Source organism: Pseudomonas sp. WOUb67 (genome assembly GCF_050058005.1).
GTDB lineage: Bacteria > Pseudomonadota > Gammaproteobacteria > Pseudomonadales > Pseudomonadaceae > Aquipseudomonas > Aquipseudomonas putida_R.
Genome location: NZ_CP170112.1, coordinates 4,912,688 through 5,024,518, shown reverse-complemented (window position 1 = coordinate 5,024,518; position 111,831 = coordinate 4,912,688). Strand labels below are relative to the sequence as shown.

General features: G+C 63.4%; 99 protein-coding genes and 2 riboswitches (2 of these 101 only partly in view). Of the genes, 42 read left to right on the top strand and 57 right to left on the bottom strand.

Annotation, left to right across the window (positions count from 1 at the left end; translation table 11 throughout):
* Positions 1-1,083, top strand: partial view of an ATP-binding protein gene (locus tag ABOC32_RS22285; protein WP_426808901.1) — the 3' portion only. Its footprint begins 273 nt before the window's first position; the window shows 1,083 of its 1,356 coding nt (coding positions 274-1,356); its start codon lies beyond the left edge, outside the window; the stop codon is at positions 1,081-1,083.
* On the opposite strand, the gene ABOC32_RS22280 is transcribed toward ABOC32_RS22285, so the two are convergent.
* Positions 1,084-1,548, bottom strand: a complete 465-nt coding sequence (locus ABOC32_RS22280; RefSeq protein ID WP_426808900.1) for a DUF1348 family protein — start codon at positions 1,546-1,548, stop codon at positions 1,084-1,086.
* Positions 1,549-1,698: 150 nt separating this feature from the next.
* The gene (dkgB, locus tag ABOC32_RS22275; protein ID WP_426808899.1) at positions 1,699-2,502 is read right to left on the bottom strand and encodes a 2,5-didehydrogluconate reductase DkgB; all 804 of its coding nucleotides are present in this window, start codon (positions 2,500-2,502) and stop codon (positions 1,699-1,701) included.
* A 204-nt stretch (positions 2,503-2,706) separates the two neighbouring features.
* Here dkgB and ABOC32_RS22270 point away from each other — a divergent pair, with 204 nt between their 5' ends.
* Positions 2,707-6,744: an NEL-type E3 ubiquitin ligase domain-containing protein gene (locus tag ABOC32_RS22270; protein ID WP_426808898.1), complete on the top strand. Its 4,038-nt coding sequence runs from the start codon at positions 2,707-2,709 to the stop codon at positions 6,742-6,744.
* A 48-nt stretch (positions 6,745-6,792) separates the two neighbouring features.
* Here the strand turns inward: ABOC32_RS22270 and ABOC32_RS22265 are convergent, their stop codons facing one another.
* Both ABOC32_RS22265 and ABOC32_RS22260 read right to left on the bottom strand, forming a co-directional pair.
* Positions 6,793-7,287 (bottom strand): DUF934 domain-containing protein, encoded by a 495-nt coding sequence (locus ABOC32_RS22265; protein WP_016485947.1) that lies wholly within the window; start codon positions 7,285-7,287, stop codon positions 6,793-6,795.
* A complete protein-coding gene (locus ABOC32_RS22260) occupies positions 7,271-8,923 on the bottom strand; it encodes a nitrite/sulfite reductase (RefSeq protein ID WP_019471086.1) in 1,653 nt (550 codons plus the stop codon). Before ABOC32_RS22260 ends, ABOC32_RS22265 begins: the two co-directional genes overlap by 17 nt.
* Before the next feature lie 213 nt (positions 8,924-9,136).
* Between ABOC32_RS22260 and ABOC32_RS22255 the strand changes: the two genes are divergently transcribed.
* On the top strand, positions 9,137-10,213 hold the full coding sequence (locus ABOC32_RS22255; RefSeq protein ID WP_426808897.1) for an ABC transporter substrate-binding protein: 1,077 nt from the start codon (positions 9,137-9,139) through the stop codon (positions 10,211-10,213).
* A 378-nt stretch (positions 10,214-10,591) separates the two neighbouring features.
* Here ABOC32_RS22255 and ABOC32_RS22250 read toward each other — a convergent pair whose 3' ends face one another.
* Together ABOC32_RS22250 and metH are read right to left on the bottom strand one after the other, a co-directional pair.
* Positions 10,592-10,807, bottom strand: coding sequence for a DUF2970 domain-containing protein (locus ABOC32_RS22250; RefSeq protein ID WP_016500492.1), 216 nt, complete (start codon positions 10,805-10,807; stop codon positions 10,592-10,594).
* Positions 10,808-10,930: 123 nt separating this feature from the next.
* Complete coding sequence (gene metH / locus ABOC32_RS22245) at positions 10,931-14,638, bottom strand: methionine synthase (protein WP_426808896.1); 3,708 nt, start codon at positions 14,636-14,638, stop codon at positions 10,931-10,933.
* Positions 14,639-14,814: 176 nt separating this feature from the next.
* Here metH and ABOC32_RS22240 point away from each other — a divergent pair, with 176 nt between their 5' ends.
* The 5 genes from ABOC32_RS22240 to ABOC32_RS22220 all read left to right on the top strand — a co-directional run bounded on the left by ABOC32_RS22240 (position 14,815) and on the right by ABOC32_RS22220 (position 20,212).
* Positions 14,815-17,115, top strand: coding sequence for a fatty acid cis/trans isomerase (locus ABOC32_RS22240; RefSeq protein WP_426811644.1), 2,301 nt, complete (start codon positions 14,815-14,817; stop codon positions 17,113-17,115).
* A 108-nt stretch (positions 17,116-17,223) separates the two neighbouring features.
* Entirely contained in the window at positions 17,224-18,258 is a 1,035-nt protein-coding gene (locus tag ABOC32_RS22235) for an acyltransferase family protein (RefSeq protein WP_426808895.1), read from the top strand.
* 58 nt (positions 18,259-18,316) lie between these two features.
* Entirely contained in the window at positions 18,317-18,901 is a 585-nt protein-coding gene (nfuA, locus tag ABOC32_RS22230; protein WP_016500488.1) for a Fe-S biogenesis protein NfuA, read from the top strand.
* A gap of 219 nt (positions 18,902-19,120) precedes the next feature.
* Positions 19,121-19,729: an SCO family protein gene (locus ABOC32_RS22225; RefSeq protein ID WP_016500487.1), complete on the top strand. Its 609-nt coding sequence runs from the start codon at positions 19,121-19,123 to the stop codon at positions 19,727-19,729.
* Complete coding sequence (locus ABOC32_RS22220; protein WP_426808894.1) at positions 19,730-20,212, top strand: copper chaperone PCu(A)C; 483 nt, start codon at positions 19,730-19,732, stop codon at positions 20,210-20,212.
* Between the two features lie 50 nt (positions 20,213-20,262).
* Here the strand turns inward: ABOC32_RS22220 and ABOC32_RS22215 are convergent, their stop codons facing one another.
* The gene (locus ABOC32_RS22215) at positions 20,263-20,490 is read right to left on the bottom strand and encodes a hypothetical protein (RefSeq protein ID WP_016500485.1); all 228 of its coding nucleotides are present in this window, start codon (positions 20,488-20,490) and stop codon (positions 20,263-20,265) included.
* A 401-nt stretch (positions 20,491-20,891) separates the two neighbouring features.
* Between ABOC32_RS22215 and ABOC32_RS22210 the strand changes: the two genes are divergently transcribed.
* Positions 20,892-22,109 carry an MFS transporter gene (locus ABOC32_RS22210; protein ID WP_426808893.1) on the top strand — a complete coding sequence of 406 codons (1,218 nt, stop codon included), beginning with the start codon at positions 20,892-20,894 and terminating at the stop codon, positions 22,107-22,109.
* A gap of 16 nt (positions 22,110-22,125) precedes the next feature.
* Here ABOC32_RS22210 and ABOC32_RS22205 read toward each other — a convergent pair whose 3' ends face one another.
* From ABOC32_RS22205 to ABOC32_RS22175, 7 genes are all read right to left on the bottom strand, one after another.
* On the bottom strand, positions 22,126-22,971 hold the full coding sequence (locus tag ABOC32_RS22205; protein WP_426808892.1) for an AraC family ligand binding domain-containing protein: 846 nt from the start codon (positions 22,969-22,971) through the stop codon (positions 22,126-22,128).
* Complete coding sequence (locus ABOC32_RS22200; RefSeq protein WP_010953340.1) at positions 22,968-23,282, bottom strand: AzlD domain-containing protein; 315 nt, start codon at positions 23,280-23,282, stop codon at positions 22,968-22,970. The genes ABOC32_RS22205 and ABOC32_RS22200 overlap by 4 nt, the downstream gene beginning before the upstream one ends.
* Complete coding sequence (locus ABOC32_RS22195) at positions 23,279-23,971, bottom strand: AzlC family ABC transporter permease (RefSeq protein ID WP_426808891.1); 693 nt, start codon at positions 23,969-23,971, stop codon at positions 23,279-23,281. Before ABOC32_RS22195 ends, ABOC32_RS22200 begins: the two co-directional genes overlap by 4 nt.
* A gap of 253 nt (positions 23,972-24,224) precedes the next feature.
* Positions 24,225-24,920, bottom strand: a complete 696-nt coding sequence (locus ABOC32_RS22190; protein ID WP_426808890.1) for a sel1 repeat family protein — start codon at positions 24,918-24,920, stop codon at positions 24,225-24,227.
* Between the two features lie 138 nt (positions 24,921-25,058).
* Entirely contained in the window at positions 25,059-26,141 is a 1,083-nt protein-coding gene (locus ABOC32_RS22185; protein WP_426808889.1) for a hypothetical protein, read from the bottom strand.
* A gap of 39 nt (positions 26,142-26,180) precedes the next feature.
* The gene (locus ABOC32_RS22180) at positions 26,181-26,807 is read right to left on the bottom strand and encodes a LysE family translocator (protein WP_426808888.1); all 627 of its coding nucleotides are present in this window, start codon (positions 26,805-26,807) and stop codon (positions 26,181-26,183) included.
* 2 nt (positions 26,808-26,809) lie between these two features.
* The gene (locus tag ABOC32_RS22175; RefSeq protein ID WP_426808887.1) at positions 26,810-27,598 is read right to left on the bottom strand and encodes a YqcI/YcgG family protein; all 789 of its coding nucleotides are present in this window, start codon (positions 27,596-27,598) and stop codon (positions 26,810-26,812) included.
* Positions 27,599-27,757: 159 nt separating this feature from the next.
* Between ABOC32_RS22175 and ABOC32_RS22170 the strand changes: the two genes are divergently transcribed.
* Positions 27,758-28,678, top strand: a complete 921-nt coding sequence (locus ABOC32_RS22170; protein WP_426808886.1) for a LysR substrate-binding domain-containing protein — start codon at positions 27,758-27,760, stop codon at positions 28,676-28,678.
* Here the strand turns inward: ABOC32_RS22170 and ABOC32_RS22165 are convergent.
* The gene (locus ABOC32_RS22165; protein WP_426808885.1) at positions 28,659-29,555 is read right to left on the bottom strand and encodes a LysR family transcriptional regulator; all 897 of its coding nucleotides are present in this window, start codon (positions 29,553-29,555) and stop codon (positions 28,659-28,661) included. The genes ABOC32_RS22170 and ABOC32_RS22165 overlap by 20 nt on opposite strands.
* Before the next feature lie 117 nt (positions 29,556-29,672).
* On the opposite strand from ABOC32_RS22165, the gene ABOC32_RS22160 reads away from it, so the two are divergent.
* The 7 genes from ABOC32_RS22160 (at position 29,673) to ABOC32_RS22130 (ending at position 41,028) form a co-directional block, all read left to right on the top strand.
* Complete coding sequence (locus ABOC32_RS22160; RefSeq protein ID WP_426808884.1) at positions 29,673-30,869, top strand: MFS transporter; 1,197 nt, start codon at positions 29,673-29,675, stop codon at positions 30,867-30,869.
* Between the two features lie 316 nt (positions 30,870-31,185).
* Entirely contained in the window at positions 31,186-33,546 is a 2,361-nt protein-coding gene (locus tag ABOC32_RS22155; RefSeq protein ID WP_426808883.1) for a DNA polymerase II, read from the top strand.
* 79 nt (positions 33,547-33,625) lie between these two features.
* Positions 33,626-38,050: an NEL-type E3 ubiquitin ligase domain-containing protein gene (locus tag ABOC32_RS22150; protein WP_426808882.1), complete on the top strand. Its 4,425-nt coding sequence runs from the start codon at positions 33,626-33,628 to the stop codon at positions 38,048-38,050.
* A 201-nt stretch (positions 38,051-38,251) separates the two neighbouring features.
* Positions 38,252-38,812 carry a DUF4174 domain-containing protein gene (locus ABOC32_RS22145; protein WP_426808881.1) on the top strand — a complete coding sequence of 187 codons (561 nt, stop codon included), beginning with the start codon at positions 38,252-38,254 and terminating at the stop codon, positions 38,810-38,812.
* Positions 38,813-38,986: 174 nt separating this feature from the next.
* On the top strand, positions 38,987-39,427 hold the full coding sequence (locus ABOC32_RS22140) for an EF-hand domain-containing protein (RefSeq protein ID WP_426808880.1): 441 nt from the start codon (positions 38,987-38,989) through the stop codon (positions 39,425-39,427).
* 76 nt (positions 39,428-39,503) lie between these two features.
* The gene (locus tag ABOC32_RS22135; protein WP_426808879.1) at positions 39,504-40,337 is read left to right on the top strand and encodes a DUF692 domain-containing protein; all 834 of its coding nucleotides are present in this window, start codon (positions 39,504-39,506) and stop codon (positions 40,335-40,337) included.
* Entirely contained in the window at positions 40,330-41,028 is a 699-nt protein-coding gene (locus tag ABOC32_RS22130; RefSeq protein ID WP_426808878.1) for a DNA-binding domain-containing protein, read from the top strand. Before ABOC32_RS22135 ends, ABOC32_RS22130 begins: the two co-directional genes overlap by 8 nt.
* A gap of 109 nt (positions 41,029-41,137) precedes the next feature.
* Here ABOC32_RS22130 and ABOC32_RS22125 read toward each other — a convergent pair whose 3' ends face one another.
* The 3 genes from ABOC32_RS22125 to ABOC32_RS22115 all read right to left on the bottom strand — a co-directional run bounded on the left by ABOC32_RS22125 (position 41,138) and on the right by ABOC32_RS22115 (position 43,896).
* Positions 41,138-41,626, bottom strand: a complete 489-nt coding sequence (locus ABOC32_RS22125) for a DoxX family protein (protein WP_426808877.1) — start codon at positions 41,624-41,626, stop codon at positions 41,138-41,140.
* Between the two features lie 246 nt (positions 41,627-41,872).
* Positions 41,873-43,159 carry a sensor histidine kinase gene (locus ABOC32_RS22120; RefSeq protein ID WP_426808876.1) on the bottom strand — a complete coding sequence of 429 codons (1,287 nt, stop codon included), beginning with the start codon at positions 43,157-43,159 and terminating at the stop codon, positions 41,873-41,875.
* Entirely contained in the window at positions 43,156-43,896 is a 741-nt protein-coding gene (locus tag ABOC32_RS22115; protein WP_019471113.1) for a response regulator, read from the bottom strand. Before ABOC32_RS22115 ends, ABOC32_RS22120 begins: the two co-directional genes overlap by 4 nt.
* Positions 43,897-44,168: 272 nt before the next feature.
* On the opposite strand from ABOC32_RS22115, the gene ABOC32_RS22110 reads away from it, so the two are divergent.
* The 5 genes from ABOC32_RS22110 to ABOC32_RS22090 all read left to right on the top strand — a co-directional run bounded on the left by ABOC32_RS22110 (position 44,169) and on the right by ABOC32_RS22090 (position 46,378).
* Entirely contained in the window at positions 44,169-44,342 is a 174-nt protein-coding gene (locus tag ABOC32_RS22110) for a hypothetical protein (RefSeq protein ID WP_426808875.1), read from the top strand.
* 69 nt (positions 44,343-44,411) lie between these two features.
* Positions 44,412-44,645 (top strand): hypothetical protein, encoded by a 234-nt coding sequence (locus ABOC32_RS22105; RefSeq protein WP_426808874.1) that lies wholly within the window; start codon positions 44,412-44,414, stop codon positions 44,643-44,645.
* A gap of 460 nt (positions 44,646-45,105) precedes the next feature.
* Positions 45,106-45,279 carry a hypothetical protein gene (locus tag ABOC32_RS22100; RefSeq protein ID WP_426808873.1) on the top strand — a complete coding sequence of 58 codons (174 nt, stop codon included), beginning with the start codon at positions 45,106-45,108 and terminating at the stop codon, positions 45,277-45,279.
* A 297-nt stretch (positions 45,280-45,576) separates the two neighbouring features.
* A complete protein-coding gene (locus ABOC32_RS22095; protein ID WP_234225794.1) occupies positions 45,577-45,852 on the top strand; it encodes a DUF2790 domain-containing protein in 276 nt (91 codons plus the stop codon).
* A gap of 10 nt (positions 45,853-45,862) precedes the next feature.
* A complete protein-coding gene (locus ABOC32_RS22090) occupies positions 45,863-46,378 on the top strand; it encodes a thioredoxin family protein (protein ID WP_426811643.1) in 516 nt (171 codons plus the stop codon).
* A gap of 115 nt (positions 46,379-46,493) precedes the next feature.
* Here ABOC32_RS22090 and ABOC32_RS22085 read toward each other — a convergent pair whose 3' ends face one another.
* Both ABOC32_RS22085 and aroQ read right to left on the bottom strand, forming a co-directional pair.
* Complete coding sequence (locus ABOC32_RS22085) at positions 46,494-47,342, bottom strand: shikimate dehydrogenase (RefSeq protein WP_426808872.1); 849 nt, start codon at positions 47,340-47,342, stop codon at positions 46,494-46,496.
* Positions 47,339-47,788, bottom strand: coding sequence for a type II 3-dehydroquinate dehydratase (aroQ, locus tag ABOC32_RS22080; protein ID WP_426808871.1), 450 nt, complete (start codon positions 47,786-47,788; stop codon positions 47,339-47,341). The genes ABOC32_RS22085 and aroQ overlap by 4 nt, the downstream gene beginning before the upstream one ends.
* A gap of 328 nt (positions 47,789-48,116) precedes the next feature.
* Here aroQ and ABOC32_RS22075 point away from each other — a divergent pair, with 328 nt between their 5' ends.
* Genes ABOC32_RS22075 through ABOC32_RS22065 form a run of 3 tightly spaced genes read left to right on the top strand, consistent with a single transcriptional unit; the run spans position 48,117 to position 53,740 of the window.
* Entirely contained in the window at positions 48,117-49,370 is a 1,254-nt protein-coding gene (locus tag ABOC32_RS22075; RefSeq protein ID WP_426808870.1) for a TolC family protein, read from the top strand.
* A complete protein-coding gene (locus ABOC32_RS22070) occupies positions 49,363-50,577 on the top strand; it encodes an efflux RND transporter periplasmic adaptor subunit (RefSeq protein WP_426808869.1) in 1,215 nt (404 codons plus the stop codon). The genes ABOC32_RS22075 and ABOC32_RS22070 overlap by 8 nt, the downstream gene beginning before the upstream one ends.
* Before the next feature lie 16 nt (positions 50,578-50,593).
* A complete protein-coding gene (locus ABOC32_RS22065) occupies positions 50,594-53,740 on the top strand; it encodes an efflux RND transporter permease subunit (protein ID WP_426808868.1) in 3,147 nt (1,048 codons plus the stop codon).
* Between the two features lie 81 nt (positions 53,741-53,821).
* Here the strand turns inward: ABOC32_RS22065 and ABOC32_RS22060 are convergent, their stop codons facing one another.
* The 8 genes from ABOC32_RS22060 to ABOC32_RS22025 all read right to left on the bottom strand — a co-directional run bounded on the left by ABOC32_RS22060 (position 53,822) and on the right by ABOC32_RS22025 (position 63,721).
* Positions 53,822-55,069 carry an IS256 family transposase gene (locus ABOC32_RS22060; protein ID WP_426808716.1) on the bottom strand — a complete coding sequence of 416 codons (1,248 nt, stop codon included), beginning with the start codon at positions 55,067-55,069 and terminating at the stop codon, positions 53,822-53,824.
* Between the two features lie 172 nt (positions 55,070-55,241).
* The gene (locus tag ABOC32_RS22055) at positions 55,242-56,579 is read right to left on the bottom strand and encodes an MFS transporter (RefSeq protein WP_426808867.1); all 1,338 of its coding nucleotides are present in this window, start codon (positions 56,577-56,579) and stop codon (positions 55,242-55,244) included.
* Positions 56,580-56,730: 151 nt separating this feature from the next.
* A complete protein-coding gene (locus tag ABOC32_RS22050) occupies positions 56,731-57,489 on the bottom strand; it encodes a hypothetical protein (protein ID WP_426808866.1) in 759 nt (252 codons plus the stop codon).
* A 280-nt stretch (positions 57,490-57,769) separates the two neighbouring features.
* Positions 57,770-59,920, bottom strand: a complete 2,151-nt coding sequence (locus ABOC32_RS22045) for a TonB-dependent receptor (protein WP_426808865.1) — start codon at positions 59,918-59,920, stop codon at positions 57,770-57,772.
* Between the two features lie 68 nt (positions 59,921-59,988).
* Complete coding sequence (locus ABOC32_RS22040) at positions 59,989-60,399, bottom strand: DUF2946 family protein (protein WP_426808864.1); 411 nt, start codon at positions 60,397-60,399, stop codon at positions 59,989-59,991.
* Between the two features lie 200 nt (positions 60,400-60,599).
* Positions 60,600-61,376, bottom strand: coding sequence for a ParA family protein (locus ABOC32_RS22035; RefSeq protein WP_043201005.1), 777 nt, complete (start codon positions 61,374-61,376; stop codon positions 60,600-60,602).
* 229 nt (positions 61,377-61,605) lie between these two features.
* The gene (locus ABOC32_RS22030) at positions 61,606-63,177 is read right to left on the bottom strand and encodes a sensor domain-containing diguanylate cyclase (RefSeq protein ID WP_426808863.1); all 1,572 of its coding nucleotides are present in this window, start codon (positions 63,175-63,177) and stop codon (positions 61,606-61,608) included.
* A gap of 64 nt (positions 63,178-63,241) precedes the next feature.
* Positions 63,242-63,721, bottom strand: coding sequence for a hypothetical protein (locus ABOC32_RS22025; protein ID WP_426808862.1), 480 nt, complete (start codon positions 63,719-63,721; stop codon positions 63,242-63,244).
* A gap of 130 nt (positions 63,722-63,851) precedes the next feature.
* Here ABOC32_RS22025 and ABOC32_RS22020 point away from each other — a divergent pair, with 130 nt between their 5' ends.
* Together ABOC32_RS22020 and ABOC32_RS22015 are read left to right on the top strand one after the other, a co-directional pair.
* Complete coding sequence (locus ABOC32_RS22020; protein WP_426808861.1) at positions 63,852-64,349, top strand: GNAT family N-acetyltransferase; 498 nt, start codon at positions 63,852-63,854, stop codon at positions 64,347-64,349.
* Positions 64,350-64,470: 121 nt separating this feature from the next.
* The gene (locus tag ABOC32_RS22015) at positions 64,471-64,794 is read left to right on the top strand and encodes a hypothetical protein (protein ID WP_426808860.1); all 324 of its coding nucleotides are present in this window, start codon (positions 64,471-64,473) and stop codon (positions 64,792-64,794) included.
* A gap of 148 nt (positions 64,795-64,942) precedes the next feature.
* Here the strand turns inward: ABOC32_RS22015 and ABOC32_RS22010 are convergent, their stop codons facing one another.
* From ABOC32_RS22010 to ABOC32_RS21980, 7 genes are all read right to left on the bottom strand, one after another.
* Complete coding sequence (locus tag ABOC32_RS22010; RefSeq protein WP_426808859.1) at positions 64,943-66,280, bottom strand: OprD family porin; 1,338 nt, start codon at positions 66,278-66,280, stop codon at positions 64,943-64,945.
* Positions 66,277-66,711, bottom strand: coding sequence for a pseudoazurin (locus ABOC32_RS22005; protein WP_426808858.1), 435 nt, complete (start codon positions 66,709-66,711; stop codon positions 66,277-66,279). Before ABOC32_RS22005 ends, ABOC32_RS22010 begins: the two co-directional genes overlap by 4 nt.
* A 17-nt stretch (positions 66,712-66,728) precedes the next feature.
* Positions 66,729-67,517: an ABC transporter ATP-binding protein gene (locus ABOC32_RS22000; RefSeq protein WP_426808857.1), complete on the bottom strand. Its 789-nt coding sequence runs from the start codon at positions 67,515-67,517 to the stop codon at positions 66,729-66,731.
* Positions 67,514-68,530, bottom strand: coding sequence for a FecCD family ABC transporter permease (locus ABOC32_RS21995; RefSeq protein WP_426808856.1), 1,017 nt, complete (start codon positions 68,528-68,530; stop codon positions 67,514-67,516). The genes ABOC32_RS22000 and ABOC32_RS21995 overlap by 4 nt, the downstream gene beginning before the upstream one ends.
* Positions 68,530-69,540, bottom strand: coding sequence for an ABC transporter substrate-binding protein (locus ABOC32_RS21990; RefSeq protein WP_426808855.1), 1,011 nt, complete (start codon positions 69,538-69,540; stop codon positions 68,530-68,532). Before ABOC32_RS21990 ends, ABOC32_RS21995 begins: the two co-directional genes overlap by 1 nt.
* Positions 69,541-69,651: 111 nt before the next feature.
* Positions 69,652-69,849, bottom strand: a riboswitch (cobalamin riboswitch).
* Positions 69,850-69,877: 28 nt separating this feature from the next.
* Positions 69,878-71,044, bottom strand: a complete 1,167-nt coding sequence (locus tag ABOC32_RS21985; protein WP_426808854.1) for a DUF1624 domain-containing protein — start codon at positions 71,042-71,044, stop codon at positions 69,878-69,880.
* A gap of 185 nt (positions 71,045-71,229) precedes the next feature.
* Positions 71,230-73,356 carry a TonB-dependent receptor gene (locus tag ABOC32_RS21980; protein ID WP_426808853.1) on the bottom strand — a complete coding sequence of 709 codons (2,127 nt, stop codon included), beginning with the start codon at positions 73,354-73,356 and terminating at the stop codon, positions 71,230-71,232.
* Between the two features lie 110 nt (positions 73,357-73,466).
* A riboswitch (cobalamin riboswitch) is annotated at positions 73,467-73,673 on the bottom strand.
* Positions 73,674-73,833: 160 nt separating this feature from the next.
* Here ABOC32_RS21980 and ABOC32_RS21975 point away from each other — a divergent pair.
* Positions 73,834-74,580, top strand: coding sequence for an outer membrane beta-barrel protein (locus ABOC32_RS21975; RefSeq protein ID WP_426808852.1), 747 nt, complete (start codon positions 73,834-73,836; stop codon positions 74,578-74,580).
* Positions 74,581-74,712: 132 nt separating this feature from the next.
* Here the strand turns inward: ABOC32_RS21975 and ABOC32_RS21970 are convergent, their stop codons facing one another.
* The 3 genes from ABOC32_RS21970 to lpxO form a co-directional block, all read right to left on the bottom strand.
* Complete coding sequence (locus ABOC32_RS21970) at positions 74,713-75,282, bottom strand: N-acetyltransferase family protein (protein WP_426808851.1); 570 nt, start codon at positions 75,280-75,282, stop codon at positions 74,713-74,715.
* 78 nt (positions 75,283-75,360) lie between these two features.
* Positions 75,361-75,705 (bottom strand): carboxymuconolactone decarboxylase family protein, encoded by a 345-nt coding sequence (locus ABOC32_RS21965; RefSeq protein WP_013973174.1) that lies wholly within the window; start codon positions 75,703-75,705, stop codon positions 75,361-75,363.
* Between the two features lie 255 nt (positions 75,706-75,960).
* A complete protein-coding gene (lpxO, locus tag ABOC32_RS21960; protein WP_426808850.1) occupies positions 75,961-76,860 on the bottom strand; it encodes a lipid A hydroxylase LpxO in 900 nt (299 codons plus the stop codon).
* A gap of 154 nt (positions 76,861-77,014) precedes the next feature.
* Here lpxO and thpR point away from each other — a divergent pair, with 154 nt between their 5' ends.
* Positions 77,015-77,560, top strand: a complete 546-nt coding sequence (gene thpR, locus ABOC32_RS21955) for an RNA 2',3'-cyclic phosphodiesterase (protein WP_426808849.1) — start codon at positions 77,015-77,017, stop codon at positions 77,558-77,560.
* 7 nt (positions 77,561-77,567) lie between these two features.
* On the opposite strand, the gene ABOC32_RS21950 is transcribed toward thpR, so the two are convergent.
* The 4 genes from ABOC32_RS21950 to ABOC32_RS21935 form a co-directional block, all read right to left on the bottom strand.
* On the bottom strand, positions 77,568-79,997 hold the full coding sequence (locus ABOC32_RS21950) for a TonB-dependent siderophore receptor (RefSeq protein WP_426808848.1): 2,430 nt from the start codon (positions 79,995-79,997) through the stop codon (positions 77,568-77,570).
* A 90-nt stretch (positions 79,998-80,087) separates the two neighbouring features.
* A complete protein-coding gene (locus ABOC32_RS21945; protein ID WP_426808847.1) occupies positions 80,088-81,065 on the bottom strand; it encodes a FecR family protein in 978 nt (325 codons plus the stop codon).
* Positions 81,062-81,568, bottom strand: coding sequence for a sigma-70 family RNA polymerase sigma factor (locus ABOC32_RS21940; protein WP_086974294.1), 507 nt, complete (start codon positions 81,566-81,568; stop codon positions 81,062-81,064). The genes ABOC32_RS21945 and ABOC32_RS21940 overlap by 4 nt, the downstream gene beginning before the upstream one ends.
* A gap of 124 nt (positions 81,569-81,692) precedes the next feature.
* Complete coding sequence (locus ABOC32_RS21935) at positions 81,693-82,289, bottom strand: NAD(P)H-dependent oxidoreductase (protein WP_426808846.1); 597 nt, start codon at positions 82,287-82,289, stop codon at positions 81,693-81,695.
* A 91-nt stretch (positions 82,290-82,380) separates the two neighbouring features.
* Between ABOC32_RS21935 and ABOC32_RS21930 the strand changes: the two genes are divergently transcribed.
* Entirely contained in the window at positions 82,381-82,980 is a 600-nt protein-coding gene (locus ABOC32_RS21930) for a TetR/AcrR family transcriptional regulator (RefSeq protein WP_426808845.1), read from the top strand.
* A gap of 130 nt (positions 82,981-83,110) precedes the next feature.
* Here ABOC32_RS21930 and ABOC32_RS21925 read toward each other — a convergent pair whose 3' ends face one another.
* Positions 83,111-84,016: an AraC family transcriptional regulator N-terminal domain-containing protein gene (locus ABOC32_RS21925; protein ID WP_426808844.1), complete on the bottom strand. Its 906-nt coding sequence runs from the start codon at positions 84,014-84,016 to the stop codon at positions 83,111-83,113.
* Positions 84,017-84,197: 181 nt separating this feature from the next.
* On the opposite strand from ABOC32_RS21925, the gene calA reads away from it, so the two are divergent.
* Positions 84,198-85,250, top strand: a complete 1,053-nt coding sequence (calA, locus tag ABOC32_RS21920; RefSeq protein WP_426808843.1) for a vanillin reductase — start codon at positions 84,198-84,200, stop codon at positions 85,248-85,250.
* A gap of 153 nt (positions 85,251-85,403) precedes the next feature.
* On the opposite strand, the gene ABOC32_RS21915 is transcribed toward calA, so the two are convergent.
* Positions 85,404-86,720 (bottom strand): hypothetical protein, encoded by a 1,317-nt coding sequence (locus tag ABOC32_RS21915; protein ID WP_426808842.1) that lies wholly within the window; start codon positions 86,718-86,720, stop codon positions 85,404-85,406.
* A gap of 205 nt (positions 86,721-86,925) precedes the next feature.
* Between ABOC32_RS21915 and ABOC32_RS21910 the strand changes: the two genes are divergently transcribed.
* Positions 86,926-88,125: a sugar transporter gene (locus tag ABOC32_RS21910; RefSeq protein ID WP_063427023.1), complete on the top strand. Its 1,200-nt coding sequence runs from the start codon at positions 86,926-86,928 to the stop codon at positions 88,123-88,125.
* 142 nt (positions 88,126-88,267) lie between these two features.
* On the opposite strand, the gene ABOC32_RS21905 is transcribed toward ABOC32_RS21910, so the two are convergent.
* The 3 genes from ABOC32_RS21905 to ABOC32_RS21895 are packed head-to-tail and all read right to left on the bottom strand — an operon-like array spanning position 88,268 to position 90,705.
* The gene (locus ABOC32_RS21905) at positions 88,268-88,852 is read right to left on the bottom strand and encodes a LysE family translocator (protein WP_426808841.1); all 585 of its coding nucleotides are present in this window, start codon (positions 88,850-88,852) and stop codon (positions 88,268-88,270) included.
* Positions 88,853-88,902: 50 nt separating this feature from the next.
* Positions 88,903-89,733 (bottom strand): AraC family ligand binding domain-containing protein, encoded by an 831-nt coding sequence (locus tag ABOC32_RS21900; RefSeq protein WP_426808840.1) that lies wholly within the window; start codon positions 89,731-89,733, stop codon positions 88,903-88,905.
* A 48-nt stretch (positions 89,734-89,781) separates the two neighbouring features.
* On the bottom strand, positions 89,782-90,705 hold the full coding sequence (locus ABOC32_RS21895) for a LysR family transcriptional regulator (protein ID WP_426808839.1): 924 nt from the start codon (positions 90,703-90,705) through the stop codon (positions 89,782-89,784).
* Between the two features lie 104 nt (positions 90,706-90,809).
* Between ABOC32_RS21895 and nfsB the strand changes: the two genes are divergently transcribed.
* A complete protein-coding gene (gene nfsB / locus ABOC32_RS21890; RefSeq protein ID WP_426808838.1) occupies positions 90,810-91,463 on the top strand; it encodes an oxygen-insensitive NAD(P)H nitroreductase in 654 nt (217 codons plus the stop codon).
* Between the two features lie 52 nt (positions 91,464-91,515).
* Here nfsB and ABOC32_RS21885 read toward each other — a convergent pair whose 3' ends face one another.
* The 6 genes from ABOC32_RS21885 to ABOC32_RS21860 form a co-directional block, all read right to left on the bottom strand.
* Positions 91,516-92,451 (bottom strand): cyclase family protein, encoded by a 936-nt coding sequence (locus tag ABOC32_RS21885; protein ID WP_426808837.1) that lies wholly within the window; start codon positions 92,449-92,451, stop codon positions 91,516-91,518.
* Positions 92,452-92,547: 96 nt separating this feature from the next.
* Positions 92,548-93,090 (bottom strand): WYL domain-containing protein, encoded by a 543-nt coding sequence (locus ABOC32_RS21880; RefSeq protein WP_426808836.1) that lies wholly within the window; start codon positions 93,088-93,090, stop codon positions 92,548-92,550.
* Positions 93,091-93,269: 179 nt separating this feature from the next.
* Positions 93,270-93,677 (bottom strand): SRPBCC family protein, encoded by a 408-nt coding sequence (locus ABOC32_RS21875; RefSeq protein ID WP_426808835.1) that lies wholly within the window; start codon positions 93,675-93,677, stop codon positions 93,270-93,272.
* A gap of 21 nt (positions 93,678-93,698) precedes the next feature.
* Positions 93,699-94,496 carry an SDR family NAD(P)-dependent oxidoreductase gene (locus ABOC32_RS21870; protein ID WP_426808834.1) on the bottom strand — a complete coding sequence of 266 codons (798 nt, stop codon included), beginning with the start codon at positions 94,494-94,496 and terminating at the stop codon, positions 93,699-93,701.
* A 116-nt stretch (positions 94,497-94,612) separates the two neighbouring features.
* Positions 94,613-95,527 carry an RHS repeat-associated core domain-containing protein gene (locus ABOC32_RS21865; RefSeq protein ID WP_426808833.1) on the bottom strand — a complete coding sequence of 305 codons (915 nt, stop codon included), beginning with the start codon at positions 95,525-95,527 and terminating at the stop codon, positions 94,613-94,615.
* Positions 95,528-95,596: 69 nt separating this feature from the next.
* Positions 95,597-96,505 (bottom strand): LysR family transcriptional regulator, encoded by a 909-nt coding sequence (locus tag ABOC32_RS21860; RefSeq protein ID WP_043200941.1) that lies wholly within the window; start codon positions 96,503-96,505, stop codon positions 95,597-95,599.
* Between the two features lie 290 nt (positions 96,506-96,795).
* Between ABOC32_RS21860 and ABOC32_RS21855 the strand changes: the two genes are divergently transcribed.
* Both ABOC32_RS21855 and ABOC32_RS21850 read left to right on the top strand, forming a co-directional pair.
* Positions 96,796-98,100 (top strand): MFS transporter, encoded by a 1,305-nt coding sequence (locus tag ABOC32_RS21855; RefSeq protein ID WP_426808832.1) that lies wholly within the window; start codon positions 96,796-96,798, stop codon positions 98,098-98,100.
* Positions 98,101-98,131: 31 nt separating this feature from the next.
* Positions 98,132-99,373 carry a Zn-dependent hydrolase gene (locus ABOC32_RS21850; RefSeq protein WP_426808831.1) on the top strand — a complete coding sequence of 414 codons (1,242 nt, stop codon included), beginning with the start codon at positions 98,132-98,134 and terminating at the stop codon, positions 99,371-99,373.
* Positions 99,374-99,816: 443 nt separating this feature from the next.
* Here ABOC32_RS21850 and ABOC32_RS21845 read toward each other — a convergent pair whose 3' ends face one another.
* Entirely contained in the window at positions 99,817-101,241 is a 1,425-nt protein-coding gene (locus ABOC32_RS21845; protein ID WP_426808830.1) for a PLP-dependent aminotransferase family protein, read from the bottom strand.
* Positions 101,242-101,566: 325 nt separating this feature from the next.
* Between ABOC32_RS21845 and ABOC32_RS21840 the strand changes: the two genes are divergently transcribed.
* The gene (locus tag ABOC32_RS21840) at positions 101,567-102,982 is read left to right on the top strand and encodes an amino acid permease (RefSeq protein WP_016500412.1); all 1,416 of its coding nucleotides are present in this window, start codon (positions 101,567-101,569) and stop codon (positions 102,980-102,982) included.
* A gap of 3 nt (positions 102,983-102,985) precedes the next feature.
* Here ABOC32_RS21840 and ABOC32_RS21835 read toward each other — a convergent pair whose 3' ends face one another.
* Entirely contained in the window at positions 102,986-103,165 is a 180-nt protein-coding gene (locus ABOC32_RS21835) for a hypothetical protein (protein WP_426811642.1), read from the bottom strand.
* Positions 103,166-103,282: 117 nt separating this feature from the next.
* Between ABOC32_RS21835 and ABOC32_RS21830 the strand changes: the two genes are divergently transcribed.
* The 4 genes from ABOC32_RS21830 (at position 103,283) to tam (ending at position 108,251) form a co-directional block, all read left to right on the top strand.
* Positions 103,283-103,819 (top strand): RNA polymerase sigma factor, encoded by a 537-nt coding sequence (locus tag ABOC32_RS21830; RefSeq protein WP_426808829.1) that lies wholly within the window; start codon positions 103,283-103,285, stop codon positions 103,817-103,819.
* Positions 103,816-104,658 carry a FecR family protein gene (locus tag ABOC32_RS21825; RefSeq protein ID WP_426808828.1) on the top strand — a complete coding sequence of 281 codons (843 nt, stop codon included), beginning with the start codon at positions 103,816-103,818 and terminating at the stop codon, positions 104,656-104,658. The genes ABOC32_RS21830 and ABOC32_RS21825 overlap by 4 nt, the downstream gene beginning before the upstream one ends.
* 140 nt (positions 104,659-104,798) lie before the next feature.
* Entirely contained in the window at positions 104,799-107,204 is a 2,406-nt protein-coding gene (locus ABOC32_RS21820; protein ID WP_426808827.1) for a TonB-dependent siderophore receptor, read from the top strand.
* A 270-nt stretch (positions 107,205-107,474) separates the two neighbouring features.
* Positions 107,475-108,251 (top strand): trans-aconitate 2-methyltransferase, encoded by a 777-nt coding sequence (gene tam, locus ABOC32_RS21815; protein ID WP_043200923.1) that lies wholly within the window; start codon positions 107,475-107,477, stop codon positions 108,249-108,251.
* Here tam and ABOC32_RS21810 read toward each other — a convergent pair.
* Positions 108,241-108,612 carry a DUF2784 domain-containing protein gene (locus ABOC32_RS21810; protein WP_426808826.1) on the bottom strand — a complete coding sequence of 124 codons (372 nt, stop codon included), beginning with the start codon at positions 108,610-108,612 and terminating at the stop codon, positions 108,241-108,243. The genes tam and ABOC32_RS21810 overlap by 11 nt on opposite strands.
* Positions 108,613-108,753: 141 nt before the next feature.
* On the bottom strand, positions 108,754-109,623 hold the full coding sequence (locus ABOC32_RS21805; RefSeq protein WP_043200917.1) for a LysR substrate-binding domain-containing protein: 870 nt from the start codon (positions 109,621-109,623) through the stop codon (positions 108,754-108,756).
* Positions 109,624-109,867: 244 nt separating this feature from the next.
* On the opposite strand from ABOC32_RS21805, the gene ABOC32_RS21800 reads away from it, so the two are divergent.
* On the top strand, positions 109,868-111,184 hold the full coding sequence (locus tag ABOC32_RS21800; RefSeq protein ID WP_426808825.1) for an MFS transporter: 1,317 nt from the start codon (positions 109,868-109,870) through the stop codon (positions 111,182-111,184).
* Positions 111,185-111,199: 15 nt separating this feature from the next.
* On the top strand, positions 111,200-111,831 hold the start of the coding sequence (locus ABOC32_RS21795; RefSeq protein ID WP_426808824.1) for an FAD-dependent oxidoreductase. It continues 760 nt past the right edge of the window; 632 of the gene's 1,392 nt are visible here — the first part of the coding sequence; it begins with the start codon at positions 111,200-111,202; the stop codon falls past the right edge of the window.

The following is a 111,831-nucleotide window of genomic DNA, read 5'->3' as shown; positions in this document are numbered from 1 at the left end:
TGGCTGCAACGGCATGACGAGGCCGGTGTGCCGGCGTTGGTCGATGCCGAGTTCCGCCAGGGCACGCCTATCCTGCGTGCGCTGCTCAAGCGCCCGGAGGCCAGGGTGGAGGCTTTCGAACCCTCCGATATGCCGGAATACACCTCTGAACGTGGCTATGCCTTGATGATCGAGCTGACCGACAAGTCGTGGGTGCTGTTTCGCGCGACAGACCGTAGCTGGGGCCTGGACGAGCTGCCGCGCAACCTGATCGTCCTGCTGTTGATGCTGGCTTCCAGCCTGGCCGTCGCACTGTTGGCCACGCGCTATCTGGCCAAGCCGCTGGAACGCTTTGCCGAGGGGGTGCGGCGGTTTGGCAAGGACTTCAACGCTCCACCGATTCCGGTGCTTGGCCCGCACGACCTGCGCCAGGCCATTCTTGCGTTCAATGCCACCCAGGCCCAGCTCAAGCACTACCTGAACGACCGAACCCAGATGCTGGCGGCAATCTCCCACGACTTGCGCGCACCGCTGACGCGCATGCGCTTGCGCGCCGAGTTCATCGACGATGCCCAGCTCCAGGCCAAGTTGTTCAAGGACGTCGACGAGATGCAGGCGATGGTCGACGCTGCGCTGGCGTTCTTCCGTGATGATGCGCGGCTGGAACAGACGACCGTGTTCGACCTGGGCGAGTTGCTGCTCACTGTGGTGGACGATTTCAGGGACGCGGGTGTCGAGGTCGGCCTCAGCGGGCCGCCCCGTTGTGTGTATTCAGGGCGGCCGGTGGGTATCAAGCGGGTGTTGGTCAACTTGATCGACAATGCCGCCAAGTACGGTCGCGAGCCATCGGTGGTGTTGACGGTGAGCACCCGGCAGATCGAGATAACCGTGCAGGACCGCGGCCCGGGCATTGCGCCGGCGCTGCTGGAGCAGGTATTTGTGCCGTTTTACCGCATCGAGGGTTCGCGCAATCGCGACACGGGCGGTGTGGGGCTGGGGCTGCCCGCCGCACGGGCCATCGTGCTGGAGCAAGGCGGCAGCCTGACCTTGAGCAACCGCACCGGTGGCGGTTTGCAAGCCAGGGTCGTGCTGCCGCTGGGTTGATCAGAGGCCCAGCTCGCTGAGCCCGGGGTGGTCATCCGGGCGGCGTCCCAGCGGCCAGCGGAACTTGCGGTCGGCCTCGTTGATGGGGTGTTCGTTGATGCTCGAATGGCGGTTCTGCATCAGCCCGTCCTCGGCGAACTCCCAGTTTTCGTTGCCATAGGCACGAAACCACTGGCCGCTGTCGTCGTGGTACTCGTAGGCGTAGCGCACGGCAATGCGGTTGCCGGTGAAGGCCCACAGCTCCTTGATCAGGCGGTACTCCAGTTCGTGGTTCCATTTACGGGTCAGGAATGCCTCGACCTCGGCACGCCCACGGGGGAACTCGGCGCGGTTGCGCCAGACCGTATCAGGGGTATAGGCGAGTGCAACCTTGGCCGGGTCGCGGCCATTCCAGCCATCTTCGGCCAGGCGAACCTTTTCGATGGCACTTTCGCGGGTAAAGGGCGGAAGGGGTGGGCGGGACATCGCGGTAATCCTCGGGTCGGTTCAGGTGTAGCAGATTAGCCGCCGATGGCCGAACAAGAGAATGGATGCGCCAGGCACTTCATAATTGCAGTGCGTGGAACAATGCATGATTCCATGCCAGGCGCAGCCCATACACAGGAGCGGGTTACATCAGTCCCAGGCTGGCGCCAGGCCGTCAGGGCTGACCTCGCGGCCATTGCGTTCGAGCGTGGCGATGCGTGCCATGTCGTCGGCGTCCAGCTTCAGGTCACGGGCAAGCAGGTTGCTGGCCAGGTTTTCGCGTTTGGTCGAAGAGGGGATAACCGCGTAGCCCAGTTGCAGGGCCCAGGCCAGCGCAACCTGGGCGACGGTGGCCTTGTGCTTGGCGGCGATTTCGGCCAGTACCGGGTCTTTCAGGACTTTGCCATAGGCCAGGGTCATGTATGAGGTGACGGTGATGCCTTGTTCCTTGAGAAACGCGGCCAGCTTGCTGTTCTGCAGGTACGGGCTGAGCTCGATCTGGTTGGTGGCAATTTCGCCCTTGCCGACCACATCGATGGCCTGGCGGGTCAATTCGATGTTGAAGTTGGACACCCCGATCTGGCGGGTCAGCCCCAGCTTTTTCGCTTCGGCCAGCGCAGTCATGTATTCGCGCAGTTCCACGCCGTTACCCGGCGCCGGCCAATGGATCAGCAGCAGGTCGACGTGGTCGGTGCGCAGTTTCGCGAGGCTTTCGCGCAGGCTGGAAACCAGCTTGTCGGCTGCGTAGTTGTCGACCCAGATCTTGGTGGTGATGAACAGCTCGCTGCGCGGCACGCCACTTTCGGCGATGGCTTGGCCGACTTCGGCTTCATTCTTGTAGATCTGGGCGGTATCGATGACCCGATAGCCCAGCGCAAGGGCCGATTTGACCGAGTCGATAACGGCTTGGCCAGTGAGGCGGAAGGTGCCAAGGCCGAAGGAGGGAACGCTCATGGAGTAACTCCTGACAAGTGGGGGAGGATCATGTGACGGCCAGTGTGCAGGTTCGCAAGGCAGCGAATAAGCGGCTGCCACGTCAAAGTCATTTGAACTGTAGGCAAGAATCAGTTTCCAGGCTGTGCCTTCACTACATAAGTAATGCCAGCATGGGGTGAAAGCTTGGTCAGCTAGGGCCTTTATCAAGCGTACAGGCTGCCCATGACCCCTTCCGTGATACCTGCTGACTCCATCGATGCGCTGATTGCCCGCCAACTGCCAGGTTGGCTCAAACGCACCTCTGTCGAGCACCTGACATTACTGCGCGCAGCTTCTTTGCGTCAGCAACGGGCCCAGGACCAACTCGACGCAAGGTTGCAGGCCATCACGCCACTGGATGCCTTCGCCGAGGCGTTGCTCAAAAGCGCGCTTTCGGCGCATTCAATTACGCAGACGGACCTGCGCCTGGCCCAGCTCAAGTTGGTGACCCTACGGCCAAACCCGCCGATCTCGCCGACCTTGCCATCCCCCTCGACCCGTATTGAAAGCACCCAGTCGCTGCTTTCGGCGGCACTGCACAACTTCCACGAACATGAAACTCGACCAGGCTGGTTCGTCACAGGGTCGCAGCTGGTCAGCGCAAGTGGTAAGCGGCTGCCATTGAACGCGGAGGGTTTTGTCCAGCTCTGTCGCAGCCTCGACATCGGTCGGCATTATCAAGACCATTTGAGATCGCAGCTGGAAGGGGAAGAGAGGCCCGGGCTGGCGGTCGAGGCCATCATGGAGGAGACATTGAGCGCCAATCTGGAACTCGCGGCAACGGTCGCCAGAATCAAGGGCGAAATCGACGAGCACACCTATCAGCGAATCAAACGCGTTGTGGGGCCGGTATCCTCGGTGCCCGACGACAACACCGTGTTGAAGTGCCACACCCTGAGGCTGCTGGGCAAGAAGGTCATTGGCGCACTTGTCATTGAAGTGCGTCAGAACGCCCGCCTGCTTGGTGTTATCGCATGGTTGCCCGAGGACCTGTATGCCCCGGTGGGTTGGCATGCCAGTTGGGAGCTGCTGTACATGACACTTGGCATGCGTTTGCGTGATGAAGCGTATCGCCAGTACTTCCAGCGCTTCGTCGCAGAGCGTGATCGCGTCCCGTTCTACACGGCTCTGAACGCGCTGCTGAACCACGGCAGTACCGTATTGCCAATTGAGCTGGAGGGTCGCTGTTTTGCAATCGAGGGCGAGGTGTTCGCCGCGCTGCGCGAAGCCCAGCTCCACAAGATGCTGGATGACGCGCGGGTATTGGCGGTATCCACAGAGGATGAGGATACCGCCGACCGCCGCGCACGCCTGCAGGGCTATCTTGACCTGGGGTTGAGCGTGGCTGGCTTGGCAGCGCTGTTCGTGCCTGTATTGGGCCAGGCCATGCTGGGCCTTACGGTCGTGCAACTGGCGGGCGAGGTGTACGAAGGCTACGAGGATTGGCAGTTGGGTGATCGTGACGCCGCACTGGGCCACCTTTTCAACGTGGCCGAAACGGTGGCGATGGGGGCAGTAATGGCCACTGGCGCGGCAGCAGTCGGCAAGCTGGCTCAGCGCGTGGCACGGGTGGATGCCATGGTGCCGGTCAGCCTGGCGGATGGCCAGCTGCGCCTGTGTGCCCCGGACTTGTCAGGTTATCAGTTTGATGACGTCGACCTGACGGCAGGGCAGGCCGCCAATGAAAATGGCCGTTCGCTGAGGCGCCTGCACGATGCGGTCTATGAGGTAAGCGAAGGCGACGATGACGCGTGGCGTATTCATCACCCATCAAGGCCGCAAGCCTATGTTCCGGCATTTGAGCACAATGGTGCCGGGGGAGGGGTGCATGAGTTCGAGCAACCGCAGCTTTGGCAGGACGCCGCCTACATGGTTCGCCGCCTGTCCAGCCGCACGGCGGCGGTTACCGACGAGGCGGCAGCCGTCGCCTTGCAGGTGACTGGCTACGATGCTGGCCAGCTGCGCCGGTTGCTTCTGGAGAACGCACCGCCGCCGGCGCGTTTGCTCGATGCCATCGAGCGCTGGCAATTGCACAATGAGTTCCCGGCGCTGCGGGGCGAGGCGTTCGAGGCGGTATTTAACGGGCGGCAGGCCAATCCGCAAGCTGCCGACCAAGTGCTGATGCGGGACTTTCCCAGCCTTTCTCACCGCTGCGCACGGGAAATTGCCGAGCAGGCCAACAGTATCGAACTCGAGAGCCTGAGCGACGCAGGTCGAGTGCCGCTCACCCTGGGGGAGCGTGCACGTTGGGCAGTACGCGACAGCCGGATTGATCGCGCCTGTGCAGGGCTGCGCCAGCCAGCTGCGGCGAATGGTGATACCGAAAAGCTCGTGCAGGGGGGGCTGACCGATGCCCTTGCCGACCGCGAGGCGGCAGCCCGCATGATTGGGCTGGCGCAGGTGGGCCAAGGGATTCGCCCGCCGTTGCGATTGTTCGATGGTCGTCTGGGCTACCCGCTCAGTGGCCGGCTCTCGGGGACCCGCCAGGCACTGCGGCGCACTTTCAATCATGTATACCCGCTGATGACCAGTGAGCAGCTGGAGCCATACCTGCAGGACCTGGTTCGAGGGGGGATCGAGCCGTGGAACCAGGCCAGCCAACTGTTACAGGCCAAGGCCAGCCTCAAGCAGGCATTGCAAGCCTGGCGGAATGAGCCGGGGCTGAACATTATCCGCCGCTTGCGTCGCGTCAAGGTTGCCAGGCGCATTACAACGAGCTGGCGGCGCATGTCGCCAGGGGAGGTGGCGGGTGATTACCACCTGACCATCGTGGGTGACCGTGTGGGTGAGCTGCCGGCTTTGCCTGACAATGTGGCGTTCGACCACATCACACACCTGACCCTGCGCGACATGCAGTTGTCGACCCTTGAGGCGGGCTTCCTCGGCAGGTTCAGCAAGGTGCGCAACCTGGACCTGCGGGGCAACCAGCTGACACGCCTGCCGGCAGGTATCGAGCAACTGGCCGAATTGACAAACCTGCAGCTTGGCGGCAACCAGATAGTACTTTCCAGTGCCGATAACCTGCGGCTCAGCCAACTCACCGGCTTGCGCCGGCTTGAACTGAACGGTAATCCTGTGGGGCTGCTGCCACCGTTGGCATCCTTCCCGTTGTTGCGCCGGCTTTCGTTGCGTAACACGGGCATGGGCGCCTTGCCCGCTGATCTGGCCCGGCACGGCAACCTGGAATTGCTGGACTTGCGTGACAATCAGATCCGGACGTTGCCAGAAGCCCTGTCTGCGGTCCCGCTACGTTTGCTGCAGGGCCTGGAGCTGCATGAAAATCCGATTTCTGAAGAGACGCTCCAGCGCCTGCAATTGGCCAGAGCGGCTGCCGGGACGCCGGAACGTCGAGCCCTGGTTCACGCATCCCCGAGCCCGAGTGCCGCGGCCCCCTGGTTGTCGGGGTTTACCCCCGCCCAGCGCGAACTGCGGTTGATACGCTGGAATCGTCTGCGCGAGGAGGAGGGCGCAAGTGATTTGTTCCGCTTTATCTCGGACCTGCGCGACACCCGTGAATACCACACCCAACCCCGTGACCTCAGGGCGCGTGTATGGCAGATCCTCGAGGCCTGTGAGCAGCATGCCGAGGTGCGTACGCGCTTGTTCGAACAGGCCAGCCGGCCGCGCAGTTGCAGTGACGAGTTGCTACTGACGCTCAGCGAGCTGGAGGTGGGTGCGATGGTCGCCAGAGCCGGAACTGGCAGTGATGGCTTGCAGACGGAGCGAGCGCTGGTGAGGCTGGGGCGTTCGTTGTCCCGCCTGGACAAGGTCAACGCAATTGCGGCCCGGCATGTTGCCGAACGCTTCTCCAGCGATCCGGTCGAGGTTTACCTGACCTACCGCGTCAAGCTGGCAGATAGCCTTGACCTGCCTGCGCAGCCGGACCATCTGGCGTTCGCAAGTTTCAGCGGGGTTGACCGTGCAGACCTGGACTCGGCACGCAGCGAGGTTCTGCAGGAGGAAACGCCACAAACCTTGGCTCGGTCGTTGGCAGACCGATCCTTCTGGCAGGCCTACCTGAACGAGCATCAGGCCGCGCGATTCAGCCGCATGGACGAGCCTTTCCAGCAGCGCCTGGCCACGTTGTTCGAGCAATCGGAAACGCTGAATGACGAGGACTATCTCACGCACACGGAGCAAATCGGTGCCGCGCGTGAGGTAGCGCAACGGCAGCTTTTACTTGAACTGAGTCATGAGGCGATTCAGCGCCAGGGCCTGTGAACGAAGCAGCCCGCCGAAAGGCGGGCTGTTTGCTTTGCAGCGGGACGATCAGCGGCGGCGGAACAGCGGCAGCGGCTCGTCGGTGGCGGCCTGGTAGGTCACCGAAAAGTCCTTCAGGCTTTGCAGCGCGTCTTCCGGGTCCTTGTCGGCACGGATGGCGAACGCATCGAAACCGCAACGGGCCATGAAGAACAGCTGGTCGCGCAGTACATCGCCGATGGCGCGCAGCTCGCCCTTGAACTTGTAGCGGTCACGCAGCAGGCGCGCATTGGAGTAGCTGCGCCCGTCGGTGAAGGCCGGGAAGTTCAGTGCGATGACCTGGAAGTACTGCACGTCTTCGCCGATTTCTTCCGCTTCTTCGTCGCTGTCCAGCCACACGCCCAGGCCGCCGTCGCGGGCCTTGAGCACGTGGGCGTGGTCACGCCACAGCTGCAGCGGCACGATGTAGTCGTCGCAGTTGGTCAGCTCGTCGAACGAGGTTTCCTTGGGCAGCAGGTGCCAGGTTTCGTCGACGATCTGGTTGTTCTTAATGATTCGCTGCATAGACGCGTTCCTTGAAGGGGTCGATGCCGATACGCTGGTAGGTGTCGATGAAACGCTCTTCCTCGGTACGTTGCTCGACGTACACGGCGATCAGCTTCTCGATCACATCGGCCATGGCATCCTGGGCGAAGGACGGGCCGAGGATCTTGCCCAGGCTCGCGCCGCGCGCGGCATTGCCGCCCAGCGACACCTGGTAGAACTCCTCACCCTTCTTGTCCACGCCGAGGATGCCGATGTGGCCCACGTGGTGGTGGCCGCAGGCGTTCATGCAGCCAGAGATGTTCAGGTCGATTTCGCCAATGTCGAACAGGTAGTCCAGGTCGTCGAAACGGCGCTGGATGGATTCGGCGATCGGGATCGACTTGGCGTTGGCCAGCGAGCAGTAGTCACCACCCGGGCAGCAGATGATGTCGGTCAGCAGGCCGATGTTCGGGGTGGCGAAGCCGCCTTCGCGCAGTTCCAGCCACAGCGCGTGCAGCTGACGCTGCTCGACGTCGGCGAGGATGATGTTCTGCTCGTGCGAAGTACGCAGGAAGCCGAAGCTGTAGCGCTCGGCCAGGTCGGCCACGGCGTCCAGCTGCTTGTCGGTCAGGTCGCCCGGGGCAACGCCGGTAGGCTTCAGCGACAGGGTTACAGCGACGTAGCCAGGGCGCTTGTGGGCACGGGTGTTACGCGAGCGCCAACGGGCAAAGCCTGGGTTTTCGGCGTCCTGGGCGGCGTAGTCGACGTTGTCGAGGGCCAGGTACTCCGGGTCGACGAAATGGCGCGATACGCGTTGCACTTCGTCTTCGGTCAGGGTGGTGCTGCCGCCGCGCAGGTGGACCATTTCGGCCTCGACCTTCTCGGCGAACACTTCAGGCGTCAGTGCCTTGACCAGGATCTTGATCCGCGCCTTGTACTTGTTGTCACGGCGACCGTAACGGTTGTACACGCGCAGGATGGCGTCCAGGTAGCTGATCAGGTCTTGCCACGGCAGGAATTCATTGATGAACGAGCCGACCACCGGGGTACGGCCCAGGCCGCCGCCCACCAGTACACGGAAGCCCAGCTCGCCAGCAGCGTTGCGCACCGGCTCCAGGCCGATGTCGTGCACTTCGATGGCAGCGCGGTCTTCCTGCGAGCCGTTGATGGCGATCTTGAACTTGCGCGGCAGGTAGGCGAATTCCGGGTGGAAGGTGGTCCACTGGCGGACGATCTCGCACCACGGGCGCGGGTCGATGATTTCGTCTGCGGCCACACCGGCGAACTGGTCGGTGGTGGTGTTGCGCAGGCAGTTGCCGCTGGTCTGGATCGCGTGCATCTGCACGGTGGCCAGTTCGGCGAGAATGTCGGGAATGTCTTCCAGTGCCGGCCAGTTGTACTGCACGTTCTGGCGGGTGGAAATGTGCGCGTAGCCCTTGTCGTAGTCGCGAGCGATCTTCGCCAGGGTGCGGACCTGGCGGGCGCTCAGCTGGCCGTACGGCACGGCGACACGCAGCATCGGCGCGAAACGTTGGATGTAGAGGCCGTTCTGCAGGCGCAGAGGGCGGAATTCTTCTTCGCTCAGCTCACCGGCCAGGTAGCGGCGGGTCTGATCACGGAACTGCTTGACGCGGTCCTCGATGATCCGCTGATCGTACTCGTCGTATACGTACATAAAAGTCCTGTCTCAGGCATGCAGCTATTCGCGCGCACGGCCGCGCACTCCGGTACGGAGCCGGGGAACGATATCAGGTTGCGGTTATGCGCTAAAGTGATGTTTTTGCATATGAAAAGAACCAAATGGACTATGTGAGACTGACTGCCATTTGTGCGCTGGCCGTGGCCAGGCGTTTATAATCCAGGGTTTGCTTCGCAGAGATGTGACCCCATGCTCAAGGCCCTGTGCCAAAGCTTGTGTCTTGCCCTGCCACTGGCGGCAAATGCGCAGCCGGCCTCGGTGGTGTTCCTCAACCCGGGGCTGTCCACCGAGACGTTCTGGACCAGCTACACCCGCTTCATGCAGGCCGCTGCGGACGAACTGGGCATGTCGCTGCACGTGGAGTACAGCGAGCGCCGCGCCGATCTGGCGCTGACCCAGGCCAGGGCGATCCTGAGTGGGGCGCAGCGGCCGGATTACCTGGTGCTGGTCAACGAGCAGTACGTTGCACCGGAAATCCTGCGTCTGTCGCGGGGTACCGGGGTGAAGCTGCTGCTGGTCAACAATGGCCTGACCGCCAGCCAGGTCCGCAGCATCGAGGCCCAGCCGGACAAGTATGCCGAGCCACTGGGTACCTTGATGAGCAACGACGAGCAGGCGGGCTTCCAGATGCTGCACCTGATGGTCGCGCAGCTGCCTCGCGACGCAGGCCCGGTGGACCTGGTGGCCTTTGCCGGGCTCAAGACCACACCGGCTTCGCAACTGCGCGAGGAGGGCATGCGCCGCGCCCTGGCCGACTTCCCTCAGGTCCGCCTGCGCCAGGTGGTATACGGCGGCTGGAGCCGCGAGCGCGCCTACGAGCAGGCGCAGCAATTGCTGGAGCGGTACCCGGCCACCCGCCTGGTGTGGTCAGCCAATGACGAGATGGCCTTTGGCGCCATGCAGGCGTTCGAGGAGGCCGGGCACACACCGGGGCGTGACGTGCTGTTCGGCGCCGTCAACAGTTCGCCCGAGGCCTTGCGTGCGCGCATCGATGGGCGCTTGAGCGCGCTGATGGGTGGGCATTTCACCCTTGGCGGTTGGGCCATGGTGATGTTGCACGACGATGCCCAGGGGGTGGCGCTGAACCGCGATGGCCAGCGGGTGCACAGTGCCCCGGTACTTCAGGCAATCGACCAGGCCAAGGCCAGGCGCTGGCTGAAACTGCTGGAACGGCCCGACTATGGCGTCGACTTTCTGCATTACAGCGCCGAAGGGCGGCCGGCCAGCTACCAGTACCCGTTTCTGACGTCACCGGTCGACTATTGAAAGACCCTGCTTGAGGGAAGGGCATTGCTCGTCTTAACTGCTGGTTGTGAAGTGCATTCCCATAACCACTACAAGAGGCAATGCAATGGGAAACTCAACCAAGGTCCGCAAAGCTGACAGCAGCGTCGATGCCTGGGCGATTCTGTGCCTGATCGTCCTGGTGGTGGTCACTGCCGTGTATTGGGTCAGCCACCAGTAGCCTTAGTTTCAAGACCGTGATGCAGCCAGAGCGCCTGCGGGATGGAGTCCTGCAGGCGTTTTTGTTCTGCCTGTACTGGCCTATTCGCGGGTAAACCCGCTCCCACAGGTAAATCACTGCTCTTGAGGTTTGCGCTGTACCTGTGGGAGCGGGTTTACCCGCGAATAGGCCGCAACAGGCTAGCGGGTAAGGTGCAGGGCCAGTTGCACCAGGCCGATCAGCACCATGATGAATATCAGGGTGAAGAGCGTCCCCAGCGCAATGAAATGGCTGGCTTTGCCGTGGGTAAAGTCGCGGGCGCGGTTTTTGCCGCTTTGCACGCCGAAGGCGGCGGCGAGAATGCTGTGCAGCATCTGCCAGAAGGTTGGGGGTTTGCCCTGGCTGGAATCGTCCATGGTGGCTCCTGAAGAATCAGAGGCAATCAGGGACAGTGTAGGCAATGGTTATGAGGTTGCTTGTGCTGGCTTCTTCGCGGGCAAGTCGGGGCGCCGAACCGCCGCGAAGAAGCCAACGCGGTCTTAGTTGTCGTACCCGAGGTTCGGCGCCAGCCAGCGCTCGCTCACGCTCACATCCTGGCCTTTACGCGCGCTGTAGCGCTCGATCTGGTCCTTGTCGACCTTGCCCACGGCAAAGTACTGCGCCTGCGGGTGGGCAAAGTACCAGCCGCTGACCGCCGCCGCCGGGAACATTGCAAAGTGTTCGGTCAGGAACACCCCGCTTGGCCCGGTTTCGCCGATGGCGGTGCCGTCGAGCAGGCGGAACAGGGTTTCCTTCTCGGTGTGGTCGGGGCAGGCCGGGTAGCCCGGGGCCGGGCGGATACCGCTGTACTGCTCCTTGATCAGCGCTTCGTTGTCCAGGTGCTCGTCGCGGGCATAGCCCCAGTGCTCTTTACGCACCTGCTCGTGCAGCCACTCGGCGCAGGCTTCGGCCAGGCGGTCGGCCAGGGCCTTGACCATGATCGAGCTGTAGTCGTCGCCTTTGTCCTGGTACGCCTTGGCCACTTCCTCGGCACCGATGCCGGCGGTGGTGATGAACCCGCCCACATAGTCGGTGACGCCGCTGGCTTTTGGCGCGACAAAGTCGGCCAGCGACCAGTTGGGCTTGCCGTCCGGCTTGATGGTCTGCTGGCGCAGGTGGTGCAGGGTGGCCAGTGCCTGGCCATCCTCGCCGTACACCTCGATGTCGTCATCGGCCACCTGGTTGGCCGGCCAGAAGCCGAACACTGCGCGGGCGCTGATCAGCTTCTCGTCGATCAGCTTGTCGAGCATCTCGCGGGCATCCTTGTACAGCGCGGTGGCAGCCTCGCCGACCACTTCGTCGGTGAGGATGCGCGGGAACTTGCCGGCCAGGTCCCAGGAGATGAAGAACGGGGTCCAGTCGATGTATTCGGCCAGGGTGCGCAGGTCGATGTCTTCCAGCACCTTGACGCCGGTGAAGGAGGGCACCACTGGCTGGTAGCCGGCCCAGTCGTACTGCGGCTTGGCGGCGATGGCCTGGTCGTAGCTCAGGCGCTCGGTGCGGGCGCTGCGATTGGCGGTGCGCTCGCGCACATCCACGTATTCCAGGCGGGTTTTCTCGACGAAGCCCGGCTTCAGCTCTTTTGACAGCAACTGGGTGGCCACGCCGACCGCCCGCGAGGCGTCGGTGACGTAGATGACCGCGTCGTTGTTGTACTTCGGTTCGATCTTGACTGCGGTGTGCGCCTTGGAGGTGGTGGCGCCGCCGATCATCAGTGGCAGTTCGAAGCCCTGGCGCTGCATTTCGCGGGCAACATGAACCATCTCGTCCAGCGACGGGGTGATCAGGCCGGACAAACCGATGATGTCGCACTTCTCGTCGCGGGCGGTTTGCAGGATTTTCTCGGCCGGTACCATCACGCCGAGGTCGACGATGTCGTAACCGTTGCAGCCCAGTACCACGCCGACGATGTTCTTGCCGATGTCGTGCACGTCACCTTTTACCGTGGCCATCAGGATCTTGCCCTTGGCTTCCGGCTTGTCGCCTTTTTCGGCTTCGATGAACGGGATCAGGTGTGCCACCGCCTGCTTCATCACGCGGGCCGACTTGACCACCTGGGGCAGGAACATCTTGCCTGCACCGAACAGGTCGCCCACCACGTTCATGCCGCTCATCAGCGGGCCTTCGATGACCTCGATGGGGCGCGCGCACTGCTGGCGGCATTCCTCGGTGTCCTCGACGATGTGCGCGGTGATGCCTTTGACCAGTGCGTGTTCCAGGCGCTTGCCGACCGGCAGCGAACGCCAGGCCTCGTTTTCGACTTCCTTGATGGCGCCGCCGCCTTTGTAGTCGTCGGCAATGGCCAGCAGGGCATCGGTACCTTCCGGCGTGCGGTTGAGCACCACGTCCTCGACCTTTTCACGCAGCGCGGCCGGAATCTCGTCGTAGATCTCCAGCTGGCCGGCGTTGACGATACCCATGGTCAGGCCGTTGCGGATGGCGTGGAACAGGAACACCGAGTGGATCGCCTCGCGCACCGGGTTGTTGCCACGGAACGAGAACGATACGTTGGACACACCGCCCGAGGTCAGCGCATGGGGCAGGTGGTCACGGATATAGGCACAGGCCTCGATGAAGTCGACGGCATAGTTGTTGTGCTCTTCGATGCCCGTGGCAACGGCGAAGATGTTCGGGTCGAAGATGATGTCTTCCGGCGGGAAGCCCACTTCGTTGACCAGGATGTCGTAGCTGCGCTTGCAGATTTCCTTCTTGCGCGCGGCGGTGTCGGCCTGGCCGACCTCGTCGAAGGCCATCACCACCACGGCGGCGCCGTAGCGCTTGCACAGGCGGGCGTGGTGCTTGAACTGCTCGACACCTTCCTTCATGGAAATGGAGTTGACGATGCCTTTGCCCTGAATGCACTTCAGGCCGGCTTCGATCACTTCCCACTTGGAGGAGTCGATCATGATCGGCACGCGGGAAATGTCCGGCTCGCCAGCGATCATGTTGAGGAAACGGACCATGGCCGCCTGGGAATCGAGCATCCCTTCGTCCATGTTGATGTCGATCACCTGGGCGCCGGCCTCGACTTGCTGCAGGGCGACTTCCAGGGCTTCGGTGTAGTTCTCTTCACGGATCAGCCGGGCGAACTTGGCGGAACCGGTGATGTTGGTGCGCTCACCCACGTTGACGAACAGCGACTGGCGGTCGATGGTGAACGGCTCCAGGCCCGACAGGCGACAGGCCTTGGCGATCTCCGGGATCTCCCGCGGCTTGTATTTGCCCACGGCTTCGGCAATGGCCTGGATGTGGCCCGGGGTGGTACCGCAGCAACCGCCGATGATGTTGAGGAAGCCGCTGGCAGCGAACTCCTCGACCACCGCCGCCATTTCGGCCGGGGTTTCGTCGTACTCGCCGAAGGCGTTCGGCAGGCCGGCGTTGGGGTGGGCGGAAACGTGGGTGTCGGCCTTGGTCGACAGCTCTTCCAGGTACGGGCGCAGGTCCTTGGCGCCAAGGGCGCAGTTCAGGCCCACGGAAATCGGCTTGGCGTGGCGTACCGAGTTCCAGAACGCTTCAGTGGTCTGGCCCGACAGGGTACGGCCGGAGGCGTCGGTGATGGTGCCGGAGATCATGATCGGCAGTTCTACAGCGTCCTCTTCGAACACCTGCTGCACGGCAAAAATGGCCGCCTTGGCGTTGAGGGTGTCGAAGATGGTTTCGATCAGGATCAGGTCGGCGCCGCCCTCGATCAGGCCACGGGTGGCCTCGATGTAGTTTTCTACCAGCTCATCGAACGTGACGTTGCGGTAGCCGGGGTCGTTGACGTCCGGGGAAATCGAGCAGGTGCGGCTGGTAGGGCCGAGCACGCCTGCGACGAAGCGCGGCTTGTCGGGCGTTTCCAGGGTCTTGGCATCGGCCACCTGGCGGGCAACGCGCGCGCCTTCCACGTTCAGCTCGTAGACCAGCGACTCCATGCCGTAGTCGGCCTGGGAAATCTGCGTGGCGTTGAAGGTGTTGGTTTCGAGGATATCTGCCCCGGCATCGAGGTAGGCTTTTTCGATGGCCGCGATCACGTCCGGGCGGCTGAGCAGCAACAGGTCGTTGTTACCCTTTACATCGCTTGGCCAATCGGCGAAGCGCGTGCCACGATAGTCGTGTTCCTCGAGACGGTAGCTTTGGATCATAGTACCCATGCCGCCGTCGAGGATCAGGATGCGCTCTTTGAGGGCGTTCTGGAGTGCTTGGAGACGAGCGCTGCGGTCGGACATAGGAACTACCTGGTCGGGCAAATATCAGAAGGTGCGGAATCATATCAAAGTTGCGCGGTTCTTAGGCGCATCGCCCATTTGCATGAAAACCGCTCATGTTGAGGGCACGGTTACCAGTACCCACGGACGACCAGGCAACAATCGTGATGGCTTTCAAGAACCAGGACTTTTCGCACATGGTGCATCGTATTCTTGCCGGCGCCTTCGCCCTGCTCATCAGCGGCGCGGTGTTCGGGCAAGCCCCCCAGTCAAGCCCGGCCATTTCCTACACCCGGGACATTCAGCCGATCTTCACCGAGAAATGCGTGGCCTGCCACGCCTGCAACGACGCCGCCTGCCAGCTGAAGCTGGAAAGCCCGGAAGGTGCGGTACGCGGGGCCAGCAAGGTCCCGGTCTACGAGGGCGACCGCAGCAAGGCGGTGCCCACCACGCGGCTGTTCTACGACGCCCACAGCGAAGAGCAATGGCGCAAGAAAGGCTTCTACTCGGTGCTCGACAACCAGGGCAGCCAGGCCGCGCTGATGGCGCGCATGCTGGAGCTGGGCCACAAGACCCCGCTCACGCCCAACGCCAAGCTGCCCGAGGACATCGTCCTGGGCCTGAGCCGCAACAACATGTGCCCGTTGCCCCATGAGTTCGACGCCTATGCGGGTGCCCACCCCAAGGAGGGCATGCCGCTGGCGGTGACCGGGCTGACCGACAAGGAATACGACACCATGCGCCGCTGGCTGGCGGCCGGTGCGCCGGTGGAGTACCAGCCGATCAAGCCCAGTGAGACCGAAGCCAGGCAGATCGCCGACTGGGAAGAACTGCTCAACCGCCCGGGTTCCACCGAGGCGCTGGTCGGCCGCTGGCTTTACGAGCATCTGTTCCTGGCGCACATCTACTTCGTCGGCGGCGAGCAAGGCCACTTCTTCCAGTGGGTGCGCTCACGCACGCCCAGCGGCCAGCCGGCCGACATCATTGCCACGCGTCGCCCCAATGACCCACCCGGCACCGACTTCTATTACCGCCTGATCCCGGTACAGGGCGTGATCGTGCACAAGACGCACATCACCTACCCGATGGGGCCGCAGAAGCTCAAGCGGGTGAAGCAGCTGTTCTACGCTGGCGACTGGCATGCAGCTGCACTGCCAGGCTACGGCCCGCGTCACCGGGCCAACCCGTTCGAAACCTTCGAGGCCATCCCGGCAGTGGCGCGCTACCAGTTCATGCTGGATAACGCCGAGTACTTCGTGCGCACGTTCATCCGTGGCCCGGTGTGCCGCGGGCAGATCGCTACCGACGTGATCCGCGACAACTTCTGGGCACTGTTCCAGGAGCCGGCCTTCGACCGCTACGTCACCGATGCCGAGTACCGTGGCGAGGCCACGCCGCTGCTGGCCATGCCTGGGCAGATCGATGACGTGGGCAGTGTGCTGAGCCTGTGGCACGCCTACCGTGACAAGCGCAACGAGTATGAAAAGCTGCGCCGCGACGCCTATGCCGACATGCCGGCGCCGGGCTGGTCGACCTTGTGGGCCGGTAACGACAACGCGCTGCTGAGCATCTTCCGCCACTTCGACAGCGCTTCGGTCACCAAGGGCCTGATCGGCGACGTGCCACAGACCGTGTGGCTGTTCGACTACCCGCTGCTGGAACGCACCTACTACCAGCTGGCGGTCAACTTCGACGTGTTCGGCAACGTTTCGCACCAGTTGCAGACGCGCCTGTACTTCGACCTGATCCGCAATGGCGCCGAGGTCAACTTCCTGCGCCTGATGCCGGCTGACCATCGCCAGGCGATTCTCAGCGACTGGTACCAGAACAGCGGCAAGGTGAAGATGTGGATGGATTATGAAGACATCGACACCGACACCCCGAGTGGCATCAAGCTCGACCCACGCGACCCGAAGCGCGACTTTGGCTTGAAGCTGTTGCAACGCACCGGCAGCCTGAATGCTACGTCCGACCCGATCAACCGCTGCCAGGGGGCATTCTGCTCACGGCCGCAGATGAGCGAAGAGTTCCGCAATGCCGAGCAGTCGCTCAGCCGCCTGGTGTCGCGCCCGGCTGCCGGGCTGAAGGTGATCAGCCAGTTGCCCGAGGCGACCATGCTGCGCATCGAAGGGCAGGGCGGCCAGCGCCAGGTGTACAGCCTGCTGCGCAACCGCGCGCACAGCAACGTGGCGTTCTTGCTGGGCGAGGCGTACCGCTACCAGCCGGGGCTGGATACCCTGACCCTGTACCCGGGCGTGCTCAGCAGCTACCCCAACTTCATCTTCAACGTTCCGACCAAGGATGTGCCGGAGTTTGTCGAGGACATGGAGTATGCGAAAGACGATGCAGCCAGGTTCGAGCGCATCGTCATGCGTTGGGGCGTGCGCCGCAGTCACCCGGAGTTCTGGCGCTACTTCCATGACCTGAACAGCTTCATCAAGGAGACCACGCCGGTCGAGGCGGGGGTGCTGGACATGAACCGCTATGAGAACCTCTGATCGGGTAGGCTGACCTTTCCGAATACCCTGCGGTCGGAAATGGTGGGTGGTCCGGGGGCTGTTTCACGCTCCCGAGGCCTCAATACACCGGCAAGCGCAGGGTATTTCATGCTGTATTCGCTTCAGGCACTGCGGGCGTTCGCCGCCTGGGTGGTGGTGTGCCACCATTTCATGCAGATCTTCTTCGACTTCCATGCCACCGGCCCTGTCGGCCAACTGCTCACTGACCGTGGCGCCGTGGGTGTCGACATCTTCTTCGTCATCAGCGGGCTGGTCATCTACCTGTCGACCCGCGACAAAACCATCGAACCGCGCCAGTTCCTGCTCAATCGGGTGCTGCGTATCGTTCCTGCCTATTGGTTCTACACAGCACTGATGGCCACGCTACTGCTGGCCTTCAGCCAATGGATGCCGCATCAGGAATTCGCCTGGCATCACCTGTTCCTGTCGATGCTATTCATCCCCGCGGAAAACCCCGGAGGCTATGGCCTGTACCCGACCCTGAACGTGGGGTGGACGCTTAACTTCGAGATGTTCTTCTACCTGCTGTTCGGCCTGGCCTTTCTGGTACGCCAGCGGCATCACCTGCTGCTGGTTACCGTCGCACTGTTGCTGGTCAGCGAGGTGCTGGGCCGGCTGGGTGTGCTCAGCCGCTTCTACAACAACGACATCATCTACGAGTTCCTGCTCGGCATCGGCCTGGGTGTGTTGTACCGCCGTGGCCTGATCCGCCAGGGGCGCTGGCTGCCGCTGGTACTGCTGGGGGTGGCGGGCCTGGCCATCTACCACCTGGATGCGTCCCAGCGCTTGCTGCACTGGGGCCTGCCGAGCGCGATGATCGTGCTGGCCTTTATCGCCCTGGAGCCGCTCTTCCAGGGCAACCGGCTGTTAAAGGCCTTGGGCGATTGTTCGTATTCGGTGTACCTGGTCCATGTGCTGGTGCTGTACGCCGGCTGGTTCGCAAGCCAGCGGCTGCATCTGAACCCGTACCTGGTGTTCGCCCTGTGCGTGCCGTCCATTGGACTAATGTCGTGGTTCAGCTACCAGTGGCTGGAGCGCGGCCTGTACCGGCGCCTGCAGGCCTGGCTGGCGGCGCCACGGGGGCAGGCCGCAGAATATGCGCTTTCCCGAGTCAAATGCTAGGACTTTGTTCGAGGAGCCGGTTGGCGTACACTTGGCGGCAAGTCTGTGAGGAACCTACATGAGCGATATAACCATTACCGACGCCGCCCATGACTACCTGGCCGATCTGCTTTCCAAGCAGAACACGCCTGGCATCGGCATTCGAATTTTCATCACCCAGCCGGGCACCCAGTACGCAGAGACGTGCATTGCCTATTGCAAGCCGGGCGAAGAGAAGCCTGACGACACCGCCGTGGGTCTGAAGAGCTTCACTGCTTACCTGGACGCCGTCAGCGTGCCGTTCCTGGAAGACGCACTGGTCGACTACGCCACCGACCGCATGGGTGGCCAGCTGACCATCAAGGCACCGAACGCCAAGGTGCCGATGGTCAACGAAGACAGCCCGATCAACGAGCGCATCAACTACTACCTGCAGACCGAGATCAACCCTGGGCTGGCCAGCCACGGTGGCCAGGTCAGCCTGGTGGACGTGGTCGACGACGGCATTGCGGTGCTGCAGTTCGGTGGTGGTTGCCAAGGCTGCGGCCAGGCCGACGTTACCCTGAAGGAAGGCATCGAGCGCACGTTGCTCGAGCGTATTCCGGAGCTGAAGGGCGTGCGTGACGTGACTGACCACACCCAGAAAGAGAACGCCTACTACTAAGGCTGACACGCCTGCATGGCTTGTGTAAGGGCGGCTCTCTTAGCAACAAACTGTTACGGTTTCAACCCCTGCGACAACAGGCCGCAGCCCGTATTCAAAGGGCTGCAGGCCTTACCCGCGTTCGTCGGGTAGAACCGCTTTGGGTGTCATGCAAGAATGCCCCGGTTTTTCAGCCGGCCCGTCCCGAGGGCCGGCACCTTCCCTGTAAAGGATGGTTTCATGAATGATCTATTTACCCGGCGCGCGGTTGTTGCCGGGATGGGCGTTCTCGGGCTTGGCCTGCTGGCAGGCTGCAGCCCGGCCCGTGGGCTCGAGTTCAAGTACGGCAAGAACATGAGCAACGAGATCCTTGGGCGCAAGTTCCGCCTCAAGGACCCCCAAGGCAATGTGCGCACCCTGTCGAGCTTCTACGGCAGCATGCCGATGATCTTCTTCGGCTTCACCCAGTGCCCGGCGGTTTGCCCGACCACCCTGGCGCGCGCGGCACAAATCCGCAAGCTGCTGCGCGGTCGTGACCGCGACCTGTTCCAGGTGGTGTTCATCACCCTGGACCCGGAGCGCGACACCCCCGAAGTGCTCGATGCCTACGTCAAGGCCTTCGACCCGTCGTTCACTGCACTCACTGGCACCCCCGAAGAAATCGCGGAAGTGGCCAAGGAGTTCAAGGTGTTCTACGAGAAGGTCCCGGCCGGTGACACCTATACCATTTCTCACTCGTCCACCAGCTACGTCTACGATACGCGTGGCACCCTGCGCCTGAGCCTGGGCCATTCCCTGAATGCCAAGGAATGCGCCGAAGACCTGGTCACCCTGATGGAGATCTGCTGAATGTCGATGCAACCGATCAAACGCGGCCTGGCTGCCCTGGCACTGATGGGCCTGGCCCTGCCGGCCCTGGCCCAGACCACCGTGAGCGATGCCTGGGTCCGTGCCAGCGTGCCGCACCAGCAGTCCACCGGTGCCTTCATGACCCTGACCGCCAGCAGCGACAGCAAGCTGGTAAGCGTGGCTTCCCCCGTGGCCAAGACCGTGCAGGTGCACGAGATGACCATGAACGGCGACGTGATGGGCATGCGCGAGGTCAAGGCCGTCGAGTTGCCGGCCGGCAAGGCCGTGACCCTGGACCCGAATGGCCTGCATGTAATGCTGATGGGCCTGAACGATCAGGTGAAGGAGGGCGATAAAGTGCCCCTGACCCTTACCATCGAAAATGCAAAAGGGGCCAAGGAAACTCTGGACGTGCAGGCCGAAGTGCGCCCGCTCAACGCCGAGGCCGGCGGTGGGCATGACCACATGCACATGAAGCACTGACAGACCAAAGGGCCGCGTTTAGCGGCCCTTTTCTTTTTCAGCGGCGCCTTTCAGCTACGAAAGCGCGGCAGCGGCCTATCGAGGGTCAGCGACGTAAGGGTCTTTCGAACCTGGGCCTCATCGGCCTCCAGTGCCTTCAGGCTGGCGCGGATCTTGCCGGCGGCGGGCACATCGCCCTGCCGGTCGATCCAGTCGGCAATCTCCTTGCAGGCACTGTTCAGGCAGGCCTGGCGCTGGTTCATCAGCGACAGGAGGGTGGTGAGCTCTCTTTCGGACATGGCAGGATCCTCCATTCAGCCTTGACAGTGTAGCAGAGGGTTGGCGGGGCTCCTGCTGCCTTTGCAGAAATGCCGGAGAGGTGAAAAATGGCTACTTCGGCGCTTAAGTAACAATGAGTTACTTGTCTGTAAGAGTAAACATAATGTTTAAAGTTGCTGCAATCACGCTGCTTCGGGCATGAGCCTTTGCTGCTTGATGAGGTGTGCTGAATAGCTCTGTCATGCAGTTTGGTAGGTGTCGCCTGGCTTTCGTCATTAGTTGGTAAGTGTAGGAATATTCCCAGCCTTGGTTTTTCCTGCGTTAGCAGCGCCGGTGTTGTTACAACTTTGGCGTTGAAGCTAGTGGTAGATGAACTCTAGATTCAGCTGATCTCTACCTCTGACTCAGGAATACAACGCTTATGCAGGTGTTGGGTCGTAACTCCGGAACACGTTCTCTGGCGTTGGGCTATTGCTTCTCCAAATGTGGTGAATTTGCCTTCGAAGCTGCATTTGCGGTGGCAGTCGTGGCCATGACCGAGGCGGATCTGCTTTTGATTGGCATCGCGTACTTCTTTCGCTATCTGCCGAGTATGCTGTTTTCACCCTTGGGGGGCTGGCTGGCGGATAACGTCGACAAGAAACGAACGCTATTTACAGTAGAGGCAGCCAAGGGCCTTCTGGCACTTGCCTTCTTTACCTTGTTCAGCCTGTACTCACCGGTATTGCCCGTCCTGGTCGGCCTTGCGATGGTCATGACAGCGCTCGAATGCCTTTATGTACCTACGTTTCGCGCGTATTTTCCCGACCTTGTCGAAAAGGATCAGCTGGCCTCGGTCAATAGCGGTATTCAGGTGATCGAGGATGCTGCCTCGATTATCGGGCCGCTGGTTTTCTCGGCATGTGTGTTACTGCTGTCCCGCGAAGCAACCTTCTTGTTCTTTGCGGCGTGCCTGGTGTTGTCGGCCATTTCAATTGCTACCCTAGGGCCTGCCAGGCAGGGCGCCCGGCAGGCATTCGATGGACGCGCCATAGTCCGGGATGCGGCGCGCAGTGTAAGCCGGCTCAGGGTGAGCAATGCGCCTTTGTTTGCTGTTATTGGCTGTACCACGGTCTGTGCGATGTTCGCCACATCGGTCATTCGCTTCATCCTTCCGGCGTCGGTGCTGGAACACTTCGCCTCTGAAGCTGCGGTCGGTTACGTATTCTCACTGCTTGCGGCAGGCACCGTGCTGGGTAGCGTGCTTTACACACGCTTCAACCCGCGCACAACCGCACGGTTGGTGTTGCGTTACTGGGTGCTTTACGGCGCACTCTTTTTTGCTGCGGCAGTGGCACTGCAATTCAACAACTGGCTGTTCCTGCTGATTTTGTTCCTGGTCGGCTTCATTGGCGCATTTGTCGATATCGCTATCGTGACCAACATTCAGTGCTTGTCGAGCGAGCATGAAGTTGGCAGAAATTTTTCCCTCTACTACTTCACTGCTGTCATTGGTGATGCCGTTTCAGGGCTGGTTGCCAGCCTGGTCTTTGTCCTTGCTGGGCCGGCCACTTTCATCTGGATGACGCTCATGCTGTTCATCGCGCCCGTGCGCTGGAGCGTGAAGCAACGTTCCCTTGATGGCGACAATCGTGAATAGCATGAATTGTGAGGCATCAGGCGGGTATCACAGATTGGGCACACGCCTGCCGATACGCCCCCGGCGTCACCCCATACGCCTGCTTGAACTGCCGACTCAAATGGCTCTGGTCGGCAAAACCAAGGTCGAACGCCACCTCTGAAGCAACCAGGCCGCTTTTCAGCATTTCCCGGGCGCGGGCCAGGCGCCGCTGTTTCAGCCAGGCATGTGGCGGCAGGCCGGTGGCCTGGCGAAACACCCGAGCGAAGTGGAAGGGCGACAGGTTGACGGCCGCGGCCAGCGCCTCGAGCGAGGGCGGGTCGGCCAGCTGGCTTTCCAGCAGTTCACGGGCGCGGGCCACGGCCAGTGGTTCGTGGCCGGGGGCCGAGGGTTCGGCGCATTGCCCGTGGCGTTGCACCAGGGCCAGCACCGCCTGGCGCCAGGCGGTCTGTTGCTGCAGGGCGCTGGCGCCGTTTTCGGACAGCTGATGCAGCTGGCTGAAGGCGATGGCCAGGGCCGGGTCGTGGATCACGCTCTCCTTGAAGCTGGGCATGCCGTGGCGGCCCAGTTCCAGTTCGTCCAGTACACCGGTGACCCGCTCGTGCTCGGGGTAGAAGCCGCGATAACGCCAGCCCGCCTCATGGGCAGTGGCGCCGGTATGCAGTTCGTCGGGGTTGATCAGCACCATGCTGCCAACCGGCGCCAGGTGCTCGCTGCCGCGGTGCCAGAAGCGCTGGGCGCCGGATTCGATTACGGTGAAGACGTAGCCTTCGTGCACATGGGGGGCGAAGCGCTGCTGGAAGTAGCGCGCGTGCAGCATCTCGACGTCGCCCAGGGCCGGCGCCTGCCAGAGGTGTGTCTGCTCGCGCAGGGGCGTGGTCATGCCAGCCAGCTGCGCAGAAGGAAGAAGATCAACATGCTCACCAGCATGCTCAGCAACACGCTGCGGGTCAACAGCACCAGGGCGATGGCCACCAGCGAGCCGAGCAGGTAGGGGTTGAGCAGACTCAGGTTGAGCTGGTGGTCGGGCATGAAGATGATCGGGCCGCAGATGGCGGTGAGCATGCCGGGCACGGCAAAGCCGAGAAACTGCCGGGCATTGGAGCTGAGGCGCAAGGGCAGGCGTGGCTCAAGGAACGCGTAGCGGTTGAGGAACACGATGGCGCCCATGGCGAAAATCAGGATCCAGGTCATGTGCGGGCTCCGGCAAATTTCTGGCAGATGAACCCGGCGCTCATGCCCAGCAGGCCTGCGGCCACCAGGGCGGCTTCCCAATGCCAGTGGCTGAACAGCACCGAGCAGAACAGCGACACGGCCACGCACACCACGGTAGCCAGGTTGCGCACCAGCGGTGCGATCAGGGCGACGAAGGTGGCGACGATGGAAAAGTCCAGGCCGAGTTGATCCAGGTGGGGAATGTTCTGGCCCAGCAGGATGCCGGCCAGGGTGAACAGGTTCCAGGCGACGTAGAACGTCAGGCCTACCCCCAGGGCGTACCAGCGGTTGAATTGCTGCTGGTCGTACTTGCTGGTCAACGCGAAGAACTCGTCGGTCAGCAGGAAGCCCAGGCCCAACCGCCAGCGCAATGGCTGGCTGGACAGCACCGGGCGCATCGACAGGCCATACAGCAGGTGCTGGGATGTCAGCAGCAGGGTGGTGAGCAGTATCGACGCCAGGTTGGCGCCGCCCTTGAGCATGCCGATGGCGACCAGTTGCGCGGCACCGGCGAAGACGATGGCCGATAGCCCTTGCCCCTGCCAGGCACTGAGGTTGGCCTCGATGGCCATGGAGCCGGCCAGCAGGCCCCAGGGGGCGACGGCCAGTGACAATGGCATGATGGCGATGGCGCCGTGGAGAAAGGCTTGGCGAGCGATGTGGGGCATGATGGCTGCAATGCGTGTACGAGGCAGATCAGCATGCCAGACAGGGCAGGGGATGGCTTGAACGATCTTGCTGATCGGGTTCCATTTCAAGGCAAACACAAGCCCTGTAGGAGCAGCCTTGTGCTGCGAAGAGGTCATTGCAGTCCAAAACAATCTCTAGCCTTACCGGCCTCTTCGCAGCACAAGGCTGCTCCTACAGTGATCGCGCGGAATTTTAGATTTTGAGCAAGACGGGACCGCGTCTGGCGGTGGGTCACGGGTGGCGGGTCAGGTGCTGTTGCGCCGTCACGCAGCCGTTGATGTCCACGGCTTTCTGCAGCAGGCTCAGGCGGTGCGGTGGGTCCAGGTCGCCGAGCAGGCGGTACACCTCGGCCTGGTAGTCGCGCTGGCGCCCCCACAACATTTGCAGGCCTTCTGGCCGGCTGCGGCTGCAGGCCAGGCGGGTGGCCGGTTGCGGGTAGTAGGGGGCGTACACCGTGGCCATGCTGGGGATGGCCTCCAGCGCATCACGGTACTCGCTGCTGACGTTGTAGGGGCGGCACCAGGTGGCGATCGCTGGCGCGGGTGCGGCAAAGCCCTGCTTGAGGCTGGCTTCCAGCAACGGGCAGGCGGCCTCCGGAATTTGCGCGGCGGGGAGGTAAGTCATGTAGTACAGCGCCAGGCGGTACTGCGCGACCGGATGGCCCAGCTCCACCGACTTTTTCAACAGTGCAACCGCTGTCGGCAAAGTGTGGGCCATGGCCTGGCCCTGGCGGCTAAGCTCGGGGTCGCCGCCCACAGAGGTGCGCAAGGTGCTTGCATCGTCGCCCTGGTTATCGGCCTGCTCCAGCAACGGCAAGGCCTGGCGGTAGAGCAGGTCGGCGTGAGGGTCGATGCGCACCTCCAATGCCTGCGTAGCCAGCGGCATCAGGGCGATCAACAGCGGGGGCAGGCGTCGCACGCGGCTCACAGGCAAGCCCCACGGGCGCCCAGGCAAGTATGGACGGCTTCGATGTTAATGGCGGTCAAGCGTACGCCTCTGGAAAATCGGAACGACGGCCTATTCTAGCCACCCAATGGGGGTGGCTGAAAGACCAGTCGGCAACTGTCAGACGAGCTTGATCGGCGTGACCTTGCGTTGAGCGTGTTTTTCCTGGGCCAGGCCAAGCTTGGCGGTAATGACCTTGGCAAGGGCGTTGTTGCCCAGGTCGTTCAGGTGCAGGCGGTCGATGAACAGGTCGGCGCCGAACACCGGCGAGCTGCTGAGCATGCCGTTCATGTCATAGCAGGGCACCGGGTCGGCCTGGCTTTTGATGCGGCGGAAAAAGGCCGAGTGCAACTGGCTGTCGAATACGCCGTCCAGCAGCCGGTCGAAGTTGGCTGGCTGTTGCTCCAGCGCGGCCAGCATGGCCTGCTCCCCAACGGGCAGCGTGTCCCGACACCAGGGCAGCAACGGCTGCAGGATGAAGGTAAGGGTAGCGTGGCTGTCTGCCAGCAGCCGGTCCCACTGACGCAAGGTGCGGCCAATGCTGTCGGCCGCGCGGGCCAGGCGCTTTTCCGGGGGCGACAGCGGCCAGATGACCGGGGCTTCGACCGCAGGTGTGGTCAAGGCCTGGCCGATGCGCCGCCACAATGACTGCCGGCGGGGCGGTGCAGCAGGCTGCAGGCCTTCGCTGAAACTGTTGAGAAAGGCTTGGTAGGCCTTGGCGTGTTGTGGGTCGTTGGGGCTGCCGAGCACTTCGCTCAGGGCTTCGTGGGCCAGGCTGTTGAGGCCGCTGAGCACCACCACGTGGCCGAGTTGGCCAAGGCGGTGCTGGTGAGTCAGGAACATCAGCAGCTCCTGGCTGGCATTGAGCCCGCAACCGGCCAGGCTCAGCCAGACTTCGCCGGTGAGCGCCGACAGGTGCGAGGCCACCGTGTGTTCGTCGGAGCTGGCGCCAATGCCCAGGGCCGTGGAACCGCCCACCAGCAGGTTGATACGGGAAGCGCCGCCGCGTTCGGCCGCCGAAAAGCGCTTGCCGGCGCAATGGCTGTAGCGCAGGCCAAGGGCGTCGGTATTGATGGTGCCGGAGCGGTAGCCGGTTTCATGCACGTGCACAGTGTGCGGGGCACGCCGGCTGCCCAGCAGCAGAAAGCGCTGGTAGTCCTGTTGCAACGGTGAAGGAGACGGGCTCGTATCAGTCGCTGTCATGGTCTTTCCTTCTGTTGCAACGGGCACTTTGCATCAGGGTCAGGCCGCCAGTTCGTTGAGGTTGTACAGCAGGCCACCCGCAGCGATCAGCAGCAGGGCGACGCCCGAAGCCAGGCTGATCAAGCGGTTGCTGCGCTGCGAAGCGATCTTGCCGATGGCAAAGATGTACAGGCTGAGCACAGCGAAATCGATGGCCACCCACAGCAGCGACAACACCACCATGCTTTTGCCGAACGACTCGGTGATCTGGATGAACTGCGGGAAGAAGGCGATGAAGAAAATGATGTCCTTGGGGTTGGAAATACCGACCATGAAGCCTTGCAGCAGCCCGCCACGCGCGGCCTTGGGCGCCTCGCTCGGCGCTTGCGGGGCCGGCGCCTGCAGGGCGTCCCTCAACGTGCCTACGGCGATGTAGCCGATGAACAGGCAACCCAGCAGGCTCATGGTGCTGAGCCATGCCTTGTCGATGGCAGCGCTGGTGAGGATGATCCAGGCTGCGGCGCCGATCAGCACCAGTGAGGCCCAGTTGGTGCCAACCGCGGTGAACATGGCCTTGCGCGAGCCGGAGGCAGCCGCGGTGTTGACGATCAGTGCCACCACCGGGCCGGGGGTGGCGATGAGCAGCAGGACGGTGAGGGCATAGGTGAAGGTAAGTGCGGTATTCACGGTCAGTTCTCGATCAGTAAGTCGGGTGTCGCAGGGTGTGCGGCATGTGCGTGGAACGGGCAGCGTGACGGGTTGAGCGAACCTGTCTCCTGCAGTTGGTACTGCTTCCATTCGTAGTTGTCGGTATCGCCAAAAAAGCCAAGGGTGTCGGGCATGACGCCGTCGTTGTAGTGGTGCACGCGCTCGCGAATGCGCTCGCGGATACGTTTGCCGCTCTCGGTGTTGGCGTTGGCCACTTCGTCGAAGTTCGCCCGTGGGTTGATGACGAAGGTGATGTGATGCCCCAGGTTGCGGCTTTTCATCTGCTGGTGGCCGGGGAAGTTCATGTTGATGAACAAGGGCATGCCGGCATAGCAGAACGACCAGCCGTTGTCGTCGGGGTCGGTGGGGATGCCCTGCGGCCAGGGGTGCGGGTCGCGCGCGTGCACGCCACGCAGCACCTTCCAGGCCAGTGCCTGCTGTTCGGCCAGGGTGTAGTCGGCGGCGGTTTCGAGAAACACCACCAGTGGGCTGCCGATGCGTTGCTTGGGCGTGATCGGGGCGACGGTGCACACATAGTCGGCCAGGCCCTGTGCGATGTCATCGGCCAGTTGCTCGGCGCGGGCGAAGAGTATGTGGCAGGTTTCGCCGTTGACCGCCTTGCGGCCGAACAGGCAGGGGAAGTCGGGGTTGGCGAGGATACTGCGAAAGTGTTCTATGGTTTTGAACGTCCAGTGTTGCGTATTGCATCCATGTTCAACGGCCAGCTCTAGCGCATCCAGGCGATAGCAATTTCCATATCCCGTAAACATGATTTCCCCAGGCGTTAATTAAGTGAACGTTCCAGTCATATGCAGGCAAGATCTTGGTTATCTTTATTATTTACCTGCATTTTCCGAGACGCTCTCGACGTTGTAAAACGCGTGGAACTGTGACCTACTATTAGTCTTATTCATGCTCGGGACGTCGCCATGTCGGAACGGATTCAGGCCTTGCACGCCCTGCGTGCCTTTGAGGTGGCCTCTCGCTATGGCTCATTTACCCGTGCGGCGGAAGAACTGGCCCTGACCCAGGGGGCGGTCAGCCATCACATCAAGACCCTGGAAGCCCTGTTTGGCTGCGACCTGTTCGAACGGCGTGGCCCGAAACTGAGCCTGACCGAGCACGGGCGCCTGCTGGCGCAGGAGCTGAAAGTCGGCTTCAAGATCATCGAAAATGCCTGCGCATTGCTGCGCCAGGACCGCTACGGCCTTCGCCTGAAGGCGCCGTCCACGCTCACCATGCGCTGGCTGTTGCGGGCGCTGGATGCGTTCAAGAAGGCCGAGGACAACTGCAGCGTGCAACTGTCCAGCGTGTGGATGGACATTGACAGCGTGGACTTCTACTCCGAGCCCTACGACTGCGCCATTCTGTTGGCCAGCGGGCGTTTCCCCGCCGATATCGAGAGTTTCAAGCTGTTCGATGAGTGGCTGGTCCCGGTGTGTCACCCGGATTACATGCCACAGGCTCAACCGGCCCTGGCCGACCTGGCCCAGTGCGAGTTCCTGCACCCGTCACCCGACCGACGCGACTGGCGGCGCTGGCTGGCGCGCATGGACGCACTGGAGATCAGCATCGACAAGGGGCAAGTGTTCGATACCCTGGACCAGGGTATTTCGGCTGCCCAGCAAGGCCTTGGCATATCGGTGGTCGACCTGGTGCTGGCCAGTGCCGACCTGCAGGCCGGGCGCCTGGCCACGCCGTTCAAGCATGCCGTGGCCACCGGTGACGGGTACTACATGACCTGGCTCAAGGCCAGCCCGAAAGCGCGGCAAATGCACAAGCTGCGCGACTTCCTGTTGGGCCAGGTGCCACCGCTGGCCTACAAGGACATCAACTACCTGTACGGTTGAACACCCGCTCAAGCATGAAGTCGATGAATACCCGCAGCTTCGGCGGCATCTGCCGCCCGGACGGCCACAGCAGATAGAAACTGCCACGCCGCTCCATGAAGCTGTCGAGCACGCTGACCAGTGAGCCGTTGCCCAGTTCGCGACGCACGTTGAAGTCCGGCAGGCAGGTGATGCCACGGTGGTTCAGGGCAAAGCAGACGCGCGTCTCGACATGGTTGCAGACCATTGAGATAGGGATGTCGTAGGCGTGTTCGGGGTGCTCCTGGCGCAGCGGCCAGGTTTCCAGTTTGCCATTGCTGGGGAAGCGATAGTGCAGGCAGGTATGCGCCGCCAGCTCGCGCGGGTGCAGGGGCGTGCCGCGTTCGCGCAGGTACTCGGGCGAGGCCACCAGGCGGTGCTGGAAGTGCCCCAGGAACTTGGCGTTGAGCCGTGAATCCACCGGCTGCCCGCCGCGCATCACCACATCGAAGCCTTCGCCGACGATATCCACCATGCGGTCGGAAAAGTCCAGGTCCAGCTCCACCTGCGGGTACAACGCCATGAACTCGGCCAGCGCCGGCATCACCAGCCCCGTGACTTGCGGCAGGCTGACGCGCAAGCGGCCGCGCGGGGTTTCGCTGGCCTGAGACAGTTCCTGCTCGGTGGCCTCGATTTCGGCCAGGATGCGCCGGCTCCGTTCAAGGAACAGCGTGCCCTCGGCGGTGAGGGTGATGCTGCGCGTGCTGCGGTGAAACAGGCGCACACCCAGGCGGCTTTCCAGGCGCGCCACGCGTTTGCCCACCGCCGAGGCAGTGATGCCCAGCGACTGGCCGGCGGCAACGAAACTGCGGGTTTCGGCCACCCGATTGAAGACCACGAAGCCGCTGAGGCTGTCCATGCTGCATTCCTGATTGCGGACATAGATGTCCTGGGTGACCGGCATTGTAACCGTCTTTTTCCGCAGTGCCCTGGCTTGCAGACTATCCGTCTTGTTTTCCCACTCAAGGCAATTGCAATGTCCCAGACATCCTCCCCACCGTTGCTGGACGCCAGCAGCGAACGCCTGCCCCTCAGCGGGCTGCTGGCTCTCGCCATGACCGGCTTTATCGCCATCCTCAGCGAAAACCTGCCGGCAGGCTTGCTCGACCAGATCGCCGACGGCATGCACATCAGCCAGGCCATGGCCGGGCAGTGGGTCACGGCCTACGCCTTGGGCTCGTTACTGACGGCAATCCCGCTGGTGACCCTGACCCAGGGCTGGTATCGCCGGCGGGCCCTGTTGCTGGCGATCATCGGTTTTGTGCTGTTCAACGGGCTGACGGCCTTGTCGACTTCCAACAGCCTGACCCTGGTGCTGCGCTTTTTCACCGGCGCTGCCGCCGGTTTGGCCTGGGGCCTGATCGCTGGTCATGCCCGGCGCATGGTGCCGGTGGCGCAGCAGGGCCGGGCCATGGCGTTGGCCATGCTCGGGCAGCCGATTGCCTTGTCGCTCGGGCTGCCCATTGCCACCTGGCTGGGCGCCGGGCTGGGCTGGCGCGCAACGTTTGTGCTGGTCACACTGGTGGCGTTGCTGCTGGTGGTGTGGGTGCTGCGTTCGGTGCCAGAGTACCCGGGGCATGCCGCCGGCAAGCGCCCTGCGGCCATGCAGGTGCTGCGCACGCCGGGAGTGTTGATCGTGCTGCTGGTGATCCTGACCTGGATCCTTGGCCACAACATTCTCTACACCTACATTGTGCCGCTGCTGGCGGCGGCCGGCATGGCGGGGGACATTGGCCCGGTGCTGATGGTGTTCGGCCTTTCGGCGCTGGCCGGGATCGGCCTGGTGGGGATGCTGGTCGACCGGCATCTGCGCACGCTGGTGTTGCTGAGCCTTGCCGGTTTTGCCGTGGCAACCCTGGCAGTGGGGCAGGCGTCGTCGTGGTTGATGTACCTGAGCATCGCCCTGTGGGGCGTGACCTACGGTGGCGCACCGACCCTGCTGCAGACCGCCTGTGCCGATGCGGCGGGCGAGGGCGGGGATGTGGCGCAGTCGATGCTGGTGACCGTGTGGAACAGCGCCATTGCCCTGGGCGGGATCATTGGCGGATTGCTGCTGAGCGGGGCGGGGGTCGCAGGCTTTGGCAAGGTAGTGCTGGTGTTGATTGCGATGGCTTGGCTGCTGGTCTGGGTCGGGCGGCGGAGCGGGTTTGTGACAGCGAGGCGTCAGGCATAAGGTATGGGGCGCCTGTGAGACCGAGCGCCGCCCGCGCGGCGCATCGCGAGCTGCGCTCGCTCCTACGTTTGTTTCGGGCCAATTATTCCTGTGATAGTTGCGCGCGAGCGCCTTGGCGCATGGCTCGATAGTGTGTCGTACAAACAAGGCGGTCGCGCGCGCTTGGCACTGGCGTTACTGGCCCGAAACAAATGTAGGAGCGAGCGCAGCTCGCGATGCGCCGCGCGGGCGGCGCTCGGTCTCACAGGCGCTAAAGCTCTCACGCCAGGCACAAGGTAGAATCACCCCATCTACAGAAATTTCAGAGGTCGACGCAGTGGAGTTGCAGCAGGGTTTTGTCCTGACCCGTCATTGGCATGACACGCCCGAAGGCACCTGCGTGGAATTCTGGCTGGCAACCGATCAGGGGCCACGGCAGCTACGCCTGGCGCCACAGGTTTCGGTGGCGTTCGTCCCGCAGGCGTATGAGGCCCACGCGCGGGCGTTGCTGGCCAACGAGCCCGGCGTCGAGCTGCGGCCACTGCGCCTGAAGGACTTCGACCAGCGCCCGGTGCTGGGGCTGTACTGCCGGCAGCACCGGCAACTGATGCAACTGGAGCAACGCCTGCGCACGGCGGGTGTCGAGGTGTTCGAAGCGGATATCCGCCCACCCGAACGCTACCTGATGGAGCGCTTTATCACTGCCCCGGTACAGTTCACCGGCCAACCTGATGCCCAGGGCGTGCTCTGCGATGCCCAGCTCAAGCCCTCGCCAGGTTATCGCCCGCCGTTGCGCCTGGTGTCGCTGGACATCGAAACCAGCGAGCGCGGCGAGCTGTACAGCATTGCCCTTGAAGGCTGTGGCCAGCGCCAGGTGTATATGCTCGGCCCGGCCAACGGCACGGCAGGCGGCCTGGATTTCGACCTGCACTACTGCGCCGACCGCACCGCGCTGCTGGCCTGCCTCAACCAGTGGATGGCCGAGCACGACCCGGATGCAATCATCGGCTGGAACCTGATCCAGTTCGACCTGCGCCTGCTGCATGAGCACGCCAAGTCGCTGCAGGTGCCGCTGGCGTTGGGGCGTAATGCCGCGCTGATGACCTTGCGTAGCCATGCCGGTGGTGGCCACGTGTTCGCCGATGCCCCGGGGCGGCTGTTGATCGACGGCATCGAGGCGCTACGCTCGGCAACCTGGAGCTTCCCGTCGTTCAGCCTCGAAAGCGTTGCCCAGACGTTGCTCGGGGAGGGCAAGGCCATTGACACCCCTTACCAGCGCATGGACGAGATCAACCGGCGCTTTGCCGAGGACAAACCCGCCCTGGCGCAATACAACCTCAAGGACTGCGAGCTGGTTACGCGCATCTTTGCCCACACCCGCCTGCTCGAGTTCCTGCTGGAGCGGTCTTCGGTCACCGGCCTGGCGGTAGACCGCAGCGGCGGGTCGGTCGCTGCGTTTTGCCACTTGTACATACCGCAGATGCACCGTATGGGCTTTGTTGCCCCCAACCTTGGCAGCCGCCCCGACGAAGCCAGCCCCGGCGGCTTCGTCATGGATTCACGCCCTGGCCTTTACGATTCGGTGCTGGTGCTGGACTACAAGAGCCTGTACCCGTCGATCATTCGTACCTTCCTGATCGATCCGGTAGGGTTGGTGGAAGGTTTACGCCTTCCCGACGACGAGCACTCGGTGGAAGGCTTCAGGGGGGGGCGGTTCTCGCGAAGCCAGCATTGCCTTCCGGCCATCGTCGAGCGTGTGTGGCAGGGCAGGGAAGCCGCCAAGCGCGAAGGCAATGCGCCGCTGTCGCAGGCGCTGAAGATCATCATGAATGCCTTCTACGGGGTGCTGGGCTCAAGCGGCTGCCGCTTCTTCGACCCGCGCCTGGCCTCGTCGATCACCATGCGCGGCCACCAGATCATGCGCCAGACACGGGCCCTGATCGAGGCCCAGGGTTATGACGTGATCTACGGCGATACCGACTCCACCTTCGTCTGGCTCAAAGGTGCTCATGCGGAGGAAGACGCAGCGCGCATTGGCCGCGAGCTGGTGGCCACGGTCAATCAATGGTGGCAAACCCATCTGCGCGAAACCCTGAACCTGGAGTGCGCCCTCGAACTGCAGTACGAGGTGCATTACCGACGTTTCCTGATGCCAACCATCCGCGGCACCGACGAAGGCAGCAAGAAGCGCTATGCGGGGCTGGTGCGGCGGGCCGACGGCGCCGAGGAAATGGTTTACAAGGGCCTGGAGTCGGTGCGCACCGACTGGTCACCGCTGGCCCGGCAGTTCCAGCAGGAACTCTACGGCCGTGTGTTTCGCGGCGAGCCCTACCGCGAGTATGTATGCGAATTTGTGCGGTGCACATTGGCCGGTGAGCAGGACGAGCTGCTGGTATACCGCAAGCGCCTGCGTCGCCCGTTGGCCGACTACCAGCGCAACGTGCCGCCACATGTGCGTGCTGCGCGCCTTGCCGACGCGTATAACAGGCGGCTGGAGCGCCCTTTGCAATATCAGCGCGGGGGGTGGATCAGCTACGTGATCACCACTGCCGGCCCTGAACCCCTGGAAAACCTGCAGGCACCGATCGACTATGAACATTACATCAGCCGTCAACTGCAGCCGGTAGCCGACGCGATCCTGCCTTTCGTTGGCGATGACTTTAGTCGCCTTACCGGCCATCAATTGCTGCTGTTCTGAGCAGGGTGGTAGATAGCTAGACGTCAGCATGACGCAGCAGCCTTCAGACTGGCACCTTCACGCAATCGTGGAGGTAGAGATGCAGGGCAACACCCGAAAACCCTCGGCTGCGGTCGATACCCTTGCCATCGCGCAGGCATGCCAGGACCAGTACATCGCGCAGCGGCTGCCAGCGTGGATGCTCCGGCTGACCAAGGCCGAATTCAACCTTCTGAGCGAGGCGCTACCGCAACTGCTGGCCTGTCGCGAAGGCTTGTCATCAGCGCTGGCGCAGCTACGCAACCTGGATCAGTTCGCTCGCCCCTTGCTGCAGCAGGCGTTCAGTGCACACGGCGACCTGGATGTCGATCGCCTGTATTTCCGCCAGTGGTACACCTTCACCTCGCCCACGGTCAGCTACCTGACCAGCCGGGTTCCCGTTGTCGACTCCGACTACTACGAAACCCCTCTGCTGGAGGCCGCCTTAGGCGGTTTTACGGCAGAAGAGCAGCGCGAACAGCCGCGTCGCAACTGCCTTGTCGATCAAGGCGGCGCCAAGCGGGGTGAGCTGTCCGCACCGGGCTTCGCCAAACTGTGCCGGGAACTGGACCTTGGCCAGCAATACCAGGCGCATCTGGACGCCGTCCTTCAGCCTGGCGTCAGAGGTTTGCTGGCACAGCGGCAACGCTACAGCATGCTGGTCGATGCCCTTCAGGCAAGGGCGCAGGGCGTGCTGAACGCAGGCCAGTTGCAGTGGGTGGCCGAGTTCTGCCTTCGTGGGCTGATCGGCAAGCTCGACGGGGATACGGTACGGGTCCGGCAACTGATGTTGTTCGGTTGCCGCATGCAGCAGATCGTGGTGCTGGATGTGATTGACGAGGGCGTGTTGTACAACACCAGCAAATACGTGCTGGTCTACGTGCCGGGCGACCCGCAGGGCCCATGGAGCATGCGCAACGACCTGGAGGACCATGCCCGCCGGGTGCTTGGCAAACGCTTGCGCGACGATGACTATCGCCGTTTTTTCCAGCGCTTCGTGCGCCGTCGCGATAGCCAGCGATTCTTCTCTGCGGTCAGCGAGCGGCTGGATGACGTGGCCGTCTGGGCAACCAGGGACCTTGATGAGCAGACTTCAGCCTACCGCTTGCCGCTGTTCGAACACCTTGCCGAGGACTGGATCGCCCAGATCAAGGACGATGCAGCGACCATCGCCCCGCCCATGGCCTTGCTTGATCGTGATGCCCAGGCTGAGCATGGCCGCCGTTTACGCGCTGAAGGCTGGACCCTGTTGGGGATTGCGGGGTTCTTCGTTCCAGGCATCGGCGCGGTGTTGCTGGCGGTGATGGCTTGGCAGCTGTTGGAGCAAACGTTCCAGGCTGTCGCGGATTGGCGGGACAACGAGCGCAATGCGGCGCTGGCGCACCTGCTCAGTGTCGGTAAAGGGCTGCTGGCAGTCGGTGCAACAGTGGCTGTAGTTACCACGGCCCGACGCGCCTGGAGCGTGGTAGACAAGTTGGTGCCGGCGCAGGTGCAAAGCGGCGAGGTAAAGCTGTGGAATACAGACCTCAGGTCCTATCGCTGTGAGAGCCCGCCGGACACGGCTGCGGTGGACATCGAAGGCGTGCATCACCTTGGCGAGCGCCGCTGGGTAAGCATGGATGGCCACTGGTATGCGGTGACCTGGCGTGCTGCCGATGAACAATGGCAACTGCTCCCTTATCAGGGCTATGCCCCGCTGCTGCGCCACAACGGTGCCGGGGCGTGGCGCCTGTGGTGCGAGCAGCCAGCCGAGTGGGACGATGCACGCCAGCTGTTCCGACGCCTGGGGAGGCCATACAGCGACCTCGATGACGCACAGATCGACCAGGCGCTGGCGATCCATGGCTTTGAAGGCCAGCACCTGCGGGCATGGCATGTGTATGGTCGCCCCCCGCAAGCAGTGCTGGCCGACACTGTCAGCCGCCTGTTGATTGCTGGGCGCATCCGCACGCTGGTTGACCGGTTGCGCGAAGGGTCGGCCAGCACCGACCCGCAACTGCTGGCGCGGGCCATGACGCTCCCCCAGGCAGCTGGCAAGACCGGTTCGGAGCTGGCTGACGTTGTCTGGTCCATGCGACGTGAGCTGCTGCAGGAGCTGTACGAAGACCAAAACCCGGTAGCGGAAATTGATCGCCCGCTACGGAGGGACTTTGCCAGCTTGCATCGCTTGGCGGCGCAGGAGGTATTGCGCGATGCCCCCGAAGACGACCTGCAGGTTCTGCATGACACCGGGCGCGTCCCGTTGTCCATGGCCGAAGCAGCCAGGTTGCAGGTTGCGCAGATTCGAGTGGCGCGGGTGTATGAGGCGCTGAGCGTCGATACGCCGCAGAACCTCGACCTGGCGCGAGTGGTGCTGAACTTGCTGGGGCACGTGCCGGGGGCCGACGGGCCTGGGTGGCAATTGTACGACGGTGATGCCAGCGAACCGCTACTGACAGTCGAGCGCACAGGGCAAACCTTTGATCTTGTTCATCAGTATGGTTTGTTCCGCCTGCGCGATCGAGCGCATGCATCTATCGGTGAAGCGGGTGAGCTGTTCGAGACCGTGGCGGGTGCCTACAACGACGAATCACAGGCGGTTATCAGCCAGCATCAACCGTTCGTGTCAACCCTGCGCCAGGCGCTGGCAGATGTTGCTGCCGGTCAACGGCAGGCTGTGGTACAGGTGCTCAGGCTGGACCGGGCGAACGTCTCGTTCCTCGCGCCGCACCGGGTTGATGACGGACGTATTGGCTACCCTCTGGCGGGCGGCAGATTATGGGCCGCGCTGGGGCTGTCCAGGCCAAGGGCGTTTCAGGCTCGTCTGCGCGACCTGTACCCGGCCTTCAGCGATGAACAGATCGGCCTCTGGCTGGCCTCCGGCAACGCGCAAGCCAGGTTGCAAGCGCTGGAGCAGGAGTATGAGCTGCTTGATCGTCATTTAAACAGATGGGTGCGCAGTGCCTTCATGACACCGGAGTTCTCCGCCCGTCGCGAATTCAGAAAAGGCCTGATCGAATGTTGGCGTTGCCTTGTGCCCGAACTGCAAGGGGATGCGCCCGTGCAGGACGGACGCTTCATGTTGGTCCAGAGCTCCAGCCGCTTGCAGCATTTGCCCTCCCTGCCAGTGCAAGTCAGTTTTCCCCATGTCTGCGTATTGGCCTTGCGCTCCATGCGTCTGGAGCAGATTCCGGATGAGTTTCTGCGGGGGTTTCCCAACCTGCGCAACCTGGAAATCACCAACTGTCGGCTCAGGCGTTTGCCTTTACCTCTGACACTTGCCCAACGGCTGGAAGTGCTCGATCTGTCAGGTAACCAGATCACTCTTGACGAAAGCCAGGCACTTGTTCTGGCAAGTTGTCATTCGCTGGTGTACCTGAACCTTTCGGACAACCCGCTGGGCAGGGCATTTTCCGTCTTCGCGATGACTGAGCTCAATGCCTTGCACCTGTCCGGCACCCGGATGCCAGAGTTTCCATATGGGGTAATGGATGCGGCTGAGTTACACACGCTGGACCTGAGCGACAACAGCATTTCGGCGCTGCCAGATGCATTTCATCGGTCGCAACTCTGGCGTTCAGGCAGGGTCAGGCTTTCTGGCAACTTGCTGGCAGCCGCACCTGAAGCGCTGTCTGCCTGGCATTGGCTTGAAGCGAGCCGCGTGCCTTACCGGCTACGTTTTCTCGATGTGCTGGCAGCCGAGCGGCGTGACGAAATGGCAGCCCTGTGGCTTCATCTCGAAGCCGAGGAGGATTCGGCTGACTTCTTCAATACCCTGTCGGTGATGACGGCATCGGGGGCCTTCAAGTTCTCGTCGACTGCCTCTGCGCTCTCGGCCCGTGTGCTGGAGATGTTCCAGGCGATGAGTGAGGACAATGCGCTCAGGGTTGAGCTGTTTGAAAACGCAGCGGCGACCGACTGCCAGGATAACGCCACCGCTCGTTTCGCTGACCTGGAACTGCGAGTGATGATATGGCGTGCGCAGCACGGCGAGTTTGCCCGTCGCCCTGAGCGAAGCTTGTTATGGGTCGGTGGCCGGATGTGGCGCTTGGCGTTGGTTGAGCAGATTGCCGCTGAACATGCCCAGCGGGTAGGGGCGGGCACTGAATCGATCGAGTTCGCGTTGGCCTATCGCATTGCCTTGCGAAGGTCTCTGGACTTGCCTGCTCAGCCAGATGAAATGCTCTATGCCGGGATTCCTGCGCTTGCGAAGCGAGACATTTTGCTGGCGCGTCAAATTGTTCGGGCGAAGCAGACGGCAGAAGAAATCGCTCATTATCTGTCCAGGCAACAGTTCTGGCAGGACTACCTGCGCAAGGCATTTCCCGCGCGGCTGCAAGTGCCGCAACACATGCACGAAGAACTGGAGCGGTTGATGGCGTTGGGTAACCGGGAAGAGGACATCGCACGGCTGCAGATCAGCAATCAGCAAAGGGAGCATGCGGTGATGCTGCAGTTGACACTTGAGGCGCTGGACAGGAATGCGATGCCTCGTCTGGCCGACTGACCGCTCGGGCTTTGTGCAGTTGCGTTGCTGCCAACCGCTTTGCGCTATGCTCAGACTGTGCGGTGGTGATGCCGGCCGGTCATGGAAATTGGAAGTTACCTTTGTGCCGTGCACGTCAGGGACGGTTGGTTTAGGCTCCCGCGTCGGATCTTTCTCCATGATCTGTAGTCTTTGGTTTATCGAGAGAATAAGGAGATACGCATGCTCGTCCGGTCACTGACCCTCGCTACCTTGCTCGCTGTCTGCGGCCCGCTGCTGGCGGCTGACAGTGACGCACCGCTGGCCAAGGAAGTGGGCAAGGCCAGGCCCTTGGTGGTCATCGCGCCCAGTAGCGCCGACCCGACCTTGCGCGGATTGAACAAGGCGCTTGAGGACCCGGCCACCCAGGCGGCCTTCAAGGAGCGCAACCTGGTGCTGTACAGCGTTGCCAACATGATGGGCAAGCGCGAAGACAAGAATCTTGAACAGCAGACCACCATGGCGCTGATCCGTGAACTGAAACTGGGTGCGAGCAAGGGCACCAAGGTAATCCTGGTAGGCAAGGACGGCGAGCGGCACATGCTCAAGGATGACGACAGCGGCGAGGCCATAGATCCGCAGGTAATTCTCAAGGCTGTCGATGAACTGCCTGCAAGCGAAAAGGCCGTGGCTGCGCCCGAGCCGGTGGCCGCGGCCGCGGAAACCAAGGCCAAGGACAGTAAACCCGCCAAGCCGGTCAAACCGGCCAAGCCTGCGGCGCCACCCAAGCCGCTGGAAGACTGAGCTGCAGCAATGGCCCCGGTACGTGCCGGGGCCATTTGCCGATTGCTCTGTATCCGATTGTATCTGAGCGCGCCGCAGACCCACTCCCATACAAAACCGCCGCCCGCGCGATACAACCCCGACATAGCGCAAAGGCCTAATGGCTCCACTTTCCAACCACAGTGGAGCTACATCATGACTCAAGCAAAAACCACCCTCGGCCTGCTCGGCGCCGCCCTGATCGGCAGCATGGCATTGGGCAGCAGTGCGTTTGCCGTCGAACCGTTGGCCCAGGGCTACCAGCTGGCCTCGGCCAAGGTGGCCGGCGAGGGCAAGTGTGGTGAAGGCAAATGCGGCGGCAGCGCAAAGGCCTCTCAAAGCGAAGGCAAATGCGGCGAAGGCAAGTGCGGCGACGCCTCGTTCGCCAAGACCGACAGCAACCACGATGGCAAGGTGTCGCGGGAAGAATTCCTCGCGGTGGCCAAGGACCGTGCCGGTGACTTCGACAAGATCGACCGCAACCATGATGGCTTCATCTCTGAACAGGAAGCGGCAGATCACCTGAAGGCGATCTACCAGGCCAATGGCAAGGCCATGCCCGAAGGGCTGTTCAGCCATCTGGCCGGCAAGCCCTGACCTCTTTATCCCTTGACTCGCCGCAACGCCCCTCCTGCTGGTCAGGCGGGGCGTTGTGCCCGTTGGAGACCTGTTTATGCGTGCTGCGATGTTGAGTACCGGGCTTGGCCTGCGCCGTGGACTGCTGCCGGAATTACTGGCCATGGACACGGGTGCAGTGGGCTTCCTTGAATGTGCGCCGGAGAACTGGATTGGCGTTGGCGGTGCCTACGGCAAGGGCCTGGCCCAGCTGGCCGAGCGCTTTCCCATCACCTGCCACGGGCTGTCGTTGTCGCTGGGTGGCAGCGCGCCGCTGGACCGGCATCTTCTCGACCAGACCCGCCAGTTTCTCGACCGCCACAAGGTGAGGCTGTACAGCGAACACCTGAGCTATTGCAGCGATGACGGGCACCTGTACGACCTGATGCCTATTCCCTTTACCGACGAAGCCGTGCGCCATGTGGCCGCGCGTATACGCCAGGCGCAAGAGCACCTGGAACGGCGCATTGCCGTGGAAAACATCAGCTACTACGCCGCACCGTACCAGGCAATGAGCGAACTCGACTTCATCCTGGCAGTGCTCGAAGAAGCGGACTGCGACCTGCTGCTGGACGTCAACAACGTCTTCGTCAACGCCTGCAATCACGGTTACGACGCCAGGGCTTTTCTTGCAGGTTTGCCCCCGGCGAGGGTTACCGGCATGCACGTGGCCGGTCATTACGATGAAGCGCCGGACCTCAAGGTCGATACCCATGGTGCGCCGGTCAAAGAAGATGTGTGGGCGCTGTACGCGGTCGCCTGCGCGCGCTTTGGCGTGCAGCCGACTGTGCTCGAACGTGACTTCAATTACCCGCCACTGGCCGAGCTGTTGGGCGAGGCGGCGCGTATCCGCGATATACAGCATCGTTCGGGAGGGCAAGGGGATGAATGAGACCCTGCGTGAACAGCAATACACCCTGGCCCGCTACCTGCGCGACCCGCAGCACAATGCCCCGCCGCCCGGGGTGGAGGCACGGCGCCTGAAGGTATACCGTGAGTTGTTCTATGGCGCGATCGAGGGCCTGCTGGCCGGGAGCTTTCCGGTGATGCGCGAGGCCTTGGGCGAACAGCGTTGGCATGCCCGTGTGCGTGATTTCTATGCCGACTACCGTAGCCAGACCCCTTTGTTTACCGAGATTGCCGAAGCGTTCGTCGACTATCTGCAAGGCGTCGAACTGGATACGCCCTGGCAGTTGGAGCTGGCCCACTATGAGTGGATCGAATCGCAGTTGTACCTGAGCGATGCCGAGGAGTCGGCCCATGACCCTGCGGGCGATTTGCTGGAGGGGGTACCGCTGCTTTCCTGCGTGGCGCGGGTGCTGGCCTATCGTTGGCCGGTGGAGCGCATTGGGGCTGACTATCAGCCAGTGGTTGCGCCGGAGGCGCCCACGTTGCTGCTGGTCTATCGCGATGCCGCGCTGACGGTGCGCTTTGCGCGCCTGGCGCCGTTGGCGTATCGGTTGCTGGCGCTGGAGCAGGGCACCGGTCGGGCGCGGCTGGAGGCGCTGGGAGGGGATTTGCAGCAGGGGCTGGCGTTGCTGGAGGGGTTGCGCGAGCAGGGCGTCATAGTCGGTACCGTTTGAGGGCATTGGGGGCGCGTTGCGCCCCATTCGCGACACAAGGCCGCTCCCACAGGTATGGCGCAGCATTCACTGGCGGCGTTGTACCTGTGGGAGCGGCCTCGTGTCGCGATCACCTGTTGAACCGCGTTCCAAGCCAATGATCGAGGCTCAATCGCCCGGCCCCTTTCAGCAGCAGTGGCAACAACGCTACCAGGTAGATCAAGGGCAATTTGAAATTTCCAAAACCCTGGTCAGTAATCGCATATCCCTGGGCCAGTTCAGCCAGGCTCGACCAGTGCGCCGGCCAATGCACCGCAGCGATCGCCACCACAGTCACCACCATCAGCCCAAGTGACGCCAGCCGCGTGCCCAGGCCCAGCAACAGCAGCAATGGCAGTATCAGCTCTGCCCACATCGACAGCTGCCAGTTCAGGTCGGCAGGCAGCAGGTTGAAGGGAAACGGGAAGCTGGCTTGCAGGTCGGCAAACCAGTTGCTGCCGTGAAATTTTTCCAGGCCGGATTCGAAAAATTCCCAAGCCAGGAACAGCCGCAACGGCAGGTCGGCGCTCCAGGTTCCGAAGCGATTGAGGGCGGTCAGGGTGTGGGTCAAGGTAGTCATGTGTTTCCCGGGGAGTGGTTGTGTGACCGGGAGTGTGTCGGGGTGGGGTATCTGCAGTGTGTCGGGGGAGATGGCGTTGTGTATCGCACTGTAAAGGCATCGCTTGCCTGTGTAGGAGCGGCCTTGTGTCGCGATCGGGCCGCAAAGCGGCCCCGGTAATTCATGCTGCGAAGCTAAAACCTTTGGGGCCGCGATGCGGCCCGATCGCGACACAAGGCCGCTCCTACAAGGAGTCGCATCGCTATTTCAGGTCAGTTCGATCTGGGCGCACAGCCCACCACTGTCGCGGTTGCTCAGGGTCAGTCGGCCACCCATGGCCTGGATCAGCTGGTGGGCAATGGCCAGCCCCAGCCCGGTGCCACCGGTGCTGCGGTTGCGTGACCCTTCTACCCGGTAGAACGGCTTGAGCACTTCGTCCAGCTCGTCGCCGGGAATGCCAGGCCCGTTGTCGAGCACACGGATCACGGTCATCCCGCCCTTGCGGCACACTTCCAGTTCAGCAGCTCCGGCAAACTTGAGCGCGTTGTCCACCAGGTTCACCAGCACGCGGCGCAGGGCATGCGGGCGGGTTTCCAGCAAGCTGCCGCTGCTGCCGTGGCGCTCGACCTGGGCGCCGCTGTCCTGGTAGTCGAACACCAGGCTGTCGAGGAAGGCATCGAGGTTGACCCGGCACGGGGCTTCAGTGCTGGTATCCATGCTGCGGGCGTACGCTACGCCTTCGCGCACCAGGTGCTCCATCTCGCCCAGGTCGCTCCACAGTTTGTCCTTCTCGACCCCATCGTCCATCACTTCGACACGCAGCTTCATGCGTGTGATCGGCGTTTGCAGGTCGTGAGAGATGGCCGCCAGCAACTGCATACGCTCTTTGAGGTGGGCGGTAATGCGCGCCTGCAAGGCGTTGAAGGCCACGGCGGCGTAGCGCACCTCGCGCGGGCCGCTTTCATCCAGCTGTACGCCGGGCTTGTCCGGGTCGAGGTTGTCCACCGCGCGAGCCAGGCGGGTGAGAGGGCCTATGGCCAGGTGCACTGCCAACCAGGTGCACAGCAACAAGACGGCCAGCTGGATCAGCAACACCATGGGCAGCCAGCGGGCCACCGGGACTGGCGATGGCGTAACGTCGATGGTCAGCGGTGCGCCGTCGGCCAGGCTCAGGTGCGCCTGGAAGTGGGCATTCGGGCCGGGGATGTCCTGGAAGGTCAGGCGGTAGTCGCTGCCGATGGCCTTGACGATCGACTCGGCGGCCATGGGCGGGTCGCTGCTGGGCATCGCCTCGCCGGCCACGCCCTGGTCGAGGCGGTAGCGGTAGGTACGCCGTTCGAGGCGCGGCAGCCAGGCGGCACGTTCGGCCGCAGGCAGGCGGTCGAGGATGGCCACCGAAGTGGCCACGTCCTGCTCCAGGTTGCTGAGCATCATCGAGCGGCTGCTGATGTAGCGCTCGTAGGCCTGCAGGCCAAACGACAAACCGTAGGCCAGCACCAGGCCGGTGAAGAAGATCAGCGCCAGGCGCGAGGCCAGGGTGCGTGGCCACTTCATGACGGCGACTCGAGCAGTTGCACCGGCAGCGAGAACACATAGCCCTCGCTGCGCACGGTCTTGATGCAGCTGGGCTCGCGGGCGTCGTCACCCAGGCGCTGGCGCAGGCGGCTGACCAGCAGGTCGATGGAGCGGTCGAAGAGGTCGGCTTCGCGGCCCTGGGTCAGGTTGAGCAGCTGTTCGCGGCTGAGCACCCGCTGCGGGTGGTCGAGGAACACCCGCAACAGGCGGTACTCGGCGCCACTCAGGGCCACCAGGGTGCCTTCGTTGTCGAGCAGGTGGCGCGCGGTGGTGTCCAGCCGCCATTGGCCGAAGCGGAGCAGGCGGCTGCTTTCGCTGATGGTGAGGTTGGGTGGCAGCATGCGCGTGCGGCGCAGCACGGCATTGATACGGGCCAGCAGTTCGCGGGCCGAGAACGGCTTGGTGAGGTAATCGTCGGCGCCCATTTCCAGGCCGATGATGCGGTCGGTTTCATCGTTGCGGGCCGTCAGCATCAACACGGGCGTGTTGCGGTGCTTGCCGGCGCGCAGTTCGCGGCACAGCAGCAGGCCATCGTCGCCGGGCATCATGATGTCGAGGACGATCAGGTCGACGCTGTTGGCTTCGAGGAAGGCGCGCATCTGCCGGCCGTCGGCGACGATGCTGGTGCGCAGGCCGTTCTTCTTCAGGTAGTTGCCGACCAGCTCGCGGATCTCGCGGTCGTCGTCGACGATCAGGATGTGATCGACGTGTTCCATGCGCAGCGTTCCTGTTCAAAGGGGGTTGGCAAAGTGTACCCGGCGTATTCGCGCTTGCCTGCGGGGTTTGTATTGCAGTGTATCTGGCAGGGACATAGAACCCAGCAGGAGGCGCTTTGAAGTGGCTCGGGCCAGCCAGCGAGACGGTGAGCATTGACCGCCTGGCCGATAAAAGCCGGGTTTTTTGCCGGTTTAGCGCCTGATTGCAGCACAGCGCGTACAATGGCGCCTCGGGTAACTGTATTTCAGTGGCTCATTACCGAGTAGCCTGCATGTATCAGACATACCCCAGCCCAGCCCATAGAGCCCACGACCGCCTGTGCGAGCAGATCGAAGCGTTCCTCCGGCAAGGCGGCCATATCCAGCAAGTAGCACGCGGTGTCAGCGGTTCCCCGGATGGCGTATCCAGAGTTCAGTGGCACAAAGCGCGTACCGCCAAGCCGTGATGGCCGGCTTTGCTTCCCGAACTCACCACCATTCGAGCGCTTCAGTACCCACTTTGAAGGGGCACGCCCGTGACCGAAGAACCGAGCGACTGCGTGATCGCCGTGTGCATAGGTATTTCAGAACAACAAGTGAATCGATACCGCCGGGAAAGCTTTCTGCTCGGGGACGGTTCATGGCTCGTACATTTCGCTTTCATCATGCCCAAAGAGCTTCGTTATCAGCTCACCGGAAGTTTCACCTTATTGTTGAAAGCTTCTCGGGCGCCTGGCGATATTCGTCAGGCCGATGAGCTTGAATCATGAAAAGCGTTGCTATTGTTCAGGCTTTTATAAAGAAGATGATAGAGCGTGCCCGGTGGTCCGATACCTGTTTTTAATCTTTGGGCAAGGCGCATACTCAGTGGGCTCAGATTATCTGGGCCTATGAGAGGTGCCTATGCACGGTAAAAACCAGACAGGGCAGGGCTCGCCGGAGAGTGATCCGGAAGTCGATAAAGACCGCCAGACGTTGGCCAACGATAGCCTTGTTCAGTCCACCGCTGATGATCGGGATGATTACATTGATCCTGACAGTATTCCTGAGGCCGGGCCCGCGCCTGCAAAAAAGCCTTCGGCCTCAAATGCCCCCAGATTCAGTCGCTACTCGGACGGCCCTGATACCCCCTGGAAGAGCGCCTGGCTGCACTAGCCCTTTGCGCTGCGTTTCACCTATCCATGAAAAGTATGATGAGCCATTGAAAGACGTGGCGCTATCGAGGTTTTTATGAAAGATAAGCAAGCCGTTCAAAGCGGTAGTTGTTCGGGTGATGGCGACAATAAATCCACTCAGCATTCCAGCAAGGGTGAAAACAGAGGCGCGTTAACAGAACGTGCTTCAAGGGCAGAGTTATATAGCCGTCACGATAAAGTTGAGCCTGCGAGTGACAAGAAGCGCTAATCTGTTGCGCTGGCGAAGTCGACGTTCAGTCTCTTCCGGAATGCATCCGTCCCTTGCCTGAATCTATTGTATCCCTTTGTACAAGCCGGGCGCCCTTCGTGGGCGCCTTCTTTGTTTTAACTACCTGCCTGCAAAGGCTTTTTTATGATTTCACGCGGTTTGGCCGCCAGAAGGGAAGCTACAGGACGACGCACAGCACAGCGTTGAGCGACACAGACGGGATACGTGGCAGGCGTCAAATGGATCTCGACCGGGGACAACACACCCCACAGCCAAGCGTTACACAGGAGAGATGCCATGAACTTCAAGACTTTCGCCAGCGCCAGCCTGTTTGCCGTGCTCAGCTTCGGCGCCATTGCTGCCCAGGCTGCCGCCATGCCGACGCAGAATGCAGGTGCAATGCAGTACCACTACGGTGAGCATCTGGATGTGAAGAAAGTGCTGTCGGTGCAGGATGACCAGAGCAACGCCTGCGGCCTGGTGAACACCCGCATGGACTACCTCGACTCCCACGGCCGGCCGCAGAGCGTGGAGTACCGCAGCTACGCCACTGGCGGTTGCCATGACAATTGATCGTCGCTTGATGCTGAAGGTGGGGGGCATTGCGTTGGCGCTGAGTGGGCTTGGTTTAGCCGGGCACCTGATGGCCCGTGACAGCTACGGCGCGATGCCGTCGCTGTCGGGGGCCAGCCAGTGGATCAACTCGGCTCCGCTGGATGGGCCAGCGCTCAAGGGCAAGGTGGTGCTGGTGGACTTCTGGACGTGGGACTGCATCAATTGCCAGCGCAGCCTGCCGCATGTGAACGACTGGGCGCGGCGCTATGCCGACCAGGGGCTGGTGGTGGTGGGCGTGCATACGCCGGAGTACGACTACGAGCACGATGTGGGCACCCTGCGTAACAAGGTGGCCGGCCTGGGTATCGGTTACCCGGTGGCGGTGGACAACGACCATAAGGTGTGGGATGCCTGGGGCAACCAGTTCTGGCCGGCGCATTACTTTGTAGACCGCAAGGGGCAGGTACGCCATGTGCACTTTGGCGAGGGGGATTATGGCGGGCAGGAACAGGTGATACAGGCGCTGCTGGATGAGAAAGGGTGATTGCCTGTGCCGGCCTACGCGGGCTTGCCCGCTCCCACAGGAATACCACAGGGTTCGAAATCTGTGGTGACCCTGTGGGAGCGGGTTCACCCGCGAAGAATCCAGCACCGATCAGTCAGGAAAAACTGGCAAAGTGCGCCTGCATCCGCGCCGCATTCGCCTCGCAACCGCTGAACAGCTCGAACGCCTTGACCGCCTGGAACACCGCCATGTTGCTGCCATCCAGCGTGCGGCAACCCAGTGCCCGAGCCGCACGCAGCAGTTCGGTTTCCAGTGGGAAGTAGATGATTTCCGCCACCCACAAGCGTGCATGCAGCAGCTCGACGGGCAGCGGTGTGCCCGGCAGCTTGGCCATGCCGACCGGCGTGGTGTTGACCAGCCCGTCCGCCTCGGCCACAGCCGTGGCCAGGTCGGTGCCGAGCACGGCGCGACCAGCGCCGAAATGGCCATTCAGGTTGTCTACCAACGCCTGCGCGCGGGCCGCATCCACTTCGAACAGCACCAATTGCTCGACCCCTTCACCCAGCAGGGCGTGGGCCACGGCCGAACCGGCGCCACCGGCACCCATCTGCACCACCCGGCGCCGAGCCACGTCGGGCAGGCCGCGGCGCAAGCCTTCGGCAAAGCCCAGGCAGTCGGTGTTATGGCCGACGCGCTTGCCGTCCTTCAGCACCACGGTATTCACCGCGCCGATGCCACGGGCTTCGTCTGACAGTTCGTCGAGCAGCGGCAGGATCGACTGCTTGAACGGGTAGGTGATGTTCAGCCCGGTGAAGCCTGTGTGTTGCGCGGCGTCGAGCAGGCCGGGCAGGGCGCTGTCCTCCAGTTGCAACTGGTCGGCATCGATCAGCCGATACAGGTAGCGCAGGGCCTGGGCGTCACCTTCGTGTTCGTGCAGGGCAGGGGTGCGCGACAGCTGGATGCCGCGGCCGATCAGGCCGGCGAGGATGGCGTGCTGGCTCATGCCGTGCGCTCCTGGAACATTTCGGCGAAGTGGCTGAGGGCCATGCGGTAGCCATGGCTGCCCAGGCCGCAGATCACGCCGACGGCGATGGACGATACGAATGACAGGTGGCGGAACGGCTCGCGCTTGTGCACGTTGGACAAGTGCACTTCGATGACCGGCAGTTCGCTGGCCACCAGGGCGTCGCGGATGGCCACCGAGGTGTGGGTCCAGGCGCCGGGGTTGATCACGATACCGGCGCAGCGGCCGCGGGCGGCGTGGATCCATTCGATCAGTTCGCCTTCGTGGTTGGTTTGGCGGAATTCGATTTCCAGGCCGTTGGCATGGGCAGTATCGGCACAGCTCTGGGCCAGGTCAGCAAGGGTTTCGTGGCCATACTGGGCCGGCTCGCGGGTACCCAGCATGTTCAGGTTTGGGCCGTTGAGCACGAGAATAAGGGGCTTCATGACGGGCATCGCTTTGTTGTTGTTGGATGCACCTAGTTTTGTACCGACTGGTTAGTTTAGTCAATTAGGCTAAACCGTCGCACCGGGAAAGTGGGCGATTACCGAACCCTCAGCATGTACATACCCCCTGTAGGAGCAGCCTTGTGCTGCGAAGAGGCCGGTACTGCCACGGTAGATGTAATGGCATTTGCCGGCCTCTTCGCAGCACAAGGCTGCTCCTACAAAGAGAAACGCAGCTGGATTACAGAATTGTAATTTTCCCGCCACCGCCCCGATAACCACGGCTTTCTACAGTGCCTCGCCTACACGCGTCGACGAGGATCTGTTCGTGCCCATCCCCCCCAAGATCGCCTTGCTCTGCCTGTTGCTGGCCAGTGCCGGCAGCGCCCAGGCCAGCCAGAGCCTGAGCCTGCCCCAGGCGCTTGCCGCCGCCTTTGCGCAGAACCCGGAGCTGGCCGCAGCTGGCCGGGAAATCGGCATTGCCGACGGCGAGCGGCGCCAGGCCGGGTTGATCCCCAACCCAGAGCTCTCCTGGGAGGTCGAGGACACCCGCCGCGACACCCGCACCACCACCGTCACCCTCAGCCAGCCGCTGGAACTGGGCGGCAAGCGTGGCGCACGTATTGCCGTGGCCGGCACCGGCCAGGCCATTGCCCAGCTTGGCCTGGAGCGCCAGCGCAATGGCCTGCGGGCTGACGTGGTGCAGGCCTTCCACGCAGCCTTGCGCGCGCAGACCGCGCTGGAACTGGCGCAGCAGTCGCAGGCATTGACCGAGCGCGGGCTGCGCGTGGTGCAGGGGCGGGTGACCGCTGGCCAGTCCTCGCCCGTGGAGGCCACCCGTGCCCAGGTGCAACTGGCCCAGGCCCAGGCTGAAGTGCGCCGTGCGCAGACCCAGCGCGGCGTGGCCTACCAGGCGCTGGCACGCCTGACCGGTAGCCCGTTGGCCAGCTTCGACCCGTTGCAGGCTGCCAACCTTTCGCCTGGCGTCGCGCCCAATGCCGACACCTTGCTCGACCGGGTCGAACAAACGGCCGAATGGCGCCTGGCTGCTGCCCAGGTCGAGCGCGGCGACGCGTCGTTGGGGTCGGAAAAGGCTCTGCGTATTCCCAATCTCACCGTCAGCCTCGGCAGCCAGTACAGCCGTGAGGACCGCGAGCGGGTGAATGTGGTTGGCCTGTCCATGCCATTGCCGCTGTTCGACCGCAATCAGGGCAACGTGCTGGCGGCTGCACGCCGCGCCGACCAGGCACGTGACCTGCGTAACGCCGTGGAGCTGCGCCTGCGCAGTGAAACCCGCAGCGCCGTCAGCCAGTGGCACACGGCGATGCAGGAGGTGGACGCCTACGACCGCACCATCCTGCCCTCTGCGCAACAGGCCGTGGACACCGCCACCCGTGGTTTCGAAATGGGCAAGTTCGCCTTCCTCGATGTACTCGACGCCCAGCGCACGCTGATCGAGGCCCGCGGGCTGTACCTCGAAGCCTTGGCTACGGCGACCGACGCGCGGGCGCAGGTCGAACGGATCTATGGCGACCTGGATGCCCTGAGCACCCCATTGAACAGCAGGAGCAACAATGACTAACCCACGCAAGATAGCCCTTCTGGTCGCCGCCATGGCCGCGCTCGGCATGGGTGGGCTGGCCTGGACCGGCAACCTCGGCCAGGCGTCGAATGCGCAGGCCCGGCACGACGACCATGGCGAAGACAGCCACGGCCATGGTGCCGAGAAGGCCGCCGAAGGCCATGCAGAGGAAGGGCACGGCGAAGAAGAAGGCCAGTTGCACCTGTCCATCGCCCAGATCGAGGCCGCTGGCATACAGTTGGCTGCGGCCGGCCCTCGTGAGTTGGGCACCGGCTTCAGCTTCCCGGGGGAAATCCGCTTCGACGAAGACCGTACGGCTCATGTGGTGCCGCGTGTACCCGGTGTGGTCGAGGCAGTGCAAGCCGAACTGGGCCAGGCGGTGAAGCGCGGCCAGGTGCTGGCGGTGATCGCCAGCCAGCAGATTTCCGACCTGCGCAGCGAGCAACAGGCCGCCCAGCGCCGCCTGGAGCTGGCGCGCCTGACCTTCCAGCGTGAACAGCAGCTGTGGCAGGAACGCATCAGCGCCGAGCAGGATTACCTGCAGGCGCGCCAGGTCCTGCAGGAGGCCGAAATTGCCTTGGCCAACGCCCGGCAGAAGGTGGCCGCCGTGGGCCCGGCCGGTGCAGGCAACCGCTTTGAGCTGCGCGCACCGTTCGATGCGGTGGTGGTGGAAAAGCACCTGACGGTGGGCGAGGTGGTCGACGAGACCAGCAACGCTTTCACCTTGTCTGACCTGAGCCGGGTCTGGGCCACCTTCGCCGTGGCCCCGCGTGACCTGGACAAGGTGGTGACCGGCCGCAATGTCACGGTCAGCGCGCCGGACCTGGGCGCCCAGGTCGAGGGCAAGGTCAACTACGTCGGCAGCCTGCTCGGCGAGCAGAACCGCGCCGCCACGGTCCGCGCCACCCTGGCCAACCCCAACGGCGCCTGGCGCCCTGGGCTGTTCGTCAATATCGCAGTCAGCGTCGAGCGCTTCAATGCCGCCGTGGTGGTACCGGAAAGTGCCCTGCAAACCTGGGAAGAACAGACTGTTGTGTTTGCCCGCACCGAGGAAGGCTTCGAAGCCCGCCCGGTGAAAGCCGGCCGTCGCGACGCCGGCCACGTGGAAATTACCAGCGGCCTGGCGGCCGGCACCCAGGTGGCCGCCGCCGGCAGCTTTGTCCTCAAGTCGGAACTGGGCAAAGGCTCGGCCGAGCATAGCCATTGATCACGGGGACACCTGCATGTTCGAACGCCTGATCCAATTTGCCATCGAGCAGCGCCTGGTGGTGATGCTGGCCGTGGTCCTGATGGCCGCGGTGGGTATCCACAGCTACCAGAAACTGCCGATCGACGCTGTACCGGACATCACCAACGTCCAGGTGCAGATCAACACCGCCGCGCCCGGCTACTCGCCGCTGGAGACCGAGCAGCGCATCACCTTCGCCATCGAGACCGCCATGGCCGGCCTGCCTGGGCTGAAGCAGACCCGCTCGCTGTCGCGTTCGGGCCTGTCGCAGGTTACGGTGATTTTCGATGACGGCACCGACTTGTTCTTCGCCCGCCAGCTGGTCAACGAGCGCCTGCAAGTGGCCCGCGAGCAACTGCCCGAGGGTATTGAAGCGGGCATGGGGCCGATCTCCACCGGGCTGGGCGAGATCTTCCTGTGGACCGTGGAGGCCGAGCAGGGCGCACTCAAGGAGGATGGCACTCCGTACACCCTGACCGACCTGCGGGTGATCCAGGACTGGATCATCAAGCCGCAGTTGCGCAATGTGCCGGGGGTGGCCGAAGTGAACAGCATCGGCGGCCATGCCAAGCAGTACCTGATTGCACCGGAGCCCAAGCGGCTGGCGGCCTACAAGCTCACGCTCAACGACCTGATTGCGGCGCTGGAGCGCAACAACGGTAACGTCGGCGCCGGTTACATCGAACGCAACGGCGAGCAGTTGCTGATCCGGGCGCCGGGCCAGGTGACCTCAGCTGAAGACATCGCCAATATCGTCATTTCCAGCGTTGACGGCACGCCGATCCGCGTCAGCCATGTGGCAGAAGTTGGCCTGGGCGAAGAACTGCGCTCGGGCGCGGCCACCGAAAACGGCCGGGAAGTGGTGCTGGGTACGGTGTTCATGCTGGTGGGCGAGAACAGCCGCACGGTGTCCCAGGCCGTTGCCGCCAAACTGGTCGAGATCAACCGCAACCTGCCCAAGGGTGTGGTGGCGGTGACGGTGTACGACCGCACCAACCTGGTGGAAAAAGCCATCGCCACGGTGAAGAAGAACCTGGTCGAAGGCGCCATTCTGGTCATCGCCGTGCTGTTCCTGTTCCTGGGCAACATCCGCGCCGCACTGATCACCGCCATGGTCATCCCGCTGTCGATGCTGTTCACCTTCACCGGTATGTTCAGCAACAAGGTCAGCGCCAACCTGATGAGCCTGGGGGCACTGGACTTCGGCATCATCGTCGACGGCGCCGTGGTGATCGTGGAAAACGCCATCCGCCGCCTGGCCCATGCCCAGCAGCGCCACGGCCGCATGCTGACCCGCAGCGAGCGCTTCCATGAAGTGTTCGCCGCCGCCCGTGAGGCGCGCCGGCCGCTGATCTACGGGCAGTTGATCATCATGGTGGTGTACCTGCCGATCTTTGCCCTGACCGGGGTCGAGGGCAAGATGTTCCACCCCATGGCCTTTACCGTGGTCATGGCCCTGCTCGGCGCCATGATTCTTTCGGTCACGTTCGTGCCGGCGGCCATAGCCCTGTTCGTCACCGGCAAGGTCAAGGAAGAAGAAGGCCTGGTGATGCGCACGGCACGTCAGCGCTATGCCCCGGTGCTGGCCTGGGTGCTAGGCCGGCGCAAGCTGGCGTTTGCCGCCGCGGCCACCCTGGTGGTGCTGTCCGGGGTCATGGCCAGCCGCATGGGCAGCGAGTTCATCCCCAGCCTCAGCGAGGGCGACTTTGCCTTGCAGGCCCTGCGCGTACCGGGTACCAGCCTGACGCAGTCGGTGGACATGCAGCAGCGCCTGGAGCAGGCGATCATCGCCCAGGTGCCGGAAGTGGAGCGGGTGTTTGCCCGTACCGGTACCGCCGAGATCGCTTCCGACCCTATGCCTCCGAACATCTCCGACGCCTACGTGATGTTGCGCCCGCGCGAGCAGTGGGTAGACCCGGGCAAGCCACGTGACGAACTGATCGCCGAGGTACAGCGTGCTGCCGCCAGCGTACCGGGCAGCAACTACGAGCTGTCGCAGCCGATCCAGTTGCGTTTCAACGAGCTGATTTCCGGGGTGCGCAGCGATGTGGCGGTGAAGGTATTCGGTGATGACATGGACGTGCTCAACCGCACCGCCGCGCAGATCGCCAGCAGCCTGCAGGGTGTAGCGGGTGCGTCCGAGGTGAAGGTCGAGCAGACCACCGGCCTGCCGGTGCTGACCATCGACATCGACCGCGACAAGGCGGCCCGCCATGGCCTGAACGTGGGCGACGTGCAGGACGCCATCGCGATTGCCGTGGGTGGCCGCACGGCAGGCACGCTGTATGAAGGCGACCGGCGCTTCGACATGGTGGTGCGCCTGCCCGAAACCTTGCGCACGGATGTGGACGGGCTTTCCAGCCTGCTGATTCCGGTACCGGCCAGTGCTGCCGCCGGCGCTGCGCAAATCGGCTTTATCCCGCTGTCGCAGGTGGCCACGTTGAACCTGCAACTGGGGCCGAACCAGGTCAGCCGCGAGGATGGCAAGCGGGTGGTGGTGGTCAGTGCCAACGTACGGGGGCGTGACCTGGGTTCGTTCGTGGAGGATGCCGAGCAGACCCTGATGAACCAGGTGCAGATTCCGCCGGGTTACTGGACGCGCTGGGGCGGCCAGTTTGAACAGCTGCAATCGGCAACCGAGCGCCTGCAGGTGGTGGTGCCGGTGGCCTTGCTGCTGGTCATGGCATTGTTGCTGATGATGTTCAACAACCTCAGGGACGGCCTGCTGGTGTTCACCGGCATTCCGTTTGCCCTGACTGGCGGGGTGCTGGCGCTGTGGTTGAGGGATATACCGTTGTCCATTTCTGCCGGCGTGGGGTTCATTGCCCTGTCGGGGGTGGCGGTGCTGAACGGGCTGGTGATGATCGCCTTTATCCGGAGCCTGCGCGAAGAAGGGCGCCCGTTGCGGGTGGCAGTTGAAGAGGGTGCGCTGACGCGATTGCGGCCGGTGCTGATGACGGCGCTGGTGGCTTCGCTGGGGTTCATTCCGATGGCCCTGGCCACCGGGACCGGGGCGGAGGTGCAGCGGCCGTTGGCGACGGTGGTGATTGGTGGGATCTTGTCTTCTACCGCGTTGACGTTGCTGGTGTTGCCGGCGTTGTATCAGTGGGCGTATCGGCGCGAAGAGCAGCAGGAGGGCTGAGAATTTGGGGCCGCTTTGCGGGACTGTCAGATTTTTTGTGTGCGGGCCGGTAACGGCCTGCCGTTAGGCAGGCCCTGATTTTCACCAGGTTGGCCTGATGAACCGATCTCCGTACAGAATCGCAAATTGATTCATCGCGTTTTTCCAATCATGAGCCGGTTTTCCCCAATTGGCTGTTATGTTGCGCAATCCCAGCCAAATCAGTTTGGTCGCGGCGTCATCATTCGGGAAATGCCCACGAGTCTTGATGACCTTGCGTAGCTGGGCGTTGATGCTCTCGATGGCGTTGGTGGTATAGATCACCTTGCGGATGGCGGGCGGGAAAACAAAGAATGGAATCACTCGATCCCAGGCCCGCCTCCAGGCAGCCACCACCGTCGGATATTTCTCGCCCCATGGCCCGTTCTCAAACTCATCGAGCGCTTGCTCAGCGGCTTCGGCATTGATGGCTTGGTAAATCGGCTTCAGCTCCTTGGCCAGAGCCCGTCGCTTGTCCCAGGCCGCGTATTCGAGGCTGTTGCGGATCAGGTGCACGATGCACGTCTGCAGCGTCGTCTCTGGAAACACGGCACTGAGGGCCTCTGGCATACCTTTGAGGCCATCGGTCACGGCAATCAGCACATCTTCGACACCACGCGTCTTGAGATCGTTAAAGACCTTCATCCAAAACTTCGCACCCTCGGTGTTCTCGATCCAGATGCCCAGGATGTCACGCGTCCCGTCGGGTAGAACGCCCAAAGCCAAGTAAATGGCTTTGTTGCGCACCAGGCCTTCTTCGCGAATCTTCACCCGCAGCGCATCAAAGAAAATGACCGGGTACATCGGCTCCAGTGGCCGCTGTTGCCACGCGCCAATTTCTTCCATGACCTCGTCTGTTACAGAGCTGATGAAGTCGGGTGAAACGTCGGTGCCGTATTGCTCGGACAGAAATGCCCGGATCTCTCTGACCGTCATTCCACGGGCGTACATGGCGATGATCTTGTCATCGAAACCGGTGTACCGCCGCTCATGCTTAGGAATCAGGATGGGCGCAAAACTGCCGTCTCGGTCGCGAGGAATTTCCAGTCGCAGCGGGCCATCGCCGGTCAAAACCGTCTTGCTACTCTTGCCGTTACGCTGATTGGTTTCATCCTCTGGGCGCTGCGCGCCCGGCGGATAACCTAGGTGGTGGCCAAGCTCGGCATGCAGAGCACGTTCGATCAGGGCCTTCTTGAATGCCGCAGAGGCATCCTCGATAGCTTCTGCGGTCATCAGGCCCTCACCGAACTGCTCCAGCAGCTCTTTGGGGATTTTGGGCAGGTCACGCAAGGGTTTCTTTTTGGTTGGCATACATGCACCTCTTACTCATGTTATGCCCGAACACAAAATTTCTGACACCCTCCGCTTTGCGGCCCATCGCAGGCAAGCCAGCTCCCACAGGTACAGTGCAGGTCTCAGGAATTACGCTGCACCTGTGGGAGCTGGCTTGCCTGCGATGGGCTGCAAAGCAGCCCCAAAAATTTCAGACGGTACTACGGACCCCAGGCCGTACAGCATCCACTCCCGCCTCATCATGCAACGAAATCCGCGAAGTCTCCGGCAACGCCAACCCGCCCACCAACGCCACCAGCGCAATCACCACCAGGTAAAACGCCGGTGCCAGGCTGCTGCCGGTCTGTCCGATCAGCCAAGTCGCCACCAGCGGCGCGGTACCGCCAAACAGCGTATAGGCCACGTTGTAGGTAATCGCCGAAGCGGTATAGCGGGTGCGGGTAGGGAAGCTTTCTGACAGCAACGCCGCGGTCACCACGCCACTGCACAAGGCCCCCACCGCCAGCAGGATCACCCCCAGCAGTGCGCCGGACATCGAGCCCGAGCTGGCCAGCCAGTACGCCGGGAACACGCACAGCATCACCCACAGGCAGGTAAAGCCAATGGTCTTGCGCCGCCCCACCCGGTCCGAGAACGCCCCGGCCAGCGGGCAGCCGACGGCGGCGAACAGCAGCGCCACGGTGGTCACCAGCAGCGACTGCGCGCGGGTCAGGTTGCCCACCAGTTGCAGGTAGGTAGCGAAGTAGGTGGTGAACATGTAGAACGACAGGGCAGTCAGCGAGATGAACGCCCCCAGGTTGCGAATGACCCGGCCATGGTGGCGCAGGGTGTGTTTGAGCGGCGAATGCTCATGCTCCTTGCCCTGGGCGACGGCTTCGCGAAATGCCGGGGTTTCTTCCATGCGCCAGCGCAGGTACAGGCCGACCAGCCCCAGCGGTGCGGCGATCAGGAACGGAACGCGCCAGCCCCAGGCATTCATCGCCTCGGCCGACAGGCTGGCTTCCAGCCCGTAGGCGATCACGGCGGCGCAGGCGAAGGCGGAAAAGGTCGAAACCGGCACGAAGCTGCCGTAGAAGGCACGCCTGTCGTTGGGCGCGTGCTCCATCAGGTAGGCGCAGGCCCCCGCGTACTCGCCACCGGCAGAAAAGCCCTGCAGGCAGCGCGCCAGGGTCAGCAGCACGGGGGCTGCCAGGCCGATGCTGGCGTAGGTCGGCAGCAGGCCGATCAGGGTGGTGGAGCCTGCCATCAGCAATATGGTCAGCGACAGGATGCGCTTGCGCCCCAGGCGGTCGCCCAGCGCGCCGAACACGATCCCGCCCAGCGGGCGAAGGGCAAAGGCCACGGCAAACACCGCGAACGTCTTGAGCAACGCCACGCTGGGGTCTTCGCTGGCAAAGAACTGGCTGGCGATCAGGGTGGCGAGAAAGCCATACACGGCGAAGTCGAACCATTCGACGAAATTGCCGATGGCCGAGGCGGCGATCACCCTGCGCAGGGTGGCGGGGGATACCTCATGAGGTGCGGACATGCGGGTGCTCTCCGGTTCCATTGGCAGCCATGATGAAAGTGGCGCGGTCGGGCCGCGCCATCATTGTTGTGCTTGCCAGTAGATAACCGGGCGCTGGAAGGTGCTTTGTCGAGGGCGACCTCGGGATACCTGATTCAACCGCTGTTGCGGTTTAAAGCCGGCCCACCTTCCAGGGGGCGTACTCCAATTCACTGTAACCTTTGGCCTGGCCGTGCTCGTCGGCGCTGAAGCCTGGTAGCGTGCTTAGGTCAAGCGCCATGCAGCGGCTGTTGACTTCGGCCTGCAGCTTGCCATCGAGACGAAAGTCATCCGGCCGGTTCGGGTGGGGATAGATCTGCACCAGGCAGCCTTGGACCTTGCCCTGCGCATTCGCCTCATAATAGAGCGAGGCCCTGCCAATGCTGTCTACCGGCAGGTCGCGGAACAGGTGCCGCCAGAAAAATTCACGTTGAGCATTGGCCTTGCGCCGCGCCGTTTCCGGCGCCTGGGCCGCAGCGGGCAGCACCACGAACAGGGGCGCACGTACGACCACCGTGCCGTCTTCGTCGCGCAGCGCCTTGGGCACCACGGGGTAGATGGTTTTCCAGCATTGCGCCTCGACCACGCTGGCCAACGCCTTGAAGTCCGAGCGGGGCAGGTCGGCGGGCAGCACGGTTTCGTACTTGATCGGTGCCTTGCTGGCTTTGCAACTGATGGGCGCGGAATGCTGGTCGAGTTTGACATCCAGCATGACCACGCCGATCTGCTTGTCCGTGTCTGCTGTGGCGATGCCCAGCTTCAGGGCTTGTTGCATGTCGCTGATGAATGCCTGGCGCGCCTGCTTGTCCGCCTCGGAGGCAGGCCGGTTCTGGCAACCCGCCAAGGCGATGAGTGCGGCAGCCACGATTGCCGGAGACAACGATCTGAACACAGGAACTTCCTTGATCTGATGGAACCGGCCCTCATGCCGGCGGTGACAAGAAATTATCACGCGAAATGCGTGAGGACTGTGTGTGGTTTGTATGGAGAAATGTGGGACCGACTATTTTCCACCATCACTCAAGCTACCACTCACCCGGTAGGAGCAGCCTTGTGCTGCGAAGAGGCCGACAGGGCTAAATATCACCTTGTGCTGCAATGGCCTCTTCGCAGCACAAGGCTGCTCCTACAGGTGTTGGGCCCAATGCCGAGAGTGGGTAACCGAGCTTAGGTTAGAAGCGCATGTCCAGTGCCAGCTCGAAGGTGCGCGGCGGCCCCATGTAGTACTGGCTGTTGTAGGCTTGCTTGGCATACACCTCATCGGTCAGGTTGCGCACCCGCCCGGTCAGCGTGGTGTGCTCATCCAGCCGGTAGCGGGCGAACGCACCGAACAGGGTGTAGGCCGGGGCCTTGAGGCTGTTGGCGTTGTCGGCATACACCGAGCCCACGTAGCGCCCGTCTGCGCCCACCGACCATGCCGACGACAAACTGTAGGTCAGCCACAGGTTGGCGACATTGGCCGGCACGTTGGTCGGTGCATTGCCCTTGCGTGACACCGATTTGCCGTTGACCGCCTCGTTGAACTCATCGTACTGCGCATCGACATAGGCGTAGTTGGCCTCGGCCAGCAGTTTCGGCGTTACCTGCAGGCGCCCGGACAATTCGACACCGCGCGAGGTCTGCTGCCCGGCCTGGACCGTGAGGTTGGCGTCGTTCGAGTCGCGCACGGCAAAGTCCTTTCGCACGATCTGGTACAGCGCCAGCGTGGCGGCACCTCGCCCGTCGAGGAAGTCGAACTTGCTGCCCACTTCCCACTGCTCGCCCTTGGACAGGTCGAACAGCCCGACGTTCGAGTAGGTCGCCGCTGCCAGCGAACCGGCCGGTAAATCGGCCGAAGAGCTGTACTGCACGTACACACTGGCCGAAGGGGTCAACGCATAGGTCAGGCCGATGCGCCCGGACAGCGGTTCCCAGCGTCGCTCGAAATAGGCCGGCGAGGTGGGCGTCACGGCGCCGTAGTTGGTCACTTCCATGTCCAGGTAGTCGTAGCGCAGGGCGGTCAGCAGGGCCAGGCGCTCGGTAAGCTGCAAGCGGTTTTCGGCAAACGCCGCGCGGTTGATGACCTCGTGGTGGCGTTGCTTGGTCAGGCCGGCATTCACCCCGGGGATGTCATCGAAGCTGCCGGGGTCGAAGTGATCGGCATCGACCACGTCACTCCAGCTGGCCGAGGTAGGGTAGAGGGTCTGGCGCATGCGCGAGTATTCCAACCCCAGCGACCATTGGCTGGCCAGGCTGAACAGCTGGTTGTCGTGGCGCAGTTCGATGCGGTCGCCCAGCAGGTTCTGGTCGTGGCGCTGCAGGTAAGGGCTGCTGCGCTGCACCTTGCCATCGCTTGTGTAGGCGTAACGTTCGAGGTTGCGGTAATCGCGCTGGGCGTTGTAGTGGTACAGCGTGTTCTGCACGCTGGTGCTGTCGCTGATCTGGTAATCGAGGATCGAGCGTAGCCAGCGCACCCGTTGCTCATAGCGGCCATCAGCGACGTTGTAGTTTTCGAAGCGGCGGCTGTTGTCGATCTTCATCGTGCTGCGCCCGGGCAGGATCGGCGAGCCCCAGTAGGGGCTTTCTTCGCGGTCTTCCTGATACTCCAGCGCCAGGGTGTGGGTGAGGTTGGGTGCCAGGTCGCTGAGCAGCGAAAAGGCCAGGCTGTCGGTGTGCCGTTCGTTGCGGTCGACGTAACCGTTGCCATGCCCGCGGCTGAAGTCCAGGCGCATGTAATGGCGGGCATCGGCGGGGTTGCTGGCCAGCGCCTGGTTGATCCCGAACGCCACCTCGCTGTCGTCGAAACTGCCATAGCGGATACGCCCGTCAATGATTTGCTGATCGCGGCTGGCGAGTTTGGTGATGTAGTTGATCGAGCCGCCCACTGCGCCAGCGCCATGCAGGAACGAAGACGGCCCGCCAATCAGCTCGACGCGGTCGAGTACCCAGGCGTCCACTGGCCGGGTGGCGCTGCTGTAGCCCAGGTTGATGCCGTTGTACAACTGGGTGACCTGGTTCTGGGTAAAGCCGCGGTAGGCGACGAAGCCGCCAAAGCCGGGGTTGGCCGAGGCGTTGACGCCGGTCATGGCGTTGACCACGTCCTGGCTGTCCTTGGCGCCGCGTTCTTCGATCAGGCGGCGGTCCGAGACGCTGACCGAGGCGGGCGTTTCCCGCGCGGTCAGGCCAAGGCGCGAACCGGTACGGATCGGCTCGTCCAGCTGTACGCCGCTGGCGGCGTCGCGTTCGCCGTCGATGGTGGTGGCGCCGAGTTCGACGGGGGCGGTTTCAGCGCAGGCAAAGCTGCAGGTGCCCATGAGGAGCACCAGGGAGGTCTTGCGAAGCATGTTTGTATGTCTTCCACGCAAAGGTCATGGCTGACGGCGAACGCGCGCACAGGCGCGCCCGGCTGAAGTCAGGCGAAATGAAGTACGGCTGCGGGGAAGACGGCGGGGGAGGCGCGGGGGTTGAGGGCGGGGCGTTGGTAGCGTGGCGGCGGTTGTGCCCAGCTGCGCACGACGATGGGCGAGGTGGCCACGGCTTGCGCCGGGGTGAATGACCAGCCGGCGCTGCTGAGCGGTACCGCCATGCCGAACGAGGAGCACACCGGGCAGTCGAGCTGGGCCATGTGCTGGTCACCGCCGGCACCGTCCAGGTCGATGGCCACGCCGTGCTCGCTGTTGACCGAGCAGAAACCGCCTTCCAGGCCGGCCAGGCGCAGGCCGCCCATCTGACCGTGGTGCAGGCCGCACAGCAACAGGCTGAACAGGACGCTGGCATAGAGCGTCCAGGCAGTCAGCGTGCGAGTGTGCCGGGTGGTTTTCATGGCGGCGAATCTACCATCCTGACGAACGGTCGGGTAGTGCTTTTACTTCGAGATTTTGGGGCTGCTTTGCAGCCGATCGCGACGCAAGGCCGCTCCCACAGGTATTGCACAGCTTCCAGAAGCGGCGCGGTCCTTGTGGGAGCGGCCTCGCCGGGGCGCCGGACCGGTCGGAAAGGGGCGCAAAGCGCCCCCAAGATCGTTCAGGCCGCCCGCTCCAGCACATCCAGCAAATCGACAAACTCCATCGCCAGTTTGTGCCGAGGCGCCAGGTGCACCAACGGCACCGACGCCTGGTGCGATTCACGCATCTTGATCGAGCTGCTCAGGTACACCGGCAGCACCGGCAGGCCTTCGCTGCGCAACTGGTCGACCAGGGTCTGGTGCAGGGCGGTGCGCCCGGCGAACTGGTTGACCACCACACCTTCTACCTGCAACGCCGGGTTGTGGTCCTGGCGCAGTTCTTCCACCTCGGCCATGACACTGTGCAGGGCCTGGCGCGAGAAGCTGTCGCAGTCGAACGGAATCAGCAGGCGCTCGGCCGCCACCAGTGCGCTGAAGGTGTAGAAGTTGAGCGCCGGCGGGGTGTCGATATAGATCCGCTCGTAGTCCTCGCCCAGCTCCACCAGCAGCTTGCGCAGCTTGTTGATCTTGAACTTGCTCTCCAGCTTGCTTTGCAGGTCGCTGAGGTCGGGGCTGGCGGTGACCAGGTGCAGGTTGCTGTAGCGGGTTTCGGTGATCGCCACCCGGTGCTTCTTGCCGGCGGCGGTGACCGGTGACAGCGTCTGGCGGAAGAAATCGGCGATGCCGGCAGGAATGGCGTCGTTGACCAGGCCGGTCAGGTAATAGGTGGCATTGGCCTGCGGGTCGAGGTCGACCAGCAAGGTCCGGTAACCCTCGGCGGCACTGGCAGCGGCGAGGTTGCAGGCGATGCTCGACTTGCCGACGCCACCTTTCTGATTGAAAACCACACGACGCATGAGACGCTCATCCATGAAATGAAAATGTCAGGTTGGGGTCAATCCTATGACCGGAACACGACAGTTTTATGACAAAGATTGTTACAACCTCAGGTTTTATCTTCGCCTGTGCCGGCCTCTTCGCGGGTAAACCCGCTCCCACAGGTACACCACAGGCTTCAGACCCTGTGAATACCCCTGTGGGAGCGGGTTTACCCGCGAAAAGGCCGGCACAGGTGAAACAAGAGGTTCAGGCAACCACCACCCGATTGCGCCCTCCCTGCTTGGCCTGGTAAAGCGCCCGGTCCGCCTCGCTCAACGCTTCCACGGGCCCGCTGCCAGCCTCGCCATCCCAGCGTGCCACCCCCAGCGAAACCGTCACCGCGCCCACCGGCTGCACGGGCGTATCCTGCACCGTGACCCGCAGCCGCTCGGCCACCACGGCGGCCACGTCCAGGCTGGCCCCCGGCAGCAGCATCAGGAATTCCTCGCCGCCGGTGCGGCACAGCAGGTCGCCCTCGCGGCAGCAGCGGCGCATCAGCTCTGCCAGGCGGCGCAGCACCTGGTCGCCAACCTCGTGCCCATGGTTGTCATTGACCCGTTTGAAGTGGTCGATGTCCAGCACGATGGCCGCAAAGGTCCGGCCTTCGGCTTGCAGCAACGACAGGCTGAACTCCAGGCTGCGGCGGTTGCCCAGGCCGGTCAGCGGATCGGTCTGGGCGTCACGGTTGAGCCGGCCGATGCGCTCTTGCAGCAGGTTCAGCCCGATCAACAAAGCGCGCTTGAGTTCGGCTGCCTCGAAGTACCAGGCCCGCACGCGATGCAAGCGCTCGGCGGTGCCAGCCCGGTCCATCGCTCGGGCACCGGCAGCCAGCTGCCACAGCGGCCGGGCGATGGTCATGGCCAGCCACCACAGCAGCAGGCAACCCACCAGCGCGAAGGGCGCAGAAGTGCCCACTACGTTGAGGATCAGGTGGTTCAGCGGCGTCACCGTCTGCGTCAGCGGTTGCTGCGCTACCACGCCCCAGCCTGCGCTGGGTACGGTAGCGAACCCGGCGAGCATTTCCACACCCTGGCTGTTGGTCAGTTGCCGGGTACCGCTGTCCAGTGTCGCCAACTGGTCGATCAGGGCATTGCCCTCCACCACTGTGCCGACCCGTTCGCTATTGGGGTGGTACAGCAAGCGGCGGTTGCGGTCGACCACGTACAGGTACGAACCGTCCTTGTAGAAATGCTCGCCCAGCAGGCTGTTGAGGATGTTGCGTTCACGCAGGTACAGGCTGCCACCGACATACCCCATGTAGCGACCGTTGCTGTCGAAAACGGGTTGCGACAGCGCCACCACCAGGTTGTCGGCTGCCGAAAGGTAGGGCGTGGAAACCAATGGGCGACGTTCGTGCAGTGCTTCCTGAGCGCCCGGCGACTGTACGTGGCTGCCCACCAGGTGCCGTAGCGGGGCGGGGGATACTGCCAGCAGCACGCCGTTGGCATCGATCACGAAGGTGGAGTTGAAGGCCATGCTCTGGCCCAGTACCCGGTCGGTCTCCACCTGCAATGCAGCCGCATCGCCTAGCTGCCGGCCTTGAACACCGGCGCTGAATGCCAGCTGCTGCTGGGCGTTGCCGATGAAGGTTTCGGTGATGCTGGCCAGCTTCATCGCGTACACCCGGTTGGCTTCCAGGGCGTGGTCGATCAGCAGTTGGCGCTGTACCCGGTAGCTGGCGAAGTAGCTGGCGCACAGCATGACCAGGGCGGTGAGGGCGCAGAGCACCAGAATGAGTGTGCGTAGATCCAGGCGCAATCCGTGCTTGGCGTGTGGCAATCCTGACCTCGAGTGACTGAAAGTAGCGCCGACCTTTCGCGCTAGGTGATGTGGGGCGCCGCGTTCAGGAACCCGCCTTGTCCAGCGCGTTCAGCTCGTCTTCCACCTGCTGCATGCGCCGTTCGACCAGCGCTTGCACCTTGACGTCGCGGGCGGTCTCGCGCATCAGATTGGTGAGTTTTTCGCTCAGGCGCTTGCCCGCTTCGGTGTCTTCCAGGGCTCTGGCCTTGGCCGGGTCCTGGGTGGCTGCAACGATGGTGGCGAACTCGGCGTCGCTGAAGTTCTTCTCGCTGTACAACCGGAACAGGTCCTGGCGTTGGTCTTCGACGGTCAGGTACTTGCGCAGTACATCCTCGATGGTGGCTTGCGACAGCTGCGGGTGAGTGCGGCCGAGCAGCGTGGCCATGCGCTCGATGTTGTGGGTGTAGGCATCCTGCAGCGGCAGCTGGGCGAGGATCTGATCTTCGCGGGAGGGCTTCTGGTCGCAGGCGGTGAGGGCGGCAGTCAGCAGCAGGGGCAACAGCAACTTCTGGAAGCGAGGCATGGCGTGGCCTGGTCGGGCAGTGAAGGCTGCCGATTATACCGGTGTCCGCCTGGCCACGACGAGCTTTGTGATTTGCCTTGAACGGCGCGCTGAGGTAGAACCGTGCCCTCCAACCACTGCCAGCAACCCCATGCCGAACTGCACCCTGCAACCTGTGGCCCGCGCCGCCATTGCCGAAGTCGTGGCGTTTGTCGATAGCGCTCGCCGCGAGCTGTTCCCGATGCTTGCGCAGGCGCCATTGCCGCACGACCTTGCGCATTTTGCCGACACCTACCTGGACGGCGCGGGGTGCTTTCTTGAGGCGCGTGATGACGGGCGGCTGGTCGCGGTGATCGGCTACGTGCCCTATGACCACCGTTTTCCCCAGCTTGATTATCACGGCGAGCGAGTGGTCGAAGTGGTGCGCCTGTTCGTGCTGCCGGCCTACCGCCGGCATGGCCTGGCTGCCGCGTTGTTCGGTGCGTTGCGCGAGCGGGCGGAGCTGGCGGGTATCGACTGCCTGTACCTGCATACGCATCCGTTTCTGCCGGGTGCGATTGCGTTCTGGGAGCGGCAAGGGTTTGCGGTGGTGGATGTGGAGCAAGACCCGGTCTGGCAGACCACGCACATGCACGTGCGATTGCCCTGACCTGTGGGAAAGCGCCTACAACGGCGCTTTTGGCGTGATCGACGCGTTCATTTCAAAACCGGCCCGGCTTGCTTACCTTCCCCTGTGACGGCTTGCTCACTGCACCCGAGGGAGACTCACGATGCCATACATGGCCCTGTACAAACTCAAACTGCTGGACGAATTTGAAGACCGCATCGACCTGTGGACCTTTGCGGATTTTGAAAAAAGGCTGATAGAACTGTGGCGGGGGGCGACCTACCATGACGCCAAGGGCATCATCAATGCGGCGCACAAGGAACGCCGGTGGCCGAGGGTGGTGAAGCGGTATCTGCTGACCAATTACAAGGTGTTTGGCAATGTCAGTTCGGAGCTGGAACGGGCGTTTGCCGAGGTGCTGATTGCAATGAATGAGCAGGAGCGGGCCGAGTGGGGGTTGTTGCCTGCGGGTAGCTCGGTTGCCTGATCTAGCTTGGGGCCGCTTTGCGGCCCTATCGCGACACAAGGCCGCTCCTACAGGGATCGCGAAAAGCCTGGACTGCGCGGTCCCTGTAGGAGCGGCCTTGCGTCGCGATAGGGCTGCAAAGCAGCCCCAACCCAGGCAACCCGGTCTATCAGAACCCCCCCGACAACGGCCACTCCACCGCCAAGCGTATCTGGTCCCCGTCCAGCTCAGCCTGCGCCGTGTTCCCCCGGTGCACGTTATGCCTCACCGAGAACGTCGTCCCCTTGGCCTTGCCGCTCTGCACCACATACCGCGCCTCCAGGTCGCGCTCCCAATGCTTGCCACCCTTGCCATACCCCAGGTACGCATACCCGCCGTTGGGGTCGACATGCGTGCCGTCGATATCGAACCCCCGCACGTACAGCGCCGTCAGGTTCAGCCCCGGTACGCCATAGGCCCCCATGTTCAGGTCATAGCGTGCCTGCCAGGACTTTTCGTTCGGTGCGTTGAAGTCCGACATCTGCACGGCGTTGGCAATGAAGATGGCCCCTCGCGTCACGTAGTCGAAGGGAGTGTTACCGTCTACCTGCTGCCAGCCCAGGCTGAAACCGTGCGGCCCCTGGTTGTAGCGCGAGACCAGGCTCCAGGTGGTGTTGTCGATGCGCCCGGACAGCGCCTTGCCGGTGTCTGTGGTGCGGTAAAGGTTCAAGTCCAGGCTGACGCTGCGGCGGTCATCCAGGGCGTGGGTGAGGGTGCTGCCCAGGTAGTGCTGGTTCCAGCTGTCCTCGTAGCGGGAGGTGTACAGGCTGCCGCTGAACGCTGCCCCAGGGTTCCAGACCACGCCGGCCAGGTCGAAACTGTTGCCCTGTTTGCCATTGGAGTAGTTCACCGCAAAGCCTTGGTCGTGGCTGGAGGCATTGCGGTCGGCGTTTTCGTTGAAGTGCCCGGCCACCAGCTTGAGCGTGTCGAATTCGCTGCTGGTGAAAAAGAACCCGGTGGCGGTCTCGGGCAGCAGGCGGCTGTCGGAAGAGCTGAACACCGGGGTTTTGACCCGTTGCTCGCCGTAGGACAGCACGGTATTGGACACCCGTAACTTCAGCGCCGCGCCCCCACGGCTGTATTCGTTTTTCGGGTGCCCGTCGTTATCCACCCCCAGCAGGCGGGCTTTGCCCACGCGCCCGCCACCACTGTCCAGTTGCACGCCCAGGTAGGCATGGGCATCGACGCCGACGCCGATCAGGCCCTGGGTGAAGCCGGACTGGAATGTCCCCATCAAGCCGTAGGCCCATTCCTCAGCCTTGCCATTGCGTTCGCTGCGCGGTTTATAGGCATTGCGCCCGGCACTGTTGCGCCCACCGTGCTTGTAGTCGCGCTGGTCGAATACGCTGCGGTTGAGGATGCTCCAGCTGCTGTCTTCGACAAAACCGTTGCTTTGCGACTGCGCGGAGTCGGCCAGGGCAAAGGGCGACAACCCCAGCAGCGGCAGTGCCAACATGAGCCGGCTCATCGTGCGGCCTCGAGCTTGTGCAACTGGGCCGCGAGGCGGGCTTGCGCCCGTGCAGGCAAGCTGGCGGGTAATTCGGCAGCCGGCGCATCGCCCACCTGGATCACCATCACCATGCCCATCGCCAGGTGCGGAATGCACTGGATGCCGTAGACGCCCGACACGCTGAAGGTGTGCTCGAACGGCTGGTTCAACTTGCTCTTGAAGGGTTCGGCGCCGGGGGGCAGCAGGCCGGGCACGCTGGCCGCATTGTGCCCGCTCTGGGTGGGCAGAAAGCGCACGGTGTCGCCGGGGGCAATGCGCAGGTGGTCCGGCTCGTACACCATCGCGCCTTCGCTGCCGCGGTTGAGCATTTTCACTTCATGCACTTCAGCCAGTGCGGCGGGGGCAAGTAGGGCGGTGGCAAGCAGCAGGGCGACAGGGCGCAACAGCATCGGTAGAACTTCCTGGTTCAGGGGGCGCGAAAACGCAGGATGCGCGCGCCATCGAAGGGGTCGGTGAGGTAGCGGGCCTGCACGCCGAAGGTGCACAGCAGGCGCTCGGGCGTGAGGACTTCAAAGGGTTTGCCAAGGGCAACCAGGCGGCCCTTGTCGAGCACCGCGACGCGGTCGCAGGTGAGTGCCTGGTTGAGGTCGTGCAGGGCCACCAGCGTGGTTACCGGCAGGGCTTGAACCTGCTGCAGCAGGCTGAGCTGGTGCTGAATGTCCAGGTGGTTGGTCGGCTCGTCCAGCAACAGTACCTGTGGCCGTTGCGCCAGGGCGCGGGCGATGTGCACGCGCTGGCGCTCGCCACCCGACAGCGAACCCCACAGGCGTGTGCGCAGGTGCAGGGCGTCTAGGTCCGCCAGGGCCTGCTCGACGATGGCACGGTCCTCCCGAGAGAACGGTGCCAGTGCTGACAGCCACGGTGTACGGCCCAAGGCAACGGCATCGAACACACTGATTGCATCGAGGGTATCGGCCTGTTGCTCAACCAGCGCCAAGGCCTGGGCAACACGGCGCCGGGGCAGCTGTGCCAGCGGTTCGCCCAGCAGTTGCACGCTGCCGCTGGCCGGCTTGCGCAGCCCCGCGAGCAACTTGAGCAGTGAGGACTTGCCGGAGCCATTGGGGCCGACGATGCCCAAGGTCTCACCCGCCACAACGCTAAGCTCGATATCGCGCAGCACGGTATTGCCGGCCAGTTCCAGCCCCAGGCCCTGGCAACTCAGCGGTGCAAGCTGTACAGCGGTCATGACTGTCATGAGTGCCCTCGGCGGCTGACCAGAATCAGCGCGAAGACGGGTGCACCGATCAGTGCGGTGACCACGCCCACGGGGATCACCTGGCCCGTGATCAAGGTGCGCGAAAGAATGTCGGCAGCAATCAGGAACAGTGCACCGCCCAGTGCGCTGGCGGGCAACAGGCGGCTGTGCCCGGGGCCGAGCAGCAGCCGCAAGGCATGCGGAATTACCAGCCCGACAAAGCCGATGGCGCCGACGATGGACACCATCACGGCCGTGACCAGTGCCGTGCAACTGATCAGCAGTAACTGGGTGCGCCGCACCGGGATGCCCAGCGATGCAGCCGAATCGGCGCCGAAGGTGAAGGCATCCAGCGCGCGGCGGTGCAACAGGCACACCACCAGGCCGAACAGCGCCACCGGTACGGCCAGCCACACGGAAGGCCAACGCACGCCGCTGAGATTGCCCAACAGCCAGAACAGAATGCCGCGTGCCTGTTCGGCGGTGGCCGACTTGGTGATGAGAAAGGCGGTGAGGGCGTTAAACAGTTGCGAGCCGGCGATGCCGGCGAGGATCACCTGCGCGTTGTTGCTGCCTGGGCCGGCCGCGCGGGCCAGTAGCAGCACCAGGGCGAACGCTGCCAACGCACCGATGAAAGCGCCCCCGGACATGCTCAGCGCCAGGCTACCCAGGCCCAGCAGGCCGACCAGCACTGCACCGGTCGAAGCGCCGGCCGACAAGCCCAGCAGGTACGGTTCGGCCAGCGGGTTGCGCAGCAGCGCCTGGAGAACCACACCACAGGTGGCCAGGCCGGCACCGCAGGCTGCCGCGACCAGTGTGCGGGTCAGGCGGTAGTTCCAGACGATGCCGGCGTCGATCGGGTCAACCGGGTAGCCGGCCTGCCACAGGTGGTTGGCCAGCACCTGGCCGACCACGCTGGGAGACAGGTTGGTCTCACCGATTGCAGTGCCGGCCAGCAAGGCGGCCAACAGTGCCGCCAGGGCGACAGCGATGCAGGGTAACAGGCGAATCATCACTGGGCCGCTTTACCGCTGGCGAAGGCTGCCGACAAGGTTTGCAGGCCGCGGAACAGGCGAATGCCGGCCTGCATGGCGTCGGCGTCGAGGACGATGATGCGGTTGTGCTTCACCGCGTCCATGTTGCGGGTTACCGGGTCGTTACGCAGGAAGTCCAGCTTTTTCTGGTAGTCGTCGGCGGGGAAGCGGCGGCGGTCCATGCGGGCGATGATCAGCCAGGTAGGGTTGGCTTTGGCCAGGGTTTCCCAGCCAACAGTAGGCCACTCCTCGGTGGACTCGACCACATTGCGCACGCCCAGGGTGCGCAGCATGAAGTCAGCGACACCCTGGCGGCCCGCCACGTAAGGGTCGATGTCGAGGTCGGCGCTGGAGAACCAGAACAGTGCCGAGGTGGCGGACAGGTCCTTGCCGGCCAGTTGTGCCTTGGCGCTGTCCAGGCGGCCTTTCAGCTCGGCGTTCAGCGCAGTGCCACGGTCCTGCACATCGAAAATCTCGGCCAGCTGGCTGACGCTCTTGTAGATGCTGCTGACCTGGAACGCCTGCAGGCGGGTACCGTCGGCGCCGACCAGGTTGTCCTTGCCTTCGCAGTCCGACGGCAGCAGGTAGGTGGGTATCTTCAGTTCATCGAACTGCTCGCGGGTGCCCACCACGCCCTGGGCGCCGACCATCCATTCGAACTGCACGGTCACCAGTTGCGGGCGCTTGCCGACCACGGCCTCGAAACTGGGGTCATTGTCGGCCAGGCGCGGCACCTTGGCGTTCTGCGCCTGGTACTCGGGCAACACGTTGTTGAACCACAGCGAGGTACCCGCCAGCTTGTCGCCCAGCCCGAGTGCGTAGAGCATCTCGGTGCCGGCCTGGCCGATGGTGACGGCGCGCTGCGGCGCCTGGGCGAAGGTTTGCGGTTTGCCGCAGTTCTCGACCGTCAGCGGGTAGTGGGTGGCGGCAGCCTGGGCCAGGCCAGTGAGGCCAAGGCCGGCGAGCAGGGTGGCGAAACGGGGCAGCATGCTGGGCGATCTCCTATCGGACAGTTCGGGTGAGGAACGCACGGACAGGCATCGCCGAGCCCCCGCCGATGGCAGGGGCAACACTGATGGCCAATCCCGGACACCCCGCCGGTTGGTAAATGTAGGCCGGCAGGTCTCCTGACTGGTGCGTCATGGCCCGGCTCCGGCCTTCCCGGGCGTGTGGCCCAGTGGCATCGATGGAGCAGGCTCGGCACCTACAGTTGCGGGGGCAGTTCCGTTTGGCCCGTATTGACGGGCCTGGGATTCCCTATTAATTCCGTGGTGGAAACCGGCGGCCCGCATGGTAGACCATCGCGCCGCCGGGTGAAAACGCTTTTCAGAAGTACTTCAGCCAGGTGATGTCGCGGCGGCGTGCTTTCAGGCGAGCGAACCCGCGCACCGGCAGGTACAGCGAGACCGCCAGCAAGGCAGCGCCCAGCCACACCGCCGCGATGCCGTCGAAGCCGAAGTAGTCGCCATGGTTGAGGCCGAACAGCGCCACGCTGGCCAGATACAGCAGCTTCAGCACGTACAGGTGCAACAGGTAGAAGAACATCGGTGCTGCGCCAAACACCGCCAGTGCGCTGATCCAGCGGGCCTGGCCGGCGCGCTCGAAGGCGCGCAGCAACAGCAGGCCGCAGCCCAGGGTGAGCGCCAGGAACAGCAGTGACGGCGGGTATTTGGTGATGTTGAAGAAACTCATCACGGTTTGGGTGAGGGTTGGGTAACCGCTCCACGGCGCCTCGCCGTAGCCGTTGAACAAGCGCAACACGACAAACCCCAGCAAGGCGATCAGCCCAGCCAGCAGCAAGCGCTGCTGGCGTTGGTCGGCCGTGCTGCCACGGGCAAACCAGGGGCCCAGGCCATAGCCCAGGGCGATGACCCCGATCCATGGCAACACCGGGTAGGAGGTGCGCAGGCGCAGGTTTTCGGAGAACTCAAGCCAGCCACGGTCGTGCAGGATGGCCCATGGCACGTGCAGGGCGGACTCCACGCCAAAGTGCAGGCCGTCGAGCAGGTTGTGGCCGGCAATGATGACTGCGCCCAAGGCGAGCAGGGCGGCACGTGGCAGCCATACCAGCAGCGACAGGGCGATCATGCTGACGCCGATGGCCCAGATGACTTGCAGGTAGATCACGCTGGGGGGCAGTTGGAAGGTCCAGGCGAAGTTGACCAGGGTGAATTCCAGCACTACCAGGAACAGCCCGCGCTTGAACAGGAATGCCGAGACATCGCCACGGCCCTGGTGTTTTTCGCCATACAGCCAGGCCGACAGGCCGGTCAGCAGGACGAACACTGGCGCGCAGAGGTGGGCCAGGGTGCGGCTGAAGAACAGCGAAGGCTCCGTGGCGTCGATGGCCATCGGGTCGCTGACCTGGCGGTGCAGGAAGAAGGTTTCGCGGACGTGGTCCAGAAGCATGAACAGAATCACCAGGCCGCGCAGGGCATCGATGCTCTGCAGGCGCTGGGTGATCAGGGAAGGCGTGGCGCTGGCGCTTGTCATGGAGGGTCGCTGATAGGAATTAATGTCATGTGAAACGTTATCTTATAACTAATTGGTTAGGGGTTGGTAGGGGTTTTTCTATTGCCTATGCGGGCCTCTTCGCAGCGCAAGGCTGCTCCTACCGGCCGGTGGTGACTTGTAGGAGCAGCCTTGCGCTGTGAAGAAGCCGTTACAGGCAACTCAGGTCAGAAGGTGTAATCCACCGTCGCAAAGTACGACCGTGGCATCCCCATCAACCACTGCTGCCCACTGAACGCCGACTGCACATACTCGCGATCAAACAGGTTGTTCAACTGCAAGCCCAACTTCACATCCGGCAGCACCTGCCAGCCGATGTTGGCATCGACCACGGTGTACCCGGGGGCGCTCTGGGTATTGGCGGTATCGGCATAGCGCTCATCCACATAGCGCGCACCAATGCCGGCTTCCACCTGTTGCCCGAAGCCTTTGCTCAACCACAGGTTGGCGGTACGCCGTGGCACGTTGGCCGGCCGGTTGCCGGCACGGTCCTGCGCCACGCCGCCGACCATCTCGTCGAAGTCGTCATACCTGGCACGCACCAGCGATGCGTTGGCCGACACCTGCCACTGATGCGCCAGCGCCAGTTCCAGGGTGGCCTCAAGGCCATCGGAGGTCTGCTGCCCGGCCTGTTGCTTCTCGTGGGTGATCGGGTCGTCCACCAGCAGCTTCTTCTTGACGATGTGGTAGGCGGCAAGTGTCCATTCGCCTCGGCCTTCCCAGAAGCGCTGCTTGAGGCCTATTTCGGTCTGCTTCGCTTCGGTCAGGTCATAGTGCATCTGGGTGGGGTTGAGGCTGATGAGGTTGTTGACCCCCTCTTCGCTGGTGGAGTACTGCCCGTACAGCGACAGGTCGTCGGTGACCGCGAACACCAGCCCGGCGCGCCAGTTGCCACCCTGCAGGCTGCGGTCGCTGCGGCTGTCGTTGGTCAGGTTGGTGCGGTCGATGTGGTTCTGGTCGCGGCGCACGCCGGTGACCAGCGACAGCCGGTCACTGAGCAGCAGGCGGTTTTCCGCGAACAGGGCGAAGGTGTGGGTACTGGACAAGGTTTGCGGGCGCAGGGGCGAGGCGCTGTGGAACCAGCCCGGCTCTGGCTGCCAAGGGTCGATGAAATCACCGCCCACATCGTTGTAGGGTGAGTTGCTGTCGACGTTGAAGCGGACCTTGTTGTACTCCGCGCCGACCACGGTCTTGCTGGCCAGGCCGAACAACGTGTGGTCGAAGGTGAAGGTCTGGCGGTCGCCGAACTGCTCCTGGTTGTGCTTGATCTCCAGGTAGCTGCCGCGCTGCAACTGTTGGCGCTCGGCGTCCCAGCTGTAGTCTTCGGCGTTGCGCCAGTGGCGGCGGCTCTTGATGTAGTACAGCTGGTTGCTGGCGCTGACGTGGTCGTTCAGCGTCCAGTCGGTGGTCAGCCGGGTCCACTCATCGACGTAGTGCTGCACGTCGTTCTGCACGTTGTAGTTTTTCTTGCGCAGGCTGCTGCGGTAGTGGCCGTCGATCAGCGGGGTGCCGTAGTAGTTGGCCGGCTCTGCATCGCCACGGTCGTGGGCAAGGGTGAAGCTCAAGTCGTCACTGGCATCGAAACGCAGCGCGGCGCTCAGGGCCAGGCTGCGCGAAGTGGTGCGGTCGACCCAGCCGTTGCCGGCCTGCTGGTTGAGGGTCAGGCGATAGCTCAGGCGCTCGCTGAGGCTGCCCCCGCTGTCCAGGCCGAGCTGCTGGCGGTCCCACGAGCCGTAGCCCAGGCGCACGTGGTTGCGTACCTCACCGGCAAACGGTTTTTTCGGGATCACGTTGATCACCGCACCGGTGGCGCCTTCGCCATGCATTACCGAAGCCGGGCCGCGAATCACATCGATACGCTCGACCATCCACGGGTCGACAGGGAAGGTCTGGGTGCCGGCACCGGTGTACAGGCGTGCGCCGTCGAACAGGGTCATCACCGAGCTGTGGCCGGCAAAGCCGCGGGCGGACAGGCCGGTGCCGCCGTCGCCCGGGGAACCGACGAAGGTGATGCCCGGCGACCGCGTGACCGCATCCTGCACGGTGAGGTTGTTGCGCTGCTGGATCTGCTCGGCGCTGATGCTGCTGGTGCTGGCCGGTGTTTCCAGGGCGCTGAGGCCAAGGCGCGAGCCTGCCTGGGTCGGCGTGGCCAGGTCGATGGCGCGGCTGTCGAGGGTGTCGGTGATGGCCGTGGAGGGCAAGGCCAGGGGCTGCGGGTCACGGTCATCGGCCAAGGCCGGCAGGGCGACGGCCAGGCAGGCCGCCAGGGGGTGAAGCTTGAACTTACGGGACATGTCGTTCCACTGCTGCAGGAATGAATGGATCCCGGTGGAAAACACGCAAAGGCGAACCATGCAGCCAGGCGCGCGCACGGATTCCGGCCTGCGCCCGCCCACCGCGGGTTGCCAAGTGACGCTCCAGGCCGGTCTCCGGGCTTGCGAGGGGCATGAAACCTTCACCTTCCCATGCCTGTGCACAGTGGTATCTCGAAGGGTTCGCTCGCTTACCGTTGCGGGGGCAGCGCCGGACTTGTCGTGGCTAACACGACGCACCGGCTTCCCGTTTCACCCTGCGCGCGGCGGCGAAGGGCACCTGAAACTGGCGCGCATCTGACCACTGAAACGCTGGGGCGTCAAATGTTGGCGTGCGATTAATCCTGCGATAAAACACAAGGTTGCGCGTTTTTACTGATTTTTTTTCGAACTTTTTTGGCGACGTTTGTCTCGAACCGCACGTTCGCCTTTCGTTATCAAGTCATGGAGACTTCCCGCATGCCTGCTCGTCAACTGTTGCGCCACACCTGCCTGCTCGCCCTGATCGCCGCGCCGCTGGCGGCCACCGCCGCGCCCAGCACCGACCCGCTGTTCACACTCGGTGTGCAGGGCGGCTACGACAAGTTCAAGTTCGAAGGTGGCAGTGAGAGCGACAAGGAACACATGGGCCAAGGCGGCGTGTTCGCCACCTTCGGCAACAAGCTGACAGCTGAGTCCGGCTTCATCTACCAGCTCGGCGCCGAAGCCAAATTCGGCAAGAAGAACGACAACAAGCTCAAGGAGGCCCAGGCCGACCTGGACCTTGGCTGGCGTGCGGCGCTGGACGCGCGCAACTTTGTCGACGTGACCGTGGGCGGCGGTTACAGCTGGTCGCGCTTCGAGCCGGAAATCAACGACCTCGATACCAAGCTCACCGTGAAGTCGCCGTTTGCCAAGGCGGCATTGGGCTACAACCACCAGTTCGACGCCTCGACCCTGCGGGTGGAAGTGGGCGCACGCCATACCCTGGACGGCCGCGCGAGGCTGAAGGTGGACGACTTTGGCAGCGACACGGTCGACCTGAAAGACCGCACCAACCCGTATGCCGAGGTGACGTTGCTGATGAACCAGCAGGGCGGTATGCCGGTGCAGGCCGGGGTGTACTACACCCGCACCGAATACAAGCTGGATGAAGACTCGCCAGCAGCAGACAACACCAAGCTCAAGCGTGACGAGTTTGGTGTGAAGGTGGGCCTGGCTTTCTGAGGTTGAGCGGTTAGCAGGCCCTGCCTCTTCGCGGGCTTGCCCGCTCCCACAGGAAATCCACGCCTTTCGGGGAAAGTGGAGTACCTGTGGGAGCGGGCAAGCCCGCGAAGAGGCCAGACCTGCTCAAGAAGATCAGCGCCCGCGACGCCGCGACACCCGTGCCTCGATGTTCTTGCGCCCAATCAGCAGCGGCGGCTTCTCCACCACCGGTTCATCCGCCAGCCACTTGTACATCACCAGGCAGTCCACCAGCCCCAGGCGGGCATGGCGGTAGGCCTTGGGCAAGCGCCCGACCGTTTCGAAGCCCAGCGTGTGCCACAGTGCCACCGCCACTTCATTGCTGGCCACCACCGAGTTGAATTGCAGGGCCAGAAAGCCCTCCTGGCGTGCCAGCTTCTGCGAGTGCTCGCACATCAGGCGCGCCACGCCTCGGCCGCGTGCCTGCTCGCACACCATGTAGCCGCAATTGCCCACATGCGCGCCAGGCCCGGCGGCATTGGCCTTCAGGTAGTAAGAGCCCAGCAGCTCGCCATCCTCTTCGGCCAGCAGCGTGTGCGATGGCAGCTCCAGCCACAGCTGACGGGCCTGATCGAAGCTCAGGGCCGGGTCGAAGGCGTAGGTTTCACGGGCCTGGACGATGGCCTGGAAGGTGGGCCAGAAGCGCTCGAAGTCTTCGGCTGTCATGGGGCGAATGTGAATCATGCGGGTTCCTGCAAAGGCTGGGCCGCCAAGTCTGTGGGGCACGGCGCCGTCGCGCAAGGGCGGCGACGCCGTTTGTGCTCAGCCGTTGGCCTTGCCCACCGCATCCATGGCCCGCGCCGAGTACACCAGCGCAGCACCGGCGTTCATCGCCACGGCCACGCCGAGGGCTTCGGCAATTTCCTCGCGGCTTGCACCGTGTTTCACCGCCTGCTGCGAATGCACGGCGATGCAGCCGTCGCAACGGGTGGTCACCGCCACGGCGAGCGAGATCAACTCACGTGTCTTGGCGTCGAGGTGGTTGGTCTTGGCCCCCGCACCGCTGGCGGTCATGTAGCCGGCCACGGTGTCGGGGGAGAGTTGCTTGAGATCGCCGATGCCGGCCATCAACTGCTTACGGTAGGCGTCCCAGTCCATCATGCTCATCGTCTTCACCTTGGGGTGGTTGCGAGTGGAGCTTTCAGGCTAGTCGAAGAGTGGCAGGTGCGACGCTTGTACTTTGGTGGGTGTACAGCAGTACTTGTCGGGGCGACTGTCTTGCACCATCACTCAGGCTGCCGCATCACCTTGTAGGAGCAGCCTTGTGCTGCGAAGAGGCCTGTAAGGCTAAAGATTATCTTCGGCTGCAATGGCCTCTTCGCAGCGCAAGGCTGCTCCTACAGGTGAGAGTGCGTTGAACGGTTAGATGTAGATGAACACCAGCACCAACGCCGCAACCACTGCCCACTTCTCCAGGTAGTAGCGCATGCGGTTGCGCTTCTTCAGCGCCTTGCCGCGTTCACGGATCTTGTAGATGCGGGTGAACAGCCGGTTGATGCCACCAGTCTTGTCGCCGTCACCGTTCGGCGCGGCAGCGGCGGCCATGACGTTGCGGCTGAACCAGCGGTTGAACGCAGTTGCCCAGCGGTACTTGAGCGGGCGCTCGACGTCACAGAACAGGATGATGCGGTTGTGCTCGGTGTTGTTGGCCGCATAGTGGATGTAGGTCTCGTCGAAGACCACACCCTCGCCATCGCGCCACGAGTACTTCTCGCCGTCCACGTCGATGTAGCAACCGTCATCGTTCGGCGTGTCCAGGCCCAGGTGATAGCGGTACGAGCCGGCATAGGGGTCACGGTGACGCACCAGCTTGGCGCCCGGTGGCAGGGTGGCGAACATGGCAGCCTTGACCGTACCGATGCCTTGCAGCAGCTCGGTGGTGCGTGGGCACAGGGCCATCGCCGATGGGTGGCTCTCGCCGTACCACTTCAGGTAGAAGCGTTTCCAGCCCGTCTTGAAGAACGAGTTGAAACCGACGTCATCGTAATTGTCGGACCTCTTGATTTCGCCCACATGCAGCAACTGGCGGCCTTCCTCGCGGATTTCCTGCCAGTGGTCCTGCAGCGGCTTCAGTTCGGGGAAGGCTTCGACCGGCAAGTAAGGCTTGGCCGGGAGCTTGGAAAACAGGTACAGGAAGCTGTTGACCGGGGCCAGGAAGCTGGAGTGGTCGCCCAGCTGGCGGGTCAACTTGTGGCGAACGCGACCGCGCAGGTGCACATAGGCGATCGAGAGGACGAAGATAAGTACGAGTGCAATTTTCATGGACGTTTACTTGTCGAAAAATGGCCATGCGCCATGGCATAAGCTCGCCAGCATAAACAATCATGGGGGTAGTTTGTACTTATTGTTACGAAACGACGGGGCGACATTGGTGTCCCTACAGTCTTGCGCAAACGTTTCACGTCAGGGAGTTGGTATGGTTCAGGATATACGCCCCAGCGGTAGCCCGTTCAAACGGCTGTTTTTCGCCTTGCCGGTCAGCGATGCCCAGCGCAGTGCCCTGGCCCAGTGGCGCCGGGGTCTGAGCCTGCGCAGCGGCAAGCCGGTGCCGGCGGCTAACTTCCATGTCACGCTGTTGTTCCTCGGCGATGTGGATACCGCCCAGGTGCCGGCGATCTGTGCGGCGGTCGATCAATTGGCGCTGCCGGGCACGGCACCGCGGCTGTTGCTCGACCGTTTGCAGGTGTGGCAACGGGCCGGCGCGCTGGTGCTGGAGGCACAGCAGGCACCGCCGGCCCTGTTGCAACTGGTGTACGGCCTGCAGCAGGCGTTGCTGCCGCTGGGGGTGGAGGCGGCCAACCGGGAGTATCGGCCGCACTTGACCCTGTCCAGGGATTACCGCGGTCAACCACCCGAAGCCAGCAGCGCGCCGGAGTTCTACCTCACGGCACGCCACTTCACGCTGTACGAGTCGCGCAAGGGCGCGTACTGGCCCTTGGCGCAGTGGCCGCTGGCAGACTGACCCAGGGTCAGAGGTCCGGGGTGTACTTGACCGTCAGCATGAAGTTGCGTGGCTCGCCATAGTTGTTGCTGCCATTGAGCTGGTTGAAGCCTGCCACCCAGTACTTCTTGTCGAACAGGTTGTTGGCGTTGACGGCAAGATTCACTTCCGGGGTCAGCTGATAGGCCAGGCGTGCGCTCCACACGGTGTAGCCGGGCACGGTGTAGGTACGTTCGTAGCCAAGGGTGTGGCTCTGGGTGGTGAAGCCAAGGCCGGTGCTCCAGCGCTGGCCGTCCAGTGGCAGGGTGTAATCGGCCCATGCCCGCAGCATGTGCTTGGGTGTCCACTGGCTGAAGGTGCGGCCTTTGTCGTCAGGGTCATCGAGGAACTTGGTGGTGTTGTAGGTGTAGCCTGCGAACAGTTGCAGGCCACTGAGCACTTCGCCGCTGATCTCGGCTTCGACGCCCTGGCTGCGCACCTTGCCTGCTGCGGTGGAACAGTACCAGTCATCACAGGCGAAGCCCGAGGCCGTATCGGTGACGGCGCGGTTTTTCTGATCGTAGCGGAACACTGCGATCGAAGCATTGACCCGGCCGTCCAGCAGTTCGCCCTTGAGGCCCGTCTCGTAGTTGCTGCCGATCACCGGTTTGAGCGGCGTATTGCCCACGGCGCGTTCGGTTTGTGGTACGAACACGTCGGTGTAGCTGGCGTACCAGGCCCATTCGCGAGTCAGGTCGTAGACAAAACCTGCATACGGGGTGACCTCACCCGTTTCGGTCATGCGGCTGGTGGGATTCACCTGGCCTGGGTTCAGACCGCGATACGTGGTGCTTGCATAGCTGTAGTCGAACCAACTGACCCGTGATCCGAGAATCAGCGTCAAGCGGTCGGTCGGTTTGACCCGCCAGGCGCCGTACAGGCCCCTCTGGCTAATATCATAGCCACTGCTTTCGTGACGCCCGAAGGGCGCTGCAAGCAGGCTGTCACGGCTAGGCTCGGGGCGGTCGTGGTCGATGTCGAAAATGCTGTCGTTGCCACCAAACGTGCGCCAGTAACCATCATCGCTGGTGAGCTTGGAGTAGTTGCCACCAATGGTCACTTCGTGTGCCACAGAGCCTGTGTCGAAGTGGCCGACCACGTTCATGTCCAGGCCCAGCTTGGTGGAGTGGAAGTCGGTGATCCAGTCCGCATACTCGACGCCGCTGCCGTCAGGCTCAAGGCCTTCACCGACAGTCTGGGTGCGTTGGTGGATCGACGTGTTGGTTTCGTCCATGCGCACTGCAGCCGCCTTGAAAGCCCAGTCCTCGTTGAAGCGGTGCTCCAGGTCCAGGTAATAGGTGGTGACGTCTGTCTCGGCACGGCTCCAGCGAGCGCCGGTGTAAGTGGAACGCGGTACGTCGACCGGCTTGCCCGTGGCGTAGCGAGGGATACCCCGCAGCATCGGCCGCGACTGCTGGCGGTTGTAGCTGATGCCAGCACCCACGGTGGTGGCGTCGGTCAGGTCGATGTCCAGTGCGCCGTACAGCGAGTGTGACTTGCTCCACTGGTAATCGATGAAACTATCGCTCTGATCTTCGTCGGCGACGAGTCGTCCGCGTACCCGGCCATCGGCAGTCAACGGGCCGCCTGCGTCAAGCTGCAGGCCGTAATGGTCCCAGGAGCCAGCCTTGCCGGTGAGGGTGACCGTCGGGGTGGCCTGGCCACGCTTGCGCACCAGGTTGATCGCGCCACCGGGACTACCGGTGCCCTGCAGCAAGCCTGAAGCACCGCGCAGCACTTCCACGCGGTCGAAGAACACCAGGTCCTGGGTGGCCCAGTTGCCCAGCGAATAGTTGTTTCGCGGGATCGGCACACCGTCGTATTGCCAGTCGTCAATCTGGAAACCACGCGAGGTCACGACCACGCCCGGGCCAATGCCCTGGGCGCCGACAATGCCGGTGGTGTGGTTAAGTGCGTCCTGCAAGTCGGTGATGCCCTGGTCATCCAGTTGCTTGCGCGTGATGACGGTGACCGACTGGGGGATCTCCTTGAGGGTGTGCGTGCCTTTGCCCAGTGTCACCGCGCGGGCGGCATAGGAACCGGTGCCTTCGCTGGTGGCATCCACAAAGTTGTCGGTGATGCTGGTGCTGCCCAGCTCCATGACGTCGCTGCCCAGGTTACCGGGCGCCACGCTGAAATGGCCCTCGGCGGAAACCCGCAGTTGCAAGCCGCTACCGGCCAAGGCGGCTTGCATGGCCTGCTCGGCACTCATCTTGCCGACCACGGCAGGGGCCTGCTTGCCGCGCACCAGTGCAGGCTCCAGCGCGATGATATGGCCGCTCTGGCTGGCGATGCGGTTGAGCGTGTGGGCCAGGCTGGCGGGTGGCAGGTCGAACGCCTGGGTTTGCGCCTGGGCAAGCACATTGAAGCTGGCCAGGGCGGCGACCAGGGGCAGGGCGCGGGGCAAGGGGTTGTACACGGATTACTCCCGAATGAAATGGCTGTCAGGAGGTATGTGGGATGAGCACAGAAAACTTGCCACGATTGCGAATGATTTCGATAAATATTTTCATCCGGAGGTTTTCAGGTCGATCAGCATCAGCCACGGGCCATAGCGCTCCACGCTGATGGGCAGGGCCTCGGCCAACGCCTTCAACGCCTGCTGTGGCTGGTCCAGAGGAAATACGCCTTGTACCCGCAGGTCGCGTACCGCGGGGGAGAGCCGGATGTAGCCACGCTGGTAGGGGCGCAGCGCGTCGACCACCCTATACAGAGGCTCGTCGAGGACTTCCAGGCGGCCTTCCAGCCATGCAGCCCGTTGCTGCTGTTCGCCCGTCAGCCGCTCGATGGTGTTATCGCGCAGCAGGGCAGCCTGCCCCTGCTGCAACTCGGCCCACTGCCCATCGGCCAGGCTGGCGCGGACACTGTGCTGCAGCACCACGACCCGGGTGGCGTCCTGCTCCTGGCTGACCAGAAAGCGTGTCCCTAATGCCTGCACTTGCCCTTGCGCGGTGCGCACGCGCAGGGGGCGCAGCGGATCGCGCGCAACCTGGATCAGCAACTCGCCGTGACGCAACACCAGAAGACGCTGCCCGGCATCGAACTGCACGTCTACCGCACTGGCGCTGTTCAGGCTCAGGCGGCTGCCGTCTGCCAAGGTAAAGCTACGTCGCTCGCCACGGCCTGTGTGCAAGTCGGCCAGCCAGCCTTGGGTGGTGTCGCTGCGCCATCCACCCCACAGCGCCGCGCCGAACAGCCCGACGCTTGCCATGGCGCCGAGTACGTCACGCCGTGACCGGGTAGGTTGCATCAGCAAACGGCGAGCCTCTGCGGCTTGGCCCGGGGCCCGTTGATCCAGGGCATGCAATGCTGCAAGCGGATGACCAAGGCGCTGTTCCAGGCGGTTCCAGGCTTGTTGGTGAGCGGGGTCCTGCTGCAGCCAGAGCCGGATCCGTTGCAGCAGCGCCGGGTCCGGCGTGGCGGCCCTGAGCTCGACCATCCAGTCGATGGCCTGCTCGCTCACGCGGTCCAGGGCTGGCCTGCTCATGCCTGTACCTCGCACAGGTAACACTGGCGCAGCGCCTGTTTCATGTAGCGGCTGACAGAGCGCTCGCTGATCTGCAGCTTTATGGCGATGTCGGCGTAGTGCATGCCGTCGAGCTGGCTGTAGAGGAAGGTGGCTTTGACGACTGCCGGCAAGCCGTCCAGTGCCTGATCGATGCTCACCAGGGCCTCGATCAGCAGCAGTTGTTCCTCGGCCGATGGCGCTACGGCCTCCGGTAGCCGCGCCAGATGTTCCAGGTAGGCCTGTTCGAGCTGGCGACGGCGATGACGATCGAAGATCAGCCGACGGGCGATAACGGTAAGGTAGGCGCGAGGCTGCTGGATACTGTCCGGGTCGACACGTGCGCCGAGCATCTGGCAGAACGTTTCGGCGGCAGTGTCCTCGGCGTCGGCGTGGTTGCGCAGGCGTTTCTGGATGTGCTGGAGCAACCAGCGATGGTGGTCGCTGAAGAAAAAGCCCAGTTTACGGGTTGATGTGCTGTCCAACGCCTGGCTTCCGGTTGTGAGTGTGAATCGTTCTCAATGGTAGCCGGGTCGTCTGATTTCCTGCAATGGGGGGGCGTGCACAACCAAGGGTGTCGCTACCTGGGTAGCGACACTGTGGCACTGTTCAGGCTGCGGCCTGGCGATCTGCGAACAGTTTTTTGCCCAAGGCGAGTGCGTGGCGCAGATGGGCGGCTTGGTCAGGCCCTTCGCTGTCATCTAGCAGGGTGGAGCTGAGTACCTCGGCGCCGCAATAGCCGAAGATGCCGTGCTCGATCTGCACGCGCATCGCCTCGCCATAGCCATGCCGTTCGAAAGTGCCTGCATCGGCCCCTGCAACGCCGACCAGGTGAACCTTCATGCCGCGCAATTTCTTGACCGTGGTGCCCCCTTCATAGTCGAACGCCCAGCCGTTGCTGAATACCCGCTCGACCCAGCCCTTGAGCAAGGCCGGCAGCGACCACCAATAGATCGGATAGACCAGCACCAGGGCATCGGCGCGCTCGATACGTGCCTGCTCGTTGAGTACATCGGCCGGCGGGGCTGCCAGCCGGCGGTGCACGGCATGGTCTGCCAGGCCAAAGCGGGGGTCGAAACCTTCGCTGGCCAGGTCGGCGATTTCGCTGCTGTGGCCTTCGCTGGCCAGGCCGTCGGCAACCTGCCGGGCCAGCGCGTGGGTGAGGGATTGCGGGTCATGATGACCGACGACGATCAGAGCGTGCATGGTGGCTCTCCAGTGATAGGTGCAGGGTTGCCTTGAGCGCTATATACTCGAGGTAAGTTACGTTAAGTAAGTTACTTTTGGTAGGTAATCGATGTCAAGCGATGATCAAGCCCGTTCGCGCAAGCGCCTGAGCCGCGACGACCGACGCCGGCAGTTGCTGGATGTGGCCTGGCAACTGGTGCGGGAGGAGGGTACCGATGCCCTGAGCCTGGGCCGTCTGGCCGAGCAGGCAGGGGTGACCAAGCCGGTGGTCTACGACCATTTCGAGACCCGCAACGGGCTGCTGCTGGCGCTGTACCAGGAATACGATGCACGTCAGTCGCAGATGCTGGCGCAGGCCCTGGACAGCTGTGAAGCCAGCCTGGTCAGCCGCGCCCGGGTGATTGCCGAGGCCTACGTGGACTGCGTGATGAGCCAAGGCCGGGAGATACCCGGGGTATCGGCAGCGCTGGCCGGTTCGCCGGAAATGGAGGCGCTGAAGCGGGCGTATGAACAGCCGTTCCTCGACAAGTGCCGCGAAGCCCTGGCCGGGTTTTCGCCCGGCGGCAATGTAGGGGTTGCCGGCATGCGCCTGCTGGTGGGGGCGGCGGATGCGCTGTCCCAAGCGGCTGCGGCAGGGGAACTGGAGGCCGGGCAGGCCAAGGCTGAATTGCAGGCGGCGATTGTGGCCATGGTCGAGCGACAAGCATGAAGCGCATGCCATCCCTGTGGGAGCGGGCGCGCCCGTGAACACCGGCATAGCCGGTGCCATTCACCGCGTCGTCTGCTTCGCGGGCGCGCCCGCTCCCACAGTGATCGTGCATGCTTGATAGACTGGCTTGCTACACCGGCAAGCTCTGATAGGGCAACTCATCCCCCGGGCTGCGCTCGAACTGGCGCTTGTACTCACGGCTGAACTGCGAGGTGCTCTGGTAACCCACCCGGTGCGCCGCCTGCGCCACCCCCAGCCCTTCGCCAATCAGCATCTGCTGCGCCTTGAGTAGCCGCAAGCGCTTGAGGTACTGCATCGGCGCCATGTCGGTGCAGCGCTTGAAGTGTTCATGGAAGGTCGAAACGCTCATGTTGGCCCGCGCGGCCAGTGCCTCCACGCTCAGCGGTTCGGCGTAGTGCTCGCGCAGGTGGGCGAGGGCGGCGCCGATGCGGGCGAAGTGCCCCTGTTGCTCCACCAGTGCCCGCAACACACCGGCCTGCGGGCCGCGCAGCGCGGTGTACAGCACCTCGCGTACGCGCGCCGGGCCCAGCACCTTGGCGTCCAGCGGGTCCTGCAGGCACTGCAGCAGCCGTTCCACACTGTCGCGCATGGGCGCATCCAGGGCGGCCGAGGTCATCGATTGCGGTGTTTGTGCCTGTACAGCAGCGTCCGGCGCCAGGTCCATGCGCTGCACCAGTTCGCCCAGCACGCCACGGTCGATGTCCACCGACACGCCCAGCAATGGCGCGTCAGGGGTGGCGAAGGTTTCGCACATGAACGGCACCGACAATGCCTGCACCAGGTAATGCCCGGCGCCGTACTCCAGCGTGCGCGGCCCCAGGCGCGCCAGCTTGCTGCCCTGGGCCAGGATCATCAGGCTGGGTTCGTAGATCTGCGGGCTGCTGGCCACATAGTGGTCCCAGCTCAGCACCTGCACCTGGGGCAGGTGCGTGGGCACAAAGCCTGGGCGCGTGGCGAGGCTGCGGATCAGCGCGCAAAGCGGCGCATTGGCGTCGACGTGACGGGTCAGTTGCATGGTGAACCAAGGGCAGAGAATCAGACAGCTTGATCATCGCAGATTGAGGGCGTGGCGCCAGGTGTCAGCTGACATCTTCGGAGAATCAGGCATGCATGCCGGAGAATCAGCCGTGGGCGTGACGCCGTTTGGCGCGCAGAATGCGCCGACTGAATCGTTTCACTTTACTGCGAGGCCCTGTATGTACACAGCCATCGGTTACGCCGCCCAAACCCCGACCAGCCCGCTGGCCCCCATGACCTTCGAGCGCCGCAGCCCGCGCCCGGACGACGTCGCCATCGAGATCCTGTACTGCGGCGTGTGCCACTCCGACATCCACCAGGCACGCAACGAATGGGGCATTGCCGTGTACCCGCTGATGCCGGGCCACGAGATCATCGGCCGGGTCACGGCGGTGGGCGCCAAGGTCACCGGGCACAAGGTCGGTGACCTGGTTGGCGTCGGCTGCATGGTCGACTCTTGCCGCCACTGTGCAGCCTGTGCCAAGGACCTGGAACAGTATTGCCTGGAAGGCCCGACCATGACCTACGCCACCCCGGACCGGGTCGACGGCAGCAACACCATGGGCGGTTACTCCAGCAGCATCGTGGTCAGCGAGCACTTCGTGCTGCGCATCCCGGCCGGCATGGACCTGCCCAGCGCCGCCCCTATCCTGTGCGCCGGCATTACCACCTATTCGCCGCTCAAGCACCACGGCGTCGGCCCGGGCCACAAGGTCGGCATCCTCGGCATGGGCGGCCTGGGCCACATGGGCATCAAGCTGGCCAAGGCCCTGGGTGCCGAAGTGACCCTGTTCACTCGTTCCCAGGCCAAGGCCGAGGAAGCCCGCCGCCAGGGTGCCGACCATGTGATCGTGTCCACCGATGCCGAGCAGATGCGCGCCGCGGCCGGCCGTTTCGATTTCCTGCTCGACACCATTCCGGTGCAGCACGACCTCAACCCGTACCTGGAAACACTGAAGTTCGATGGTGTGCACATCCTGGTCGGCCTGATCGAGCCGATTGACCCGCCAGTGCATGCGGCCAACCTTGTGATGAAACGCCGGGTGCTGGCGGGGTCGTTGATCGGTGGTATCGCCGAGACCCAGGAAGTGCTGGACTTCTGCGCCGAGCACGACATCCGTTGCGATATCGAGATGCTGGATATCCGCAACATCAACCAGGCGTATGAGCGGATGATTGCCGGTGATGTGAAGTATCGGTTCGTGATCGACATGGCCACGCTTCAGGGCTGATTGATCGGTTGCCTGCACTGGCCTCTTCGCGGGTAAACCCGCTCCCACAATGACCGCACATAGTCTGAATGCTGCGCTACACCTGTGGGAGCAACTGCGGCGATCCGATTTACCCGCGAAGAGGCCGGTACAGGCAATAGAAAGCTGGACCTTTTACCAGACCATCGCCTTGTCCCACCCTTTCCAGAACAACCACCGCCGCACCTCGCCATGCGCCCCGGTGCCGATCTGCCACTCAGGCCGGCCACTCTCCAGCGCAATCACAGACACTATCCCCGCATGGCTCGCTGCCACCAGCGTGCGCCCGTCGGCGCTGATGTCCATCGCACTGATGGTCGACCCCAGGTAATGCTGCCAGTGTTCCTTGCCATCCTCGCCAAACGCCCGCAGGTAGCCATAGGCATCACCCACAATGTACTCACCATCGCGCGCCACCCCGGCGTATACCCGCGCGCCATCCTGCAGCAGCGGGGTACGTGGGTCCTGGCTGTAGTAGTCGGTCTCCAGCCCCGGCAAATCGGCGACGTTTACCCCCAGCGTGGCGCCGCTGTAGAAATGACAGGCATTGAGGGCCAGGTGGTCACCCGTGCGGTTGAACAACGCAAAGTGCGGGTATTCGCTGCCAGGGCCGATGTTCGCCAGCGGCCTGAGGTGCTCGTCCAGCACCAGGTGCCGGCTGCCTTGCTCACCCACCACGATCAGGCGGCCATCCGCCGACACCGCGCCATGCTCCATGCTCAGCCCCAGGCTGATGTCGTCCGGGTCGGTGCCTTCGGCCAGCTCATCCAGCACGCGCATCTGCTGCGGCAGCAGGCGAGTCGCACCCTGGGTGGTCAGCACGAAGATACCTTCGGCACTTACCAGCAGGACGCGCTGGCCATCCGGGAAGGGGGTCAGCGCGGTCGGTGCAGGCGGCAGGTCGAACGGCTCGAACGGGTAACCTGGCGGCAAACCCTCCAGCCCTGTTGGCCAGGCCAGGCGCTGCACCTGTGGGCCGCCCCAGCCGTCGGTCACACGCACGCCTTCGGCATTGGCCAGGGCGAAATAGCGACGGGCCGGGCAGCGGCCAAAGTGCTCGATGCCGATGACCGGGGTTACCCCATGGTGATCGATACGCACCACCTGGCCCTTGTCGTAGGGCATGCCGATGCGGGCCAGCAGGCTGCCATCCTCCAGCAGCAGGACATTGCTGATGCCCTGGCCGTGGTCTTCGAGCAACGGCACCAGGGGGTGGTGCGCAGGTGGCCAGGCCTCGCGGAAGGCCTGGCGCTGCTGTTCGTCGGCGCCAGGTCGATTGGCTTCGTGCAGGGCTGCCAGCCAGGCGTCGAGCAGGTGCCCGGTGGCGGGCGCCTGCGGCTCTTCAAGATTGTCCCAGCCTTGCGCACGGCCCTGTGCGACGTAGTCGTTGACGGCCTGGGCATAGGCGATGACCGCCTGCTGCCACTGCTGCTGGGGGTGCTGCTTGTCCATGAGCGGATCGGGCTCCTTGTTGCACACGCGTTTCACACAAAGCGCGCATGGTACTCCTTCTGCCTGCCTTGCGGTTGTGAGGCCCCGGCTTGACGCGTACCATGCCGTGCATTCCTATCAATAACAGCGCGCACGTCGGCACCCCTGCAAGCGGGTGGCTGGCGTGCGGACTGTTGCCTTGTCTGCGGAGAAACGTTTCCCACCCATGAACGGACCCATACCCACCGACCTGCCGCCCACGGCGGGCAGCGGCAGCTGGCTGAGCGTCATCGCCCTGGCCCTGGCGGCCTTCATCTTCAACACCACCGAGTTCGTCCCGGTCGCGCTGCTCAGTGACATTGGCCGCAGCTTCGACATGAGCACCGCCCAGGTCGGGCTGATGCTGACCATCTATGCCTGGGTGGTGGCGCTGGCCTCGCTGCCGATGATGCTGCTGACCCGCAACATCGAACGGCGGCGCCTGCTGCTGTTCGTGTTCCTGGTGTTCATTGTCAGCCACTTGCTGTCGTGGCTGTCGCAGAGCTTTGCCATGTTGCTGGTCAGCCGTATCGGCATTGCCCTGTCGCACGCGGTGTTCTGGGCCATTACCGCCTCGCTGGCAGTGCGCGTGGCGCCACCTGGCCAGCAGGCCAAGGCGCTGGGCCTACTGGCAACCGGCACCACCCTGGCCATGGTTCTGGGCATTCCGCTGGGCCGCGTGGTGGGCGAGGCGCTGGGCTGGCGCGTGACCTTCCTCAGCATTGCCGGGGTGGCGCTGGCCACCATGCTGTGCCTGATGAAGTCGCTGCCACTGCTGCCCAGCCAGAACTCCGGCTCGTTGCGCAGCCTGCCGATCCTGTTCAAGCGCCCGGCGCTGGTGATTACCTACCTGCTGGTGACGCTGGTGATTACCGCGCAGTTCACTGCCTACAGCTACATCGAACCGTTTGCCCTGCACGTGGCACAGATTGGCGGTGAGCGCACCACGCTGTTGTTGCTGCTATTTGGCGGTGCGGGGGTATTCGGCTCGTTGCTGTTCAGCCGTTACAGCGACCGTTTCCCCCATGGCTTCCTGGTGGGCTCGATCGGCTTGCTCGCCGCGTGCCTGTTGCTGATGTTGCCGCTGTCGGGCAACTTCTATGCGTTTGCGGTGCTGAGCATGTTCTGGGGTGTGGCGATCCTCAGCTTCAGCCTGTCGCTGCAGTCCAAGACGTTGAAGCTGGCATCCGATGCCACCGATGTGGCCATGGCGCTGTTCTCGGGTATCTACAACATCGGGATTGGTGGCGGTGCGCTGCTGGGCAGTATCGTCAGCAGCCAGATGGACGTGGCCGATATCGGCCTGGTGGGCGGTAGCGTGGCGGTGGTCGGGCTGGTGCTGGCCGTTGCCAGCACCCGGCGCTTCCGCGAGGCGCTGACACACTGATGACCCAAGCCCAGCGCGCTTTTCTGTAGGAGCGGCCTTGTGTCGCGATGGACCGCAAAGCGGTCCCAGGATTTCAGCTTCGCAGTAGAAATTGCCGGGGCCGCTTTGCGGCCCATCGCGACACAAGGCCGCTCCTACAGGTTCAAGCCAGTACGGCAGCCCAGGCAGAAATCAGCAGCACCCCCGCCAACACCTGGTTGAACAGCTGCAACCGCCGCGGTGCCTGCAACCACCGGGCGCTGCCCACCCCCAGCACCGCCCAGGCTGCCATGCACGGCAAGGCGATCAGCAAGAACACCAGCGCCAACTGCCACACCGGCAACGACGGGGCGGCGAATACCCCGACCACCGCCACGGCCATCAACCACACCTTGGGGTTCACCACCTGCAACGCTGCGGCACTGAAGGCACTGAACCCTTGCGCCGTGGCCGCCTGCAGCGGGGCAGCGGCACTGCGCAGCATCTTTAACGCCAGCCAGCTCAGCCACAACACCCCGGCCCAGCTCATCACCTGTTGGGCCAGAGGGTGACGTAGCAGTAGTTCACCCAGCCCCAGCCCGACCATCAACACGATCGCCGCCGCCGCACCACAGGCCGCCACGATGGGTGCCAGGCTTGCGCGCAGACCCACGCGCGCGCCATGGGCCAGGATCAGCAGGTTGGTCGGCCCCGGGCTGATGCTGGACACCAGGGCGAACAGAATGAAGGGCAACAACGACTGCGACATGGTTCAGGACTCCAGAAAATCGAAGCACCATGCTCGCTGCCCGCAGCCGCTTAGTCTGGAAGGTTTGAGCAGCGCCTGCGGTAGTCGGCCGGGGTCAGCCGATACGCCCGGCGAAACCACCGCCCCAAGTGGCTCTGGTCGGCAAAACCCAAGGCCACGGCCACTTCGGCAGGCGTCTGGCCCTGGGCGAGCAGGCGCCGCGCCCGGGCCAGGCGCAGCTGGATCAGGTAGGCATGCGGGGCAATGCCGAACGCGGCCTTGAACGCACGGGTCAGGCGAAAGCGGTCGATGCCGCAGGCCTGGGCCAGGTCTTCCAGGCCGATGTCACGCTCCAGGTTGGCGTGCAGGTAATCGCGCGCGCGTTGTGCGGTCAGCGGCAGGCGCGGGTCTGGGTTGATGCGTTGGCGCCAGTGCATGTGGCGGGTCAGGCAGGCCAGCAGGTCGTCCATGGCCGTTTGCCGGACGATGCGCAATTCCTGGTCGTGCACCGCCCGGAAGGCAAGGGCGGTGGCCCGCGCCAGGCGTTCGTCGTGGCACAGGGTATCGGCAAAGCTGGGCAGGCTGTCGCCGGGTGCGTGCTCGAACAGTGCCCGTAGTTGCTGGTCGAGCCAGGTGGGTTCCAGGTACAGCGTGGAATAGGTGAAGCCTTCTTCGGTGGGCGCCAGGCCATCGTGGATGTCGCCAGGCTCCAGCAGGAATACCTGCCCCGGCGTGCTGCGGTGGCGCACCCGGCGGCAGTTGAACTGCTGCACGCCCTGTTCGGTCACGCCGACCAGGAAGCTGTCGTGCCAGTGCGGGTCGTAGGCATGCCCGACAAAATGCGCACGGACCGACTCGATACCGGTGTCGGCGTCTTGCTTGAGGTCGATCCAGTTGCTCATGAACGTGTGCCGTTGGGGTCAATGGCTACCTTAGCGCAACGCCCTGGCTCAGTCTGGAACGATTGTGCAGCCGTTGGTCAGTGCCCGATGGCGCAGGGCCTCGAAGCGCTCGCGCAGCCACAGGTGCAATTGTGAGACAGCAGGCGTGAGTTGCTTGCGATGCGGGCAGACCAAGGTGACCGGGGTCGGTTCACCGAGCAGTTCGGGCAGGACGATTTCCAGTTCGCCGGCCGCAATGTTGGCGCTGACATCCAGCCACGACTTGTAGACGATGCCTTCGCCCTGAATGGCCAGGCGGCGGATGACGTCGGCATCGTCACTGACCAGCGGCCCGCGCACCTGCACGGTACGGTTGCCCAGCTGCCACTTGTCGTATACCCGGTTGTGCTGCATGTACAGCAGGCAGGCGTGTTGCTGCAGAGCGTCGGGGCTAAGCGGGCGGCCGTGGCGGGCCAGATAGTCGGGCGAGGCGACCAGCACTCTGCGGTTCCAGTCGGCCAATGGCAGGGCGATGTAGTTGGCATCCTGGTTCAGGCCATAGCGGATGGCCACATCCACCGGGTCGCGGTTGAGGTCGGCAATCTGGTCGGACAGGAAGAAGCGCAGCTGCAATGCCGGGTGCTCGCGGCGGAAGGCGCTGAGCCAGGGCAGCAGCATGTTGCGGCCCATGTCGGAGGGTGCCGACACCTGAAGGGTGCCGCGCAGGGTACTGGGGTTGCCATGCAGGTCTTCATGGCCCTGGCGCAGGCTCTCCAGCACATTCAGCGCGGTTGGCAGGTAGCGCTCGCCCTCGGCGGTCAGGCGCAGGCTGCGGGTGGTGCGGGCGAACAGGCGTACATCCAGGTCGCGTTCCAGGCGCTTGATTGCCGCAGCCACCTGGCCCGGCAGCAGGCCGGCTTCATGGGCAGCGGCAGTGAAGCTGCCCAGCACGCTGCTGCGGGCAAACAGTTCGAGGTCGGCGATGCGCAGCATTTTCACTCCATGGATGAAAGTGTTGCTGCATTGTGCCGGTTTTTCTTTTCTGCGGGAAAGATAAGATACGCGGCAAATCCACTGTTCATTCCCGGAGTTGTTGCATGGATACCGTCTCGCTGGCCAAGCGCCGCTACACCACCAAAGCCTATGATGCCTCGCGCCGCATTCCCCAGGCCACTGTCGATGCCCTGCTCGAACAACTGCGCCACAGCCCATCCTCGGTCAACTCCCAGCCATGGCACTTCGTTGTCGCCGATACGGCCGAAGGCAAGGCCCGCCTGGCCAAGAGCACGACAGAGGGGTATGCCTACAACACGCCGAAGCTGCTCGATGCCTCGCACGTGATCGTGTTCTGCACCCGCACCGAAATGACCGAAGCGCACCTGAACAGCGTGCTCGATCAAGAGGCTGCCGATGGCCGTTTCCGCGACGAGCAAGCACGTGCCGGGCAAAACCAGAGCCGCCGTCACTACGTCAACCTGCACCGCTTTGATCAGAAGGACGTGCAGCACTGGATGGAGAAGCAGACCTATCTGGCCTTGGGCACGGCATTGCTGGGGGCTGCGGCACATGGCCTGGATGCAACGCCGATCGAGGGCTTTGACAGCAAGATCCTCGATGCCGAGCTGGGCTTGCGTGAGCGTGGCTTTACCAGCGTGGTGATCCTCAGCCTGGGTTATCGCAGCGAGGCGGACTTCAACGCCGGGCTGAACAAGTCGCGGTTGCCGGCTTCGCAGGTGTTCACCTTCCTGTGACATTGTCGGGGCCACAAGCGGCCCCACTCTCGAAAGCCAGCCAGCCCGGTGATCAGTGAATGGCCACCGGGTTGATGTTCACCTGGGTCGAGCCCTTGTACAGCGGCTGCCCCAGCACGAACAGGAACTCGAACGCCTTGTCTTGCACCAACGCGCGTGTATCGATCAGTTCCAGGTTGTAGATACCCCGTTTGGCCAGCATGAACTGGTTGACCGGGAACTCTTCGCCGGACGGGTTCGGGTACACCTCGGAGGCCCAGGTATCGCCACCAAAGGCGACGATGCCCTGGTCCGCCAGCCATTCGGCCGCTGGCAGGTCGATGCCCGGCTCGGTGGCAAGGAATTGCTGGTTGTCCTTGCCGATCAGCTCCAGCCAACCGGTATTGAACAGCACCACATCACCCTTGCGCAGGGTAATGCCTTGTTTCTTCAGTACCGCCTTGATGTCAGCGACGGTAAACGCAGTGCCGCCCGGTACGATGGCCTTGCCGTAGTAGGCCGTCATGTCCAGCACCACACCACGGGTGACCATCGGCGGTACTTTCTCCACGCCCAGCCTGGTCACGCCTTCGACGGTGACGAAGTCGGCAGCCTTGTTGCCGTTGTAGTAGACGTTGTCGATGCCGATATGGCCGATGCCGTTGAGCTGGGTACCGACGCCGGTCCAGCCGTTGACCAGTTCATCGTTGAAGCTGAACTTGTTGGGCCCCAGGGTCTGGCCGGCCTGTTCGCCGGGCTGGATGTTGTACAAGTGGAAGCTGCGGTGGCGGAAGGCCGGCAGGTCCTTGCTTACGGGTACCGCCAGTGGGTAAGTCTTGCCTGTCTTGACCAGGCCGACAGCCTGCTTGACCACGTCCGGGGTCAGCAGGTTGGCGGCGCCGATTTCATCCTGTTTGCCGTAGGGCGAGGTCTGCCAGTCGGCGGCCAAAGCGGCCTGGGCAGTGGTCGCCAGGGTAACGGCCAGTAGCAAGGGCTTGAAGCGTGTCATCGGGTACTCCTGAAAGATGCGTTGTCAGGAGCGAATTCTGCGCAGGGCAGGATTGGGGAAAAAGCAGCCCGCGGGACAATGACTTTTGCCTGCCGGTCAATAACTCCCCTCGTGCAGCGCCAGGCTCTGGCGCAATTGTTCGAGCATGGCCACGCGCAGCGCCTGCGGGGCGTGGATGCGGATAGCGCCTGCTTGGGACAGCAGCCAGCCCATCAGCGCCCGGTTATCGTCGACGGTAGCCACCAGCGTGGCGCCGCCGCCCGCTTGCGGCGTCAGTTGCATGTCTGCTGACAGGGGGGATTGCTCCAGGCGCAGGGCCAGCGCGTCATCGACCCAGGCATGCAGTTCAACCTGGGCCGGGGGCGTAAGCACGTCGGGTTGCAACTGCTGCGCTTCGCCCAGGCTCAGGCCCGGTTGCCAGTACCAACCGTACGGCATGCCTTTGCTGTTGCACTGCAGCGGGAACAGCGCAGCGAGCTCGACCAGGTCGCGCTCGACGGTGCGTTTGCTGGTGGTATGGCCCACGGTCGTCAGGGCGGCCTGCAACTGGGTGGAGCTCATGCCCGGGTGGCGGCCGGGCAGCAACTTGAGCAGCTGCCACTGGCGGGCGATGGTATGGCGTGTAGGGTGGCTGGGCAAAGGGCTCGTCCTTGAAGGCAGGCGGTAAACCTGCCTGGGTAATGGCTTTTGGCTATTGCCCAGCATACCTTGTCATGGAATGGGATCCAAGTTGTCACAGATGCGCTTCAGCCGAGTGTGCTGGAGGTGTGCATCACCAGGCTGGCGTGGAAAAAGGGCTGCTGTGCAACCCCATTCACTCAGCCCAGGGTTTTCGCCAAGGCTTGCAGGCCACCTTCATAGATGCCTTTGAACAGCGCCTCGGCCTCGGCATCGCTGACGCCCAACGGGGTGAATTCGCCAAACCATTCCACCAGGCTGCCCTCGCCGTCGGCTTTCACCCGCAGGGTTGCCAGGTAGCTGTTCACCGGGAACGGGCTGCTCAGGATCGTGTAGCTGTAGCTGCGCTGCTTGTCGTCAAAGGCTATCAGGCGCTCGACGATGCGATTGCCGTCCGGGTCTTTCAGCGAGCGCACGCGGCCGCCTTCGCTGGAAATGCTCTCGGGGATGAACGGCAGCCAGTCGGGCAGGCTGTCGAAACCGCCGATCAATGCCCAGACATGTTCAGGGCTGTATCGGGTTGGCAGGGACGCATAGGCAGATGCCATGAGGTGATTCTCCGGTTGAATTCAGATAGCGAGGCTGTCGACCACACCGCCGTCGACCCGCAGGGCCGCGCCAGTGGTGGCGGAGGAGTAAGGGGAGGCGAGGTACACCACCAGATGGGCAACCTCATCGACATCGGCGACGCGCTGGATGATCGAGCTTGGCCGCGCGGTGCGTACGAAATTGTCAGCCTCTTCACGAATGCTGCGCCCCGAAGCCTTGGCTGCATCGGCCACCATCGCGGTCACCCCATCGGTCAGGGTCGGGCCCGGCAGCACCGAATTCACGGTAACCCCGGTACCGGCCAGACGCTTGGCCAGGCCATGGGAAACGGCCAGGTTGGCGGCCTTGGTCACGCCGTAGTTGATCATGTCGGCAGGGATGGCGATGCCCGACTCCGAGGAAATGAACAGGATCCGCCCCCAGCCTTTCTCGACCATACCCGGAGCATAGTGGCGTGCCAGCCGCACACCGCTTAGCACATTGGTGTCGTAGAAGCGCGCCCACTCGCTGTCGTCTACATCGAAGAAGTCGACGTCGTCGTAGATGCCCAGGTTGTTGACCAGGATGTCGGCCCGTGGGTGGGCGGCGAACAGGGTTTCGGCACCGGCGGCGATACCCAGGTCGGCGACCACGCCGTGTACCTGGCCACCGCCGCCTTGCTTGCGCACGTCGGCCAGGGCGGCGTCCAGCGACTTCTGGCTGCGGCCGGCAATGACCACGTCGGCATTGGCGCGGGCCAGGCCACGGGCGATGGCCAGACCAATACCGCCGGTCGAGCCGCTGATGATGGCGGTGCGCCCGCCGAGGTCGATGTTCATGGGATGGCTCCTGGGGGTGAGTTGCAATGATACAGCCATCCTAGTGAAGCACGCTCAGTCAGTGAAAGACCGAGTTCGACGGAGTCTAGACCTGTTCTGAATTATCGGTGATTTGCCTATGCGTCACTGCGAATGCTTGAGTTTGTTTCAATCATAGGTCGAACAGTAACGGGCGCGTAGTTGAAGTCGGGGTTCTTGTATATGTTGTCCTTCAGGATTTTTATTTCGGTGTATTGCTTGTCTTGTTTTGGCTTCGGGATAGTGCTGACGGTGCCAATGTATGCGTTTACCGTCTTCTGCGTTATGTTTGAGAGTCGTTGAGCCAGGGATGGCCCCCCGTCTGGGGTCGGGTTGCCAAAGTTGCAAGAGATGACATGTATGTTGTCGTAGCTTTCAAATTTTATTGTTTGAGCACGAAGATGATCGTGAAGCCCATCCACGCCCAGTTTGGCTAGCTCGGTTCCGTGCGCATAGATGTTGAGCGTCTTGGTTTTCGCTAAGCCCTTTGTTGACGAAAAAACGCCAAGGTTCGGTTCTCTCAGTAATACCTTGCCCTTTACGTGTCCTGTCGGGTCGTTGGCATTCACAGGGTCTCCCGAGAGGTAGCTATAAGCATTGATACCCCCTGCACCTAAGGGGCTCAATGAGTCAGGGCTTGCAAAACGCATCAGTGTTGGGTTGTAACTTCGATATCCGTTGCCCAGTAAATAGCATGTGGTAACGGGGTCAAGATATTCGCCCTTGAAACCGGCCAGCATGCCGGTAGCCGCTTCAGCATAACCCCACGGGCTGAACGCTGTAGGCGCTAAACCTTGAGTAGACAACAGGCCAATAGCTGAACCTTTTACATCACGCGCAAGCAGGCAGCTTAGGGAATTGCCTGATTGTTTGCGGGTAAAGAACAGTGCGCGTTCATGTGCGCGTGAAATCGATGCTGAGTGATTGTCGTGCAGCAGGGTGGTCAGTGCATTGTTGTTATATGAAAATAGCATTTTAATCACTCCATGCCGTTGTGATCGTGGGTTGAGCATGGATTTGTTTACTTGAATTTCCTCTTGAGCGCTACTGATAGAAATGCCAGGCGGCAGCAAGCCCCGCCGTTATTCCAGGCTCTGGTGCAGCGATTCGATGAACACCTCTTCCGCCCGGCTGAACCGCTGCTCCCTGTTCCACAACAGGTGAATATCCACATCGGCAATCCCTTCCTGCGGAGGCAGCTTCCACAGCAACCCCGCTTCGACGTCCGGCGCCACCACATGCTCGGGCAGGCAGCCGATGCCGAACCCGGCGATCACCAGCCGGCGTACTTCCTCAAGGCTTGGCGATGACGCCACGATCCGCCCGGCAAACCCTTGTTGGTCTCGGAAAATGGTCAGCGGCGACAACATGCCGCCAATCTGGTCGCTGGTAAAACTGACGAAGTTCTCCCGTTGCAAGTCGCCTTCGGCCTGGCCGAACAGGGCATGGTGCTTGCCACAGAAAAACGCATAGCGCTGGCGCAGGAACAGCCGCTGCTCCAGCCGTGGCTGTGGACGCCGGTTCAGGCTAAGGCCCGCCGTGGCGGTTTTTTCCTGCAGGGCGGCGACGATATCGGAGCTGCGCATCACGTCGATTTCCAGCTCCACCCGTGGGTGCTGGCGATGGAAGACGGCAAGAAAGTCGTCGAAGCGTTCGCTGACGATGCGGCTGATCATCAGCAGGCGCACCTTGCCCACCACTTCGTCTGCCGGTTGCTCCAGCAAGCCGCCGATCTGCGACATTTGCCCATACACCTCGCCGGCCAGCAGGAACAGCTGCTCGCCCATGTCTGTCAGCACGAACCGTGGCCCGCGGCGGGCGATGAGTTGGCGGCCGAGCTGCTCTTCAAGGCGCTTGAGCGCCTGGCTTACCGCCGGTTGGGTGAGGTGCAGGCGGGCGGCAGCGCGGCTGATGGACAACTCCTGGCCGATGACCCGGAAGGTGCGCAGCAGGTTCCAGTCGAGGCGGTCGTTGAGCAGGCGGTCAGACATGGCGGGGCTCGATGATAAGCGTGGTTAATAGTTCGAATAATAAATAGAAAATTGACTAATCATAGCCCTGAGCCGATAAATCGCAGGCATTGAAGCCGGTTGCATCGGTGTCGGCTGCTTCGCGGGCTTGCCCGCTCCCACAGGTACTGCACTGTCAGCAGACCTTGTGCGATCCCTGTGGGAGCGGGTTTACCCGCGAAGCAGCCAGCACCGAATCAACAGGCCAAGCGCCACAAGAGCGCCACCGTGACCCAGCAACTCCTGCCAGAACAACAAGCAAAGGAGCCCCCATGAAGCCCACCGCTTCCCCCCAGCCGCGCCGTGCCGCCGCCGCGGCGTTCATCGGCACCATGATCGAATGGTACGACTTCTACATCTACGCCACTGCCGCCGCCCTGGTGTTCGGGGCCTTGTTCTTCCCCTCCGACGACAGCCTGTTCAGCACCATGGCCGCATTCGGCACCTTCGCCGTGGGCTTCTTCGCCCGGCCGCTGGGTGGCATCGTCTTCGGCCACGTGGGCGACCGTATCGGCCGCAAGAAGTCGCTGGTCATCACCCTGCTGATGATGGGCATCGTCACCGTGTGCATCGGCCTGCTGCCGACATACGCACAAATCGGCGCCACCGCGCCGGTGCTGCTGATCGTGCTGCGCATCGTCCAGGGCATTGCCGTAGGCGGCGAGTGGGGCGGGGCGGTGCTGATGGCCGGCGAGCATGCGCCCAAGGGCCGGCGCAACTTCTTCGCCTCGTTCGCCCAGTTGGGCAGCCCGGCTGGCCTGATCCTGTCGCTGCTGGCCTTCGGCGCGGTCACCCGCCTGCCTGAAGAGGAACTGATGAGCTGGGGCTGGCGCGTGCCGTTCCTGGCCAGCGCGCTGTTGCTGCTGGTGGGCCTGGCGATTCGCCTGGGGGTGAATGAGTCGCCCGAATTCATCGCCAGCCGCGAGCAGGCGGCAAAGGCCCATCGCAAGGAGCAGGCACCCGTATTCGAAGTACTGCGCACCGCCTGGCGCCCGCTGTTGCTGTGTATCGGCGCCAACACCCTGGGCATTGCCGGGGTCTATTTCACCAACACCTTCATGATCAGCTACACCACCCAGCAGTTGCACCTGGAGCGCTCGTTGATCCTTGAGTGCCTGTTCTTCGTGGCGGTCATCCAGTTCTGCGTGCAGCCGCTGGCGGCCTGGCTGTCGGAAAAGGTCGGTGCTACGCGCTTCCTGGCGCTGGTCGCAGTGCTGGCGATGGCTTCACCCTACCCGATGTTCGTGCTGGTCAGCTCGGGCCAGGGCCCGGCAATCGTGCTTGGCATCGCCCTGGCCGCCGCCTGCATGGCCTCGTTCTACGCGGTGATTGCCGGCTACGTCAGCGGCATGTTCGAAACCCGCGTGCGCTACACCGCCATTTCCCTGGCCTATCAGATTTGCGGCGCCATCGCCGGCGGCCTGACGCCGCTGATTGGCACCTGGCTGGCCCATAGCTTCAGCGGCCAATGGTGGCCGATGGCAGCCTTCTACACCCTGATCGCCACAATTTCGCTGGTCTGCGTGCTCGCCTCGGCGCGCCAGTACGCCCGTAGCCAGCGTCTGGAACTGGCCTGATCGAACCCCTTTTAGTCTGGAGTACCCGCATATGTTGAAAAGCAATGGCGAACGCCTGTGGGCGAGCCTGATGGCCATGGCCGAAGTCGGCGCCACCGCCCGCGGCGGCAGCTGCCGCCTGGCCCTCAGCGACGAGGACAAGGCCGGCCGAGAACTGTTCAGCCACTGGTGCCGCGAAGCGGGCCTGATCCTGTCGGTGGATGCCATCGGCAACCTGTTCGCCCGGCGTGCCGGCAGTGACCCGGATGCCGCCCCGGTCATGATGGGCAGCCACCTCGACACCCAACCCGAAGGGGGGCGTTTCGATGGCGTCTACGGTGTGCTGGCCGGCCTGGAGGTGGTGCGCCGCCTGAACGACCTGAACATCCACACCCGCAAGCCGCTGGAAATCGCCGTCTGGACCAACGAGGAGGGCGCGCGCTTCACCCCGGCCATGTTCGGCTCGGCGGTGTTCACCGGCAGCCTCGCGCTGGCCGAGGCGCTGGCCATTCGCGATGCCGATGGCATCAGCGTCGCCGACGAACTGCAACGCACCGGGTACGCCGGCCACCGCCCGCTGGGCGGCAAGGTGGATGCCTATTTTGAGGCGCATATCGAGCAAGGCCCGATCCTTGAAGACAACGCCAAGGCCATTGGTGTGGTCAGTGGCGGCCAGGCCATCCGCTGGCTGGACGTGACGGTCGAAGGCATGGCGGCGCACGCCGGCACCACGCCGATGCCGCTGCGCAAGGATGCGCTGTATGGCACCGCGCGGATGATTCAGGCGGTGGAGCAACTGGCAGCCGACTTTGCCCCCGAAGGCCTGACCACCGTGGGTGAGCTGTCCATTGCCAAGTCTTCGCGCAATACCATTCCCGGCCTGCTGCAGTTCACGGTCGACCTGCGCCACCACCGCGACGAGGCCATCGAAGCCATGGAGCGCGACCTGACCTTGAAGCTGCAAGCCATCGCCAGCCAGCGCGGCCTGCAGGTGCGTATCGAGCGCCACTGGGTCAGCCCGGCCACCCCGTTCGACGCTGACTGCGTGGCCGCCGTGCAGCAAGCGGTGGATGGCCTTGGGTATGCGCAGCAATCGATTGTCAGCGGCGCGGGTCATGATGCCATTCTGTTGGCGCGTTACTGCCCGACGGCGATGGTGTTTATCCCCTGCGTTGGTGGGTTGAGCCACAACGAGGCGGAAGACGTGCTGCCCGACGATGCTCGCCAGGGTGCCGATGTACTGTTGAATGCCGTGCTGGCTCGCGCAGGCTGTGTCGACCAAGACAAAGCTTGATGCGTTAGATAGAAATTTTGCTCCCACGGGGCTAGTCATTCGCCAAAAGGTATGGGCCTGTGGGCGCGAACCAAATGCCAGGGAGACTTGGTATGCGAGAGGAGCAAGCGTGAAGAGGGTGATGGAGCTAATAGGTGCACGCCACAGCATCTTCATCGCCTGTGAGATCGAGCGCCGCCCGCGCGGCGCATCGCCGGCAAGCCAGCTCCCACATTTGTTTCGGGCCAGTCACTTCTGTGGGGTCACCGCTGCTCGCCTTGTTAGTTCCCTTCGATATTGAAGGTGGCGCCGCTGCTTTTCAGCAAGATCCTGCCATACACCAAGGGTTCGCGCGCCCAAGGTGCAGGATTAACTGGCCCGAAACAGATGTGGGAGCTGGCTTGCCGGCGATGCGCCGCGCGGGCGGCGCTCGATCTCACAGGCGCTGAAGATGTTGTGGCGAACTAGATCCCACCCCGCCGCACATGCTTGACGAACACCTTCTCCAACAACTCCCACATCGCCGGATCGGTACTGAACGCCACGTTGAAGCGCATCCACCCGGTGGCCTTGGCGTCCACCATGAACAATTGCCCAGGCCCGAGCATGATGCCTTTCTCCAGCGCATCATCCAGCAACGCGGCACTGTCCGGAATGGCCGGGTGGCGGGTCCAGATGTACATGCCTTCATCCGATTCGGTGAACAGTTCGAAGCCCAATCGATGCAGATGCCGGCCAACTTCCTGATGGGCCTCGGCCAGCCGCTGGCGCAGGCGCTTGAGGTGCTTGCGCCAGCGGCCGTCGATGATCGCGGCGTACACCACACGCTCCATCACCTGCGAAGTGGTCAGGCCTGAGCGCATTTTAAGGTGCAGCAGTTTCTGCATCAGCTCGGGGTTGGCCAGCATGTAGCCCACCCGCACGTTGGGCGAAATGCTCTTCGAGTAGCTGCCCACGTACACCACCTGCTGCAGGTGGTCCAGGCTGGCCAGGCATGGCTGCGGTTCGGCGACCATGTCGGCGTACAGGTTGTTTTCCACCAGGCGGAAGCCGTGCTGGCTGGCCAGTTGCAGCAGGCGGTGCAACTGCGGCAGCGGGGTGCGTGAGCAGGTCGGGCTGTGCAGGTGCGGCTGGGTGAAGAACGCCGTCGGGCGGTGGTGGGTGAGCAGCTGCTCCAGCTGGTTCAGGTCGTAGCCGGCCGGTGTGCGTGGCACGCCGACCAAGGTTGCGCCCTGGGTACGCAGGATGCTCATCAGGTTGGGGTAGCCCGGGTCGTCCACCAGCACCACATCGCCTGGGCGTACCAGCGTGCGGGCGGCCAGGTCCAGGGCCTGGCTGGCGCCGTGGGTGAGCATCAGTTGCGCCGGGTTGGCGACAATCGACAGCTCTTGCTGCAGGTTCTGCGCGGTCAGTGCACGCAACTCCATCAGGCCCATGGGGTCGCCGTAGCCCGACAGTTCCAGCGGGCTGCCCGCCACCTGGCGCAGCCCCCGACGCAGGCCTTCTTCGTACATCCAGTCGTTGGGCAGCCAGCCGCACCCTGGTTTGTACGGCAACTGGCGGATCTCGAAGATCTGCTGCAGGTACCACTCGGAGTTGAACGTTGGTCGACTGGCGTCGGCCTCGGTATTGTGCCGGTCCAGCAGTTCGCCCGCCGCACGGTTGACGAAGAACCCCGCATTGCCACGGCTCACCAGCAGCCCCTGGGCGACCAGGCGATCATAGGCCTCGACCACGGTGAAGGTACTCACCGAATAGCTCGCGGCAAAGGCGCGGATAGACGGCACCTTGGCGCCCGGCTTGAGGGTCTGGTTGTCGATCAACTCACGCAACCCGTCGATGATCTGGTTGACCAACGGGGTGGAAGAGTCTGGGTGTAATTCGAACATTCGGGGCCTTCAGGGTGCGTATCGCCTGGCGTCTGCAGGGTGTACTGCAAGGGCGACCTGTACAGTGCAGTGCGAGATTCATGCCACTGTGCATGGCTCTCTGCGTCGGACATTTTTACATTAGGTGTCGGATATCGCCACATAAAGCATGTTCAGTTCGCTCCAGGCAGTCGTCCTGGGGCGCGTCAGCAGGCCGCCATGGAGGGCCTGCGTGTGTTCGTTCACACCATCCTGCCCGCATTAGCACTGATGTACAGGTGAAGCCGCCAGCCATCGGGGTTTCACGGTTTTCCTTGGATAAAAAGAAGCACGGGGTACACAACTGATGGACGCAACATCCACAACCACCACCGCGAAAAGCGGGCACGAGAGCAAGCTCAGTGCCTCGCTGAAGTCGCGCCACCTGACGATGATGTCGATCGCCGGGGTAATTGGCGGCGCCTTGTTCGTCGGTTCCGGCAGCGTGATCCACAGCGCCGGCCCAGCCGCTGTCCTGGCCTACCTGGCGGGCGGCATCCTGGTGGTGCTGATCATGCGCATGCTGGGTGAAATGGCGACTTCCTCGCCAGACACCGGCTCGTTCTCCACCTACGCCGACCGCGCCATTGGCCGCTGGGCCGGTTTCACCATCGGCTGGCTGTACTGGTGGTACTGGGTCATCCTCATGGCCTGGGAAGCCTATGTGGCGGGCAAGATCCTGCATGGCTTCTTCCCCGACGTCAGCGTCAACGTGTTCGTGCTGGCCACGACCCTGTTGCTGATCACCGTCAACTTCTTCAACGTCAAGCACTACGGTGAGTTCGAGTTCTGGTTCGCCTTGATCAAGGTGATCGCGATCGTCTGCTTCCTGATCGTGTGTACCGCTGCCGTGATGAACGTCTGGCAGTTCGGTGAAGTGCGTGGCATCAGCCACCTCACCGCCGAAGGCTTCATGCCCAACGGCATCACCACCGTGATCGGTGCATTGCTCGGGGTGATGTTCGCCTTCCTGGGCGCCGAAATCGTCACCATCGCCGCTTCCGAAGCCAAAGACCCGGCCGCGCAGATCGTCAAGGCAACCAACTCGGTGGTATGGCGTGTGTGCCTGTTCTACGTCGGTTCGATCTTCCTGATCGTCTGCCTGGTACCGTGGAACGACCCGCACCTGGGCGTTTCCGGCTATGGCGCCTACCGCCGTACCCTGGAACTGCTGGGCGTGCCGTATGCCGAGCTGCTGATGAACTTCGTGGTGCTGACCTCGGTGAGCAGCTGCCTGATCTCGGGCCACTACACCGCTTCGCGCATGCTGTTCTCCCTGGCCCAGCGTGGCGATGCGCCGTCGTTCTTCAAGATCACCCGTGCCGGCACCGGTGTACCGGTGTATGCGATCATGGGCTCGTGCGCCGTGGCCGTGGTGTGTGCGCTGATCAACTTCAGCGAGACCCTGCGCCCGAAAGACGTGCTGGATACCCTGATGAACACCACGGGCATGATCGCCCTGCTGGTGTACCTGGTGATTGCTTTCTCGCAGCTGCGCATGCGCCGCAAGCTGATTGCCGAAGGCAAGGAAGTGCGCCTGAAGATGTGGCTGTTCCCGTGGCTGACCTACCTGGTGATCGCGTTCATCGTGGCCGCCCTGGTCACCATGGCCTTCATGCCTGACTACCAGATCCTGGTGATCTCCACCGGTATCGCGGCAGCAGTCGTGGTGGCAATGGGTGTGGTGCACCAGATCCGCTCTGGCAGCAGCAAGCAACACTAAGCGTCACTTGTGCGTGGAAACGGCCGGCTCCCTTGGGGACCCGGCCGTTTCGCGTTGTTGGGCCTGGGGTTTTTCTGCGGGCATGTGAAAGCGCTGGTTCATCCACGGCGAGCCGAGCAGGGCGGCGGCGGCAATCAGGGCCAGGATGGCGAGGGCGATGTAGGTCTTCATGGGCATGCGCATGTAAGGGATGACCTGAAGCATAGCCAGCCAGTTCCGGCAGGGTTGCTGGCCATTGGCTGACAAATGCCTGTGCCGGCCTCTACAATGCGAAGCATTATCACTTGGCGCCGGCCCTTCATGCCCAACACTCCGCCCAACCAGGAACTGCTTGACGCGCTGGCGTTGCACTATGACGACCTGGTCCGCTACATCCGCCAGCGCTTTCGCGACCGCCATTTTGCCCGCGACCTGGTTCACGATGTGTACCTGCAGATTCTCGACAAACCACCCCGCCAGCGCATTTCGCTGCCGCTGGCATTTTTGCGCAAGGTCACCTTCAACCGGGCCATCGACCGGGTGCGCGCCGAATCGCTGCGCGCGGATTATCTGGCCGCCGCCAACCATGACGAACCGGCCCTGGACGGCTGGGACGGTGCCCGCGAGCTGGATTTCGAACAACAGCTGCATGCCCTGCTGGCGATTATCGAGGCCCTGCCGGCACGTCAGCGCCAGGTGTTCCTGCTGCACCGCATCCATGGCATGGCTCAGCGTGAGATCGCCGCCGAGCTGGAGATTTCGGTCAACATGGTCACCCAGCACTTCAACCGGGCGCTGCGTACCATCGCCAGCCGCTGGGAACCGGCCCGGCGCCTGCACGGCGAGGCGCAGGCATGAGCCAGGGCAAGCGTGAAAGCAAGCCCGAGGGCGACCCGTTGGAGGCGTTCAGCGAGGCCCTGCGTGAGCGGGTGGCGTCTCGCGAGGCGTTGCTCGCCGAAGGCAAAGCCATGACCGCACGCCGGCGCAAGGCTGGCAAGGCGGCCAAGGCCAGCCTGTTGTCGTTGCTGCTGGCGGGCAGCCTGTGGTGGCTGGACCCTGCCTGGCATACCGAGCAGGTGCGGGTGGCCGTGGGCGCGCAGCGCGAGCTGGTGCTGGCGGACGGCAGCCAGGTGCTGCTGGACTCCGGTAGCCGCCTGCAGATTGAACGGCGCCTGCGCAGCCGGCAACTGGAGCTGTTCGAAGGGCAGGCGCGGTTTACCGTAGTGCATGCCGAGGCGCCGTTCACTGTCCGCAGCCAGGGCGTGCGGGTACGTGATATCGGTACGGTGTTCGACGTGCGCAGTGATGTGCGTGGCGTGCGGGTAGGGGTGCTGGAGGGTGCGGTCGAGGTCGGCAGTGGGCACGGCGCTGTGCAGCCACTGCGGGGCGGGCAGCAATTGCTTGCTGCTGCTGGCGAGTTGGGCGAGGTGCAGGCCGTGGCGTCAGGTGCGATGGAGGCCTGGCGCAGCTCGGTGTTGCGTTTTGATGGCACACCGCTGCGCGATGCGATTGTGGATTTGCAGCGCTACAGCGAAGTGCCGCTGCGGCTGGCGGATGAAGGCACCGGTGGTTTGCGCTTGTCGGGTGAGTTCGACAGCCGACAGGTGCGGGCACTGCTGGAGCAGTTGCCTGCGGTGTTGCCTGTGACGGTGGTGCGCGCGGCTGATGGTGGGCTGGTCATTGGCCGAGTTGATTGATCGCCTGTTCTGGCCCTTTCGCGGGCAAGCCCGCGAAAGCACCACAACAGGGAACCAATAATTATTTTCATTGGCACATCAACATTCATCCATGGCCAACCGCCATCCCCATGAAGTCACTTGAATCGTATGGGGAACACATGGGTAACCACCTTTCACCGCTGACGCTGCTGGCTGCCAGCCTGCTGACCTGCGCCACCGTCCAGGCGCAGGACGCCACCTTCAGCCTGGACATCCCGGCACAACGCCTGGACCGTTCGCTAAACGCCCTTGCCCAGCAGACCGGCACCCGCATCCTGTTTTCCACCGATGCTGCCGAGGGCCGTCAGGCGGCGGCCGTGCAAGGGCGCATGAGCGTCGCCCAGGCCTTGCAACAACTGCTTGCCGGCTCTGGCCTGCAACTGCAGCGGGCCGGGGAGGGTTACCTGATCGGCGCGCCGGCCAGTGGCTCGGCGCTGGAGCTGGGCGCTACCAACATCGACAGCCAGCGTTACGGCAACAGCACCGACGGCACCGGTGCCTACACCTTGGGCACTACGCGCGCCGGTACAGGGCTTGACCTGTCGCCGCGCGAAACGCCGCAGTCGATCAGCGTGGTCACCCGCCAGCGCATGGACGACCAGGGCCTGAACGACCTCACCGAAGTGCTGCAGCAAACCCCTGGCCTGTCGGTCCAAAGCCTGGGCAGTGAGCGGTTCAACATCTACTCGCGTGGCTATTCGGTAGACAACTACCAGTTCGACGGCATCCCCACCACCCTCGATATCGTCAGCCAGGTGTCGGCGCAGAGCCTGGCCGACATGGCCATCTATGACCATGTGGAGGTGCTGCGTGGTGCCACCGGCCTGCTGACCGGCGCCGGTGACCCGTCCGCCACCATCAACCTGGTGCGCAAACGGCCCACCGCCGAGTTCAAGGGGCATGTCAGCGCCGGCTTGGGGTCGTGGAACAAGTACCGCACCGAGGTCGACTTGTCCGGGCCGTTGACCCCCACCGGCAATGTGCGCGGGCGCATGGTTGCCGCCTATCAGCAGAACGACAGCTTCGTCGACCACTACCACCAGGAAAAACAGGTGTTCTACGGCATCCTCGAGGCCGACCTGAGCGACACCACCTTGCTCACCGTGGGCGCCGACTATCAGCGCAACCGGCCAGAGGGCTCCTCTTCGGTGGCGTTCCCGCTGCTCTACAGCAATGGTGAGCAAACCGATTTTTCCCGCTCCACCAACAGCGCCGCGCGCTGGAGCAGCAACCCCCAGGACGCACTGAACACGTTCGCCAGCCTCGAACAGGAACTGAGCCACGACTGGAGCCTGCGGCTGGCGGTGAACCAGATGTACATCAACCGCGACGACTACCGCCTGGCCACCGCCAGCTGGGGCTTCCCCGACAAGCAGACCGGCGAAGGCGTGCGCCTGTACGGCGGCGCCGGCAGTACCTGGCAGAAGCAGGTGGGTGTGGATGCGCAGCTCAAGGGGCCGTTCCAGGCATTCGGCCGCGAACATGACCTGGTGCTGGGCTACAACTTCTCCCGCTACCAGAACCACCACGACCCGCTGCGCGGCACCGCAATCGAAGGCACCCGGGTCAACTTCTACACCTGGGACAACTACACCACCGAGCCCGACACCGGCAACGGCAAGCTGTACGACGGCGACACCAGCATCTACCAGAGCGGTACCTACCTGGCCACGCGCCTGCGGCCCACCGACGACCTGTCGGTGATCCTGGGGGCCCGGGTCAGCAACTATCGCTACCGCTACGACCTCAGCACGCAGCCGAACAAGATCCCGGGTAACCGTGAAAGCGGCGTGGTAACGCCCTATGCCGGTGTGGTCTACGCGCTGAACGACATTCACTCGGTCTATGCCAGCTACACCAGCATCTTCAAGCCGCAGACGGTACGTGATGCCAGCGGCGCGACGCTGGCACCGCGCGAGGGCGACAACTACGAAGTCGGCCTGAAAAGCGAGTACTTTGACGGGCGCTTGCAAACCAGCGTCGCTGCGTTCGAGATCAAGCAGGACAACCTGGCCGTGGTCGACCCAGGCCAGGTCGTGCCGGGTACCACCACGGCAGCGTATCAAGCGATTTCCGGAGCCACCACACGCGGCTTTGAAGTGGAAGCCAGCGGCGAGTTGCAGCCGGGCTGGAACCTTAGCGCCAGCTACAACCACAGCATCATCAAGGATTCCGACGGCGAGCGCATCAACACGGTGTTTCCGGCCAACATGGTCAAGCTGTGGACCACCTACCGCCTGCCGGGCGAGCTGGACCGCCTGACCGTGGGTGGCGGCATGAACTGGCAGAGCGGCACACACTTCACTGCCGCGCCTGCCGAGCTGGGCACGGTCAAGGCCAGGCAAGAGCAGTTCGCCGTGTTCAACCTGATGGGCCGGTATCAGATCACCGACCAGCTTTCCACCACGCTGAACGTCAACAACCTGTTCGACAAGAAGTACCTCAGTGCGCTGGATACCACGTTCTACAGTGGCTATTACGGCGAACCGCGCAACGTCATGGTGACCACCCGCTGGGATTTCTGACGGCCCGCACACGGTCCCACAGGTACTGCATAAGCCTGAAGCCTGCGCGGTCCCTGTGGGAGCGGGCATGCCCGCGAAGAACCCAGCGTGGTGGATGGCACCGGCTTCGCCGGTGTTCGCGGGCACGCCCGCTCCCACAGTGATCGCGCAAACTCCTGGATTTTGAACAAGACAGTTGTTCCCACAAAGATCGCGTCCAGGTTTCGGAACGGGCCCGTCGGGCGACAGATGGCATATGCTAGACACATTGCCCGCCCAAAGGAGCCGCACATGGCCTGGTCCGCCACCCAGTATTCCCTGTTCGAAGACGAACGTACCCGCGCTGTACGCGACCTGCTCGCCGCCATCCCGCCACGCCCGGTGCGCCACGCCACCGACCTGGGTTGCGGCCCGGGCAATTCCACCGAGGTGTTGCTGCAACGCTACCCCGATGCCCAGGTGACGGCGCTGGACAGCGACCCGGACATGATCGACAAGGCCCGCGAGCGCAAGCGGCTGTGCATCCCGCGGGTACGTACGGTCATCGCCGACATTGCTGGCTGGTCTGCCCCCGAGCCGCAGGACCTGATCCTGGCCAATGCCTCGCTGCAATGGGTACCTGACCACGCCTCGCTGTACCCGCACCTGGTGCGGCAGTTGAGCGAAGGCGCCAGCCTGGCCGTGCAAACCCCCGACAACCTCGACGAACCGGCCCATCGGCAGTTGCGCGAGATTGCCAGCCAAGGCCCCTGGGCGGCGAAGTTTGCCGATTTCCAGTTGCCGCCACGGCACGGTGCGGCGTTCTACTACGATTTGCTCAGCCCGTTGTGTGCGCGGGTGGATGTGTGGCGTACCACGTATCACCATCCTTTGGTAGGTGGCGCCGAAGCAGTGGTGGAGTGGTTCAAGGGCTCGGCGTTGCGGCCTTACCTGGCCAGGCTCGATGACCAGGAGCAGGCGGATTTCCTGCAGATGTACCTGCAGGCCATGCAGCGCGACTACCCGCCGGCCACCGATGGCAAGGTGCTGCTGCCGTTCCCGCGGTTGTTCGTGATCGCTACCCGCTAGGCCGTCGCCAGCGCCCGGCCACGTAGCTGTAGATGCCGAGGTTGAGCAGCAGCACGATGCTGCCCAACAGCAATTGAGTGTGCGGGGTCAGCCCGGCGGGGTAGATCAGCGGCCAGATGTAGTGCTCGACAAAGCCGCCCTGGTACCCCGCGTCACCGGCGGCGCTGCGCATGCGGTTTTCCCAGCTGGTGAGCGGGCAGCCCAGGTGCAGGCACTCCACCGCCAGGCCCCAGGTCAGGGCCGGCAGGTGGACGAGCAGGGCGGGGCGCCACTTGAGCACCAGCAGGCCGCCGAACAGCACCAGCAGGATGAAGGCCAGGTGCAGCAGGACCAGGGTGTCGGCGGCCAGGCGGTAGAGCATGGGTGGTCGGTTTGTGGGTTGAGGTTATCCCAGCATAGTTGGGTTGCCTGCATTGGCCTCTTCGCAGCACAAGGCTGCTCCTACAGGGAAATGCAATAACCTGTAGGAGCAGCCTTGTGCTGCGAAAGGGCCGGTACAGGCTTACAAACCTTCTTCGACCATCTGCAAAAAGGTCGCCACCACCCGCCGCGTACGCTGCTCGCTCAGGCACACCAGCGTCTCGGTCAAATGCCGCTGACAATCCACGATCGGCAATGCGCACACCCGCGCATCGGCGCCAAACTCCGCCGCTGATACCACGCCCACGCCAATCCCCACCACCACCGCCTCACGCGCCGCTTCTCGGCCTTCCACCTGTATCGCCGGGCGAATGCGCAAGCCCGCCCGTTGCATCTCTTCTTCCAGCGTCTGCCGCGTCACCGAGCCGGGCTCGCGCAGCACCAATGGCGTGTCGTCCAGATCGGCCAGGCTGATCGAACCACGGCTGGCCCACGGGTGGTTGTGCGAAACAAACGCCACCATCGGGTCGCGGCGCAGCGGCAGGCAATGCAGGCGCTCATCGTCGACGTCCCGGCCGAGCAGGGCAAGGTCGGCCTGGTAACTGAACAGCCGGGCCAGCGACTCGTCGGTGTTGCCGGTTTCGATCTTCACCTGGATGCCCGGGTAGCGCTGGCAGAAGCGGGCGATCTGCGGCAGCACGTGCACCGGCGCATCCACCGCCAGCACCAGGCTGCCGGTGTGCAGCGCGCGCGAATCCTGCAGCAGGTCCAGCGCCTCGGCCTCGCAGGCGAACAGGCGCTGGCTGATGCCCAGCAGGCGCTCGCCAAGGTCGGTGAGCTGCACCGAACGCTTGTTGCGGTGGAACAGCAACACGCCGAAGCGCTCCTCCAGTTTGCGCACCTGGTCCGACACCGCTGGCTGGGTAAGGAACAGCTTTTGCGCAGCGCGGGTAAAGCTGCCGTGCACGGCCACCGCATGGAAGGCCTTGAGTTGAGCGTGTGAAACCGACATGGCTGACCTCAGTAACAAGCTGGGCTTATGTGTGAAATACGATAAATCGATTTTATTTATCTTAGCGCAACTGTTTCCATGCATGTCAGCCCGATGCCAGCATCACAAATGCCGCCAAGGCCTTGGTGCCCACACGGCGCCACCTGACCCGATGACTGCCTCGTCATCGCTGTGCGTAACACAAGAACAAGACAGGCGTTTCTTCACATTCTGCCGGCACACTTGAGCAAGAGGTCAGACTCACATGAATCAATCCCTAGCCGCGTTCAAACGCTGGCGCATCCAGATTTTCGCCATCACCTGGCTGGCCTACGCCGCCTTCTACTTCACCCGCAAAGCCTTCTCGGTAGCCAAGCTGGGCATCGCTGAAGACCCAGGCTTCATGCTCGACAAAGCCGCCATGGCCAACCTCGATGCCATCTACCTGGCCGCCTACGCCGTGGGCCAGTTCACCTGGGGCATGCTCGCCGACCGCTTCGGCCCGCGTGTGGTGGTGCTAGGCGGGTTGCTGATTTCTGCAGTGGCAGCGGTGGTGATGGGCAGCTACGCCACCTTCCCGATCTTTGCCACCTGCATGCTGGTTCAGGGGCTGGCGCAGTCCACCGGCTGGGCCGGGTTGTGCAAGAACATCGGCAGCTTCTTCCCGGCCTCGCAGCGTGGGCGGGTACTGGGCCTGTGGAGTTCCTGCTACGCCTTCGGCGGGCTGGTGGCCTCACCGTTCGCCGGGTGGTGGGCCTATACCCTGGTCGGCACCTGGCATGCAGCGTTCTTCTCCAGTGCCGCCGTGGTGGCGCTGGTGGCCGTGCTGTTCTTCTTCCTGCAGCGCAACAAGCCTGAGGATGTCGGCCTGCCGGCGGTGGAGCCGGAGCCGCAGAGCATGGCCCCGGCCGACAACCTGTGCAGCGTGTGGGCGCCGCTGAGGGAGATCCTGCGCAACCGCACCGTGCTGACCTTGGGGCTTGCGTACTTCCTGTTGAAGCCGGCGCGCTACGCCATTCTGCTATGGGGGCCGGTCATCGTGTTCGAGCAGATGCCCTCGGTCGGCAAGGTTGGTGCGGCAATCATCCCGACCGCCTTCGAGCTGGCGGGCCTGCTTGGCCCGATCATGATCGGCCTGGCCTCCGACAAGTTGTTCGGCGCACGGCGCATGCCGGCCTGCGTGATCAGCCTGGTATTGCTGACTGTGACCCTGGCGGCGTTCATGGCGGCCATGCACACCGGTAGCGTGATGATGGTGGTGGCCTTGCTGTTCGTCATGGGCCTGACCCTGTACGGGCCCGACTCAATGATCAGCGGCGCCGCCGCCATCGACTTCGGCACCGCCAAGGCCGGTGCCACTGCTGCCGGCTTCGTCAATGGTTGCGGCTCGGTGGGGGCGGTGCTGGGTGGGCTGCTGCCGGGTTACTTCGACGGCGTCACGGTGTTCATCGTGTTCGCTGGCTGCGCGCTGTTCTCGGCGCTGGTGTTGCTGCCGCACTGGAACAGCCGCCCGGCCAGCAGTGTGCAAAGCAACGACGTGGCACCGAATACCAGCATGGCAATCAAGCCACTGCGTACCTGAAAGGAAAGCGAGCGAATGAGACCCTTCTGGCTGCAACAAGCCCTGGATTCCACGCAGGAGGCGGTGTGCCCGCCGCTGCAAGGCGATGCCCGCTGCGATGTGTGCATCGTCGGCGGCGGCTACACCGGCCTGTGGACGGCATTGATGCTCAAGGAAGCGGTGCCGGCCCTGGATGTGGTGCTGATCGAAGCCGACATCTGCGGCGCCGGCGCCAGTGGCCGCAACGGCGGCTGCGCATTGTCCTGGTCGGCCAAGTACTTCACCCTCGAGCGCCTGTTCGGCATGGCGGAGGCGGTGCGCCTGGTGCGCGAGTCGGAGCGCAGCATCGGTGACATCGGGGCGTTCTGCGCGGCCAACGGCATTGACTGTGACTACCGCCTGGACGGCACGCTGTACACGGCCACCAACGCGGCCCAGGTCGGCGCCACGGACGGGGTGATCGCCGCGCTGGAGCAGAAGGGCATCAATTCGTTCCGTCGCCTGCCGTTGGAACAGGTGCAGCGCCTGGCGGGTTCGGCGCGGCACCTGGAGGGCTGGTTCTCGCCGGCGGCAGCCACGGTGCAGCCGGGCAAGCTGGTGCGCGGCCTGCGCCAGGTGGCCTTGCAGCGCGGTGTGCGCATTCATGAAGGCACCGCCATGACCGGCCT

What these genes read in the sequence shown, in the direction of transcription:
- ABOC32_RS22280 (WP_426808900.1), bottom strand. Translation starts at nt 1,548, where the DNA reads ATGTCCCGCCCACCCCTTCCGCCCTTTACCCGCGAAAGTGCCATCGAA.
- dkgB (WP_426808899.1), bottom strand. Translation starts at nt 2,502, where the DNA reads ATGAGCGTTCCCTCCTTCGGCCTTGGCACCTTCCGCCTCACTGGCCAA.
- ABOC32_RS22270 (WP_426808898.1), top strand. Translation starts at nt 2,707, where the DNA reads ATGACCCCTTCCGTGATACCTGCTGACTCCATCGATGCGCTGATTGCC.
- ABOC32_RS22265 (WP_016485947.1), bottom strand. Translation starts at nt 7,287, where the DNA reads ATGCAGCGAATCATTAAGAACAACCAGATCGTCGACGAAACCTGGCAC.
- ABOC32_RS22260 (WP_019471086.1), bottom strand. Translation starts at nt 8,923, where the DNA reads ATGTACGTATACGACGAGTACGATCAGCGGATCATCGAGGACCGCGTC.
- ABOC32_RS22255 (WP_426808897.1), top strand. Translation starts at nt 9,137, where the DNA reads ATGCTCAAGGCCCTGTGCCAAAGCTTGTGTCTTGCCCTGCCACTGGCG.
- ABOC32_RS22250 (WP_016500492.1), bottom strand. Translation starts at nt 10,807, where the DNA reads ATGGACGATTCCAGCCAGGGCAAACCCCCAACCTTCTGGCAGATGCTG.
- metH (WP_426808896.1), bottom strand. Translation starts at nt 14,638, where the DNA reads ATGTCCGACCGCAGCGCTCGTCTCCAAGCACTCCAGAACGCCCTCAAA.
- ABOC32_RS22240 (WP_426811644.1), top strand. Translation starts at nt 14,815, where the DNA reads ATGGTGCATCGTATTCTTGCCGGCGCCTTCGCCCTGCTCATCAGCGGC.
- ABOC32_RS22235 (WP_426808895.1), top strand. Translation starts at nt 17,224, where the DNA reads ATGCTGTATTCGCTTCAGGCACTGCGGGCGTTCGCCGCCTGGGTGGTG.
- nfuA (WP_016500488.1), top strand. Translation starts at nt 18,317, where the DNA reads ATGAGCGATATAACCATTACCGACGCCGCCCATGACTACCTGGCCGAT.
- ABOC32_RS22225 (WP_016500487.1), top strand. Translation starts at nt 19,121, where the DNA reads ATGAATGATCTATTTACCCGGCGCGCGGTTGTTGCCGGGATGGGCGTT.
- ABOC32_RS22220 (WP_426808894.1), top strand. Translation starts at nt 19,730, where the DNA reads ATGTCGATGCAACCGATCAAACGCGGCCTGGCTGCCCTGGCACTGATG.
- ABOC32_RS22215 (WP_016500485.1), bottom strand. Translation starts at nt 20,490, where the DNA reads ATGTCCGAAAGAGAGCTCACCACCCTCCTGTCGCTGATGAACCAGCGC.
- ABOC32_RS22210 (WP_426808893.1), top strand. Translation starts at nt 20,892, where the DNA reads ATGCAGGTGTTGGGTCGTAACTCCGGAACACGTTCTCTGGCGTTGGGC.
- ABOC32_RS22205 (WP_426808892.1), bottom strand. Translation starts at nt 22,971, where the DNA reads ATGACCACGCCCCTGCGCGAGCAGACACACCTCTGGCAGGCGCCGGCC.
- ABOC32_RS22200 (WP_010953340.1), bottom strand. Translation starts at nt 23,282, where the DNA reads ATGACCTGGATCCTGATTTTCGCCATGGGCGCCATCGTGTTCCTCAAC.
- ABOC32_RS22195 (WP_426808891.1), bottom strand. Translation starts at nt 23,971, where the DNA reads ATGCCCCACATCGCTCGCCAAGCCTTTCTCCACGGCGCCATCGCCATC.
- ABOC32_RS22185 (WP_426808889.1), bottom strand. Translation starts at nt 26,141, where the DNA reads ATGACAGCGACTGATACGAGCCCGTCTCCTTCACCGTTGCAACAGGAC.
- ABOC32_RS22175 (WP_426808887.1), bottom strand. Translation starts at nt 27,598, where the DNA reads ATGTTTACGGGATATGGAAATTGCTATCGCCTGGATGCGCTAGAGCTG.
- ABOC32_RS22170 (WP_426808886.1), top strand. Translation starts at nt 27,758, where the DNA reads ATGTCGGAACGGATTCAGGCCTTGCACGCCCTGCGTGCCTTTGAGGTG.
- ABOC32_RS22165 (WP_426808885.1), bottom strand. Translation starts at nt 29,555, where the DNA reads ATGGACAGCCTCAGCGGCTTCGTGGTCTTCAATCGGGTGGCCGAAACC.
- ABOC32_RS22160 (WP_426808884.1), top strand. Translation starts at nt 29,673, where the DNA reads ATGTCCCAGACATCCTCCCCACCGTTGCTGGACGCCAGCAGCGAACGC.
- ABOC32_RS22150 (WP_426808882.1), top strand. Translation starts at nt 33,626, where the DNA reads ATGCAGGGCAACACCCGAAAACCCTCGGCTGCGGTCGATACCCTTGCC.
- ABOC32_RS22145 (WP_426808881.1), top strand. Translation starts at nt 38,252, where the DNA reads ATGCTCGTCCGGTCACTGACCCTCGCTACCTTGCTCGCTGTCTGCGGC.
- ABOC32_RS22140 (WP_426808880.1), top strand. Translation starts at nt 38,987, where the DNA reads ATGACTCAAGCAAAAACCACCCTCGGCCTGCTCGGCGCCGCCCTGATC.
- ABOC32_RS22135 (WP_426808879.1), top strand. Translation starts at nt 39,504, where the DNA reads ATGCGTGCTGCGATGTTGAGTACCGGGCTTGGCCTGCGCCGTGGACTG.
- ABOC32_RS22130 (WP_426808878.1), top strand. Translation starts at nt 40,330, where the DNA reads ATGAATGAGACCCTGCGTGAACAGCAATACACCCTGGCCCGCTACCTG.
- ABOC32_RS22125 (WP_426808877.1), bottom strand. Translation starts at nt 41,626, where the DNA reads ATGACTACCTTGACCCACACCCTGACCGCCCTCAATCGCTTCGGAACC.
- ABOC32_RS22120 (WP_426808876.1), bottom strand. Translation starts at nt 43,159, where the DNA reads ATGAAGTGGCCACGCACCCTGGCCTCGCGCCTGGCGCTGATCTTCTTC.
- ABOC32_RS22115 (WP_019471113.1), bottom strand. Translation starts at nt 43,896, where the DNA reads ATGGAACACGTCGATCACATCCTGATCGTCGACGACGACCGCGAGATC.
- ABOC32_RS22110 (WP_426808875.1), top strand. Translation starts at nt 44,169, where the DNA reads ATGTATCAGACATACCCCAGCCCAGCCCATAGAGCCCACGACCGCCTG.
- ABOC32_RS22100 (WP_426808873.1), top strand. Translation starts at nt 45,106, where the DNA reads ATGAAAGATAAGCAAGCCGTTCAAAGCGGTAGTTGTTCGGGTGATGGC.
- ABOC32_RS22095 (WP_234225794.1), top strand. Translation starts at nt 45,577, where the DNA reads ATGAACTTCAAGACTTTCGCCAGCGCCAGCCTGTTTGCCGTGCTCAGC.
- ABOC32_RS22090 (WP_426811643.1), top strand. Translation starts at nt 45,863, where the DNA reads ATGCTGAAGGTGGGGGGCATTGCGTTGGCGCTGAGTGGGCTTGGTTTA.
- ABOC32_RS22085 (WP_426808872.1), bottom strand. Translation starts at nt 47,342, where the DNA reads ATGAGCCAGCACGCCATCCTCGCCGGCCTGATCGGCCGCGGCATCCAG.
- aroQ (WP_426808871.1), bottom strand. Translation starts at nt 47,788, where the DNA reads ATGAAGCCCCTTATTCTCGTGCTCAACGGCCCAAACCTGAACATGCTG.
- ABOC32_RS22070 (WP_426808869.1), top strand. Translation starts at nt 49,363, where the DNA reads ATGACTAACCCACGCAAGATAGCCCTTCTGGTCGCCGCCATGGCCGCG.
- ABOC32_RS22065 (WP_426808868.1), top strand. Translation starts at nt 50,594, where the DNA reads ATGTTCGAACGCCTGATCCAATTTGCCATCGAGCAGCGCCTGGTGGTG.
- ABOC32_RS22060 (WP_426808716.1), bottom strand. Translation starts at nt 55,069, where the DNA reads ATGCCAACCAAAAAGAAACCCTTGCGTGACCTGCCCAAAATCCCCAAA.
- ABOC32_RS22055 (WP_426808867.1), bottom strand. Translation starts at nt 56,579, where the DNA reads ATGTCCGCACCTCATGAGGTATCCCCCGCCACCCTGCGCAGGGTGATC.
- ABOC32_RS22045 (WP_426808865.1), bottom strand. Translation starts at nt 59,920, where the DNA reads ATGCTTCGCAAGACCTCCCTGGTGCTCCTCATGGGCACCTGCAGCTTT.
- ABOC32_RS22040 (WP_426808864.1), bottom strand. Translation starts at nt 60,399, where the DNA reads ATGAAAACCACCCGGCACACTCGCACGCTGACTGCCTGGACGCTCTAT.
- ABOC32_RS22035 (WP_043201005.1), bottom strand. Translation starts at nt 61,376, where the DNA reads ATGCGTCGTGTGGTTTTCAATCAGAAAGGTGGCGTCGGCAAGTCGAGC.
- ABOC32_RS22025 (WP_426808862.1), bottom strand. Translation starts at nt 63,721, where the DNA reads ATGCCTCGCTTCCAGAAGTTGCTGTTGCCCCTGCTGCTGACTGCCGCC.
- ABOC32_RS22020 (WP_426808861.1), top strand. Translation starts at nt 63,852, where the DNA reads ATGCCGAACTGCACCCTGCAACCTGTGGCCCGCGCCGCCATTGCCGAA.
- ABOC32_RS22015 (WP_426808860.1), top strand. Translation starts at nt 64,471, where the DNA reads ATGCCATACATGGCCCTGTACAAACTCAAACTGCTGGACGAATTTGAA.
- ABOC32_RS22010 (WP_426808859.1), bottom strand. Translation starts at nt 66,280, where the DNA reads ATGAGCCGGCTCATGTTGGCACTGCCGCTGCTGGGGTTGTCGCCCTTT.
- ABOC32_RS22005 (WP_426808858.1), bottom strand. Translation starts at nt 66,711, where the DNA reads ATGCTGTTGCGCCCTGTCGCCCTGCTGCTTGCCACCGCCCTACTTGCC.
- ABOC32_RS22000 (WP_426808857.1), bottom strand. Translation starts at nt 67,517, where the DNA reads ATGACAGTCATGACCGCTGTACAGCTTGCACCGCTGAGTTGCCAGGGC.
- ABOC32_RS21995 (WP_426808856.1), bottom strand. Translation starts at nt 68,530, where the DNA reads ATGATTCGCCTGTTACCCTGCATCGCTGTCGCCCTGGCGGCACTGTTG.
- ABOC32_RS21990 (WP_426808855.1), bottom strand. Translation starts at nt 69,540, where the DNA reads ATGCTGCCCCGTTTCGCCACCCTGCTCGCCGGCCTTGGCCTCACTGGC.
- ABOC32_RS21985 (WP_426808854.1), bottom strand. Translation starts at nt 71,044, where the DNA reads ATGACAAGCGCCAGCGCCACGCCTTCCCTGATCACCCAGCGCCTGCAG.
- ABOC32_RS21980 (WP_426808853.1), bottom strand. Translation starts at nt 73,356, where the DNA reads ATGTCCCGTAAGTTCAAGCTTCACCCCCTGGCGGCCTGCCTGGCCGTC.
- ABOC32_RS21975 (WP_426808852.1), top strand. Translation starts at nt 73,834, where the DNA reads ATGCCTGCTCGTCAACTGTTGCGCCACACCTGCCTGCTCGCCCTGATC.
- ABOC32_RS21970 (WP_426808851.1), bottom strand. Translation starts at nt 75,282, where the DNA reads ATGATTCACATTCGCCCCATGACAGCCGAAGACTTCGAGCGCTTCTGG.
- ABOC32_RS21965 (WP_013973174.1), bottom strand. Translation starts at nt 75,705, where the DNA reads ATGAGCATGATGGACTGGGACGCCTACCGTAAGCAGTTGATGGCCGGC.
- lpxO (WP_426808850.1), bottom strand. Translation starts at nt 76,860, where the DNA reads ATGAAAATTGCACTCGTACTTATCTTCGTCCTCTCGATCGCCTATGTG.
- thpR (WP_426808849.1), top strand. Translation starts at nt 77,015, where the DNA reads ATGGTTCAGGATATACGCCCCAGCGGTAGCCCGTTCAAACGGCTGTTT.
- ABOC32_RS21945 (WP_426808847.1), bottom strand. Translation starts at nt 81,065, where the DNA reads ATGAGCAGGCCAGCCCTGGACCGCGTGAGCGAGCAGGCCATCGACTGG.
- ABOC32_RS21935 (WP_426808846.1), bottom strand. Translation starts at nt 82,289, where the DNA reads ATGCACGCTCTGATCGTCGTCGGTCATCATGACCCGCAATCCCTCACC.
- ABOC32_RS21930 (WP_426808845.1), top strand. Translation starts at nt 82,381, where the DNA reads ATGTCAAGCGATGATCAAGCCCGTTCGCGCAAGCGCCTGAGCCGCGAC.
- ABOC32_RS21925 (WP_426808844.1), bottom strand. Translation starts at nt 84,016, where the DNA reads ATGCAACTGACCCGTCACGTCGACGCCAATGCGCCGCTTTGCGCGCTG.
- calA (WP_426808843.1), top strand. Translation starts at nt 84,198, where the DNA reads ATGTACACAGCCATCGGTTACGCCGCCCAAACCCCGACCAGCCCGCTG.
- ABOC32_RS21915 (WP_426808842.1), bottom strand. Translation starts at nt 86,720, where the DNA reads ATGGACAAGCAGCACCCCCAGCAGCAGTGGCAGCAGGCGGTCATCGCC.
- ABOC32_RS21910 (WP_063427023.1), top strand. Translation starts at nt 86,926, where the DNA reads ATGAACGGACCCATACCCACCGACCTGCCGCCCACGGCGGGCAGCGGC.
- ABOC32_RS21905 (WP_426808841.1), bottom strand. Translation starts at nt 88,852, where the DNA reads ATGTCGCAGTCGTTGTTGCCCTTCATTCTGTTCGCCCTGGTGTCCAGC.
- ABOC32_RS21900 (WP_426808840.1), bottom strand. Translation starts at nt 89,733, where the DNA reads ATGAGCAACTGGATCGACCTCAAGCAAGACGCCGACACCGGTATCGAG.
- ABOC32_RS21895 (WP_426808839.1), bottom strand. Translation starts at nt 90,705, where the DNA reads ATGCTGCGCATCGCCGACCTCGAACTGTTTGCCCGCAGCAGCGTGCTG.
- nfsB (WP_426808838.1), top strand. Translation starts at nt 90,810, where the DNA reads ATGGATACCGTCTCGCTGGCCAAGCGCCGCTACACCACCAAAGCCTAT.
- ABOC32_RS21885 (WP_426808837.1), bottom strand. Translation starts at nt 92,451, where the DNA reads ATGACACGCTTCAAGCCCTTGCTACTGGCCGTTACCCTGGCGACCACT.
- ABOC32_RS21875 (WP_426808835.1), bottom strand. Translation starts at nt 93,677, where the DNA reads ATGGCATCTGCCTATGCGTCCCTGCCAACCCGATACAGCCCTGAACAT.
- ABOC32_RS21870 (WP_426808834.1), bottom strand. Translation starts at nt 94,496, where the DNA reads ATGAACATCGACCTCGGCGGGCGCACCGCCATCATCAGCGGCTCGACC.
- ABOC32_RS21865 (WP_426808833.1), bottom strand. Translation starts at nt 95,527, where the DNA reads ATGCTCAACCCACGATCACAACGGCATGGAGTGATTAAAATGCTATTT.
- ABOC32_RS21860 (WP_043200941.1), bottom strand. Translation starts at nt 96,505, where the DNA reads ATGTCTGACCGCCTGCTCAACGACCGCCTCGACTGGAACCTGCTGCGC.
- ABOC32_RS21855 (WP_426808832.1), top strand. Translation starts at nt 96,796, where the DNA reads ATGAAGCCCACCGCTTCCCCCCAGCCGCGCCGTGCCGCCGCCGCGGCG.
- ABOC32_RS21850 (WP_426808831.1), top strand. Translation starts at nt 98,132, where the DNA reads ATGTTGAAAAGCAATGGCGAACGCCTGTGGGCGAGCCTGATGGCCATG.
- ABOC32_RS21845 (WP_426808830.1), bottom strand. Translation starts at nt 101,241, where the DNA reads ATGTTCGAATTACACCCAGACTCTTCCACCCCGTTGGTCAACCAGATC.
- ABOC32_RS21840 (WP_016500412.1), top strand. Translation starts at nt 101,567, where the DNA reads ATGGACGCAACATCCACAACCACCACCGCGAAAAGCGGGCACGAGAGC.
- ABOC32_RS21835 (WP_426811642.1), bottom strand. Translation starts at nt 103,165, where the DNA reads ATGCGCATGCCCATGAAGACCTACATCGCCCTCGCCATCCTGGCCCTG.
- ABOC32_RS21830 (WP_426808829.1), top strand. Translation starts at nt 103,283, where the DNA reads ATGCCCAACACTCCGCCCAACCAGGAACTGCTTGACGCGCTGGCGTTG.
- ABOC32_RS21825 (WP_426808828.1), top strand. Translation starts at nt 103,816, where the DNA reads ATGAGCCAGGGCAAGCGTGAAAGCAAGCCCGAGGGCGACCCGTTGGAG.
- ABOC32_RS21820 (WP_426808827.1), top strand. Translation starts at nt 104,799, where the DNA reads ATGGGTAACCACCTTTCACCGCTGACGCTGCTGGCTGCCAGCCTGCTG.
- tam (WP_043200923.1), top strand. Translation starts at nt 107,475, where the DNA reads ATGGCCTGGTCCGCCACCCAGTATTCCCTGTTCGAAGACGAACGTACC.
- ABOC32_RS21810 (WP_426808826.1), bottom strand. Translation starts at nt 108,612, where the DNA reads ATGCTCTACCGCCTGGCCGCCGACACCCTGGTCCTGCTGCACCTGGCC.
- ABOC32_RS21805 (WP_043200917.1), bottom strand. Translation starts at nt 109,623, where the DNA reads ATGTCGGTTTCACACGCTCAACTCAAGGCCTTCCATGCGGTGGCCGTG.
- ABOC32_RS21800 (WP_426808825.1), top strand. Translation starts at nt 109,868, where the DNA reads ATGAATCAATCCCTAGCCGCGTTCAAACGCTGGCGCATCCAGATTTTC.